The organism is Achromobacter sp. JUb104 (genome assembly GCF_024806975.1).
Taxonomy (GTDB): Bacteria; Pseudomonadota; Gammaproteobacteria; order Burkholderiales; family Burkholderiaceae_B; genus Achromobacter; species Achromobacter spanius.
On record NZ_JANUEY010000001.1, the window covers coordinates 1,930,358 to 2,043,681 of the forward strand.

Sequence of the window (113,324 nt, forward strand, 5' to 3'; positions counted from 1 at the left end):
AAGGCGATCTCGACAAGTTCATGTGGTTGTCATACATGAGTTTTTTGCCTATCTGACGTCAATTTCGCGCAACACCCAACACCCGAAAAATATTTTCATGACTAGCAGGGAGAAATCCCGAGTTGACCCTAGGGGGATTCCTGTGTGGAATTGCGCCCACGAAGCCGCGACCAAGCCCGTACCCGAGGCAAAGCGCGCTTTACCGACGCCGGCCCAAGAAGCCGGTCGGCTCGGAACAACAATATGGAGAAGACTCTTGACCGTGCTGTCACATGCCAAGGCCATTCTGGCCGCCGCCATCGCAGGCGTCTGCTTTAGTTCCGCGGCCCAGGCCGCCGACCCCTACCCCAACAAACCCATCCGCCTGATTGTTCCGTTTGCCGCCGGCGGCACCACCGACATCGTTGCCCGCATCGTGTCCGAAGGGCTGGGCCGCGAGCTGGGCCAAGCCGTCGTGGTGGAAAACCGGGGCGGCGGCGGCGGGTCCATCGGCGCGGACGCCGTTGCGCGCGCCACCCCCGACGGTTACACGCTGGGCGTCGCCACCGTCAGCACCATGGCCACCAACCCGGCCACCAACCCCAAGAACCCTTACGACCCGCTCAAGGACTTCGTGCCCATCACCAACCTGGTGAACGTGCCGAACGTGCTGACCGTGAACCCGTCGGTGCCGGCCAAGAACCTGGCGGAATTCATCGCCTTGCTGAAGGCGAACCCGGGCAAGTACGCCTATGCCTCGTCCGGCGCGGGCGGCATCGGCCACCTGGACGGCGAACTCTTCAAGTCCCTGACCAAGACCGACATGGTGCACGTGCCCTATCGTGGCTCGGGCCCGGCGCTCAATGATGTGATCGCGGGCCAGGTCAACGCCCAGTTCGACAACCTGCCGTCGTCCATGCCGCACATTCAGGCCGGCAAGCTGCGCGCCCTGGCCGTGGCCGCCCCCAAGCGCCTGCCCACCCTGCCGGATGTGCCGACGTTCAAGGAAGCCGGCTTGCCGGAGATGGACAACATGGCCTGGTACGGGCTGGTGGCCCCGGCCGGCACGCCGAAAGCCGTGGTTGACCGCGTGTACGAGGCGGCCGTCAAGACGCTGAAGGACCCGAAGGTTGTCCAGCGTCTGGCCGACGGCGGCTCGCTGGTGGACGGCAACACGCCCGCCCAGTACGCCGAACAGATCAAGCGCGAACTGGAGCTGCGCCAACGCATCGCCAAGGAACGCAATATCGTGTCGACGAACTGATCACGTCGCCGCGCATGGCTGCCCCCGAAACGGGGACAGCTTGCCGACTTGACTAGTGATGCCCGGGTGTTAGCATCTGCCCCCGTGCGATCCCATTTTTCTCCCCTCCTCCCCGCTGCTTGCGTTCTCTGCGCCCTGCGCTCGACCTTGTTGAGCTCGCAGGAAGTCGCCGCGCGTTCCGCTTACGCGCGCTCCAAGCCCGGCTGATCGCCCGGCTTTCCCGCTTCCCCAATTTCTGATTCCGGCCTGCTGCCGGCGGCCTGAGCACATCCGTGCTTGTCCGCGGCGCCTGGCTGGCGAACGCCCTGCCGCGTGGCCGGGTACGTCCGTCGATCCCCCTTTGGAATCTACGCTGCTTGCCGGATGGCCGGCGGCTTGGCCACGCACTGATCTTCATTCCAGCGCCATGCAACTTACCAAGAAATTCGTCAAAGCCAAGAACCCCTGCGCGGGCGGCTACAAATGGTTCATCCGCGACCACAACGGCCAGGGGGATTACCAAGCCGTGCTTGACGCCCTGGTCGCCGACGGCCGCGTCGGCGACGCCAACTGGCTGCTGGATCAGTTTGGCCCGACCGACGCGGTGCTCAGGCTGGACTCGCTTGACGCCAATGCCATCGTCTTCGCGGGCACGCTGGAAATTCGCATGGGTATCAATGTGGACACGGTGGTGCGCGCCGGGCGCAGCATCATCACGGGCGGGGGCATCCGCGCCGGCGAAACCATCATGGCGGGCGAAAACATCACGGCCGCCGCCAACATCGCCAGCGGCGGCGAGATCCACGCGGGCGGCGACATCAGCGCGGACTGGGGCATCGAGTCGGCCTCGCGCCTGGAGTGCCGTGGCAACGTGCGCGCCAAATGGGACATCTGCGCGGGCCAGGACCTGGCCGTCACCGGCCACTTGCATGCAGGCCAGGACGTGCGGGCGCAAGGCGCCATCCAATGCGGCCAAGGCATCAAGGCGGGCGGCGATGTGCGCGCCGACAACGCCATCAGCGCCACCTCCGGCATTCAGGCCGGTGGCGCCATCCAATGCGGCGACCATCTGGCCTCGGGCTGGGGCATGATCGCCGGGGGAGACATCCGAGCAGACGGCTCCATCCGCGCCGGTGAAGGCGTGAAAGCGGACGGCGTGATCCAGGCCGGCGACGGCCACGGGGTCTACGCCGGACTGAGCGTCAGGTTGGACGCCTGGTCCGTTTGCGCCCGAGTCGTTGCGCGATCGCGGCCTGCCCAATTGGTCAGCGGGCACTGGGCTGGCCCCAGCACCGTGGCCGACGGCGACGTTGATGCTGACGGCGAGGTCGATGCTGACGGCAACGTAGACGCAGACAGCAGCGACATTGCAGGCAGCACTGCCAACGCGGGCAGCACCCGCCAGGCGAGGCCCCTGCCGGTCAGCCCCGCCTTGGCGTAACCGCAGGGGCTTGATGCCGCAACACCAGCATCAAGCCCAGCAGGATCGCGCCCATGCCGGCAAGGCTAAGCCCCGACAGGCGGTTGCCCAGCACCAGGTAATCCAGGGCTGCCGTGCCGGCCGGCACCAGATAGAACAGGCTGGTGACGTTGACCAAGTTGCCGGCCTGGATCATGCGGTAGAACAGCAGCGTGGCGCCGATAGAAATCACCAGCCCCATCCAGACCAAGGGCAAGATCAGGCCGATGCTCCATTGCGCTGCTATCGGCTGGAACGGCGCCAGCAACAGGCACAGCGCCAGGCTTACCGCGTACTGCAAGGGCATGACATCCAACGGCGCCTGTGTGACGCGCTTTTGCAGGATGGCCCCCGCCGTCATGCTGGCCAGGGCCGCAAACGCGAACGCCATGCCGGCTACTGAGAAGCGCGCCATGCCGATGCTTTGATACACCACCATGACCAGGCCCGCCAACGCCAGCAGCAGGCCGGCGATGCGCGCCGGTTCATAACGCCGTTCCATCAGCGCCAAGGTCAGGATGGGCTGCGCCCCCAGCAAGGTGGCCAGCACGCCCGGCGTAATGCCGTGGTCCAGAGCGAGCAAGTAGCAGATGGAATAGACGCCGATCAGCAACAGGCCGGTTGCCGCGACCATCGCGCGCGTGCCCGGCGCGGGCAACCAGCGCTTGCGGTGGATGCAAATCAGCAAGAGCACCGACAACGCCAGAAGGAAACGGAGCAGCAAGAAGCCAAAGGCCGACGCATGCGACAGCCCCCATTTGGCGAAGATTGCGCCGGCGCTCCACAGCAGCACGAACAAGGTTGTGGACCCGTAAGCGGCCCACGAGATGCGATTCGAAAACATGAGATTTCACCTGTCAGGGTATGCACAGGCTCCAGACCGATAGCCGATAGCCGACGGCCGACAAGCCCGCACGCGCATGGCGCACGTCTGTCGCACACGGAAGGACTATCTATGAACGGGAGCTGGAGCCGGGAATGGTGGGTCGGCGATCAGCCGATCACGACCACGGCGGGCGGGTTCGCGCCACGGACCCCGCCGACGGGCGGCGAGACGGGCGGCGACATCACCGCAGAGAAGACAGGAGAAACGACGGGAGAGTTGGCAGAACAAATGCCGCCAGCAGAAAGCGCAGGGGAAAAAACGCGGCCCGTCACTCGCGCCGAGCCTCGGCGCATGCCGTCGGCCGCTGCGGCTGCGGCGGCAAGGGCAAGGCTGGCGAGGGGCGTGAAATCGGGCATCCGCAAAGACTACCGACCGCCCCTTTTCCCGTCAAGAACCTTAAGCGCCGATGCGCCGCTGTTCCACGCCCATGTCGCGCCAGGCGTCGCCATGGCAGGTGAACATCAGGATCTGGTGGCGCGTTGCCGCGTCGAACAAGGCGCGCTTCATGAAGTCGCGCCGGGCGTCGTCGGTGTGCACCAGTGCGTCGTCCAGCAACAGCAAGGTGGGCCGTCCGGCCTCGCTCAGCAGATCCGCATACGCAAAACGGGCCAAGATGCCGAGTTGCTCGCGCGTGCCGAAACTAAGCGCATCCAGCAAGTCTTCGCCCTCGGCGCGGCGCAGCGCGGTGGGCAGCAAGGCCTCGTCCAGCCGCAGCGCGGCGTCGGGAAACAGCAATGCCAGGTAGTGGTTCAAGCGGCGAGCCAGTGGCGCCTGCAAGCGTTGCGTGGCGGCTGCGCGCTTGTCGGTCAGCAGCTTTTGCAGCAAGTCCAGCGCGGCCGCGCGGCGCGATAGCTCATCACGGCGACGCGCCAGCCGTTCGCATGCCGCGGTGGCTTCCGACAGGCGTTCGCCCAAGCCCTGCGCGCCGGCTTGATCCAGCTTGCCCTGCAATTGAAGGATGTCGCCATGCCGCTTGTGTTGCGCCTCGCGCTCAATGGCCGCTGACTTTTCATAGCGTTGGACATCTTGCTCGGCCAGTTCGGGCCGGTGTTCCGCCAGCGCGGCTTGCGCCTCGCGCACCCGACGGTCCAGGTCGTCGTGTGCGCTGCGCACTTCGGCCAGGCGGCCGGCGCGTGCCTGCCGCTGCGCGGCGCGTTCGGCGGATTGCATATCCGCCGCGCGTGCCGCCGCCTGCCCTTCCAGCAGTTGCGCTCGCGCCAAGTCCGCATCCAGCGCACGCTGAGTTGCCGCCAGCGATGCGTCGGCCTGCGCGGCCACCGCCGTGGCTTCGCGCAATGCCTGGGTGGCGGCAGACAGGTCGTCTTCACCCGCTAGCCCCGCAGCGGGCAGCTTGGCCAGCCGCTCTTGCAACGGCACGCGGCGGGCCAGGGCCTCGTCGCGCTGCCCGCGTAATACATCCAGCCCTTTGGGCGCATGGATGGCCAGCGTCTTGCGCATGCTATCAAGCTCGCGCTGCAACGCCGTATAGCGCGCATGGCGCTGCTCGGCATCGGCCAGCGTTGACACGCCCAGCCGTTCCAGCAAGGCTGCCCACGCCGCTTGCAGGCCGACTAGCTCGCGTTGCAGTGCGGGTAGATCCTGGCCGCCCGGCTCAATCCGGAACCGGCCCACGCCGGGCAGTTCAAGGTTGGCGGCGGACGTCAGCAACACCTGGTCGGCGCCGGTAAGCGCCCGGCCATCCAACGTTGCCTGGTGCCCTGGCTCAAGCTGGTACGACAAGCGTGTTGCGATGGCTTGCTGGCGCAGTTGCAGATTGGCCAGTTCACGTTCGGCCTTGCGCAGTGCGTCGATGTCGCCGTCGGCGATTTCAATGCGCAGCGCTTCGCTCTTCAGTGTTGAGCCCTGTTCGATCAGTACGGTGACGGCTTTGAGCGCATCGTCCAGCCGTTCGACTTCGGCGTTCAACTGGGCCAGTTGGTGCTCGAGGTCGCGGCGGTCGGTTACGGCCTGCACGGCGGCCACCCGCAAGCGGGCTGCGTCGACCGCGGCGGCATGCGCCTGCTGTTGTTGCTGCGCGCGAGCCAACGGTGCTTGCGCCGCGTCCACCCGAGCGCGCGCGCCCTGCGCTTCCTGCACCAGCGCCTGGTAATCGGCTTCGTCTTGTTGATCGCGACGCACCTGGTCTTGCAGCAAGGCCAGCGTTTGCGCGGCTTGCGCCTGTTCGCGGCGCAGACCGTCAAGTGCCTCGCGTTGTTTCGCCACCGCCGCCAGCCGCGCGCGTGCTTCAGCGGCCTTGGCCTCGAAGTCTTTCCAGGGTTCGTTGGCCTGGGCGCGTTCGTGCTCGCGGCGCAGTTCGGCCAGGCGGTCCACGTCGGCGTTCAACTGCGCCATGGCTTGCGCGCAATCGTCGCGTTCGGTGGTGGCGCGCGCCAGGGCGTCTTCGGCGTCTTTATAGATGCCCTTGGGGCGGCCGTTGCGCGCATCCAGCAAGGCGGCGCGTTCGGCTGACACGCGCTCAAACAGGCGGTCGCCATCGCTTGAGGCCAGCTCGCCGGACAACTGCGTCAGCGCATCGCGCAAATGCGTGCCGGCGTAAGACGCCGCCGCTTGCAGATTGTGGCCGTCACCTTGCTGAATCCACAACAAGCCGGGGATGCCGGCCAGGTCTGGCTTGCTTTGCCCACGGCCCGGCAGTTCAAAGCCCAACAAAGCGGCCAGCGCGTTTTCGGCTTCTTCGCCATCCAGGCGCTGCGCGCCGTCGTCGATCAGCAATTCACAACGGGCGCGCGACAGGAATTGCTTTTTCAAGACATAGGTATGGCCGGCATGCGCGAACGACAGCTCCACGCTGGGCCGCGCGCCAGACTCGCCATGCGGCGCCAAGTCCGCGACCTTGCTGGTGCTGTAGCGTTCAAGAAAGGCCGCGCGTATGGCGGCGGCAACGGTGCTTTTTCCGGCCTCGTTCGCGCCCACGAACAGGTTCAAGCCGTCTTGCAGGCCGTCCAGCACCAAGGGTTGGCGAAACTTGCGGAACTCTTCAAGCGCAATTTTTGACAGCTTCATTTGACGGCCCCCATGGCGCTTTCGCGCTGGAACCGCAATAACAAGCGCAAGGCCTCACCTGCCACCGCGGCCTGCTCGCCATCGCCTTGCATGCTTTGCAATTGCGCGGCCACGTCGCCCACGTAGCCGCTGGCGCCCAGTTCGGCCAGATCAGCCTGGTCAGGCTCCAGCCGCAAGCCGGACAGGTCGGGCAGCAAGGCACGCACCTGCGCGGCGGCCTGGTCCACGGCGCGTTGCAGCGCGTCCCAGGTTTCCATATTGACGTGGCCTTGCACGTCCAGCCGCAACACATCGTCAGCGCGCAAGGCCGCCAGGCGTTCGGCCAGCGCTTGGGCGTCAGTGGGCAGGCTGATGGTTTCTGCCCAGGCCGACCAGCGGTACTTGCCGATGGCGATACGTTCGACCACAGGCGTGGCCCCCGGCGCATCGATGTGCACGTCCAGCACGTAGCCCGGCTCGTTGCCGCGAAAGCGATCCTGCTCGGGCGTGCCGGCGTACCAAGTGTGTGCGTCGATGGACAGGCAGCCGTGCCAATCGCCCAGCGCCAGGTAGTCCAGGCGGGCACGGGCGGCGCGGTCGGGCGCGATGGGGTTGGTGGAGTCGATGGTGTCGGGCAAGCGGCCCGCCACGCTGCCGTGGGCCAGGCCCACTCGCACGCGGCCGGCTTCGGTGTCCAGCGTGTCGAAGGACTGTGTCACGTCGTCGTAGGTATGGCGTTGGGTCAGCGGCGCGGCCAGCACGGCCAGGTTGATGGCGGGCAAGTCCACCACGCCGATGCGCGTCGGCACGTGTACGTTGGCGGGAATGCAGTCCAACTGCGCGGCGCGGCTCCAGACGCTGTCGGCCAAGGCGGCGTCGTGGTTGCCGGCAATCATGACCCAAGGGCCGGCATAGGCAGCCATGGCGGCGAAGAGCCGGCGGATGCTGCGGTCGGACACGCCTTGCGTATCGAAGACGTCGCCCGCCACCAGCACGGCATCCACACGGCGTTCGGCGGCAAGCGCCGCGATACGCGCCACCACATCAAAGCGCGCCTCGGCCAGGATGGCGGCGTCGTCGGTTTCAAACTGGCCGTATTGACGGCCGATCTGCCAGTCGGCGGTATGCAGGAAATGAGTCATGCGCCGATTTTGGCATAAGCCGGCACCCGCCAAAGCGGCAGAGTGCCGAATCCGTCACGCCGACTCAGCGCCCGTTCAAGCGCCCTTGCCGTCCAACACCAAGGACGGGCTGGACGCCGCGCCGCGCTCGTAGCGCGAGATGCCCAGGCCGTCGGTGCGAATGGCGGGGCGCTGCCCCATCACCTGATCGGCCACCAGCTTGCCGGAGCCGCAAGCCATGGTCCAACCCAGCGTGCCGTGGCCGGTATTCAGGAACAGGTTGCCGTAACGGGTAGGCCCGACGATGGGCGTGCTGTCCGGCGTCATCGGGCGCAGGCCGGTCCAGAATTCAGCCTGGGCCACATGGCCGCTGTCGGGGAACAGGTCGTTGACGACCAGTTCCAGGGTCTTGCGGCGGGCGTCCTTCAAGCGCAGGTCGAAACCGGATAGTTCGGCCATGCCACCCACGCGGATGCGGTCGTCAAAGCGGGTGACGGCGATCTTGTAGGTTTCGTCCAGGATGGTGGAGACGGGCGCGGCGGCCTCGTCTTTCATGGGAATGGTCAGCGAATAGCCCTTGACCGGGTAAACCGGCAGATCCAGGCCTAGCGGTTCGAGCAGGCCGCGCGTGTAGCTGCCGAAGGCGGCCACGTAGCGGTCGGCCGTCAAGACTTCGTTGCCCACGCGCACGCCGGTGATCTGGCCGCCTGCCGTGTTCAAGCCGGAAACGGTCTGGTTGTAGCGGAAGTCCACGCCCAGCGCGGCGGCCATCTCGGCCAGCCGCGTGGTGAACAGGCGGCAGTCGCCGGTTTCGTCGTTGGGCAGGCGCAGGCCGCCGGCCAGCTTGTGGATCGAGCGCGCCAGGGCGGGCTCGGCCGTAACCAGGCGGTTGCGGTCCAGCAGTTCGTAGGGCACGCCCACTTCTTCCAGCACGGCGATGTCGCGGCGGGCGGCTTCCAACTGGGCGTCGGTGCGGAACAATTGCAAGGTGCCGCGCGTGCGCTCTTCATAATGAATGCCGGTGGACGCGCGCAGTTCGCGCAGGCAATCGCGGCTGTATTCGGCCAGGCGCAGCATGCGCTCTTTATTGACCGAATAGCGGTCGGCCGAGCAGTTGGCCAGCATGGCGGCCATCCACTTCAATTGGTACAGGCTGCCGTCCAGGCGTATCGCCAAGGGCGCGTGCTTCTTGAACAGCCACTTGATGGCTTTCAGCGGAATGCCGGGCGCGGCCCAGGGCGTGGAATAGCCCGGTGAGACCTGGCCGGCGTTGGCGTAGCTGGTTTCCTGGGCGGCGGCGGGCTGGCGGTCCAAGACCGTCACGCGGGCACCCTGACGGGCGAGATAATACGCGGTCGTGGTGCCGATAACGCCGCTGCCTAGGACGATTACATGCATGATTCTTTCCGTATTTGGATTTACTCAGTTATTTCGGTAGTCTATGACCCCAATCGCAGTGAAAAGCACTGATTATTTCCCTTTGGCAGCGCTTTTTCTGGGGCACCCCCTGTTTTCCGATCGGCAAAAGTGAAATGCGCGACCTAGACCGAATTGACCTGAAAATCCTGGAAATCCTGCAGCGCGAAGGCCGCATTTCCGTTACTGATCTGGCCGAGCGTGTCAGCTTGTCGGCCACCCCCTGTTCGGACCGGGTCAAACGGATGGAACGCGAAGGCGTCATCACGGGTTACCATGCGCGCGTCAATCCAGCAGCGTTGGGCAAAAACCTGCTGGTCTTTCTAGAGATCAAGCTATCGGCCAAATCCGGCGACGTGTTTGACAAGGTCAAGAAAGAGCTGCTGTACGTGCCCGAAGTGATGGAATGCCATCTGGTGTCTGGCGATTTCGATTACCTCGTCAAGGCCCGCCTGACGGAAATGAACGAATACCGCCGCCTGCTGGGCGAAATCCTGAAGCGCTTGCCCGCGTCGGCGGAGTCCCGCAGTTACATCGTCATGGAAGAAATCAAAGAAACCCTGTATCTGCCGGTGGATCGGTAGTTGGCACTTTGACCCTGGGCAAGTGCCCCATTGGATACGCGGTTTGTTACGGGCGCGCGCGCCCGCGGCTGCTATGCTGGCGGCCCTCTGACCCGTGCTGCCCAACCCTGGTCCGACCCCAATTCTTTAGTCCCTGCCTATGAATCGCCTCTATAAATATTTCTTCCGCGGCCTGATTACCGTGCTGCCGCTGGCCCTGACCCTCTACCTGCTTTACATCTTCCTGGCGTGGACGGAAGCCGTGGCGCTGACGTTCCTGCGCCCCTTCATCGGCGGCTTCTACGTGCCGGGCATGGGGCTGGCGCTGGGCATCCTGGGCATTCTGGCCATCGGCTATCTGGTGTCCAAGCAACGTGTGCAGAAATTCCTCACCGTGGTGGAAATGCCCTTCACCAACCTGCCGGTGGTCAAAAGCATTTATTCATCACTGAAGAGCTTTGCCGATTACTTTTCGCCCAGCTCCAAGAACACGGCGCAACAGGTCGTTATCCTGCGCGTGCCGGGCCAGCAGTTGGAACTGGTGGGCCTGGTGACCCGCCGCAGCATGGAAGGCTTGCCCGAGGGGTTTACGCAAGGCGACCGCGTGGCCGTCTACCTGCCCATGGGCTACATGATTGGCGGCTACACCGTATTTGTGCCGCAAGACTGGGTGCAGCCCATCCAGATGTCGGTCGAGGAAGCCATGCGTTCGTCGCTGATCGCCTGGATGGCGCGCGCCGAGAACAACAGCCGCCCCACGGCCCCGCCCGTGCCGGAGACGCCCGTGGCGCCCCCGCCGCCCCCGCCCGCCAACACGAATAGCGGCGACCCGGCCTGACCGGCTTTTCACCTATCCCTTTCCGCGCAACCCATGCCCATTATTGAATTCACGCTTGCCGAAGGCAGCCCCTATATTGAAATCAACCAGCTCTTGAAAGCCACCGGCGTCTGCGACAGCGGTGGCGCGGGCAAGATGATGGTGGCCGACGGCCAGGTCAGCGTGGGCGGCGTCATCGAAACCCGCAAGACCGCGAAGATCCGGGACGGCCAGATCGTCACTTGCGGCGACATCCGCATCGTTGTGCGAGCACCCCAATGAAACTCAAGATGGCCAAGAATTCCATCTTCGCGGTGCTGCTGCGCTCGCCGTGGTGGATGAGCGCGGGCGTGGCCGTGCTGCTTAGCGCCGGCGGTTTTGCCGCGCTGCCGCTGGAGTACGCGGCGATGGGCGTGTTCGCGGCGGTACCGTTCGCGGTCATCGCCATCATGGCGGCCTACAAGCAGTTGCGAGCACCGTCGGAAACGCGCGTGCAGGCCGTGGCCGAAGCCACCGCGGCCATGTCCTGGGCCGACTTCGCCAACACCGTTGAAGCCGGTTTCAAGCGCGATGGCTGCGAGGTCGAACGCCTGCAAACGCCCGGCGCCGACTTCGCCTTGAGCAAAGACGGCCACGTGGCGATCGTCAGCGCCAAGCGCTGGAAGGCCGCGCGCGTTGGCGTGGAGCCGCTGCGCGAACTGCAAGCCGTGCGTGAAAAGCGTGGCGCGCGCGAAGCCATCTACATCGCCCTGGGCGACGTGTCGGACAACGCCTGGAAATATGCCAAGGCACAAGGCGTGTCGCTGATGACGGCGCCGGAACTGGCCAAGCTGCTGCGCGACCTGAAGGTCTGAGCCGGCTTGCCCGTCGTGCCTTTGCGTTCCCTCCGGATATTCCAATGACTTACCGCATTCTTGCCGACCTGGTACTTGTCGTGCACGGGCTTTTTGTTGCCTTCGTGGTGTTCGGCGGGCTGCTGGCGCTGTGGCGACCGCGCATGGCCTACTGGCATCTGCCGGCGCTGGTGTGGGGCGCGGTCGTGGTCGGCATGGGCTGGATCTGCCCCCTGACCCCGCTGGAAGTGTCGCTGCGCCAACAGGCGGGGCAACAAGGCTACGCGGGCGGCTTCATCGAACATTATTTGCTGGGCATCATCTACCCCGATGGCATCACCCGGACCACGCAAATGGTGCTGGCCGCGCTGTTGATTGTCGGCAATATCGTGGTGTATGCCCTGTGGGCGCGCCGACGCCGGCGTGCGCGGCGCGAGGCGCCGCACCGCCGGTAGGCGTATGGGCAAGGTCTGAGACCCAAGCCTGGGGATGGGGTTTGCGAATCTGGGACTTGTGAATCCGGGGTTTGCAAGTCAGTGGCTTGCAAAGCTGGCGCTTAGAGAACCTTGGCTTGCAAATCCGCGGATTACGCGCGACGCGGATTACAAACCCCGCGCGATCACCAGCCGCTGGATGTCGCTGGTGCCTTCGTAGATCTGGCACACGCGCACGTCGCGGTAAATGCGTTCGACCGGGAAGTCTTTCAGATAGCCGTATCCGCCCAAGGTCTGGATGGCGGCCGAACACACTTTCTCGGCCATTTCGGATGCGAACAGCTTGGCCATGGACGCTTCCATCAGCGCCGGTTTGCCGGCTTCGCGCAGCGCCGCCGCATGCAGCACCATCTGGCGCGCGGCATGGATCTGCGTCGCCATGTCGGCCAGGCGGAACGCCACGGCCTGATGTTCCATGATGGGCTTGCCGAAGGCCTGGCGATCACGCGCGTAATCGCGCGCGCATTCAAAGGCGGCCCGCGCCATGCCCACCGATTGCGACGCGATACCGATGCGCCCGCCCTCCAGGTTGGCCAACGCAATCTTGTAGCCCTGCCCTTCCTCGCCCAGCCGGTAAGCGGCGGGAATGCGCATGTCTTCAAACGCGATCTGGCAGGTGTCCGACGCATGCTGGCCCAGCTTGTCCTCCACCCGCAGCACTTGGTAGCCCGGGGTGTCGGTCGGCACGATGAAGGCCGAGATGCCGCGCTTGCCGGCGTCGGGGTCGGTGACCGCGAAGACGATCACGGTCTGGCCGCTCTTGCCTGATGTGATGAATTGCTTTGCGCCGTTCAAGACGTAGTCGTCGCCGTCGCGGCGGGCGCGGGTGCGCAGGCTGCTGGCGTCCGAGCCCGCTTGTGGCTCGGTCAAGGCAAAGCCGCCGATGTGCTCGCCGCTTGCGAGCGGCCGCAGGAATTGCTCTTTCTGCGCGTCGTTGCCGAACTTCAGGATGGGCATGCAGGCGACCGAATTGTGCACGCTCATGATCGTGGAGCATGCGCCGCTGCCGGCCGCGATTTCCTCCAGCGCCACGGCGTACGACACGTAACCGCTGTCGTTGCCGTCCCATTCCTCGGGCACCAGCATGCCGAAGAAACCCAACTGCGCCATCTCTTGAATGGCGTCAGCGGGATAGTGGTGGTCACGGTCCCAGCGCTCGGCGTTTGGGGCCAGGCGTTCCATGGCGAAACGGCGCGCCATCTCTTGGATACTGAGTTGCTCTTCGGTCAACAGCATGTTTTGTCTCCTGGGGTTGCCGGGGCTGGCGCTGGATGGGCGCCGCCCGCCTTGTTCTGTCGTGTCGCGTCGGGGTGTGGTCGCGGCACGGAAGTCGAGAATACACCGTCGACTACGGGTGCGCGGCAAGGCTTTTCGCATCATGAACTTTTTGACGTTGCATGAAAATAGACAATCGAATTATCATGCAACTTATCAAGTATCTTGATGAACAATGGAAAGGAGTTTGCGGATGAATTACGACGTGATCATTGTGGGCGGCAGCTTTGCCGGCCTGTCGGCTGCCATGCAACTGGCTCGCGCCAGAAGGCGCATCGTGTTGATCGATGGCGGACAGCCCCGCAACCGCTACGCTGCCCACTCGCACGGCTTTCTGGGCCAGGACGGCAAGACGCCGCATGACATCGTGCAGCAGGCCCGCGAACAATTGGCCCACTATCCCACCGTGACATTCCTGGATGGCGATGCCGTGGCCGCCAGCGGTTCAATCGGCCGCTTTGTAGTCACGATGGCGGACGGGCAGCAGGTGCAAGGCAAGCGGCTGATTTTGGCCACCGGGCTGCGCGACGAACTCCCCGCCCTGCCCGGCTTGAACGAGCGATGGGGCAAGACGGTCTTGCACTGCCCTTACTGCCATGGCTATGAAGTGGCCGGCAGCCCGTTGGGCGTGATGGCGGCGCATCCACTGTCGGCGCACCAGGCCATGCTGCTGCCGGACTGGGGGCCCACCACGTACTTCACGCAGGGCGAATTTGAACCGGATGAGGAACAGGCCGCCTTGATGGCCAAGCGCGGCGTGCGTATCGAACGCAGCCCTATCGTTGAACTGATGGGCACGACGCCCGGGTTGGTTGCGGTCAAGCTGGCCGACGGGCGGCGCATGGCAGTCCACGCGCTGTTCGTGGCCAGCAAGACGCACATGGCCAGCCCGCTGGCCGCGCAATTGGGTTGCGCGTTCAACGACGGCCCCCTGGGTCCATTGATTCGCGTGGATGATCTGCGGCAGACAAGCATTGAAGGCGTTTTCGCCGCGGGCGACGCCGCCATTCCCATGAGCAACGCCACGCTAGCCAGCGCATCCGGGGTGATGGCGGGCGTGTGCGCGCATCGTTCGCTGGTGATGGAATGTTCGTAGGATGGGTGTAGCGCGCGATACGTGGCGCAAGAACCCGGCCGAGGATCGCGCGTAACCCATCGCGCGGACGTTGTTGATGGGTTACGCGCGGCAGGCGCCAGTTTTCGCGGGCAGGCGGTGCCGCGCTTCACCCATCCTACGCATCGTGAATAGCACGCCGATCCCCGCCCGTAGGATGGGTGAAGCGCGCGATACGCGTCACAAGAACCCAGTTGAGGATCGCGCGCAACCCATCGCGCAGACGTGGCTAATGGGTTACGCGCGACAGGCGCCAGTTTTCGCGGGCAGACGATGCCGCGCTTCACCATCCTACGCATCGTGAATAGCACGCCGATCTCCGCCCATAGGATGGGTGAAGCGCGCGATACGCGTCACAAGAACCTAGCCGAGGATCGCGCGTAACCCATCGCGCGGAGATGGCTGATGGGTTACGCGCGACAGGCGCCAGTTTTCGCGGGCAGACGATGCCGCGCTTCACCCATCCTACGCATCGTGAATAGCACGCCGATCTCCGCCCGTAGGATGGGTGAAGCGCGCGATACGCGTCACAAGAACCTAGCCGAGGATCGCGCGTAACCCATCGCGCGGACGTGGCTGATGGGTTGCGCGCGGCAGGCGCCGGTTTTCGCGCGCAAGCGGTGCCGCGCTTCACCCATCCTACGCATCATGGACAGGAGGCCGGGGCGGGTCACCGGTTGGCGGGCGTCGGTGTCGGCGGGATCACGGTATCGCTGATGTGCGCCTTGAAGAACGCCGCCATGCGGGCGTTCCAGGCTTGATGGAATTGGCGGCGGTCGAAGCCGGGCGCGTCCTGGCAGATGTCGGCTTGCGCCTGGTCGGGCGGGCAAGGTGCCAGGAACGCGAAGTGGCCAGCGCCTGCCACCACCTGATAATTCGGAGCGTGGCCCCGGCCCTGATCCTTATCCTGGCTTTGATCCTGGCTTTGATCCTGGCTTTGATCCTGGGTCTGATCCTGGGTCTGATCCTGGGTCTGATCCTGGCTTTGCTCCTTATCCCTATCCTGGCTTTGATCCTGGCCCCCGCCCTCAACCTGCCCCCGCCCCAGCCCCAGCCTCACCGCTTCCACACCGGCCAGGGTTACACCGTCTCCGCCCAGCTCTGACGCCCAAAGCTGCACGGGGATCTTCACCGCTTGCAACGCATTGCCCGGAAAAGCATTCAGCGGGTCTGCAATGACCACCGCCTTGATGCGCGCATCCTGCACATAGGGCTGCTGAGGAATTTTCCCGGATGCGATATCGCGGCACATGGGAAGCGTCGGCGCGTCCTGGCAAGCCGCCAGGCCTGCCTGAAAATCTGGCTTGGCGCCCGCCAACACCAAGACGGTATACGCGCCGCGAGAAAAACCGAAGGCGCCGATCTTAGCGGCGTCCACGCGCGCTTGTTGTGGCCAGGCGGTGGTCATGTAGTCGATTACGCGTCGTATCTCACGCGGGCGCGTCGAGAAGATCGACAGATACCCTTGCCGCGAACGGTCCTGCGCGTTGTCGCCCACGTGGTTGATGGCGGCCACCACGAAGCCCGCATCCGCCAGCGCCGCGGCGGTGTCGTGATGGCTCAAGAATGAACCGGCCGACCCATGCGACATCACGATCAAGGGATGCCGACCTTCGGGCACGGCGCAGTTCAGGACGCCAGGGATGGTGTTGCCGCCCAGCTTGATCTCAGTCGCGGGCGCGGCGCACGGCGTCCAGATGCCGCCCGTGAGCGCCGGGCCGTTCATGTCCATGGGTATTGTTAGGCGCTGGAAGCCGGCAGCCTGGGCGGCGCCCGGCGCCAACACGCTGGCAAGTAGAACGGCAAGCGCGGGAGCCGTGGCGCAAACCGCACGCCAAAACGAACGACTATCCGAATCGCGGCTCGAATGCTGACTCGAATCGCGGCTCGAATGGTGGCTTGAATGGCAATGCGAATGGCAATGGGAATGCAGAGTCATGGTCGAACAGAGCATGGAAAAAAGCGGGGTACCGACAATACCGGTATCCGGACTGGTCTTGTTGCAGCGGCGGCGCGGTAGAACAATGCCCGCACACCGTAAATAACAGGATGGCTTCGGATGCGTATTTCGTTCTTGCACACCATTGATAGCAATCAGGCCGTATTTGAGCATGCGGCGGCCGACGCTGGCTTGAGCGCCACGCAGTTGCGCCACGACGTGCGCCCGGATCTTCGGGAGGCGGCTAGCCAAGGCTTGGCAACGGACGGCGCGTTGCGTGATCAGGTCAGCGACGCGGTACGGAATCTAGCGACCGATGCGGATGCCGTCATCGTCACCTGCGCCACGCTGGGCCCCATGGTGGATAGCATCCAGGATTGGCCGGTGCCGGTCATCCGCGCTGACGTCGCCTTGGCGACAGCGGCTGTGACCGCAAGCGCGGGCAAACCCATCGTAGTGCTGTGCGCGGTGGCGTCCACCGTGGATGCCAACCGGGCGCTGTTCGGACGCCATGCCCTGGCCAGCGGGGCATCGGTGGCGGTGCGGCTGGTGCCGAACGCCTGGACTTTGTTCCAGGCGGGCGATACGTCCGCGTGCTTGAAGGCCTGCGCACACGCGGCGCAAGAGGCGTTTGCGCAAGGCGCTGAAGTGGTGGCTTTCGCGCATCCGTGGATGGCAGCCGCCGGGGCTTTGGTAGAGGGCCAACGCCGGCCCCTGGATCCGGCGCGCGCCGCGTTGCACGCCGGCTTGCAGGCGCGCTAGGGAACCCGGTTAGCGAACCGGCAAGCACACTCCCTCGCCCATTCGCCAACGCCCACGGATAACCGATGCGGCTATCCGTGGGCTGCGCCCTGCCTGTTCACCCACCCCCCTACCGAACCTTGCCCTCCTTCCAGGCTGCCAGCAGTTGCTCATAGGGAATGGTCTCGCCCTTGGGCTTCTCGTTGGCCAGCTTCTTCCACGGCGCGTGCTGGTCCGACAGCCACTTGCTGGGGTTGCTCTTCGGGTTCAGCTTGGGCGCGCATTGCGCCATGCCTGCGCGCTCCAGCCGCGCCATCACCTGGTCCATCTCATTGGCCAGGCTGTCCATGGCGGCCTGCGGGGTTTTCTCACCCGTGACTGCCGTGGCCACGTTCTTCCACCACAACTGCGCCAGCTTCGGGTAATCCGGCACGTTGTTGCCGGTGGGCGTCCATGCCACGCGCGCCGGGCTGCGGTAGAACTCGATCAGCCCCCCGTAGTTGGCGGCGTTCTTGGTGAAGAACTCGCTGTTGATGTCGCTGTCGCGGATGAAAGTCAGGCCGGTGATGGATTTTTTCAGCGATACCGACTTCGACGTGACGAACTGCGCATACAGCCAGGCCGCGGCCATCTTGTCGGGGTTGGTGGACTTGAAGAACGTCCATGAACCCACGTCCTGGTAGCCGTTCTGCATGCCGTCCTTCCAGTACGGGCCATAGGGCGACGGCGCCATGCGCCATTTCGGCGTGCCGTCGTCGTTCACGACCGGCAGGCCCTTCTTGGTCATGTCGGCGGTAAACGCCGTGTACCAGAAGATCTGCTGGGCGATCTGGCCTTGGGCGGGCACCGGGCCGGATTCCGAAAACGTCATGCCCATGGCCTGCTGCGGCGAGTACTTCTTCATCCAGTCGATGTACTTCGTCAGCGCATAGACGGCGGCTGGGCTGTTGGTGGCGCCGCCGCGCGACACCGACGCGCCCACCGGCGTGCACTTGTCATCCGCCACGCGAATGCCCCATTCATCCACCGGCATGCCGTTAGGCAAGCCCTTGTCGGCCGCGCCGGCCATGGACAGCCACGCATCGGTAAAGCGCCAGCCCAGCGACGGGTCTTTCTTGCCGTAGTCCATGTGGCCATAGACCTTCTTGCCGTCGATTTCCTTGACGTCGTTCGAGAAGAAGTCGGCAATGTCTTCATAGGCGGACCAATTGGTGGGCACGCCCAGGTCATAGCCGTACTTGGCCTTGAACTTGTCTTTCAAATCTTGCCGGGCGAACCAGTCGGCGCGGAACCAATACACGTTGGCAAACTGCTGGTCGGGCAACTGGTACAGCTTACCGTCGGGTGCGGTGGTGAACTTGGTGCCGATGAAGTCCTTGATGTCCAGGTTGGGGTTGGTCCATTCCTTGCCCGCGCCGGCCATGTAGTCCGACAGCGGCAAAATGGCGCCGTAGCGGTAGTGGGTGCCGATCAGGTCGGAGTCCGAGATCCAGCCGTCGTAGATCGATTTGCCCGACTGCATCGACGTTTGCAGTTTCTCGACCACGTCGCCTTCCTGGATCAGGTCGTGATTGACCTTGATGCCGGTGATTTCACTGAACGCCTTGGCCAGCGTCTTGGATTCGTACTCGTGCGTGGTGATGGTTTCCGACACGACGTTGATTTCATTGACGCCCTTGGCCTTCAGCTTGGCCGCGGCGTCCATGAACCACTTCATCTCGGCCATCTGCTGGTCCTTGGACAGCGTGGAAGGCTGGAACTCGGAATCCACCCACTTCTTCGCCTCCGGCTCGCCGGCCCAAGCCCCTGATGTGCCGATCAGGGCGATAGCGGCCGCCATGGCGTGCATGCGCAATTTCATGACCTGTCTCCTCGAATACCCTTCCCCTTCTGTTCTGCTGCGGACCTCTGGCCGGGGAAGATGCGGGCCGCAGTCCTTCAAAACCATCCATCCCAACCTGCCCGGGGTCGACGCGCCCCTTCAGCCTTTTCTTATGATGAAAGCCAGCAACAGCATGGACGCCACGAAGCTGATCCATACCGATGGCGGCTCATCCAGTGACAGCCACTCCATCACCTTTTCGCCAAACCCCAGAAACGCCAGGTTGAGCCAGGCCGCGGCCATCAATCCAATAAACAGCCTGTCACCGCGCGTGGTGCGCAGCGGCAGAAATCCCTTGCGCTCGACCGTGGGCGATTTCAGTTCCCACACGGTCATGCCGATCAGCATCAACACGATGCAAGTGAAAAACACGGCAACCGGCGTGGTCCATACCATCCAACTGAACATGTCGGCCCCCTTCTACACGCGGCCCATCGCGAAACCCTTCGCGATGTAGTGGCGCACGAACCAGATGACGATGCCGCCGGGCACGATGGTCAACACACCGGCCGCCGCCAGCACGCCCCAATCCATGCCGGACGCCGACACGGTTCGGGTCATGGTGGCCACGATGGGCTTGGCGTTAACCGACGTCAGCGTGCGCGCCAGCAGCAATTCCACCCAGCTGAACATGAAGCAGAAGAACGCCGCCACGCCCACGCCCGACTTGATCAGCGGCAGGAAGATCGTCAGGAAAAACCGGGGAAAGGAATAGCCGTCCACATAAGCGGTTTCGTCGATTTCGCGCGGCACGCCGGACATGAAGCCTTCCAGAATCCACACGGCCAGCGGCACGTTGAACACCAGATGCGCCAGCGCCACGGCCAGGTGCGTGTCCATCAGCCCGAACGAACTGTAGAGCTGGAAGAACGGCAGCAGGAACACGGCGGGCGGCGTCATGCGGTTGGTCAGCAGCCAGAAGAACACGTGCTTGTCGCCGATGAAGCGGTAGCGCGAAAACGCATAGGCGGCGGGCAGCGCCACCGCCAGCGAGATCACCGTATTGATGACGACGTAGATCAGGGAATTGATGTAGCCCGAATACCAGGCGGGGTCGGTAAAGATGGTGCGGTAATGCTCGAACGTGAAGTCGCGCGGCCACAGCGTCAGCGTGCTGACGATTTCGGTATTGGTCTTGAACGACATGTTCAACATCCAATACAGCGGCAGCATCGCGAACACCAGGTACAGGATCAGGAAGGCGGAACGCCACCAGGTGGATTGGTCACGCATGGGGATGCTCCTCGTCGACGCCGCCGGTCGTGCCCGCGCGCTGCATCCAGTTGTAGAGGATGAAGCACAGCAGCAGGATGATCAGGAAGTAAATGATGGAGAACGCCGCGGCGGGGCCCAGGTCGAACTGGCCCACGGCCTTTTGCGTCAGGTACTGCGAGAGGAACGTCGTGGCGTTACCCGGCCCGCCGCCCGTCAGCACGAAGGGCTCGGTGTAGATCATGAAGCTGTCCATGAAGCGCAGCAGCACGGCGATCATCAACACGCCGCGCATCTTGGGCAGTTGGATATAGCGGAACACCGCCAGCCGTGACGCGCCGTCGATACGCGCCGCCTGGTAGTAGGCGTCGGGAATGGCGCGCAGGCCCGCATAGCACAGCAGCGCGACCAGCGGCGTCCAGTGCCACACGTCCATGACCAGCACGGTCACCCAGGCGTCCACGTCGTTGCCGGTGTAGTTGTAGTCCACCCCCAGCCACGACAAGGTCGCGCCCAACAGCCCGATGTCGGTGCGGCCGAACACCTGCCAGATGGTGCCCACCACGTTCCACGGAATCAGCAAGGACAGCGCAATGATCACCAGCACGGCCGACGCGCGCCAACCGCTGGCGGGCATGGACAGGGCAAGCAAGATGCCCAGCGGAATCTCAATGGCCAGCACCGCCAGCGAAAAGCCGATCTGGCGGAACAAGGCGCCATGCAGCTCTTCGTCTTGCAGCACGGCCGCAAACCACTCGGTGCCCACGAAGACGCGGCGGTCGGGGGCAATGATGTCTTGCACGGAATAATTGACGATGGTCATCAGCGGCAAGATGGCCGAGAACGCCACGCACAACACCACGGGTAAAACCAGGAACCAGGCCCGGTGATCGATGGGTTTCATGGGATCAGCACCTCGTCGCGGTAAAAGCAGGTGTGCGGATTCAGCACCGACAACCAGACGGTGCCGCCCACAGCTGTGGGCACGATGTTGCTGCCCAGGCGGGCGCGCACCGGCGTGCCTTCGAAGTCGGCCACCAGCAAGGTGTAGGTGCCCACGTCCTGAATACGCTCCACGCGCATGGGCACGGCGCCCGCCGCGTTCGCGTCCGTCACCCGCAGGTATTCCGGGCGCACGCCTAGTTTGATGGGGCCTGCATTGGCCAGCTTTGCAGCCACATCGGATGTGGCGCCTTGCACGCGCGCCTGCCCCACCCACAGCGCATCGTCGCGCCATTCTGCCGGCAGGAAGTTCATGCCGGGCGACCCGATGAAGTGGCCCACGAAGGTGTGCGCCGGCCGTTCGAAGAGATCGTCCGCGCTGCCCACCTGCACGGCGCGACCGCGCGCCATCACCATGACCTGGTCGGCAAACGTCAGCGCTTCGGTCTGGTCATGCGTCACGTAGATCAGCGTCAGCTTGAATTCGTGATGGATTTCCTTGAGCTTGCGCCGCAGCTCCCACTTCAGTTGCGGGTCAATCACGGTCAAGGGTTCGTCGAACAGAATGGCCGACACGTCGCTGCGCACCAGCCCACGGCCCAGCGATATCTTCTGCTTGGCGTCTGCCGTAAGGCCGCTGGCACGGCGATCCAGCACATGCGACATCTCCAGCATTTCGGCAATGCGGCCCACCCGTTCGCGGATGCGCTCGGGCGGCACGCCCCGGTTGCGCAGCGGAAAGGCCAGGTTGTCGGCCACCGTCATCGTGTCGTAGACCACCGGAAACTGGAACACCTGCGCGATGTTGCGCGCTTGCGGGGATTTGCCAGTGACGTCCTGGCCGTCGAACAAAATGCGCCCGTGCGAGGGGCGCAACAAGCCGGACACGCAGTTGAGCAAGGTGGTCTTGCCGCAGCCCGACGGGCCCAGCAAGGCATAGGCGCCGCCGTCGCGAAAGGTGAATTGCAGCGGCAGCAGTGCGTAGTCGTCGTCGGTCTTGGGGTCGGCGACGTAGGAATGGGAGAGGTCCAGCTCAATCTGCGCCATCAGGCCACCTCCCCTGCGCCGGCGGGCTGGCGCGGCGCGGCCAACAGCGCGCCGCTGACGTCGAAGGCATATGTCTGGGCCGGGTCGAAATACAGTTGCACGCGCTCGTCCAAGGTGTAGCGGTGCACGCCGGGCAGTTGCGCTACCACGTCGCCCGCGGCGGTTTCCGCATGCACGAAGGTGTCGGAGCCTGAGATTTCAGCCAGCTTCACCACGCCGGCCAGGCCGATATGGCCCGGGCGCGGCTCCACGTCCAGCGCGCCCGCGCGCAGGCCCGCCGTGATGTCGGCGCCCGCCTGCGCAGGCAGGCTGCGGTCAACCGCCACCTGGCCTTGCAGGACAAAACCCGTGTCCGTGCGCCGGGCCGCGAACAGATTCATGGGCGGATCGCTGAACGCGCGCGCCACGCGGATGGAATTGGGGCGGTGAAAGACCTCGGCGGTGGGACCGTATTGCAGCAGTTCACCCGCGTCCAGCACGGCGGTGTGGCCGCCCAGCAACAGGGCTTCGCCGGGTTCGGTCGTGGCGTAGACCACGGTGGAACGCCCTTCGGCGAACAATTCCGAAAGCTCGTCGCGCAGTTCTTCGCGCAGCTTGTAATCCAGGTTGACCAGGGGCTCGTCCAGCAGGATCAAGGGCGCGTCCTTGACCAAGGCCCGGGCCAGCGCCACGCGCTGTTGTTGCCCGCCCGACAATTCAGACGGGTAGCGGGCCAGCAGGTGGTCGATGTGCAGCCGGACCGCCATGGCGCGGACTTTTTCGCGGATGTCCTTTTCGCCGCGCAGCTTCAGCGGCGACGCGATGTTGTCGTAGACCGACATGGACGGGTAATTGATGAACTGCTGGTAGACCATGGCGACGTTGCGCTGGCGCACGGGCACGCCCGTGACGTCCACGCCGTCAACCAGCACGCGGCCTTCGGTGGGTCGGTCCAGCCCGGCCATGATGCGCATCAACGAGGTTTTTCCCGCCAGGGTCACCCCCAGCAGCACCGTCATGGCTCCCGGCACGGGGGCCAGGCTCATGGGAGTCAGGTGCGTTTGCGAACCGGCTCGCAAACCTATCCTGTCCAAGGTCAGCTGCATCTAGTCTCCTCAACCTACTTATATGTCCCTGTTTTAAAAACGGACTTCGGTATTCGGTACAGCGCCCCAGCCGCTACGCGCAATGGCGTAACAGGATGAGCATACTCTTTCAGGTGGCTTTCGTTTTTTTTGCGTTTTACCCAAGAAGCGAACAAAAAACAATCTTGCAGTGCGGCATTATTTTTCGCTTTTGTTGTTTTATCATGCGAATATGACACTGAATCCACGACAGAGCGCGTTGGTCGAAATGGTGCGAGCCCAAGGCTCGGCCACGATCGAAGAGCTCGCCAAACGCTTTGACGTCACGCTGCAGACCGTGCGGCGCGACGTCAACATCCTTTCTGAAGCCGGCATGCTGTCGCGCTTTCATGGTGGCGTGCGCATCGAAGCGTCCACCATCGAGAACATCGCCTACCGCAAACGCCAGGGGTTGCATGCGGCGGGCAAGCAGCGCATTGCCGAAGCCGTGGCGCGCGCCGTGCCGGACGGCTGTTCGCTGATCTTGAACATCGGCACCACCACCGAAGCCATCGCGCGCGCCCTGCTGCGCCATCGTGGCCTGCGCGTCATTACGAACAATCTGCATGTGGCGGACATCCTGTCCGACAACCCGGACTGCGAAGTCATCGTGGCCGGCGGCGTGGTGCGTTCGCGCGACCGCGGCATCGTGGGCGAAGCCACGATGGATTTCATCCGCCAGTTCAAGGTGGATATCGGCCTGATCGGCATTTCGGGCATTGAAGCCGACGGCACGCTGCGCGACTACGACTTCCGCGAAGTGCGGGTGGCGCGAACCATCATCGAACAATCGCGCGAAGTCTGGCTGGCCGCCGACAGCAGCAAATTCAAACGCCAGGCCATGGTGGAACTGGCGCATATCTCGCAAATCGACCGATTCTTTACCGACGCGCACCCGCAGGAACCACTGGCGCAGGTGCTGCTGGATTCCGGCGTGCGCTGCGAAGTCGCGGCCGCGCCCAACGGGGCCGGCGTAGAGCTCCCCACGAATACCTCAGCATCCGACCTATGAACCAACCGCTAGCCAACGTCACCCCGCCCGATCGCAACCGCCTGCTGTCCACGCTGGACAACACGCCGTCCTGGGACGTCATCGTCATCGGTGGCGGCGCAACGGGCCTGGGCACCGCCGTGGACGCCGCCGCGCGCGGCTACCGCACCCTGCTGATCGAAGGCGCCGACTTCGCCAAGGGCACGTCCAGCAAGGCCACCAAGCTGGTACACGGCGGCGTGCGCTATCTGGCCCAAGGCAATGTCAGCCTGGTGCGCGAAGCGCTGCACGAGCGTGGCTTGCTGAATCGCAACGCGCCGCACCTGGTGTGGCCGCTGGGCTTTGTGGTGCCCGCCTACAACCTGTTCGACCAGCCCTTCTACGGCATCGGCCTGAAGATGTACGACATGCTGGCCGGCAAACTGAACCTGGCGCCCAGCCGCTGGTTGTCGCGCCGCGACACGCTGGCCAACGCGCCTACGCTGGCGGAAAACGTCAACGGACGCGGTTTGAAAGGCGGCGTGCTGTATTACGACGGCCAGTTCGATGACGCGCGCCTGGCGATGAGCCTGATGCGCACGCTGTTCGACCTGGGCGGCACGGCCGTGAACTATGTGCGCGCCACGGGGCTGAGCACCAGCAATGGCAAGGTTGACGGCGTGACCGCGCAAGATGTGATTGGCGGCACCAGCTTCTCGTTGCGCGCGCGTTGCGTGATCAACGCCACCGGTGTCTGGGTGGACGCCGTGCGCCGCATGGAAGACAAGAACGCGGCCACGATGGTGGCACCCAGCCAGGGCGTGCACCTGACCTTGCCGCAAGAGTTCCTGCCCGGCAAACGCGCCATCCTTATCCCGAAGACCGACGACGGCCGTGTGCTGTTCGTGGTGCCATGGAACGGCCACACCATCGTGGGCACCACCGACACGCCGCGCGGCGATCTGCCGCTGGACCCGGAAGCCGGCGCGCAGGATGTGGACTTCATCCTGAGCACCGCCGCGCGCTACCTCAGCCGCAAGCCGACCCGCGACGACGTCACCAGCGTCTGGTCGGGCCTGCGTCCGCTGGTCAAGGCCACGGGCGAGGCGTCGACCAAGCAGTTGTCGCGCGAGCACACGATTTTGGTGTCCAACGCGGGACTGGTGACGGTAACGGGCGGCAAGTGGACGACCTACCGCCGCATGGCGCAGGACGTGGTGGACACGGCGATTCAACATCAACTGTTGACGCAGGCAACGTGCCGGACCGAATCGCTGCCGCTGCACGGCGCGGCGGGCCTGGCGCCGTCCGAAGAGCATGCAGGAACGCCGGACAGCTACTACGGCAGCGATCTTGCGGTGCTGAAAGCGCTGCCGGGTGCTGATCGCATGCTGGTCAAGGCCAGCGGCTTGTCGGAAGCGCACGTACGCTTCGCGGCGCGCTATGAGTTGGCGCGCAGCGCCGAGGACGTGCTGGCCCGCCGCAACCGCGCGCTGTTTTTGGACGCGGAAGCCGCCATGCTGGCCGCCCCCGAGGTCGCGCGCATCCTTGCGGAAGAGCTGGGCCACGACGCAGCCTGGCAACAACGCACGCTGCAAGAGTTGGCCACGGTAGCAAAAACGTATCGACTGTAGGATGGGTGAAGCGCGGGAAAGCCTTTAAAAGAACCCTGACGCGAAACGCGCGTAACCCATCAGCAACCGCAAAGTTCTTGCCGAAGGTGGAATTCATCGACGGTTGCTTGATGGGTTACGCGCGGCATAGGCCGGCTTTCTTTGGGCTGATGTCTCGCGCTTCACCCATCCTACGTAAGACGCCCGCTGCCGTAGGATGGGTGAAGCGCGCGGAAGCCTTTTAAAAGCACCCTGACGCGAAACGCGCGTAACCCATCAGCAACCGCAAAGTTCTTGCCGAAGGTGGAATTCATCCACGGTTGCTTGATGGGTTACGCGCGGCACAGGCCAGCTTTCTTCGGGCTGATTTCTCGCGCTTCACCCATCCTACGAATGAAGCGCCTGCGCCCATACGCATGAAACGCCCGCTGCGGTTCACGGCACCCGCAGCCTGCTCGTTTCTATCATCGCTTCGAACACGCGCAACAGATCCGGGTCGCACTTGGCACCGGCTTCGCGGTGCAAGATCCGCATGATCTCGGTATGCCCACGCGCGGGGTGATACGGGCGTGCGTCGCCTAGCGCATCGTAAGAATCGGCCAGCGAAATAATGCGCGATAGCATCGGAATGTCGTGTCCGTGCAGGCCGGCCGGATAACCGGAGCCATCGAAATGCTCGTGATGGTGGCGTACCGCTTGCGCGATCAGGTCGCGTTGCGGCATCGCGCTGTGCAAGATGATGTCGGCGCCGACCGCCGCGTGGGACTTCATGATTTCCCAGTCTTCGCCTTCCAGGCGATTCGGAGAAAACAGCACGCGATCCGGCGTGCCGATCTTGCCCACATCATGCAACCGCGCGGCCACGGCGGCGGCCTGTTGTTCGTCTTCGGACAGGCCGCAGGCCTGCGCCAGCGCCACGCTTAGGGCGACCACACGGCCGCAATGTCGGCCGGTGGCCGGGTCGCGCGCCTGCATGGCGGCGAACAGCGCGGCCTCGCAGGAACCTGCTGGTGTTTCGGGTACGTCGGGGGGCATCAGGAAAGGTGCGCAGCGGCTCGGTTGAGCGGCGCACTTGTGTCGGAAAGTAGCGATTCTGACACAGTGCGCACCAATCCTGACGAAACAGAGCAGCGTTGGGAGAGCGGCGCAGATTCAATATCCGCGCGCCTCCGCGCCATGTGGCGTTGTGAAGAACTTCAGTGGTTCGGCGTTTCGGCGTTTCGGCGTTTCGGCGCTTCTTCGCTTCTGCACCTCTGCGCTTCTGCGCTTCAGTGCTTCAGTGCTTCAAACGCTCAAGCAGCGCTTCTGCCACGCCCACGGACGACGCCGGGTTCTGTCCCGTGACCAACAAGCCGTCGCACACCACATGCGGCTGCCAATCCGGACCACGGCTGTACAGCCCGCCCAAGTGCGTCAGTTCGTCTTCCACCAGGAACGGCACCACATCGGTCAACTGCACCGCTGCCTCTTCGCTGTTGGAAAAGCCCGTTATCTGCCGCCCTTGCACCAAGGGCTTGCCGTCCGCCGTCTTGGCGTGACGCAACACGCCGGGCGCATGGCACACGGCGGACACCGGCTTGCCCGCGGCCAGCATGGTTTCGATCAGTGCAACCGACTTGGCGTCTTCCGCCAGATCCCACAGCGGGCCATGGCCGCCGGGATAGAACACCGCGTCGAAGTCCGCCGCCTGCATGTCGGCCAGCCGCTGCGTGTTGGCCAGGACGCGCTGCGCGTCGGCGTCCTGGCGGAAACGGCGCGTGGCGTCCGTCTGCGCGTCGGGGTCGTCGCTCTTGGGGTCCAACGGCGGCTGGCCGCCCTTGGGCGACGCCAGCGTGACCGCCGCGCCCGCGTCAACGAACGCGTAATACGGCGCGGCAAACTCTTCCAGCCAGAAGCCCGTCTTGCGGCCGGTGTCGCCCAGCGTGTCGTGGGAAGTCAGCACGATCAGGATTTTCATGTTTCGCTCCGATTGCGTGTACGCGCTTATTCGTCCGGGCCGACGCGCACAATGCGCTTGCCGGCGTTTTCGCCCTTGAGCAGGCCGATCAGGCCGCGCGGCGCGTTCTCCAAGCCCTCGACCACGTCTTCGCGATACTTGATGCGGCCTTGTGCAATCAAGCCTTCCATGGCTTCGCGGAATTCGCCATAGCGGTGTGCGTATTCGTTGAAGATGATGAAGCCCTGCACCTTCAGCCGCTTGGTCAGAATGTTGCGCATCAACAGCGCCAGGCGGTCCGGGCCATCGGGCAGGCTGGTGGCGTTGTAGGCCGAGATCAAGCCGCAGACCGGCACGCGGGCGCGCGGGTTCAGCAGCGGCAGCACGGCATCAAACACCGCGCCGCCCACGTTTTCGAAGTACACGTCAATGCCCTGCGGCACGGCGCGCGCCAGACGGCCGGCCAGGTCAGGCGACTTGTGGTCCAGGCAGTCGTCAAAGCCCAGTTCGTCGACCACGTAGCGGCATTTGTCCGCGCCGCCCGCAATGCCAACGACCTTGCAGCCGTGGATTTTCGCGATCTGCCCCACCACCGCGCCCACCGCGCCGCTGGCCGCGGCCACCACCACGGTTTCGCCGGCCTTGGGCTGGCCGATGTCCAGCAGCCCCATGTAGCCCGTGAAACCGGGCATGCCCAGCACGCCCAGCGAATACGACGGATGTTGTGGCTTGGGGCCCAGGCGCAGCAGACCGGCGCCGTCGGACAAGGCGTAGTCCTGCCAGCCGGATTGGGCCAATACCCATTCACCGGGCTGGTAATCAGGGTGATTGGACGCCTGCACGCGGGTCACCGTGCCGCCCACCATGGGCTGGCCGACCTGCACGGGTTCGGCGTAGGAAGGCGCGTCGCTCATGCGGCCGCGCATGTAGGGGTCCAGAGACAGGTACACGGTGCGCAGCAGCACCTGACCGGGGCCGGGCTGCGGGACCTCGCCCGTTTCCAGGCGGAAATCGCTATCGGTGGGCTCGCCATGCGGGCGGGCAGCAAGCACGATGCGGCGGTTGATGGATGGGGATTGCGTCATGAAGTCCAGCCTCCTGGGAAGCTGCCCAGGCCTTGCAGGCAAGGCCCGGGCGGCAGATTGGGGAACCGAGCCATTACACCATCGTTGCCCACCGCCCTGCGTTTCAACATTTAATGCCGGCCCCTTTTAATTAATTAAATACTTAATTAAACTGCCCGCCATGTGCCCAACCCCTTCCGCCCCCACCCGCCGCCCCGGCCGCCCCGCACGTGCCGCCGGCCCCGACAACGCCGCCATGCGCGCCCAATTGCTGGACATCGCCACCGGCCTGTTCGCCGCGCAGGGCGTGGCGGCCACCACCATCGCGCAGATCGCCCAACGCGCCACCGTCACCCCGGCGATGCTGCACTACTACTTCAAAAGCCGCGACCAATTGATCGATGCCGTGGTGCTGGAACGGGTCGTGCCGGTGATTGGCTATGTCTGGGCGCCGGTGCGGCTGGCCTCGGAATCGGGTCCTGATGCCGACAGCAACCCCGACATCGACCTCGCCACGGCGGCGCGCGGCTACCTGACGGAAATCGTGAATCGCATCGTGCAAAGCGCGACGGAGCGACCGTGGTTGCCGGCGTTGTGGATGCATGAAGTGGTGAATGAAGGCGGGCAACTGCGTGAACGGGTGCTGCCTCACCTGCCCACCGACCGGCTGGCCGCCTTTGCCGGAATGATCGGCCAGGCCCAGCAGCAAGGCGCGATCACGCCCGGCGTTGAACCCCGGCTGGTGTTTCTTTCCATTCTTGGCCTGACCCTGTTGCCGCTGGCTACGTCCAACCTGTGGCGCCGCATCTGGCAAGGCGACGCCCAGGCGCAAGCCATCGATACCCAGGCGATCGCGGCGCACGCCATTGCCATGCTGACCGGCGGCCTGTTTTCGCCGCCTGCCCCGTCTTCCGATACCGCTCGCCCATGAGGATGCCCGCCATGAGGATTTCCACCATGAGGACGCCGACCCTGTGGTTGCCCACCCTGAAGATGCCGACCATGCTCGCCCGCCCTATCCTGCTTCGATTCCTGCCCGGCCTGCCGGTGTTGACCTTGCTGTTGGCCGGCTGCGGCCAGGACAGCACGCCGTTCTACCAGGGGTATGTGGAAGGCGACTACGTGTATGTGGCCTCGTCCGAAGCCGGCCGCCTGGATGCGCTGGACGTCAAGCGCGGGCAGCAGGTCAGCGCCGACGCGCCGCTGTTTGCGCTGGAAGCCACGCGCGAACGCGCCGCCCGTGATGAGGCCAGTGCGCAGTTGGCGGCCGCCACCGCGCAATTGGAAGACATCGCGACCGGCAAGCGGCCGGCGGAAATCGACGTCAGCCGCGCGCAACTGGCGCAAGCCGAGGCCGCCAGCCGCCGCTCGGCCGCGCAACTGCAACGCGATACGGCGCAGTACCGCATCGGCGGCATTGCGCGCGCGCAGTTGGACGACAGCCGTGAACAGGCGCAGTCGGACGCCGCCCGCGTGCGCGAACTGCGCGCCCAACTGGAAGTGGCCAACCTGCCCGGCCGCGACGACCAGCGCCGCGCGCAGGCCGCCCAAGTTGCGGCCGCACGCGCCGCGCTGGCGCAGGCGGAATGGACCTTGGCGCAAAAGCAGTTGGGCGCGCCGGCCGCGGGCCAAGTGTTCGACACCATGTACCGCGTGGGCGAATGGGTGCCCGCGGGCAGCCCCGTGGTCAGCCTGCTGCCGCCCGGCAATGTGAAGGTGCGCTTCTTCGTGCCCGAAACCGTGGTGGGCACACTGAAGACCGGCCAGACGGCCACGCTGCGCTGCGACGGCTGCGGCGACCCCATCCCCGTGCATATCGACTACGTGTCTGACCAGGCCGAATACACCCCGCCCGTCATCTACAGCCGCGAAAGCCGCAGCAAGCTGGTCTACATGGTTGAAGCGCGCCCCGCGCCGGACGCCGCCGCGCGGCTGCATCCTGGACAACCGGTCGAGGCGACGCTGCAATGAACACGTCCGCCTCAACCGCGACGCAAAACGGTGCGCCCGAACCCGGCAAGGCCGTGATTGACGTGCGCGGCCTGAACAAGCGCTTTGGCGACAAGCATGTGGTCAACGACGTATCGCTGCGTGTTCAAGAAGGCGAGATCTTCGGCTTTCTAGGCCCCAACGGCAGCGGCAAGACCACCTGCATCCGCTTGATGTGCGGGTTGCTGACGCCGGACTCCGGCAGCGGCACCTGCCTGGGCTACGACATTGTTCAAGACAGCGCCCAGATCAAGCGCCACGTGGGCTACATGACGCAGAAGTTTTCGTACTGGGATGACCTGACCATCCGCGAAAACCTGGACTTTGTGGCGCGCATGTACGGCATGCCGCAACGCAGGCAGACGGTGGACCGCGCCCTGGAAGACCTGGGCCTGCACACCCGCGCCAACCAGTTGACGGGGTCGCTGTCGGGCGGCTGGAAGCAGAGGATGGCGCTGGCCGCCTGCCTGCTGCACGAACCGCGCCTGCTGCTGCTGGACGAACCCACGGCGGGTGTGGACCCGACCGCGCGGCGCGACTTCTGGGAGCAACTGCATGAGCTGGCCGCGCGCGGCATCTCGGTGCTGGTCAGCACGCACTACATGGACGAAGCCGAACGCTGCCACAAGCTGGCCTATATCTCGTACGGCAAGCTGCTGACGCAAGGCACGGCCGAACAGGTAATTGCGGAACAGCGCCTGTCCACCTTTGCCATTCACGGCCACAACCTGGTGCCGCTGGGCCAGCGCCTGCGCAGCGCGCCGGGCGTGGACCAGACCGTGGCGTTTGGCTCGGCGTTGCATGTCAGCGGCCAGGACGCGGATCTGCTGGAACGCACGCTGCGCGAGGCCATCCGTGGCCAGGACCTGCGCCTGGAACGCATCGACACCAGCCTGGAAGACGTCTTCATCTACCTGATGAACCGGTCCACCGACAACTTCGCGAGCCCCCCATGATGCGCGCCATGCAAGGCTTTTCCTGGGCGCGCTGGTGGAGCATGGTGCTGAAGGAATTTCTGCAACTGCGCCGCGACCGCATCACCTTCGGCATGATCGTGGGCCTGCCGATCATGCAGTTGGCGCTGTTTGGCTACGCCATCAACACCGACCCCAAGCAGATGCCCACGGCCGTCATCACGGCCGACCACAGCCCCTTCACGCGCAGCTTCATCGCGGCGATGAAGTCGTCCGACTACTTCCACATCACCGAAGAACTGGACAACGAAGAAGCCGGCCGCGCCGCGCTGGCGCAAGGCCGCGTGCTGTTCGTGGTGACCATTCCGCCGGATTTTTCGCGGCGGCTGTTGCGCGGCGAACGCCCCGCCCTGTTGATCGAGGCCGATGCCACCGACCCCATGGCCACCGGCATGGCGATTGGCGCGGCCACGCAATTGACGCAAGCCGTGGCGCAGAAAGACCTGACCGGGCCGCTGGCCGGGCTGGCGGGCGGGCAGCCGCCTTTCGACGTGCGCGTGCACCAGCTCTACAACGAAGAGCAGATCTCGCAATACAACACGGTGCCCGGCCTGATGGGCGTGATATTGACGATGACCTTGGTGATGATGACGGGCCTGGCCATGACGCGCGAACGCGAGCGCGGCACGATGGAGAACCTGCTGTCGATGCCGGTGCGCCCGCTTGAAGTCATGACCGGCAAGATCGTGCCCTACATCGCCATCGGGCTGATCCAGGCCACCATCATCCTGCTGGCCGCGCACTTCGTTTTCCATGTGCCTATCCTGGGCAGCCTGCTGTCCGTGTACCTGGCGGCGCTGCTGTTCGTGGCGGCGAACCTGACGGTGGGCATCACGCTGTCGTCACTGGCGCAGAACCAGTTGCAGGCCATGCAGCTGACCATGTTTTATTTCCTGCCCAACATGCTGCTGTCCGGGTTCATGTTCCCGTTTCAGGGCATGCCGATGTGGGCGCAATACCTGGGCAACCTGCTGCCGCTGACGCACTTCAACCGGCTGATACGCGGCATCCTGCTCAAGGGCAACGGCTGGTGGGACCTGTGGCCCAGCATCTGGCCGCTGATGCTGTTCACCGCGGTCGTCATGACCGCCGCCGTGAAGTTCTATCGCCGAACCCTGGATTGACGCGCCATGCCACGCCTTGCCTTATCGCCTATCTACTCTTGCGCCGCCTTTGTCCGCCTGGCCTTTGTCCGCCTGGCCTTGGCCCGATCTGCCGCGCCGCGCCGCTGCGTCGGGCGCCGTTGCGTCGGGCGCCGTTGCGTCGGGCGCCGTTGCGTCGGGCACCGGGGCGTCGGGCGCCGCTGCGTCGCAATGCTGGTGGCGATCGGGCTGCCCGTCTTATTCTCGGGTTGCGCCGTCGGGCCAGACTTCAAGACACCCGCAGCGCCAGACGCCACGTCCTACACGGCGCACGACGATGCCGCCACGCCCCCAGGCGCGCAGCGCTTGCAAGCAGGCGTCGACATTCCCGCGCAATGGTGGCGGCTGTTCCAGTCCGACGCGCTGGACCAACTGGTGCGCCAGGCGCTTGAAGCCAGCCCCACGCTGGCCCAGGCGCGCGCCAAGCTGCGCCAGGCCAGTGCAGACCTGGACGCCGAAACCGGCGGCCGCCTGTTGCCGTCGGTGGACGCCGATCTGTCCGCCAAGCGGCAGAAGGTGGACCCTTCCGCCTACGGCGTGCCGGTGGCGGAATTGCCGCCGCCTTTCACGCTCTACAACGCCTCGATCAATGTGTCCTACACGCTGGACGTGTTCGGCGGCAACCGACGGGCGCTGGAAGGCATGGCGGCGCAGGTGGATTACCAGGCGCACGAATTGCAGGCCGCGCGCATGTCGCTGGCCGCCAATGTGGTGACGGCCGCCATCCGCCAGGCCGACCTGTCCGAGCGGTTGGCGGCCACCCGCGACCTGCTGGCCGCGCAAGTGCGCCAGCAAGACATCATGCGGCAGCGCGTGGCGGCGGGCGGCGTCGCAGAAGCCGACCTGAGCAACCAGGAACTGCTGGTGGCCCAAACCCGCGCCACGCTGCCGCCGCTGGAAAAGCAGTTATCGCAAACCACGCATCAGTTGGCGGTGTACCTGGGCTTGCCGCCCGCCGCGCTGCGCACGCCGCCCCTGCGCCTGGCCGACCTGAGCCTGCCCGCCGACATTCCCACCGGCGTGCCGTCCGCGCTGACACGCCAGCGCCCGGACATCCTGGCCGCCGAGGCGCTGTGGCATCAGGCGTCGGCCGACGTGGGCGTGGCCGCCGCCAACCAGTACCCGCAGTTCACGCTGACGGCCAGCTTTGGCTCGCAGCGCACGCGCGCGGGCGACTTGTCCGACGGCGTGAACGTCTGGAGCTTGGGGCTGGGGCTGGTGCAACCGCTGTTTCGCGGGGGTGAACTGCGAGCGCGCAAGCGTTCCGCCGAAGCGGCCTACGAAGCGGCCGCCGCCGCCTACCAGCAAACGGTGCTGGACGGGTTCCGCCAGGTTGCCGACGCCCTGCGCGCGGTGCAGACCGATGCCGACAGCTACGCCGCCTATGACGACGCCTGGCGCCGCGCGACGGACGCCGAGCGCATCGCGCAAGGCCGCTTCCAGGCAGGCGGCATCAGCCACCAAAGCCTGCTGGACAGCCAGCGCCAGTTACTGCAAACGCGGATCGCGCGCACCGAGGCGGATGCGGCCCGCTACGCCGACACCGCGGCACTGTTGCAAGCCTTGGGCGGCGGTTGGTGGAACGAGCCCGCCGCCACGCCGGCCACGGTCCCACCAACCGTGTCGGCACCCGTCGCGGCAAGGCGCTAGCCGACCCTGCGCGTTCAACCGCGTGTCAGGGTTGTGACGGCTTGCCTTGATTCAAACATTGTTCGATAACCCGCCCATGTTTCACGGTGATAGGCCGCCTGCGATCATGTCTGAGAATTCGGGTACGAAAGTGTCGTTGAGCGGGGTAAGGGAAGCCGCCGTTTCGTAGGATCATGCAAGGGCTCAAGCTGCACAGATCACTACGATTTCATGAATGACCTACTAGACCTGATCGTCTTCTCTCCCGATCCCGACCAACGCGTGCGCCGCAGCGACGCACTGGCCGAGATGGGATTCTCGCCACGCCGGTGCGAGGACTCCAATGGCCTGTTCCGCCTGTTCCAGGCGCGCCGCACGCCATTGCTAGTGATGGAGGCCGACCTTACCGATCTCTGCATGGCCGTCGCAGGTCTGCGCGCCATGGACACGACGGCGGGCATCATCGCCGTGTCCAACTTTGATTCGCCCGAAAACCGCATTCTTGGCCTGCATTGCGGCGCCGACGCCTGCTTTCAGCATGACGTGGCCACCGCGGAAATCGCCGCCGCATTGCAAGCGCTGGTGCGCCGCGTACCAGCAACGGGCCGCCGCCCCCCCGCGATGCCCGAGGCCGATTTGCGGGCCAGCGCCGTGCCGCTGGCAGCAGAAGCCGCGGGCAAATGGCAATTCCACGACGCCGCCTGGACGCTGGTCAGCCCGCAAGGCACCCGCGTGTCGCTCACCCTGGCGGAACGCGAATTCCTGCTGAAGCTGACCACGTCGACCGACAAGCGCCTGCCGCGCGGCGATGCCTCCGGCGCCGATGCGCAGGCCGGCCGTGAATCCGTCCGACGCACCGATGTCGTGGTCAGCCGCCTGCGGCGCAAGGCACAGGACCTGAACGTGGAACTGCCGATCCGCACCGTGTGGGGTTGGGGCTACGCCTTCACGGGCGAGATCTGACGGCGGCCGGCGGGCGTATCATGCGTAGCGGGGCCGACGTACGACATCCGATACGCCACGTCCGGCACCCGTTGTTCGCCTCCCCCTTCTTGGTTTCTACGCTGCCGCCACCGATATGGAAGTCTTCGAACGCCTGCAAGCGCTGCTTGCCCAGCACCACGCGCGTCACCGCCTGATCAACCACCCCGCCGCCGGCCGTTCGGTGGAAGTGGCTGCCATTCGGGGCACCGAAGTCAGCCAGGGCGCCAAGGCGCTGGTCTGCCGCGTGAAGATCTCATCGAACGTGCGCAAAAACGTGCTGGCCGTTTTCCCCGCTGACAAACAGGCCGACCTGGACGCCATTGCGCGCGCCGCGGGCGGCAAGAAGGCGTCGCTGGCCTCGCAGGAACTGGCGCGCGAACTCACCGGCTGCGAAATTGGCGCCATCCCGCCGTTTTCCTTCAACCCGGATCTGCATCTGCTGGTGGACCCCAGCCTGCGCACGCGCCACGATGAAATCGTGTTCAACGCCGGACGGCTGGACGCGTCCATCCTGCTGAACACGGAAGACTACTTCCGGCTGGCGGCGCCCGCAGAAGCGCCGCTGATCAAGGCCTGACCCCACCCGTCCGACGCGCCCAATCACCATGAAGCCCGCCGTGTTCCGCTCCAAGATTGCACGCGGCGCCAACATGCGCTGGCTGATGAACCTGGCGCACATGGAGCCGTCACCCGTCAGCCGTTGGGTGGCGCTGCGGGCGGCGCTGGCCATCGGCCTGCCGACGGCCGTGGGCCTGGCGCTTGAGCAAAGCGGGCCCGCCGCGCTGGTCGCCCTGGGCGCGCTGCCCGCCATCACCGGCGACAACGGCGGCCCTTACCGCAACCGGGCGCTGTCCATCGGCTGCACCGTGTTCGGCGGCGCGCTGGGCTATTTGCTGGGCAACCTGGTGGCCGGACACGGGCTGTGGACGGCGGCCGCGATGACGGTGCTGGTGCTCGTCGCCAGCCTGGTGGGCACCTTCAACAACATCGCGGCGGTCGCTACGTTGCAATTCGCGGTGTACGTCATCGTGGGCTCCAGCCTGACGTCCACCCTGCCGCCCTGGCTGCCATCGGTGCTGGTCGGCATGGGCGGGCTGTTCGGCCTGGCGCTGACCCTGGTGGGCTGGGTGGTCCACCCGATTGCCCCCGAACGCGCCGCCGTCGCGCTGGTCTACCGCAAGCTGGCCGCCCTGCTCGCCGCCATCGGCACCTCGCGCACCATGGTGGCCCGGCGCGACATGGAAGGGGCAATGACCACCGCCTACGACACGGTGTTGGCGGCCCGTGGCCGCGCGGCCGGGCCGTCGCCACGCCTGGCCCGCCTGGTGGCGCAACTCCAGGCCTGCACGCCGCTGGCCAATACCGCGCTGACGCTGGCCCGCGCCGGCCGTGTTCTGCCGCCGGCCTGCGCGCGCGTCATGAACCATCTGGCCGACCGTGTGGAACACGATCAAACCCCCGCCCCCGGCGACGACATCGCGGCCCTGCGCCAAGCCGGCATGCCGGAACTGGCGGATGCCCTGGCGCAAGCCGAACCCTTGCTGACGGGCGCCAAGACGCCCGACGCCGACCCCGCAGCCTTGCTTGCGCCGGTGCCTCCGCGCACGCCCTGGCGGGTGCTTGCACGCACCTACCGACCCGGTCCGACCACCGTGCGCTACCTGATTCGGCTGGGGCTATGCCTGGTCGCCGCCGAAGCCGTGGCGCTGGCCGCGTCACTGCCGCGTTCGTACTGGGTGCCCTTGATTGTGGTGGTGATCTTCAAGCCGAACTTCGGCTCGGTATTTGCGCGGGCGCTGCAAAGCTGCGGCGGCAGCGTGGTGGGTGTGGCCATCAGCGCCACCGTGCTGGCGGTGGACCAGAACGGCATTGCCAGCGTGTTGACGGTGGCGGCGCTGGCGGCCTTGCTGCCCTGGTCAATCCGACGCAACTACGGGCTGTTTTCCGCCATTCTGGTGCCTATCCTGATGCTGCTGATCGGGGCCTTGCAGCCCGGTACCTGGGCCATCGCGCTGGCGCGCCTGCTTGATGTGGGCGTGGCGGCCGGCATCGTGCTGCTGGTGGGTTATCTGCCGTGGATCCGTATAGAGCGCAACAACCTGGACCACGCCGTCGCCACCGCGATGGACACGCTGGCCGCTTACGTCAACACCGTGTTCCAGGCTGACCCCGCCAAGCGCCACGCCCTGCGCGCCCGCGCCTATGCGAGCCTGTCGGACTTGCGCATTGCGCTACAGCGCGGCCTGTCCGAGCCGCGTTTGGTCAGCCGCCGCGCGCTGGCCTGGTGGCCGGTGGAAGTGGCGCTGGAGCGTGTGGCCAACGCCGTGTCGGACACGGCCTGGTCGCTGCCTGCCGACCAGCCCACGCCCAGCGCCGCCGAGGTCGGGCAACTGGCGCATGCCTTGCACGCCTTGAGCGTCGCAGTGGCGGAAGGCGCGGCGCCGCCTGTCGCGGCCATCGCCGCCCCCTCCCCGGCGCTGGCCGACGTGGCCGCCGAAATCGAGAACTTGCGCGCTGTGCTGGCCGGTCCGGAATTTGCCGCCGCGCCCCTCGCCGCCTTGCCCAAGCGCCGCTCCACCCATCCCCTTACCCCTCCATCCAACCAGGTCTGAACCATGTGTCTTGCCGTATTGGCCCTGCACGCCTTGCCGGGCATTCCCGTCCTGATCGCCGCCAACCGCGACGAATTCCACGCGCGCCCCACGCTTCCGGCCGCGCAATGGGCCGATGCGCCCGGCCTGTACGCGGGGCGCGACGGGCTTGCCGGCGGCACCTGGATGGGTGTGACGGCGCAAGGACGCTTTGCGCTGGTCACCAACTTCCGCGAACCGGGCCGGTATCTGGCCCCCGCCCCGTCGCGCGGCGCGCTGGTTGAGGACTACCTGCGCGGCAACGACTCGCCGCAGGCGTACCTGGCCCGCACGCATGAATCGGATCAGGCGTACAACGGCTTCAACCTGATCGTGGGCGACACCCGCCAGGCCTGGTACCTGAGCAACCGCGACGGCCCGCCGCGCCCGCTTGCGCCCGGCATCTATGCCCTGTCGAACCATTTGCTGGACACGCCCTGGCCCAAGCTGGCCCGCACCAAGACGGCGTTCACCGAGGTGCTGGGCCGAACGCCGCAACCCGACCTGCCCGCCTTGTTCGAGGCGCTGGCGGACCGGCAGACCGCCACGGACGAGGACATGCCCGCCACCGGCCTGCCCCCCGACCGCGAAAGGCTGTTGAGCAGCCCGTTCATCGTCAGCCCCGACTACGGCACCCGCGCCTCCAGCGTGCTGGTGCTGCGCGAGGGTGGCGCGGGCCAATTGGACGAACGGCGCTTTGCACCCGACGGCACGGTCAGCGGTGAAAGCCGGCTGGCATTTTCCTGGCAAGCGTGAAAGCGCGGCGATATGCTGGGTGACGCGACGGGCAGAAAGGCAGCGGCAGAATCACGGCTACGGAAACAAACGGTTGAGCTCCGAGACGCACTGCCGCGAACTCCGTGCCGTCGCCCGGGTCGAAGCTCAATCATCCACGTCTGGAGAATCAGATGAACAAACGCATTGAACGCTGCACCCTGTCCGCCATGATGGCCTTGGGCAGCATGGCCATCGCCGGCGTGCTGTCCACCGCGCAAGCGGCGTTGCCGCCGGTCAAGCACCAGGGCTCGGTGCAATACGTCAGCGGCGGCATCGGCATCGATGAATCCGAAGCCATGAAAGCCGCCGCGAAAGACTATCCGCTGGCGCTGACTTTCGCGGCACAGCGCGACGGCAAGGCCGACTATGTGGCCAGCGTCGCCGTCACCATCCTCGACGCACAAGGCAAGGAGGTCTTGAAGGCGACCTCCGAAGGCCCTTACATGCTGGTCAAGCTGCCTGCGGGCAGCTACAAGATTTCAGCAACGTTTGAGGGCAAGACACAGGAACGCGCGATAACCGTGCAAGGCACGGGCACCGCGCGCGCCGTTTTTGAATGGAAGTGACGCTGGGGCTTGAGCTCCAGCGGTTGATATCCAGGGGCTTGATTCCAGGGGTTTGTTTCCCTTAGACCCCGGAAAACAGGATGGCGATCACGAAGCCCACGCTGATCGCCCAGACCAGCGATCGCAACGCGCCCCAGCCCGCCACGTACATGGCCAGATAGCCCAGCCGCACGCCTATCCAGCAGGCCATCAGCGTGGCCACATGGGCGGGCGGCGCCTGCGTGTACAGCGCAAACAGCACCGCCGCGAAGAAGAACGGCAGCGCTTCAAAGGCATTGATCTGCGCCGCGTTGGCGCGCGCGCGCCAGCCTTCCTGGCGGGCAAGCCATGCGCGAGGGTCGTTGTTGTCGAACTTGTTGCCCCCCGCCTTGGCGATGATTGTCGATACCAAGGGCAGCAACGCCGCTGCCAACATCAACCACGCGATCATTTTCATACTGGCTCCTGAAGCGCCGCCCAAAGCTGGGCCGGATAGGGTGACGGGCGTTTGGCCGCCGCTGCGGCATGGTCGCCTGAAAGCGTCGAAATGAAAAGCCTGGAACGTGGGTAGAGCGGGCATGCGCGCTTACACTTTGCGCTTTGCTTTCCGCCCGCCTGCTTCATGACCTTGCTAAGCCCCTGGCCCGCCCTGTTCCTTGCCGCCGCCCTGCTTTGGCCGCCCGCCACTCGGCGCTGGGCGCTGGCGCCGTTGGCGGTCGCATGGGGGTGGGCTTGGGCTGACGGCATCATTGATCCCGTGGCATTCGCCGCGCCGGCGCTGCTGGTCGTGGCGGCGACCTCGGTGCGGCCAGGATCGGGCGACGCGGCGCGCGTGGCCGGCCACGTCTTGTTCCTGCTGATGGCTGGCGCGCTCTTCCTGCATCTGGCGCCGGGCTTTCACAACCCGCTGGTGATTGCGCCCGCTGCGCTGACGGCGGACGCGGTGGCGTTTGGCATGTATCTGAACCTGGACAAGCCCTTGGTTGCCTTCTGGGTGGTCCTGGCCTTGGCGCCGCCCATGGCGGGCGCCGACCTGCGCCGCACCTTGTTGGCGGCCGTGCTGGCTTGTGGCGCGGCGGTGCTGGCCTGCCTGGGTATTGCGCTGGCGATGGGTGTGGTGGGCTGGGCGCCCAAGTGGCCGGACTCGGGCTGGATCTGGCTCATCAACAATGCGTTGCTGGTCACGCTGGCCGAGGAAGCGTTGTTTCGCGGCTATGTGCAGCAGCAGTTGGCCGCGCGCTGGCGGCATCATGCCTGGGGCGCGTGGGCCGCGCTGGGCGTGGCCGCCATCCTGTTCGGGCTGGCGCATTTCGCGGGCGGCTGGCAATGGATGCTGCTGGCCACCATCGCCGGCGCCGCCTATGGCGTGGCCTACCGCCATGGCGGACTGGCGGCGGCGGTGCTGGCGCATTTGGGACTGAACGCCGCGCACTTCGGTTTGTTCACCTACCCGATGCGCGCGGTGTTCTAGGGCTGTGTTCTAGTGCCCTGCCCCGGTGCCGTGCTCCCGCACGGCGGGCGGCTTACGCCAGCGCCGGATAATCCGTGTACCCGAGCGCGCCCTGCGCGTAGAACGTGGACGGCACCGGCGTGTTCAGCTCGGCGTTCAATTCAAACCGGCGTTCCAGGTCGGGGTTGGCAATGTATGGCACGCCAAACGCCACGGCGTCGGCGCGGCCGGCGTTGATAGCGGCTTCGGCGGATTCGCGCGTGTAGCCCTCGTTGGCGATGTAGACGCCGCCAAAGGCCGCCTTCAGGCGCGGGCCCAGGCTGTCTTCGGCTTCATGTTCGCGCACGCAAATAAACGCGATGCCGCGCTTGCCGAGTTCGCTGGCCACGTACAAGAAGGTGGTGGCCAGATCGGAATCGCCCATGGTGTGGATATCGCCGCGCGGCGACAGGTGCACGCCCACGCGGTCGGCGCCCCAGACGGCCACGCACGCATCCACCACTTCCAGCAGCAGGCGGGCGCGGTTTTCCAGCGATCCGCCGTATTGGTCGGTGCGCTGGTTGGTGCTGTCTTGCAGGAACTGGTCCAGCAGGTAGCCGTTGGCGGCGTGCACTTCAACGCCGTCGAAACCCGCTTCCATGGCCATTTGCGCGCCATGGCGGTAGGCCTCGACCACGCCGGGCAGCTCGGCCGTTTCCAGCGCGCGCGGGGTGACGTAGGCGCGCTTGGGGCGTACATGGCTGACATGGCCGCCGGCCGCGATGGCGCTGGGCGCAACGGGCAGTTCGCCGTTCAGGAAGATGGGGTCGGAAATGCGGCCCACGTGCCAAAGCTGGGCAGCGATCAAGCCGCCTTTTTCGTGCACGGCCGCCGTCACTTTGCGCCAGCCCTTCACTTGTTCGGTGGACCACAGCCCGGGGGTGTCGGCGTAGCCCACGCCTTGCGGGGTCACGGCGGTGGCTTCGGTCAAGATCAGACCCGCGCCGGCGCGCTGGGTGTAGTACTCGACCATCAAGTCGTTGGGCACGCGGCCTTCGCTGGCGCGCTGGCGCGTCAAGGGGGCCATGACGAGGCGGTTGCGCAGCGTCAGCGCGCCAACGCGCAGGGGTTCAAACAGGGTGCTCATGCAAAGTCCTTCCGCCCCGGGTCGATGGGGCGCGGTGCGCAGCGGCATACAGCGTGGCGTGGCTTGGCACACGCCTGCCGGCTGACTACATATCCTGGTTCAACTGCCGCAGGAACGCGGCAATCAAGGCTTCATTGCGACGAAAAAAGACCCACTGCCCCACCTTGGTCGACGTAATCAGGCCCGCGCGCTGCAAGACGGCCAGGTGCGAAGACACGGTCGACTGCGACAAGCCGCAGCGGTCATCGATGTGGCCCGCGCACACCCCATGTTCAAAGGAGTGGCCCGGGCGTTCCTCGAAATACGCATGCGGCGTCTTCAGCCACGCAAGGATGTCACGCCGCACCGGATTGGCCAGCGCCTTGATGATGGCGTCGGTATCAATTCCGGGTTCTGCGCCGGTCTGATCGGAGGACAAAGCGGAAGCGGAGCGAGTCATATTGGTATATCGCAATTTATCGAATCTTAAATCGAAAGTATTCGATATATGGTCATGCCCCTTTGGGCTACGGGGTTTTGCCTAGTCGCCTTGCACCCGGCCGCGCAGGCGCTTGACCTCGCCGTGCAGGACTTTGCGTTGCACGCGGCGGCGTTGGGAAGATCGTGTGGGCTTGGTGGCGCGGCGGGGTTTGTCGACCTGGATGGCGGCGCGCACCATCGCCACCAGCCGTTCAATGGCTTCGGCCCGGTTTTTTTCCTGGCTGCGAAACGACTGCGACTTGATGACGATAACGCCCTCTTTCGAGATGCGGTGATCGCTCAGCGCGCACACGGCGTCCTGCACTTCGGGCGGCAGGCGCGAGGCCCGCACGTCAAAGCGCAGATGGACGGCGCTGGACACCTTGTTGACGTTCTGGCCGCCCGCGCCCTGGGCGCGGATCATGCTGAACGTCAGGTCGCGTTCGTCGATATACAGGGAATCTTGGACATGAAACATAGGGCGGGAGTCTATACCAAGTAAAATAATCCGCTTTTGCCCGATTTTCGCGGCGCCTCCGGCCGCCAGCAACCTTATGACCTACTCCGCCAAAGAAATATTCAAGACCCTGCAAGGCGAAGGCGCCCACGCAGGCCGCGCGGCGGTATTTTGCCGGTTTGCGGGCTGTAACCTCTGGACCGGCCGCGAAAGCGACCGCGCCAGCGCCGCCTGCACGTTCTGCGACACCGACTTCATCGGCACCGATGGCGAAGGCGGCGGCAAGTTCGCCACGGCCGACCTCTTGGCCGACACCATCGCCACCACCTGGGGACCGGGCACGCAAGACCGCTATGTGGTCTTCACGGGCGGCGAACCCCTGCTGCAACTGGACGCGGCGCTGCTCACCGCCATCCATGCCCGCGGCTTCACCGTGGCCATCGAAACCAACGGCACCGTCAAGCCGCCCGCCGGCATCGACTGGATCTGCGTCAGCCCCAAGGGCACGGCGCCGCTGGTCATCGAACGCGGCGACGAGCTGAAGCTGGTCTACCCGCAGTTGAATGCGTTGCCCGAGACCTTCGCGCACCTGGATTTCGAGCACTTTTTCCTGCAACCCATGGACGGCCCCGCGCGCGTGGCCAATACCGAGCGTGCCGTTCAGTACTGTATGCAGCATCCGCAATGGCGGCTGAGTTTGCAGACCCACAAATACATAGGCATTCCATGATGACCCCCCACGCGCGGCGGACCGCGCGATGATTTCCGTTACCCGCAGGCTGGAATTCGACGCCGGCCACCGTATCCCCGATCACCGCAGCCAATGCCGCAACCTGCATGGCCACCGCTATGTGCTTGAAATCACCCTGACGGGTGACGTGGTGCAAGCCCCCGGCGAATCCGACAACGGCATGTTGATGGACTTTTCCGAGATCAAGCACATCGCCAAGACCCACATCGTGGACGTCTGGGACCATGCTTTCCTGGTGTACGAAGGCGACGCCGCCGTGCGCGGCTTTTTGGACACCCTGCCCGACCACAAGACCGTCGTGCTGGACCGCATTCCCACGGCGGAAAACCTGGCCAAGATCGTGTTCGACACGCTGGCCCCGCACTACCACGGCCACTACGGCGCCGACCTGCGCCTGTCCCGCGTGCGCCTGCATGAAACCCCGAATTGCTGGGCAGACTGCAACGGTTGAGGGTTGGCCGCGGGATGGGTCGCCGATAGATCGCCGATAGATCGCGGATGGATCGCCGGTGGATCGCCGGTGGATCGCCGACCATCGTAGGATGGGTGCAGCGCGCAAGAAAAGGCACAAGAACCCAATTGCCGTTCGCGCGAAACCCATCAATCAACGCCAAAACCCGAAACAATCCGGCCACATCCTGGCGGTGGTTCGATGGGTTACGCGCGCTCAACGGAGGGGTCCTTGCCACAGGTCTTGCGCGCTCCACCCATCCTACGAACGTTGCCGTTGACGGCAATATCACCGTCTTGGCATAGATGATTCCACCGTTCAATCACCGCCGTCCGATGGGTTCGCGCGATCGGTATTGGTGTTTTTTTCACCGGCCTGGCGCGCAGCACCCATCCTACCGATTAAAAATTCCTATCGTCCCATTCGACACATTCAATCATTAGTAAGCTAATAGATAGGATACAATCGATTTCATGCACACTCCTTCAGACTCCCAACTCATGGCAACCACCGCTCACCTGATGGTGCTGTCGCGCGCCTATCGCGGGGCGGCCGACAAGGCCTTGGCCGACTACGGTTTATCCCAAGCCACGGCCTGGCCGGTCATCTTGGCCGGACGCCTGGGCGACGGCGTGCGCCAAGGCGCGTTGGCCGAGGCGCTGGGCGTTGAAGGTCCGTCCCTGGTTCGCGTGCTGGACCAACTCGTCGCCGCCGGCCTGATGGAACGCCGCGAAGACGCGCATGATCGCCGCGCCAAAACACTGCACCTGACCGATGCCGGCCATGCGCTGCGCGCACAGGTTGAAGACGTGCTGGTGGAACTGCGCCGGCGCTTGTTCAGCGGCGTCAGCGAAACCGATCTGCAAGCCTGCCTGCGCGTGTTCGACGCCTTGAATGTGTCCTTGGGACGCGGCGCGGCCAGCGCGCAGCCACAGCAGCAACAGGACAACGCATCGTGAAATTGCCCAACGTCCGCGAAACCCTTTTTTCGCTCAAGAGCTACCTAAGCGCCATCATGGCGCTTTATCTGGCCTACAGCATGGGTTTGCCGCGTCCGTTCTGGGCGATGACCACCGCCTACGTCGTGGCGCAACCCTGGTCCGGCGCCGTGCGATCCAAAGCGCTGTACCGTCTGGTGGGCACCTTTGCCGGCTCGGCCGCCACCGTCTACCTGGTGCCGCGCCTGTCGAATTCGCCCGTCGTCATGACCGCCGCCATGGTGCTGTGGGTGGGCGCCTGCCTGTATATGTCGGTGCTGGACCGCACGCCGCGCTCCTACCTCTTCATGCTGGCGGGCTACACCGCCGCCATGATCGGCTTTCCCAGCGTGACCGACCCGTCGTTGGTCTTCGACACCGCGCTTGCCCGGGTTGAGGAAATCACCCTGGGCATCGTCTGCGCCACGCTGGTCCACAGCATTGTGCTGCCCCGGGGCCTGGCGCCCGCCTTGACGTTGCAACTGGATAAAGCCGTGCGCGACGCCCGCAACTGGATGCACGACACGCTTAGCGGCAAGACCGCCGAACAGCGCGACCGCGACCGCCGCGTGCTGGCCAACGACATCACCCAATTGCGGCTCTTGTCCACCCACGTGCCGTTCGACACCAGCAACCTGCGCTGGACGTCCGGCGCGGTGCGCGCCATGCAGGACCAGATTTCAGCATTGACGCCGGCGGTGTCGGCCGTGGAAGACCGCCTGCGGGCGCTTCAGGCCAATGACCAGCCGCTGCCCGAACCCGTGTCCGCGCTGCTGAACGATATTTCGGAATGGATCAATGCCGGCGCCCAGGCCTCGCACGACACCGCCGTGCAGCTACGCGCCGCCGTCTCGCGGCTGACCCCCGCCATCGACAGCCATTCCACCTGGCGCGACGCACTGTTGGCCAGCCTGATGACGCGGCTGCGCGAGCTGATCGACACGTATGACGAATGCCTGGCGCTGCGCCGCGAGATCCACGCCGGCCTGGCAGGCGCGCCACAACGGGCTTCGGCACACAAGGCCCACGCTGCCCGCGACCCCAACGCCGCGCTGCACCGCGACCATGGCATGGCGCTGCTGTCGGCGCTGGCCGCGGGCGTGGCCATTTCCGTGTGCTGCGCGTTCTGGATCGGCACGGCCTGGAGTAACGGCGCCACCGCCGCGTTGATGGCCGCCATCTTCAGTTGCTTCTTTGCGTCGCAAGACAATCCCGTGCCGGGCATCATGCAGTTCCTGACCTACACGGTGTATTCGATTCCGTTGTCGGCCCTGTATCTGCTGGGCATCATGCCGGCCATCCATTCCTTTGAAATGCTGGCCCTGGCGATGCTGCCCACCGCTTTCGTGCTGGGCATTTTCATTGCGCGGCCCGCCAGCACCGGCAAGGGCATGGCGATGCTGTTCGGCTTTCTGGGCACCATGGCGCTGCAAGACACCCACACCGCCGACGTCGTGTCCTTCATCGACACGCAGGTGGCCCAGTGCATGGGCGTGGCCACCGCCGCCATCATTGCCGCCGTGTTCCGCACCGTCAGCGCCGACTGGAGCGCCCGCCGCATCCAGGCCGCCAACTGGAAAGAACTGGCGACGCTGGCCGCCTCGTCGCGCGCCCCGTCGCGCCACACCTACACCGCCCGCATGCTGGACCGCATCGGCCTGTTGCAACCGCGCTTGGCGCTGGCCCAGCGACCCGACGACCTGGTGGCCGCCGACGCGCTGAAAGACCTGCGCGTGGGCCGCGACATTACCGAATTGCAGCGCGCCCGCCGTCATCTGCCGATGGCCGACGCCACGATCCAACCCGTGTTGAACAGCCTGGCGCAGTTCTTCCGCGCGCGCTCCGCGTGGCGCGTCGGAGAAAAAACGCCCGAGTTCCTGGCGCAGATCGACCGCGCGCTGTCCAGCGTGGCCGCCACGCCGCAAGGCCTGGCCGCCCGCGACCGCGCGGTGGTGGCGCTGGTGGGCATCCGCCGCGCTTTCTTTCCCGACGCCCCCGACTACCAACCCGCCCATCCCGCCATGGAGGGCCACGCATCATGATCGGTGAATTCAATCTGTACGGCATTTACTTCCCCTGGCTGCTGGTACTGGGCGTCGTGACGCTCGGCGTGGCCTGGGCATTGCGCCGCGTGCTGGCGCGCGTCGGCCTGTACCGCCTGGTGTGGCATCCCGCGCTGTTTGATCTGGCGCTGTTCGTGGTGCTGCTGTATGGCGTGTCCCTGATTTCCCCATATTTTTTACAGAGATAGGTATGAAACTCCCCAACGCCCTTCGCCCTGCTGCTATCGGCAAGTTCGCGGTGACGGCCATCGTCGTCGCCGCCGCCGCTTACGCCGGCTGGCAGCTTTGGGTGCACTACGAAGTTGAACCCTGGACGCGCGATGGCCGCGTCAAGGCCTATGTGGTGCAGGTGGCGCCCGACGTCTCCGGCCTGGTGACGAGCGTGCCCGTGCACGACAACCAGGACGTGAAGGCCGGCGACCTGCTGTTTGAAATTGACCGCGCCCGCTTCCAGTTGGCGTTCGACCAGGCCCAGGCCTCGGTGCGATCGCAGCAAGTGGCGCACGACCAGGCACTGCGTGACGCCAAGCGCAACCGCTCGCTGGGCCAACTGGTGGCCGCGGAAGCGGTCGAGCAAAGCCAGACCAAGGTGCAGCAGACCGAAGCCGCGCTGGCGCAGGCGCAAGTGCAACTGAACACCGCCCGCCTGAACCTGGAGCGCAGCCGCGTGGTGGCCGCCAGCGATGGCCGCGTCACCAACCTGGCCTTGCGCGCGGGTTCCTACGCTACCGCTGGGCGCGGCGTGATGGCCCTGGTGGACGCGGGCAGCTTCTATGTGGAAGGCTATTTTGAAGAAACCAAGCTGCCCGGCATCCACGAAGGCGCCCCCGTCACGGTGACGCTGATGGGCGATTCGCGCCACATTCGCGGCCATGTGGAAAGCATCGCCATGGGCATTGCCGACCGCGACCGCAGCACGGGCGCCAATCTGCTGCCCAACGTGAACCCCACCTTCAACTGGGTGCGCCTGGCCCAACGCATTCCGGTGCGCGTGAAGATCGACGCCGTGCCGGAGGGCGTGCGCCTGGTCGCCGGCCAGACGGCCACCGTGTCGGTAGACCCAGCATGAACGCCCGGCACCTTCTCCCCCCGCTCTTGGCCCTGGCGCTTGCGCTGGCCGGTTGCACCACCGTGGGCCCGGACTATCAAACGCCCGCCGGGTCCGCCGTGCAACGGCCCAGCGCGCAAGGCGCCTTCATCGAAGCGCAGCCCGGCGTGTATCAGCAAGAGCCGGTGGCCGGACACTGGTGGCGCCTGTATAACGACTCGGTGCTGGACGGCCTGATCGACAAGGCCCTGTCGGCCAACACCGACCTGCGCGTGGCCAGCGCCAACCTGGAACGCGCGCAGGCCGCCGTGCAGGAGTCCCAGGCGCAGCAGCAGCCCAGCATCGGCGTGAACGCATCGCCCACCTTCGGCCACGTGTCGGGCTTGCAGGAACTGCAACCGGGCGTCAACCCGCCTAGCCGCTGGTCGTATTCCACCGGTGCCAGCGTGTCGTACCAACTGGACCTGTTCGGGCAGATTCGCCGCGCCATCGAAGCCGCCAGCGGTGATGCCCAGGCCGCGCAAGCCGCCTACGACGCCACCCGCGTCACCGTCGCCGCCGAAACCGCGCGCGCCTACGCCAATATGTGCGCGGCGGGCATGCAGTTGGCCTCGGCCCAGCATTCGGTGCAGGTGCAAAAAGAATCGCTGGATGCCGTCAGCCGCTTGCAACGCGCCGGCCGTGGCACCACGCTGGACGTCACGCGCGCGCGCAGCCAGCTTGAACAGTTGCAGGCCAACCTGCCGCCGTTTCAGGCGCAGCAGCGCACGGCGCTGTACCGCCTGGCCGCGCTGACGGGGCAAACCCCCAACGACATTCCCGCGTCGCTGCTGCAATGCGCCACCGCGCCGCGCCTGACCAACACCATTCCCGTGGGTGACGGCGCCGCGCTGTTGCGCCGCCGCCCCGACATCCGCCAGGCCGAGCGCACGCTGGCCGCGTCCACCGCCCGCATCGGCGTGGCCACCGCCGACCTGTACCCCAAGGTCACGCTGGGCTTGTCCGCCGCGTCGGGCGGCCCCGCCGCCATGTTGGGCGACCGGGGCACCTTTAGTTGGAGCGTGGGTCCGTTGATCTCGTGGACGATCCCGAACACGGGCGCGGTGCAGGCCCGCATTGCCGAGGCCGAAGCCAACACCAAGGCCGCCGTGGCGCGCTTTGACGCCACCGTATTGAACGCGCTGCGTGAAACCGAAAGCGCGCTGGTGGTCTACGCGCGGCAACTGGATCGCGACGCCGCCTTGCGCGCCGCCCGCGACCAAAGCGCCGAAGCCGCCTCGCAAGCACGGCGGTTGTTCCAGTACGGCAAGACCGACTACCTGACCGTGCTGGACGCCGAGCGCACGCTGGCCAGCAATGAAAGCGCGCTGGCGGCCTCGCAGGCCGAACTCAGCAACGACCAGGTCGCCGTCTTTCTGGCGCTGGGCGGCGGCTGGGAAGACTAGCCAGCGGATGCCCCGCATCGGCGCCCCTACGTGGGGCGCTTTTTTTTGCCCGGCGTTTCAAGCTGGGGCTTCTTCTTGTTTTCTTGGCTAAATCCATTTCCACAATATGGATGGCGCATTGCCGCGTACGTTTTCCGGCCTTTAGAATAATTCCGAGACAAATCAGTTGAAATCGGTTGAGCGCAAATGCTCAACGGCGGCCACATATACGCACAGCCGTAAAACACAAAGAACAAAAATCCATAATATGGAATACACAAACAGCGTCGACGCCCGAGTGCTCGACAGCATTACCAAGCTTGGCGACGCGGATATCGGCCGGGTCGTGATCGCGGGATCCCATGGCGGCCGCTATGCGGCTTATTGCGCCGCCCGGGGCCGGGTTCACGCCGTGGTGCTCAACGATGCGGGCGTGGGCTGGCAAGAGGCCGGCATTGCGGGCCTGCACGACCTGCAACACTGGGGCGTGCCCGCCGCCACGGCGGATTACCGCAGTTGCCGCATCGGCGACGGCGCCGACATGCTGCGCCGTGGCGTCATCAGCCATGCCAACCCGCTGGCTCAAGCCTTGGGCTGCCGGCCCGGCATGCGCGTTGCCGAATGCGCCGCGGTTTTGGGTCAGTCTTTGGGTCGCTCTTTGCCCCACGCTTCACCGCATTCCCCTGCACGGCCCGCACCACCCGCCGAGCGCGAAGAATCCCGCATGGTGCTGCGCACCGGCGCCGACGGCACGCCCTGCGTCGTCGGCGTGGACTCGGTGTCGCTGCTGGACGAACGCGACAACGGCCTGATCGCCGTCACGGCATCGCATGGCGAGCGCCTGGCCGGGCTGCCGACCGACGGCGTCAAGGCCGCGCCCCGGCTGGTGACGTTCAACGACGCCGGCATGGGCCAGGACGGCGCGGGCGTCGGCCGCCTGCCGCTGCTGCAACAGCGCGGCATTGCGGCATTGGCGGTGTCGGCCCATAGCGCCTGCATCGGAGACGCCAGGTCCTGCTACGACGAGGGCGTGATTTCCTGCGCGAACGCGCGCGCCCGCGAACTGGGCTGCCGTGTCGGCACGCCCTTGAAAACGTTTATCGACGCTCTCTTGAACGGGCGCGTCAATCAATAGAAACGATCACTACAACAATCACTAAAACGAGGAGCACATCCGCATGTCGGAAAAACTGGAAATCACAGGCGGCGAGGCCATCGCCCGCATGTTCGCCGCGCATGACGTCGGCTTGATGTTTGGCATGGGCGGCTTTCAATTGCTGCCCTTCTACGACGCCGTGCGGCGCTTGAAGTTGAATCACAACCTGATCAACGACGAGCGCTGCGCCGTGTTCGCGGCAGACGCCTACACCAAGGTCAGCGGGCGGCCCGGCGTGTGCGACGCCACCTTGGGCCCGGGCGCCACCAACCTGGTCACCGGTCTGGCCGAAGCCTTCAACGCCGGCACGCCGCTGGTGGCGCTGGTGGGCGATTCGCACCGCCTGCATTCCTGGAAGAACATGACGCAGGAAGCGCGCCAGCTTGAAGTGCTGCGCCCTGTGGTCAAGGACGTGCTGCGCGTGGAGATGATCGAGCGCATTCCCGAGCTGGTGCGCCGCGCGTTCGCGGTGGCCACCAGCGGCCGCCCCGGCCCCGTGGTGCTGGACGTGCCCGAAGACATCGCGCACGCCATCCACGCTTTTGACGCCGACGAGTTCTATTCCAGCACCAACGCACGCCGCGCCCCCGCGTTGCGCTGCCGCCCCGCCGCCGATGACCTGGCCCAGGCGGCCAGCATGTTGGCCGGCGCCGCGCGCCCCCTGATGCTGTGCGGCGGCGGCGTGCACATCAGCGACGCCGCCTTGGCCGTTGAAGCCTTTGCGCGCCGCTTCAACATCCCCGTGGCGCACACCATGAGCGGCAAGGGCGCCATTGCTTGCAGCGACCCGCTGAACGCGGGCCTCTTCGGCCGTTACAGCCGCATCGCCAACGACCTGATCGCCAAGGCCGACTGCCTGTTCGTCGTCGGCTGCAAGCTGGGCGAAGTGGCCACCCGGCGCTATGACCTGTTGAGCGCGGGCGTGCCGGTCATTCATTTGGACATCGTGGCCGAAGAGTTCGACCGCACCACCACCCCTGCCCTGCGGCTATGGGGCGACGCGCGCGCCACACTTGAGGAATTGGGCGAACGCATGGCGGCGCAAGCGTCACAAGCCGATCGCCAGGCCTATGCGGATGAAGTCGGGCAAGCCATGCACGCCTGGCGCGAATCCGTGCAGGGCAAGCTGACGTCATCCGACAGCCCCATCGGCATGGCGCGCCTGATGCACGAGATCAACGCCACGCTGCCCGAAGACGGCATCCTGGTGGCCGACGGCGGCTTTGCCGCGCATTGGGGCGGCCTGCTGTTCGACACCAAGCGCGCGGGCCGGGGCTTCGTGCCCGACCGGGGCTTTGCCTCCATCGGCTACGGCATTCCGGGTGCGATCGGCGCCGCCGCCGCCGCGCCGGGGCGGCAGGTCGTCAGCCTGACCGGCGACGGCGGCTGCAATATGTCGCTGGGTGAATTGGAAACGGCGGTGCGCATGGGCCTGGCCTTCACGCTGGTGGTGGTGAACAACGCGGCGTCGGGCTATATCAAAGCGCTGCAACACCTGATGTACGGTGGTGGCAACTATCAATCGTCGGACCTGGTGGAAACCAACTACGCCAACGTGGCGCGCGCGCTGGGCTGCAACGGCATCCGCGTGGAAGACCCCGCCGACATCAAAGCGGCCTTGGCCAGCGCCTACGCCTGCAAGGACCGCCCCACCATCCTGGACGTCGTCGTCACGCGCGACCCGGCGCACATGTTGCCGGGCGTGGACAGCCGCGCCGCCAAGATCAAGCCGGGCGACCGCATCGCCTGATATCAGTCAGCAACGACAACGACAACGACAACGACAACAACAACGACAACACGCACAACAAACCAAAGCGAGGAGACAACACCATGAAGAGAAGAACCTGGATGAGCCTGGCGGCCGCAACGCTGGCCCTGTCGCTGACGGGCGCCGCCACGGCGCAAAGCAGCTACCCCGACCACCCTGTCCGCCTGATCGTGCCTTTTCCGCCGGGCGGCACGTCCGACGTGGTGGGCCGCATCTTTGCCGAGGCGCTGGGCAAGCAGTTGGGCCAGACGGTGGTGGTGGAAAACCGGGGCGGCGCGGGCGGCACGGTCGGCACGCGCGCGGTGGCGTCCGCCGCGCCCGACGGCTACACGCTGCTGCTGGGCACGTCCAGCACCAACGGCACCAATTCGGCGGTGTACAAGAACCTGTCGTATGACGCCGTGAAAGACTTCACCCCTGTCACGCAGATCATCCGCGTGCCGGGCGTGATTGTGGTCAACAAGAATTTCCCGGCCAAGGACTACGCGCAATTCTTCGCACTGATCAAAGGCGCGCCGGGCAAGTATTCGTATGCATCGTCGGGCAATGGCGGCGCCACGCACATGGCCATGGAGTACTACAAGTCGCTGTCGGGGCTGGACATGATGCATGTACCGTATCGCGGCACCGGCCCGGCGCTGAACGACGTCATCGCCGGCCAGGTGCCCATCTTGTGGGACACGGCGGCGTCGTCCATGGCGCACATCCAGTCAGGCAATTTGCGGGCGATCGTGGTGGCGGCCAAGACGCGCTTGCCGCAACTGCCTGATGTGCCGACCTTCGCGGAAATGGGCCTGCCTGACTACGACGCCGAAATGTGGAACGGCCTGCTTGCGCCGGCCGGTCTGCCCAAGGACGTGCTGGCCAAGCTGAGCGACGCGTCGCGCAAGGCCCTGGCTGACCCGGACGTGCAGGCCAAGTACGCGGGCGTGGGCGCCTATGTGGTGGCGGACAAGCCCGAGGAGTTTGGTGCGATGATCAACGCCGATGTGGCCAAGTGGAAGAAGGTGGCCGACTTCGCCCACATCTCGGTGCAATAGCATGAGCCAGCGCGTAAAAGACAAGGTCGCGCTGGTGTTCGGCGCGGGGTCGTCGGGGCCGGGATGGGGCAACGGCAAGGCGGCCGCCGCGCTGTATGCCTGCGAGGGCGCGCGGGTCTACGCCGTGGACGTGCGCGCGGAAGCGGCCGAGGAAACCCGGCGCGTCATCGAAGCCGAAGGCGGGCAATGCGCCGCGCTGGTGGCCGACGTGACACAGTCCGCGCAGATCCAGGCGGTGGTGGCGCGCGTGCTGGACGAAGCGGGTCGCATCGACATCCTGCACAACAATGTGGGTATCACGGAAATGGGCGGCCCCATCGAGGCCAGCGAGGAAAGCTGGCACCGCGTGCTGGACACCAACCTGACCGGCGTGTTCCTGACCTGCAAGCACGTGCTGCCCGCCATGCTGGCGCAAGGCGGCGGCAGCATCATCAATATCTCGTCGCTGGCATCCATCCAGGTCAACACCTACCCGTACACGTCCTATTACGCGGCCAAGGCGGGGCTGAATCATCTGACCCGGTCCCTGGCCGTGCGCTATGCGCCGGACAACATCCGGGTCAACGCGGTGCTGCCGGGCGTGATCGATACGCCCTTGATCTACCAGCAAATTGCCGGCCAGTTCCAGGACGTGGAAGCGATGCGCCAGCGTCGCAACGCCGCCAGCCCGATGGGCCGCATGGGCGATGCCTGGGACGTGGCGCACGCCGCGCTGTTCCTGGCCAGCGACGAAGCCAAGTACATCACCGGCGTGTGCCTGCCGGTGGATGGCGGCAAGGCCTGCGCGGGGCGCTAGCCCTTCGTGCCGCGGGGCCGGCTTTGGGGCCGGCTCCGCGGCACGTTCAGGGGCGCGCTCCGGCGCACATTCAGGGGCGTGCTCCGGCGCAAATTCAAGGACGCGGCAACAGGTCCGCCGACAGTTCGGCCGCGGCGCGTTGCAAGGCCGCCACCACGTCATGCAGGCGCGCGCCCGACAGGCGCGAGCGGATCGCCGCCACGCTCAAGGCGGCCACCACGTTCTGCTCGCGGTCCAACACTGGCACGCCCACGCCCAGCATGTCGGGAATGATGCGCCCCGGGTTCAGCGCATAGCCCTGCTTGCGGGCGGCGGCGATGTCGTCGCGCAGCATGTCGGTGGACGGCAGGTCGGGCGCGCTGGTGGCGTCGTATCGGGCCAGCACCCGCTCGATATCGTCGTTGGGCAGGAACGCCAGCAACGCCAGGCTGCCCGCCCCCACGCCCAAGGGCCGCCTGTGCCCCACTTCCAGGGTCAGGATCTTGATGGGAAAGTCGCCCGTCTTGCGGTCCACGCACACGGCTTCGTGGCCGGAACGCACCGACAGGAAACTGGTGTCGCCGGTGGATTGGGCCAGCCGCAGCACGGCGGATTCGGCGATGGCCTTGATGCCGTGGCGGCTTTCAGCGGCCAGGCCCAGGATGTAGGACTCGCGCCCCAGGCTGTACGTTTTCAGCTTGGCGTTCAGCGACAGAAAGCCTTCCTGCAACAAGGCCGCCAACATGCGATGCGCCGTGGGCGGGGTCAGGCCCAGGTCGCGCACGACGTCGCTCAAGCCCACGCCACGCGCGGGCGCGGCCCCCACGTATTTCAGCAGGCGCAGCACGCGGAAGATGCTTTGCGCGCCACCGACCGCATCGGCGGCGCGCGGCGAGGCCGGCACGGAAGAACGGGCGGTGCTCATTGGGTGCGGATCATCGGGGAGCAATTCATCAGACGGTGAGTGATGGAGATGTGAGTCATCGGGCTGTGTTCATCCCGCAATCAATGCACCGTGGTGCCATCAGGCGGCGTCTGGTTCAGCCCCAGGGCCGCTTCCCAGCTTCGCAGCGGCACGCAGGTCTGCAAGCGGACGATGGCGCGTTCGATCAGGGCGGGATGCAGTTCGTGGCCGACGTGGCTGGCGATGTCGATGGTGGAATCCCCGTGCAGCGTTTCCAGCCGGGCTTGCGCGGCCTGGATGTGGGACACGTTCATGACAGGGTCGTCGGCGCCGTGCAGCAGGTGCAGGGTGGTGAATTGCGGCGCGGCCTTCGGCAATTGCGCATAGCGGCCCGAAAACGCGATGACGCGTCCGGCCATGCCGTCGTGGGCCTGCACCAGTTCCAGCGCCATGATGGCGCCCTGCGAAAATCCCGCCACCGCGGTGTCCGACTGCAATAGATTGAAGCGCGCTTGCGCCTCGCGCACATAGGCCTCCAGGGGCGGCATGGCCGCCGCCACGCGCTCGGCGCGGTTGTCTTCGCTGATGCCGCGCACCGAAAACCACTGCCGTCCCGCGCCGCCGCCGTCAAAGGGCTCGAAGCCTTCGGGCGCCAGCACCGCCGCCATCGGGAAGGCCGCGCGCACGGCGTCGGCCAATGGCCGCAGGTTATCGGGTGACCCGCCCACACCGTGCAGCAGGATGAACAATTGGCGCACGTCGACGCCCGCCTCGGGAAGGAATTCAAGTGAACCGGTAGATGCCATGAAACTGCTCCGTGCTGGCTGGGGCCGCGGGACTGCGCCGCTGTCACAGCATTGTAAAATGCGCGGCGTTGGCGCTGGCGCCCCCCTTTGGTTCCCTGGGGATGCCCTTGCCCCTTGCTGGCAGTCCCTTGTCGCGGACCCTGCCTGAATGCCGCCGCGGCGGCCACTTTTCCCCGTTGCAATGCAAACACCGATTTCCGATTCTGGCGCCACGCCCGCCAGCCAGAATCAGCTGCACCGCGTGCTCAAGGCGCGCCACTTGACGATGATAGCGCTGGGCGGAGCCATCGGCACCGGCCTGTTCGTGGCCTCCGGCGCGGCCATTGCCGAAGCGGGCCCGGGCGGCGCCCTGCTCGTCTACCTGGTGATTGGCCTGATGGTCTACTTCATCATGACGAGCCTGGGCGAACTGGCCACCTTCATGCCGGTGTCGGGCTCGTTCTGCACCTATGCATCACGCTACGTGGACCCCGGCTTCGGCTTCGCGCTGGGGTGGAATTTCTGGGTCAGTTGGGCCACGGTCGTCGCCGTGGACGTGGTGGCCGCCCAACTGGTCATGGCCTACTGGCTGCCGGATACGCCGGGCTGGATCTGGAGCGTGGCGTTTTTAGCGCTCACCTTCGGGCTGAACGCCTTTTCGGCGCGCAGCTTCGGCGAAGCCGAATACTGGTTCGCCCTGATCAAAGTGGTGGCCGTGCTGTGCTTCATTGCCGTCGGCCTGGGCATGCTGGTGGGCATCATCCACGGCGGCGACCAGGTCGGGCTGGCGAACTGGACCATCGGCGACGCGCCCTTCGTGGGCAACGCGGCCACCTGGGTGGGCGTGGCGATGGTGGTGGCCTATTCCTTCCAGGGCACCGAACTGGTGGGCGTGGCAGCAGGCGAATCCGAAAACCCGCGCCGCAACGTGCCGCGCGCCATCAATAGCGTGTTCTGGCGCATCCTGCTGTTCTATGTGCTGGCCATTCTGATCATCGGCCTGCTGCTGCCCTATACCGACCCGCAATTGCTGCGCAACGACGTCGAAGACATCGCCGTCAGCCCCTTCACGCTGGTGTTCCAGCACGCGGGCCTGCTGTCGGCCGCCACCGTGATGAACGCGGTGATCCTGACGTCAGTGCTATCGGCCGGCAATTCGGGCATGTACGCCGCCACCCGCATGCTGTTCAACATGGCGGCCGAAGGCCAGGCCCCGGCGCTGTTCAAGCGGCTGACGTCCAAGGGCGTGCCGCTGTACGCGCTGCTGGCTACCACGGCGCTGGCCTGCCTCTGCCTGTTCAGCGTGGTGTACAGCCCGAAGGCGGTCTATATCTGGCTGCTGAATTTTGCGGGCATGACGGAATTCATCGTGTGGCTGAGCATCGCGATGAGCCATTACCGGTTTCGCCAGGGCTACGTCAGGCACGGCTACGACACGGCCGACCTGCCCTACAAGGCCGGCCTGTTTCCCTTTGGCCCGGTGCTGGCCTTTGTGCTGTGCCTGGTGGTGACGCTGGGGCAGAACTACCAGGCGTTCCTGCAAGATCGCATCGACTGGATCGGGGTGGTGTCCACGTATCTGGCCATTCCGCTGTTCCTGGCGCTGTGGATCGGGCACCGCGTGGTGAAGAAGTCGCGCTGGGTGCGCTACGGGGACATGCGCTTTTATGGGCTGGATCGGGACCACGGCTAGGCGCGGGTCCGCCGGATCAGGTCGCAAAACAGTGCACCAGGCGGCCCATGGTTGGCCCAGGGACGGGTCATAGTCGGGTCATAGCCGGCCCATAGCCGCTCAAAAGCCGCCCACAAAACGGGGCTACAATACTGTATATTCATACAGTAATGATGACCCCTGAACGCATCCATCCCGCGTTGTGGCGCGCCACCCAGTTGGCCAAAGGCGCCGCGCGCACCCTGCCCACCGGGCACGCTTCGCTTTCCGCCGAGCTGCCGGACGGCGGCTGGCCGCTGGGATCCCTGATCGAACTGCTGACCCCGCACCCCGGCGTGGGCGAAATCCGCCTGTTGCGCCCAGCGTTGGCCCAATTGGAAACGCGCCGCCCCATTGCGCTGGTGCAACCGCCGCACGTGCCCCACATCGCCAGTTGGATGAGCTGGCGGCTGGATCCCCGGCAATTGCTGTGGGTGGCCCCGCAAAAACCCGTCGATACCCTCTGGGCCACGGAACAAATCCTGAAAAACGGCAGTTGCGGCGCCCTGATCTGCTGGCTGCCGCATGTGCGCCCTGAATCCCTGCGCCGCCTGCATCTGGCGGCCCAGGCCAGCGACCTGCTCTTCATTGCCATCCGCCCGGCCAAGGCCGCGCAGAATGCCACCGCCGCCCCGTTGCGGCTGGCGCTTGCGCCGGCCCCGGGCGGCTTGTCCGTCCATATTCTGAAGCGCCGGGGGCCTGTCTGCGACACCCCGCTGTACGTGGGCCTGGAGCCCGGCGCGCTGACACCGTCTTCCCCCCACCATGCGCCTCTGGATCGCCGCCTTCCTGCGCTGCCTGCCGCTGGACGTACTACGCCCGCACTGGCCGCATGAGGAACACGCCTTCGCCGTCCTGGACCAGGAACGCGTTGCCGCCCTCACCCCCGCCGCCCGCCAGGCCGGCGTCAAGCCGGGCATGCGCCGCGCGGGCGCCGCGGCCATCGCCCCGCAGGTGGAACTCTTGCCGCGCCAGCCGCAGGCCGAAGCCGATACCCTGCACGGCGCGGCGCTGGCGCTGCTGCAATACACCCCCGAAATTGCCTTGGGCGATGCCGACACCGTGCTCTTGAACGTGGGCGCCAGCCTGATGTTCTTCGGCGGCCCGCGCGCGCTGGCCCGGCGCATACGCGCCACCTTGGACGCGCTGGATGTGCGGGTGTCCTTGGGCATGGCGCCCACCGCCCGGGGCGCCTGGCTGCTGGCGCACCGCCCGGGCCGGCGCGTGCCCCGGCGCACCCTCACCCTGCGCACGCTGACCCGCCGGCTGGACGCGCTGCCGCTGGCGCTGCTGCCCCAGACCCAGGCGCGGCTGGACTGGCTGGGCGACATCGGCTGCCACACCCTGGCCGACCTGCGCGCCCTGCCGCGCGCCGGCCTGCAACGGCGCAGCACGCCAGATCTGCTTCCCGCCCTGGACGCCGCCTACGGCCAGGCGCCGGAACTGTATCGCTGGATTGAACCGCCCAACCAGTTCTCCCGGCGCATCGAACTCATGGACTACGTCGAGCACACCGACGCCGTGCTGGCGGTGGCGCGCCGCCTGGCCGAACAACTTGGCGGGTGGCTCACCGCGCGGCAACTGGCGGTGCGGCGCGTAGTGCTCAGCATGGAACACGAACGCGGCCGCCATGCCCGCCCGCCCACCGAACTGGAACTGGCGCTGGCGCAACCGGTCTGGCAGGCGCCGCAAATCCTGCACCTGCTGCGCGAAAAGCTGAATCACGTCACGCTGGAAGCGCCCGTCATCGCCGTGTCTCTATTGGCGCCCGACACCGTTGAGCAACCCGCCGTCAGCACCACGCTGTTTCCCGAACCCGGCGGCACCGCGGCCGACCACGCCCGCCTGCTGGACCTGCTGGTGGCCCGGCTGGGCCGCGATCAGGTGCGCCACGCCCATCCCACGCCCGACCATCGCCCCGAAGCCGCGAATTCCTGGGGCGACGCGCTGGCCACCCCGCGCCCGCCCCAGCCCCTGCCCCCTTTGCTGGACCGCCCCTTCTGGCTGCTGGAAACGCCGCTGGCCCTGAAGCTGTCGGGCCATCGCCCCCAATACGGCGGCCAGCCGCTGCGGCTGGTACGGGGGCCCGAACGCATCGAAAGCGGCTGGTGGGACCCCGCCCTGACCGTGCGCGACTACTTCGTCGCCGAAGACGCGGCGGCGGCGCGCTACTGGATCTACCGCGAACGCGACGCGGAACACGCGCGCTGGTTCCTGCACGGGCTCTACGCCTGAGGCTTCGCGCATGCAAGACGACCCTTACGACGCCCCCTACGACGCCCCCGATCCGTCCGAACTTTTGGCAACGTTGCCCGGCTACGCCGAGCTGCAATGCCAGTCGAACTTTTCATTCCTGCAAGGCGCCTCGCACCCGGAAGAGCTGGTCGCGCGCGCCGCCGAACTGGGCTACGCCGCGCTGGCGCTGACCGACGAATGTTCGCTGGCCGGCGTGGTGCGCGCCCACATGGAAGCCAAGACCCAGAAGCTGCCGCTGATCATCGGCGCCACGTTCCAGTTGCGCGCCGCGCCCGACGCCGCCCCGCTGGGCCTGACCCTGTTGGCGCAAACCCGCGAAGGCTACGGCAACCTGTCCGAACTCATCACGCTGGCCCGCACCCGCGCCCCCAAGGGCGAATACCGCTTGGCCCCGGATGACCTGACCCATCCGCCCAAGGGCTCCGAGCACCTGCGCCAGGTACCGGAATGCCTGGCCATCCTGACCCCCGCCTACGGCATCGATGCCGACCGCCTGGCCGAGCAGGCGCGCTGGTTGGCGCGCGTGTTTCCCAACCGCGCCTGGGTCGGGCTGAACCTGCTGTACCGGTCACGCGACGACCAGCACCGCGCCGCCGTCGAACACGCCGCCCGCCAGGCCGATCTGCCCATCGTGGCCGTGGGCCAGGTGCAGATGCATGTGCGATCGCGCAAGCCCCTGCACGACACGCTGGCCGGCATCCGCACGCGCCAGCCCGTGGCCCAATGCGGCTACGAATTATCCGAAAACGCCGAACAACATCTGCGCACCCGCATGCGCCTGGCCAATCTGTATCCGCCCGATGCGCTGGCGCAAACGCTGGTGGTGGCGCGCCGCTGCGCGTTTTCGCTGGACGAACTGCGCTACGAATACCCCGACGAGGTCGTGCCGCCCGGCCACACGCCCGCCACCTATCTGCGCCAGGAAACCCTGGCCGGCGCCGCCCGCCGCTTTCCCGCCGGCGTCCCGGAAAACGTGGCCGGCCAGATCGAAAGAGAACTCGACCTGATCGGCGACCTGCGCTACGAAGCCTACTTCCTGACCGTCTACGACATCGTCCAGTACGCGCGCAGCCAGGGCATCCTGTGCCAGGGCCGGGGGTCGGCCGCCAACTCCGCCGTCTGTTATTGCCTGGGCATTACCGCGGTGGACCCGGTGCGCGGCAACAACTTGTTTGAACGTTTCATAAGTAAAGAGCGTAACGAACCACCTGACATAGACGTAGATTTCGAGCACCAGCGCCGCGAAGAAGTCATCCAGTACATCTATGACAAATACGGACGCGACCGCGCCGCCCTGACCGCCGTGGTCATTTCGTACCGGCCACGCAGCGTGCTGCGCGACACCGGCAGCGCGCTGGGCGTGGACCTGGGCGTGATTGACGCCGTGGCACGCGCGCACCAGTGGTGGGACGGTAAAAAGGAAATGCTGCGCACGCTGGGCGCCTGCGGGCTGGACCCGGAATCCCGCGTGGCGCGGCAATGGGCATCGCTGGCGCAAACCATGATGGGCTTTCCGCGCCACCTGTCGCAGCACCCGGGCGGCTTCGTGATTTCGCGCGGCAAGCTGTCGCGCCTGGTGCCCATTGAAAACGCCGCCATGCAAGACCGCAGCGTCGTGCAATGGGACAAGGACGACCTTGACGCGCTGAAACTGCTGAAAGTCGACGTGCTGGCGCTGGGCATGCTGTCGGCCTTGCGCCGCACCCTGGAGCTGGCCGGCCAGCGCCGGGGCCAGCCGCTGGCGCTGCAAGACATTCCCGAAGGCGACGTCCCCACCTACGACATGATCTGCGACGCCGACACAGTGGGCGTGTTCCAGATTGAATCGCGCGCGCAGATGACCATGCTGCCCCGCCTGCGGCCGCGCAAATACTACGACCTGGTCGTGCAGGTGGCCATCGTGCGCCCCGGCCCGATCCAGGGCGGCATGGTCCACCCCTACCTGCGCCGACGCCAGGGCAAGGAAGACGAAACCTATCCCAGCGAAAAAGTCCGTGGCGTGCTCAGCCGCACCATGGGCGTCCCCATCTTCCAGGAACAGGTGATGCAGATCGCGGTGGTGGCCGCGGGGTTCACGCCGGGCGAGGCCGACCAGTTGCGCCGGTCCATGGCCGCCTGGAAACGCAAGGGCGGCGTGGACAAATTCCGCGTCAAGCTGGTGGGCGGCCTGCTGGCGCACGGCTACACGCTGGAATTCGCCGAAGCCCTGTTCCGGCAGGTAGAGGGGTTTGGCGAATACGGCTTTCCGGAAAGCCATGCCGCCAGCTTCGCGTTGCTGGCGTACTTCAGTTCCTGGCTCAAGCGCCACGAACCCGAAGCCTTTCTGGCCGCCCTGCTCAATTCCCAGCCCATGGGTTTCTACGCGCCCGCGCAACTGGTGCAGGACGCCCGCCGCCACGGCGTCTGCGTGCTGCCCGCCGACGTTACCGTCAGCGGCTGGCATTCGGCGCTGGAAACCCTGCCCGACGGTCACCCCGGCGCCCAGCGACGCCCGCGCCCGCACTCCCCACCCGCCGAAGACACCCGCCCCGCTGTCCGGCTGGGCCTGAGCCTGATCCAGGGCATGCGGGAAGACGCCGCGCGCCGCATCGAAGAGGCTCGCGGGCAGGCGCCTTTTACCGACACCGGCGACCTGGCCCGCCGCGCCGGGCTGAACCGCCACGACCTGAACACCTTGGCCGCCGGCGACGCGCTGCGCACCCTGGCCGGCCACCGCCGCCAAGCCAGTTGGCAAGCCGCCGCCAGCGTCCAAAGCCGCGACCTGCTGCGTGACGCCGCCATTGTGGAAACCCAGGCCCCCCAGTTGTCGGCCCCTTCGGAAAACCAGACCGTGGCCGCCGACTACCGCAGCCTGGGGCTGACGCTGCACAGCCACCCGGTCGCCCTGTTGCGCGCGCAACTTGCCGCCCGCAATTTCCAGCCGGCCGAGGTCCTGAACAGCTACCCCGACAAGCGCGTGGCCCGCGCCTGCGGCATCGTCACCGTGCGCCAGCGGCCACAAACCTCCAAGGGCGTGATCTTCGTCACGCTGGAAGACGAAACCGGCCCCGTCAACGTGGTCGTGCGCCCGGAACTCATCGAACGCCAACGCCGCGAACTGCTGGGCGCCAAGCTGCTGGGCGTCTACGGCGCCTGGCAGAACGTGGACGGCGTACGCCACCTGATCGCGCAACGCCTGGTGGACCTGTCCGACCTGCTGGGCGGGCTGGCGGCCCATAGCCGGAATTTTCATTGAGGGGCCAACTGGCGAAAGCTAGTACTTTCCTCAGTAACCAAACCCCGCCATCGCAGCCCGCCTTGATCTCCTTTCAACGCGGGCTTTTCACTTTTTGGCGCGCCGCCGCAACGCCAGATTACAGCGCGCCTAGGCTGGTCTATCATGGCTTTTTTCGTAGTGGTGTTGTAAGGAGCTATACATGATCCGCAAGCTGATCCCTTTCATTCTGGTTGCCAGCCTGACCGCATGCGCCAACACTGGAACGTCGTCGTCCAGCGCACCGGCAGCCTCCAGCTCCTCCAGTTCATCGTCCTCGTCCGACAGCACGTCGGGCGGCGCTTCCTATGGTGGGTCGGGCTCGGCCATGCCGGGCTACGGCACCAAGACCTGCGACGCGGCCGCGCTGCAATCGCAAATTGGCCAAAAGGCCACCACGTCCTCGATGGAAGACCTGCGTACCCGCAGCGGCAGCAGCACGGCCCGCATCCTGCGCCCCGGCCAACTGGTCACCATGGAATACAACGCCACCCGTTTGAACCTGATCGTGGATGACAAAGACGTCATGACCGCCATTCGCTGCGGTTGATCTACCCCATCCCAAGCCGGCCGGCGCCTACCCTCGCCGGCCGTCTCAGCCTTCGCGCGGCAACGCCGCAGGCGGCACGTGGGGCAGGAAGGCCCCTGCCACTTCAAACGCGCATTCCTCGCGAGCGATCTCGATCACCCGCGACACGATCGGGTTGACGATGTTCTTCTTGTGTACCGCGTAGTAATTGATGGTGGGCAGATCCGGCTGTACGTCCAGCTGGCACAGCGCACCGCGTTCGACCAGCGGCGCGAAGTAGGCGCCAGGCAGATAGCTGATGCCCAGCCCCAGCATCGTCAGTTGTGCCATCATCCCCAGGCTGTTGCAGGTCAACACCCGTTTGACCGACAAGCCCTGTTCGGCGAACCAGGCGTCGTACAAATGAGACAGCGCGGAATTGGTCGGCTGCGAAATCACGGGATACGGCGCCAGGTCCTGCGGCGACAAACGCGCCTGCAAATCGATATCCAGCGCGGGGCTGGCCATCCAGACGTTGGTGACGGCGCCCAGATGGGTGCCATCGTATTGATAGCTCCAGAACGGGCCAGGCATGATGGCCAGGTCCAGTTGGTCCTGGTCCAGCCTTTCGTACAGCGTAATGCCGCCGTCGATCTCGGGCATCAGTTGTACGCGCGGATAACGCAGGCTGATCTGATTGATCAGCCGCGCCAGCCACGTCATGCCCACCAGCTCGGTCACCCCCAGCCGTATCACGCCTTCGAAACTGGCCGGGTCGGCCATGTTTTGCACGATGCGGCTATTCAGGTCCAGCATTTCACGCGCCAGCTCAAACAGCTTGCGCCCTTGCGGCGTCATGAACAGCTTTTTGGCCCGGCGCTCGAATAACGGCGACCCGGCGAAGGCTTCCAATTCCCCTACCCGCTTGGCCACCGCCGATTGCGTGGTGTGCAGTTTCCGGGAAGATGCGCTGAAGCTGCCTAGCTCGGCGCTCCAGTAAAACGCCTCTAACTGTTTAAGGGTGTACATCGCGGCGGTTGATGCGAAACGCATGGAAACCCTCACGTTACCATCGCCGCCACGACGCTAGCCGCGTGGGTGCAGGATGTCGGCCAGGAAGCGCTGAGCGCGCGGATGCGAGGGCGCGCTGAAAAAGCGCTCGGGCGTGTCCACCTCAAGAATCTCGCCACCGTCCATGAAGACGACCCGGTCGCAGACGTCGCGCGCAAAGCCCATTTCGTGAGTCACGCACACCATCGTCATGCCGTCCTTGGCCAGGCCCTTCATCACCTGCAGCACCTCGCCCACCATTTCCGGGTCCAGCGCGCTGGTCGGCTCGTCGAACAACATCACCGGCGGCTGCAATGCCAACGCGCGCGCAATCGCCACGCGCTGCTGCTGGCCGCCCGACAGCGCACCAGGGTAGGCGTCGATCTTGTTCAACAGCCCTACCCGCTCCAGCAATGCACGCGCCAATTCCACCGCCTGCTTGCGCGGCTGCTTGCGAATGTTCACCGGCGCGAAGATCACGTTTTCCAGCACGCTCATGTGCGGAAACAGGTTGAACTGCTGGAATACGAAGCCGATCTTCTGACGCAGCGCGTTCAGGTTCGCGCCCTTCTGGTAGATGTCGGCTCCGTCGATCAGGATGCGACCTTTCTCAATAGGCTCCAGCCGATTCACCGTGCGGATCATGGTCGACTTGCCCGAGCCCGACGGCCCGCACACCACCAGCACTTCGCCACGCGCCACGGACAGGTCCACGTCTTTCAGCACGTGATGGTCGCCATACCACTTGTTCACTTTTTCAAGCTTGATCATGATTCTTTCCGTTAAGCCATGGCGCGCGAGCGGCGGATACGCAGGTCCAGCCAGCTCAAGCCGCGGCTCAGGCTGAAGCACACCAGGAAATAGATAATGGCCAGGATGCCGAACACCTGCAGCGGCTGGGTCAGCACCAGGTTGTTGACCTGATTGGCCGCGAAGGTCAGCTCGTTGACGCTGATGACGTAGCCCAAGGACGTTTCCTTGATCGTGGAGACGAACTGGCTTGTCATGCTGGGCAGCACGTTGAACAGCGCCTGGGGCAGCACCACCTTGCGCATCGTCGTCCAGTAGCCCACGCCCAGCGAACGCGACGCTTCAATCTGGCCGCGCGGCACCGCCTCGATGCCCGACCGAATCACCTCGGACAAGTAGGCGCTTTCATAGACCACCAGCGCGAAGATCAGCGTCCAGAAGCCGCTGACCACCTGCCCCGTCAGCTTGGGCACCACGAAGTACGCCCAGAAGATCAGCATCAGCAGCGGCATGCCGCGCACGACGTTGACCAGCCCCTTGCTGGCGACCCGCAGCGCGCCGAACGGGCTGACGCGGGCCAGCGCGATCAACAGTGCCAGCGGCAGCGACATCAACAAGCCCAGCGCCGCCAGGATCAGCGTCAGCGCCAGTCCGCCCAAAGGCCCGTTGGGGTATTGGCCGACCAGCAGCGTCGGCCAGTATTGCATCAGCAGGTCAAGCACCGTGGCCTCCGCGATTCAAGCGATAACGGGCGTAGACGCGCGACCCCACCGCCATGATCAGGAACGATCCCAGCAGGTACATGATCGTGGCCGCGCCGAAGGTGGCGAAGGTGCGATACGTTTCGTTTTCAATTTCGCGCGCCTGATAGGTCAGCTCCATCACGCCGATCGCCATCGCCACGCTGGTGTTCTTGAACAGCAGCAACGCGCGGCCGACCAGCGGCGGAATGGAAATGCGCAACGCCTGCGGCACGATCACGTAACGCATGCATTGCAGGTAGCTTGCGCCCAGCGCGCGCGCCGCCTCGAACTGCGTCCAGGGAATGGCGCGCAGGCCGCTGCGGATGTCCTCGGCGATGTACGCGGCCGACCCCAACGCCAGCGCAATCGCCGCCAGCGACATTTCCGCGTTGTGATCGTAGAGCCACAACCTCAGCCCTTCGGGCAGCAGCTCCGGCATGCCGAAATACCAGAACAACACCTGCACCAACAGCGGCACGTTGCGGTGGTATTCCACATAGGCGTCCACCACCCAGCGGCATGGCGCCAGGTTGGTGGCCCGCACCACGACCAGCGTCACCGCGATGGCGAAGGCCATGACCCACGCCACCAGGAACAGTTGCACGGTAACCACCATGCCGCTGAGCAGCAGCTGGTATTGGGATGCATCTAGCAAGCTCATAAAGCGTCGGCCCTTGGCAATTGCGCGGCCATCAGCCGGCGATGGGGCCGATCTTGAACCCGCGCTCCAGCTTGTAGGGCGTGGTGGGGCCGAACCACTTGTCGAACAGCTTGGCCGCCACGCCCGAGCTCTCGGCTTCGTCCAGCGCCTGGTTCACGGTTTGCAGCATGCGCGTCTCGGACTTGCGCACGCCCAGGCCCCAGGGTTCGTCAAACACCGACTTGCCGATCACGCTGACGGGCGCCGTGGGCGGGCTTTGCAGCACCAGGCGCACCAGCACCAGTTCCGACGCAAACTGCGCATCCACCTTCTTTTGCTGCAAGGCCAGGTAGGTGGCCGAACTGTCGCCATAACCAATCACCTTGGACTTGTCCAGGATGCGCTTGATCTCGCGCTCCGAGCTGGAGCCCTTGGTGGCGCCAATGCGGTGACCGTTCAGCGCTTCGATGCTGTCCAGGCCCGAGTCCTTGCGCACCAACAGCTTTTGCGGGCTGACGTAGTAAGCGTGGCTGAACGCGATTTGTTCGGCGCGATCCGGCGAATAACCCAGGTTGGCGGCCAGGATGTCCACGCGCCCTTCGTTCAATTCCGGCACGCGCGCCGCCACCGACAGCAGCTTGTAGCTGATCTTCACGCCCAGCTTGTCGGCAACCAGCTTGCACACGTCCACGTCATAGCCCACCAACTGGCGGGTGGCGCCGTCCTGGAAGCTGAACGGTTGCGACGTGCCCAGCGTGCCGCAGACGAGTTCGCCGCGCGCCTTGATGTCGTCGACTTGATCCGCTTGCGCGGCGGCGCCCAGCGCCAGCGTGGCCAGGCCCAGGCAGGCCGCGAAGAAAGTGTGGCGTTTCATGGTTGATTCCCCTTGTGTGTTGTGTGGTGGTCAAACGGTCTAGCGTAGCAAGGCGCCGTGTTCAGGCCAGCTTGGCGCAGGCCTCGCGGATGGCGCAACAGCCTTGCTTGATATCCTCCAGCGACGCGGCAAACGACAGCCGGAACGTGCCCGGCGCGCCATAGGCGTTGCCATCGATCACGGCCACGCCCGCCTCGCGCAGCAAGTAATGCGTCAGGTCGGTGTCGGTGGCGATCACGTCGCCGGCGGGCGTCTTCTTGCCCAGCAGGCCCGAGCAGTCCGGAAACACGTAGAACGCGCCTTGCGGCACGACGATGCTCAGGCCCGGCGTACCGGACAGCTCGGCAACCGCCAGGTCGCGGCGCTTTTTGAAAACCTTGGCGAATTCGGTCACGCAGTCCTGTGGGCCGGACAAGGCCTCCAACGCCGCCGCCTGGCTGACCGACGACGCGCCCGACGTGCTTTGTGATTGCAGAATCGCCATCGCCTTGATCAATTCGTCGGGCCCCGCGCCATAGCCGATGCGCCAGCCCGTCATGGCGTAGGCCTTGGACACGCCGTTGACCACCAGCGTGCGGTCGGCCAGTGCGGGCGCCACCTGCAGCGGGTGCACCGTCGGCTCGTCCGTGAAATTGAGCCGGGCGTAGATGTCGTCCGTCATCAGCCAGACGTGCGGATGGCGCTTGAGCACGTCGGTCAGCCCGCGCAATTCGTCGGCGGTATAGACCGAGCCGGTAGGGTTGCTGGGCGCGTTCATCATCAACCACTTGGTGCGCGGCGTGATGGCTTGTTCCAGCGCCTGGGGCGTGAGCTTGTAGTCCGTTGCCGGCAAGGTCTGCACCACGACCGGCACACCGCCGTTGACCAGCACCATGTCGGGGTACGACACCCAGAACGGCGCGGGAATCAGCACCTCGTCACCGTCATTCAGCGTGGCGGCCAGGCCGTTGAAAATCACCTGTTTGGCGCCGGTGCTCACGATGATCCGCGCCACGGGATAGTCCACGCCCGTGGCGGCTTGCACATGGCCGCGCGCGGCCCGGCGCAACGCCGCCGTGCCCTGGGCAGGCGGGTATTTGGTTTCACCGCGATTCATCGCGGCAGTGGCGGCCTGGCGAATATGTTCCGGCGTTGAAAAATCGGGTTCGCCAATCGTCAGGTCGATGATGCGGCGGCCTTGTTCGCGCAGTTCGGCGATGATGGCGCGCGCAGCGACGCTGGGCGACAGCTTGATGCGCTTGATGCGGTCGGCAATGATGCTCATTTGGCGCCGCCCGTCTTTTCGGCAATGGTCTTTGCCAACCACGGCTTGGTGTAGGTGCCGGCGCGCAGCTTTTCCTTGGCCACGGCTTCGTCGGCTTCCTTCTTTTGCGCCAGGGCCAGTACGGCGGCCGCGTGTTCGGCGGGAATCACCACCACGCCGTCGGCATCGCCCACGACCACATCGCCCGGGTTGACCACCTGCCCGCCCACGGACACCGGCACGTTGATTTCGCCCGGGCCGTCCTTATACGGACCCTTGTGCGACACGGCACGCGCGAAGCAGCCGAATTCGCCTTGGCCGAAGACGTCCACGTCGCGCACCGCGCCGTCGATGACAAAGCCCGCGATGCCACGCGACTGCGCGTCCATCATCATCAGTTCGCCAACCAGCGCGTTACTGGCGTCGCCCGCGCCATCGACAACGATGACGTCGCCCGCGGCGCCCATCGAAATTGCCTGATGAATCAACAGGTTGTCACCGGGACGGGTCTTGACGGTCAGCGCCAGGCCAACCATGCGGCGCGTGCCGCCGTGCATCGGGCGCAGGCCCGACACGCCGTACAGGCGATTCATGCAGTCGCTGATCTGGGCGGAGCCGATATCGGCAAAGCTGGCCAGCACGTCGGCGGCCACGGCCGGCGCCGACCGAGAAAGAATGCGAAATCCGATGGGAGTCATAAGAAAGTCGAGGGGGTGAATGCGTCAAGCGGTTAAGCGAATACGCATTACAAAGCCCCGCGCACCTTTCCTCAAAACGATATAAATTCCCAGCGAACCAGGAATTTTTTTCGTGCATACGTCTGTTAAGGGTTATCCCTTATTCGTAATCACGAGCGCTTAATCGTCCCCGCCGCCGTTGGCGGCCCGCGCTTCCGACAGTGCGATCGTCAGGTTGACGACCTTCTTCTTCAACTGGTCGCGCTCTTCCGTAACGCGCGCCAGCACCCCTCGCAAGCGCGCCACTTCCGCCGGCAGGTCGGCGATGTGTTCGATGGGCACTTCGGGCGGGGCTTCGCGGGGCGGCGGCGCCTTGGCCAGGCGCACTTCGCGCGCAGCTTGTTGCAGTTCTTTCTTGCCGCCCGCCACGGCCGCCGCCTGGCGCTCGGGCGGCAATGACGCCACCGCTGCTGCCGCATTGATGGAAATGGCGCCCTCTTTCACAGCGCGCACCAGTTCCGGCGCGGCGGCTTTCTGAATCTTTTCGATCTGCCCCAGGGTGTTGCTGCTGATGCGCGCGGCGCGCGCCAGTGCCTGGCGGCTGGGCACGGGCGGCGTCCATGACATGTTGGGCGGCAGGCGCGGGGCGCCATCGGCGGGCGCGCCGTCGTCCTCATCCCAAGGCGGTGATCCATCCGCCTGCTGCGCGTCGGGCGCGGCCTCGGGTGCCTCGGGCGGTGTGCGCGCCAGCAAAATTTCCTTCTTGCGCAACGCCAGCACGCCGCGCTGGAAGTCCGACACGCTGCGGCGTCCCAGATGGTTTTCGATCATCCACAGATGCACGTCTTCCATCGACTTGAACGTGGTGTTCTGGCGCGTCTGGAATTCAATGCCGTGCTTCTTGCATAAGGCGTAGCGGTTGTGCCCGTCCACCAGCAGGTCGCCCCACAGCACCAACGCATCGCGGCAGCCTTCGGCCAGCAGGCTGCGTTCCAGCGCCTCGTGCTCGTCTTCGGTCAAGGGGTCTATGTAGGCGCGCAGGCCGTCGTCTATCCTGATTTCCATGGTGTCCAATTCGTTGATCTTGTCGGGCTGACGCTACGTCAGCCCCTGGCCGCGCAGAAAATCCTGAACCGCCGCCAGCCTTGCCACCGGGTCCGTCAGGCCCAGCAGACGGGTCTTGTCGTCAGGCGGCAGCGGCAGCAGTTCGCACCAGCGGTCCGCCACCCAGCCGCTGTCGTCCAGCCGGAACGGCGGTGCAATCGGCATCTTGTCGGCAGGCACGCCCTCTTGCTGCCATTGCGCCACCAGGCGCCCCAACGCATCGGCGCTGGGCTGCATGGAGGCTGGCACGGGCGTGGGCGGATCGTCGGCAATGGGCTCGGCCTGACCCATCCAAAGGCCGTATTTTGCCACTTCGCTGGAAAGCAGCCGAAACCGACTGCCGCCAATACAGCGCACTTGCAGCAAGGCGGGCATGGGCGCGTCCCACGAGGCGATGCGCGCCATGGTGCCCAGCGGCGCCAGCGTCTCGACGCCCTCGGGCGAACGGACTTCGTTGCCCGCCAGCAAGCCCACCACGCCGAACTCGCTGCCATCCGCGATGCAGCGACGGATCATATCCAGATAGCGCACCTCGAAAATGCGCAGATGCAGCACACCAGCGGGAAATAGCGCGTTGGATAAGGGAAACAGCGGAATCAGCGCCATGGCCGGCTCCTTATTTGAGGGGGGAAGCGGTAGGGTCAAACCCGGTGTTGTCGACCCCGTTGGTGTTGAATCCGCCAACGTCGAACGCGGCATCCACCGGCACCTGCATGGCCGTCACCATGGCGTTGGTCTGCGCCGCCATGCCGATCACCGACAGCAGCTCGGCATGCTGGCCATCGGTCATGCCCCGGGCCTTGGCCGCCGCCGTGTGCGAATGCACGCAGTACGAGCAACCATTAGCGGTGGACACGGCGATATAGATCATCTCGCGCACCAGCGGCGACAGTTCGCCGTCGGCCATCATGACTTGCTTCAACTGCGCCCACACACGCTGCAACTGCGGGGGATCGTTCGCCAGCGCGCGCCAGAAATTATTCACAAAATCAGACTTGCGCGTCGCCCGGATGTCTTCGAATACCGCCCAGGCCTGGGGGCTGTTGCGGACCTCGTCATCCGATAGCAGTTTGACCGTGCTCATGCCATTTTTTCCTTTGCGAAGACCTCTGTCAGGCGAAATTTACCGTCAAGCGGCTACAGTGCGTACTTTGCCGGCTCCTTCGGGTACCGTGGGCCGGGTTTTCCATCATAGTGCGGCAGCGCAGCGCGCACCCGCCCCCCAAAAAAAGGAAACATCATGCCCCAGCTATCCGCCTATCTCAGTTTTGACGGCAACTGCGCGGACGCCATGCGCTTCTATGAGCGCGTGCTGGGCGGCCGCCTTGAAACCCTGATCCGCTACGCCGATGCGCCTTCAGATGCGGCAATGCCCGCCCTGTCACCCGAGGACGCCGAGCGCGTCATGGTGGCCCGCCTGGTGCTGGACGAGCAGACGCTGCTGGGCAGCGACGCCACCAGCGGCCATCCCTATCCCGGCAAGCAGGGCATTGCCCTGGCCCTGGTCTACCCCACGGTGTCCGACGCCCAGCGCGTCTTCGACCAATTGGCCGACGGTGGCAACGTGACGATGCCATTGCAGAAAACATTCTGGGCAGACGCGTATGGCGCGTTGCTGGACCGATTTGGAACGCGCTGGATGGTCAGCGGCGGCAAGATCACGCATTAAGGCGTGTGTGGCATGGCACGGGGTCGCCCGCCGCGGGATTGCCCGCCACGGGATCGCCCGCCGCGCCTTCAGTGTCTCAAGCCCCCGGCCGATGCAACGCCAGCACATCGTGCAGCGATTGCGCCGCGCGTTGCAGCACAGGCACGGCGCGCAGCAGGTCGTCCAGCATGACGCGGGCCGTGGGCGCGTGGCACGCCACCGCCGCCACCACCCGGTCCTCGGCATCCTTCACCGGCACCGCCACCGCGCTCATGCCGCGCACGAATTCTTCGTTGTCGATACCGATGCCGCGCGCGGCCAGGCGTTCCAGTTCTTCTTCCAATTGCGCGGGGTCGGTCAAGGTGCGCGGCGTGTTGCGCGTCAGCGGTAGCCGGGCCAGCACGCGGCCCCGTTCCAGCCGGTTCATCGACGCCAGGAACAGCTTGCCGCTGGCCGTGCAATGCATGGGCACATGGCTGCCCACCGCGAAGAACAGCCGCAAGGGCTCCGACGTTTCCACGCGTTCCATATAGACCACGCGGTCGCCGTCGGGTGCGGTCAGGTTGCAGGTTTCGCCCAGGGTGCCCACCAGTTGCGCCAGCACCGCGCGGCAGGCCCGCGTAAACGCCGATGCGTGCAAGGTGGCCAGCGCCAGCGACGTGGCTTGTGGCCCCGGCACAAAGCCATGTTCGGTAGGCGTGGACGCCACGAAACCCGCGCGCTGCATCGCGGCCAGCAGCCGCATCAGCGTGGTCTTGGGCATGTTCAAGCGCTGCGCAAGCTGCGCCAAGGTGGGGGGATGCTGGGCGCGCGCCAGGTGTTCCAGCACCACCAGGGCGCGCAGTGAACGTGCGGCCTCTTGTTGCTGCTCGGGCGTGTCGCCTTCCCCACTCGACTTCACCCCCGCCTCCGGCTTGGCCGCCGATGCTGCACTGCGATTTTGAAACCGAAGTTGCATGTTCCGTTCCATTTGTCCGCCCCCACGCGCGTTGTGCTTTGTTCTACGCGCCTGCTTTCTAGAATCGCCACAGATGTCCAGCCGGTTCCCGCCTCAACACCGGATGGGATCGAGCCAGTATATAAGTGCGCCCCGCCGCAACAAGCAGGGAAAACGCGCCGTCATGGCGCGGTGCGGGTTGCTTCGGCACAGGCGGCACAACAACAGGGAGACAAGGCGATATGTCCGATACCGTGGATGTCATCGTGGTGGGCGCCGGCTCGGCCGGATGCGTGATGGCCAATCGGCTTAGCGCCGACGGCGCGCACGCCGTCTGCCTGCTGGAAGCCGGCCCCAGGGACACTTACCCCTGGATCCACATTCCCATCGGCTACGGCAAGACCATGTTCCACAAGGTGGTGAACTGGGGCTACTACACCGACCCCGATCCCAACATGCTGGGCCGCCGCATCTACTGGCCGCGCGGGCGCACCTTGGGCGGCTCCAGCGCCATCAACGGCCTGATCTACATCCGCGGCCAGCGCGCCGACTACGACGCCTGGGCGCGCGCGGGCAACCCCGGCTGGGGCTGGGACGACTGCCTGCCCTACTTTCGCAAACTGGAAAACAACGACCTGGGCGCAGGCCCCACCCGGGGCGTGGACGGCCCCTTGAACGCTACGTCCATCAAGACGCCGCATCCGCTGGTGGAAGCGATGATCGCCGCCGCCGGAACGCTGGGCGTGCCCGCTGTGCGGGACTTCAACACGGGCGACCAGGAAGGCGTGGGCTACTACCAACTGACCACTCGCAACGGCCGCCGCTGCTCCACCGCCGTGGCCTACTTGCGGCCCGCCGAAGACCGCCCCAACCTGCGCGTGGAAACCGATGCCCACGCCATGGCGATTCTGTTTGAAGGCGGACGCGCCTGCGGCGTGCGCTACCGGCAAGGCGGCCAGGTGCGAACGCTACGCGCGCGGCGCGAGGTAGTGCTATGCGCGGGCGCGCTGCAATCGCCGCAGTTGCTGCAACTATCGGGCGTGGGGCCGGCCGCGCTGCTGCGCCAGTTTGGTATCCGCGTGGTGCGCGACCTGCCCGGCGTCGGTGAAAACCTGCAAGACCACTTGCAGATCCGGCTGATCTACGAAACCACGCAGCCCATCACCACCAACGACCAGTTGCGCAGCCTGCATGGGCGCGTGCGCATGGGCTTGCAATGGCTGCTGTTCCGGGGCGGCCCGCTGGCGGTCGGCATCAACCAGGGCGGCCTGTTCTGCCGGGTGGACCCGGCCAGCCAAACGCCCGACACCCAGTACCACTTCGCCACGCTGTCGGCCGACATGGCCGGCGGCAAGGTGCATCCGTTTTCAGGATGCACGTATTCCGTCTGCCAGTTGCGCCCGACGTCACGCGGCCAGGTGCGGCTGCGCAGCGCGGACCCGTTCGAAGCGCCGTCCATGCAGGCCAACTACCTGTCCACGGAACTGGACCGCGGCATGACCGTGGCGGCCGTCAAGCATGCGCGGCGACTGGCCGCGACCGAGCCGCTGGCCGGGCTGATGAAACGCGAGTTCCGGCCCGGGCCCGACGTGCGCACGGATGACGACATCCTGCTTTTCTGCCGCGAACATGGGGCCACCATCTTCCACCCCTCGGGCACGGCCAAGATGGGGCCGCGCAGCGATCCGATGGCGGTGGTGGACGAACGCCTGCGGGTACATGGGGTGGCCGGACTGCGGGTGGTGGACTGCTCCATCATGCCCACGCTGGTCTCGGGCAACACCAATGCGCCCGTGGTGATGCTGGCCGAGCGCGCGGCCGATTTCATGCTGGAAGATTTCAAGCTGTCCCGGCGCCGGGCGGATCTTGTCACCGCCTGATCTCCCCCCATCGACAAGGAAGTCCCCCAACGAAGCTCAAGCCAGACCCGCGCACGGCGCCGCAGAGCGCCCCGCCCCATCAAAGGAGACTGCAATGCCCAAGCAAAACGAAGCCGCGGTACGCAAGGTCGTCACCGCATCACTGATCGGCGCCACCATCGAGTGGTACGACTTTTTTCTATACGGTGTGGTGGCCGGCATCGTATTCAACAAGCTGTACTTTCCCACCGGCGACCCGCTGGTCTCCACCATGCTGGCCTACACCACCTTCGCGGTCGGCTTCATCACCCGGCCGCTGGGCGGGCTGATCTTCGGCCACTTCGGCGACCGCATCGGCCGCAAGAGCATGCTGGTGATGACGCTGATGATCATGGGCGTGTCCACCTTCCTGATCGGCCTGGTGCCCACCTACGACAGCATCGGCGTGTGGGCGCCCATCCTGTTGCTGCTGCTGCGCATCTTCCAGGGCATCGGCCTGGGCGGTGAATGGGGCGGCGCGGTGTTGATGGCCTACGAATACGCGCCGTCGGGCAAGAAAGGCTTTTATGCGTCGCTGCCGCAGATCGGGCTGGCGATCGGGCTGTGCCTGGCGTCCGGCACGGTGGCGCTGCTGTCCACCTTGCTGACCGACGAACAGTTCATGGCCTGGGGCTGGCGCATCGCCTTCCTGGCGTCCGCCGCCATGGTGCTGGTGGGCATGTACATCCGGCTGAACATCAAGGAAACGCCGGAGTTCACGGCCGTTAAGGCCAACAATGCCGAAAGCCGCATTCCGTTCTTCGACATGCTCAAGCGCTACCCCGGCAACGTGTTCAAGGGCATGGGCGCGCGCTACATCGACGGCGTGTTCTTCAACGTGTTCGGCGTGTTTTCCATTTCGTACCTGACGCAGACCGTGCAGATCACCCGCACCGAGGCGCTGATCGGCGTCATGGCCGCCGCGCTGGTGATGTGCTTTTTCATCCCCTTCTTCGGCCGCTTGTCCGACCGCATCGGCCGAACGCGCGTCTACTTCTGGGGCTCGTTGATCACGGCGCTGGCGTCGTTTCCCGGCTTCTGGCTGATGCTGAACAGCCAGGGCAACGTGATGCTGATCTGGCTTGCCATCATCATCCCGTTCGGCATCTTCTACGCCGCCGTGTACGGACCCGAAGCCGCGCTGTTCTGCGAGCTCTTCGACGCCAAGGTGCGCTACACGGGGATTTCGTTCGTGTACCAGTTCTCGGGCATCTTCGCCTCGGGCATCACGCCCATCATCGCCACCGCGCTACTGAAGACGGGCGGTGGGCAGCCATGGCTGATCTGCCTGTACGTGCTGTTCGCCGGCGCGGTATCGGCGTGGTGCGCGTGGCTGATCGGGCGTGGCAAGCCCGCCGAAGACCCGGTCGCGCAGTCTTCGGCACCCCTGCCTCGCGCGGGCTTGCGCAAGGCCTGAGCGTGGCCGTTCAGTTGGCTTGCGCCACGGGCGGCTGGACGCCGGTCCAGCCGCCACCCAGCGCCTTGAACAAGGTCGCCAGCGCAATCTGGCGCTGCGTGCTGACCTCGATATAGGTCAACTGATCCGTGAACGCACTGCGCTGCGCGTCCAGATAGCGCAGATGGCTGTCCACGCCACCGCGATAGCGCGCTTCCGACAGCCGCATCGCTTCCTGGCTGGACTCGGCCAAGGCCCGCCGCGAGGCCTCTTCGCGCCGCAAGGTATCCGTGGCGGCCAGCGCGTCGGATACCTCTTTGAACGCGGTCTGGATCGCCAACTCGTACTGCGCCACGGCGATGTCCTTGCGCACCGTTGCCAGGTCCAGGTTGGCCACATTGCGACCGCCCGAGAAAATGGGCAGCGTGATCTGCGGCGTGAACGACCAAGCCCGCTGACCACCGCCGAACAGGTCGGACAGGTCCGCGCTGGACGAACCGAACAGGCCCGTCAGCGTAATGCTGGGAAAGAACGCCGCCCGCGCCGCGCCGATGCTGGCGTTGCGCGCTTGCAGTTCATGTTCGGCGGCCAGGATGTCGGGCCGGCGCTCCAGCAGTTCCGACGGCGCACCCGCCGCAATCTCCTGCACCAGCACGGGCGACGTGGGCAGTTGCTGGGGCAGGTAGGGACGCAGATCGTTCACGCCCACCAACAGGGCCAGCGCGTTGCCGGCTTGACGGACTTCGCGGTCGATGCGCTCGCGCTCGGCGCGTGCCTGTTCGGTCAGGCCCAAGGCCTCTTGGTAGTCCAGCGCCGTGGCCGCGCCGGCCTGGCGCCGCTGGGCGGTCAGGTGCAGCGACGCCTCGCGGCTGGCCAGCGTCTGCTCGGTGACTTGCAGGCGGCGCATCGCGCTGTCGCGCGTGAGATACGCCTGTATCACTTCAGCCACCAAGCTGATGCGGGTGCTGTGCGCGGTTTCCTCGGTGGCCAGATAGCTTTGCAGCGCGGCGTCCGACAGGCTGCGCACGCGGCCAAACAGGTCGATCTCGAACGAGGTCAGCCCAATACCGGCCTGGTAGCTGCTTTGCACGGCCGAACTGCCCGTGCTGTTCAGGTCACCCGGCACCCGCTGCCGCGTGCCCGTGCCTTGCGCGTTGATGCCCGGCAGGCGGTCGGCGCGTTCAATGCGGTACTGCGCGCGAGCCGCCTCGATATTCAGCACGGCCTGGCGCAGGTCGCGGTTATTGTCCAGCGCCAGCGCCACCAGTTGGCGCAAGCGTTCGTCGGTAACGAAGGCCTGCCAGTCCAGCGTGCCGGCCGCCGACGGCGCCGAGGCCTCCGGTTGGCCGAACTGCGTGGGGATGGGGGCATCAGGCCGTTGATAGACGGGCGCCATCGAGCAGCCGGCCAGCGCCGCCGTCACCATCAGGGCGCCCAGGGTGCGCGAAAAAGAAGTTTGCATCATGACTGTCATTCCTCGGCCGTGCGCGTGGCAGGCAAGGCATCGGGGGCCGGCTTGCTGCGATTCTTCGGCAGCAGCGACAGCACCCAGACAAAGAAGATGGGCACGAAAATCACGCCCAACAAGGTGGCGGTCAGCATGCCGCCGATCACGCCCACGCCCAAGGCACGCTGGCTGGCCGCGCCCGCGCCGCTGGCCAGCGCCAGGGGCACCACGCCCAGAATGAACGCCAGCGACGTCATCACGATGGGGCGAAAGCGCAGCTTGGCGGCCTGGATGGCGGCGTCCGCCAACGAATGGCCCTGTTCGCGCAGGCTCTTGGCGAACTCCACGATCAGGATGGCGTTCTTGGCCGCCAAGCCGATGATGGTGATCAGGCCCACCTTGAAATACACATCGTTGGACATGCCCAGCACGGTTACGGCCAACACCGAACCCAGCGCGCCGATCGGCACGATCAGCATCACCGACGCCGGAATGGCCCAGCTTTCATACAGCGCGACCATCAGCAGGAACACCACCAGGAACGCCAGCGCGAACAGCATGGGCGCCTGCGCCCCAGCGAATTTCTCTTGGTACGACAGGCCGGTCCATTCGTAGCCAATGCCGTTGGGCAGTTCGGACACGATCTTTTCAATCACGGCCATGGCCTCGCCCGTGCTGTGCCCCGGCATCGCGTCGCCCGCGATCTTGAACGCGGGGTAGCCGTTGTAGCGCGAGATCTGCACGGGGCCATTTTCCCAATCGGTCTTGACGAAGGCCGACAGCGGCACCATGCCTCCCGACTTGTTCGGCACGTTCAGCATCAGGATGCTTTCGGGCGTCATCCGGTCACGCACGTCGGCCTGCACCACCACGCGCTGCAAGCGCCCGGCGTTGGCAAAGTCGTTGACGGTGGCCGAGCCATAGGCCGACGAGATCGCCGTGCTGATCGTGTCAAAGCCCACGCCCAGCGCTTCGGCCTTCTGGCGGTCGATGTCCAGGCGCAACTGCGGCGCGTCGGCCAGGCCTTCCATCATGGCGTAGGCGATGACGGGCGAGCTATTGGCCTTGGCCAGCAATTGGTTGCGTGCATCGGTCAGCGCCTGGCGGCCCAAGCCGCCTCGGTCTTGCAGGCGCAGCGCAAACCCGCCTGAGTTGCCCAAGCCGTCGATGGGCGGCGGGTTCACGGCCATGATGGAACCGTCCGGGATCACCGCGAAGCGTTCGTTCACGCCCGCCGCGACGTCAGAGGCGGCTTGACCCTTGCCGCGTTCAGACCAGTCTTTCAGCGTGGGAAACGCAATGCCCGCGTTCTGGCCGGTGCCCGAAAAGCTGAAGCCCATCACGGTAAAGGCGTCGCCCATCGCGTCCAGCGACATCAGGTGTTCCTCGACATCCGCCACGACCTTGTCGGTGCGGTTGTAGGTGGCGCCCGGCGGCAACTGCACGTCCACGATGACGTAGCCCTGGTCTTCGGCCGGCACGAAGGATTCCGGCACGCGCACGTACAACACGCCCAGCACCGCCACGATGGCCACATAGATCACCATGTAGCGGCCGGTGCGCTTGACCAGCCGCGAGTTCAGCGCTTCGAAGCGCCCGGTCAGGCGGTTGAACATGCGGTTGAAGCCGCCGAAGAAGCCCTTCTTTTCGTCGTGATGTCCCTTCGGGATGGGCTTGAGAAAGGTGGCGCACAACGCCGGCGTGAAGGTCAGCGCCAAGAAGCCCGAGAACAGAATCGACACCGCCAGCGACAGCGAGAACTGCTGGTAAATCACGCCCACCGAGCCGCTCATGAAGGCCAGCGGCAGGAACACGGCGGACAGCACCAGCGTGATGCCGATGATGGCGCCCGATACCTGCTCCATGGCTTTGATCGTGGCCTCGCGCGGGGGCAGGCCCTCTTCGGCCATGATGCGTTCCACGTTTTCGACCACCACGATGGCGTCGTCCACCAGGATGCCGATGGCCAGCACCATGCCGAACATCGTCATCATGTTGACCGAGAAGCCCAGCACCGACATCACCCCGAACGTGCCCAACAAGCAGACCGGCACGACGATGGTTGGGATAAGCGTGTAGCGGAAATTCTGCAGGAACAGGAACATCACCAGGAAGACCAACACCATGGCTTCCAGCAGCGTATGCACGACCTTGGTGATGGCCACGCTGACAAAGCGCGAGGTATCAAAAGGCACCGAGAATTCCACGTCCTCGGGGAACGAGGCCGACAATTCCTGCAAGCGCGCCTTCACGGCCTTGACCGTGTCGATGGCGTTGGCGCCGGGCGCCAACTGCACGGCCGCGCCCACCGACTTCTTGCCGTTCAAGCGCGTTTCAAAGTCGTAGCTCTGACGCCCGACTTCCAGGCGCGCCACGTCCGACAGATGCACGACCGAGCCATCCGCGTTCGCGCGCAGCACGATGTTGCCGAATTCCTCCGGCGAATCCAGCATGCCCTTGACGGCCAGCGTAGCCGTCAGCTCTTGCTCGGGCGAACCGGGGCGGCTGCCGAAACTGCCGGCCGGCACCTGCACGTTCTGGGCCGCGATGGCCGCGTTGACGTCCGCCACCGACAGGCCCAGGCCCAGCAGTTTCTGCGGGTCGATCCACACGCGCATGGCCGCTTCGGCGCCAAAGAACTGCACCTTGCCCACGCCTTTGACGCGGCGGATTTCGTTGTTGATGTGACGCGCGGCATAGTCCGACAAGCCCACCACGTCCTTGTGCGCGTCTTCGCCCTTGTAGGTCAGCGCGTAGATCATCAGGAAGTTCGAGCTGGCCTGCTCCACCTGCAAGCCCTGCTGCGTAACCGCCTGCGGCAAGCGTGCTTCCGCCTTCTTGATGCGGTTCTGCACGTCCACCTGCGCCAGGTCCGGGTCCATGCCCGGTTCGAACGTGACGGTGATTTCAGCGCTGCCGCTAGAACTGCTGGACGACTCGTAATACAGCATGTTCTTGGCGCCGTTCAGCTCTTCTTCGATGACGCTCGTCACCGAATCCACCAGCACCGAGGCCGACGCGCCGGGATAGGTGGCGGCAATGGTCACCTGGGGCGGCGCCACTACCGGAAATTGCGACACCGGCAGCGACGGAATCGCCAGCAAGCCCGCCAGCGAAATGAAGATGGCCACCACCCACGCAAAATTGGGGCGGCCAATAAAAAACTTGGACATGATCTACCTTTGGGAATGCACGCAGTGCGTGGGCGGCTGCTTAGTTCGCGGCATGGGCGGGAGCCTCGGCGGCCGCCGCGTTGCTTGCCGCGTTGTTCACCGCAACGCGTGCTTGTTCAGCGGGCGGCGCCACGCTGACTTTCTGGCCGGGCACGGCGGCCGACACCCCGCCGACGATCACGCGGTCGCCCACCGCCAGGCCGTCGACGATGTGCCAGTCCGAGCCGCGCATCGTGCCGGTTTGCACGGCGCGTGATTCCACCACGTCGTCCTTGCCCACCAGCATCACCTGCGGTTTGCCATCGGTGCTGCGCGTGACCGCGCGCTGCGGAACCAGGATGGCGTTCGGGTCCACGCCCTGCTTTGTTTCCACGCGCACGTACATGCCGGGCAACAGCAACACATCGGGGTTGGCGAATTCGCCGCGCACCGACACCTGGCCCGTTGTCCGGTCTACCGCGATGTCCGAGAACAGCAGCTTGCCGCTACGGCGTTCGTCCGTGCCGTCGATCGTGATCGAGATGCTGGCGCCCTCGCCCTGCCCCAGGCTGCCGTTCTGCAACGCCGCGCGCATGCGCAGCATGTCGGCCACGGGCTGGTTGAAGTCGACGTAGATGGGGTCCAGTTGCTGGATCGTTGCCATGGCGGTGGCTTCGTTCTGGCCAACCAGCGCGCCTTCGGTCACCTGCGCACGGCCGATGCGGCCAGAGATCGGCGCCTTGACGGTGGCGTAGTCCAGGTTCAGTTGCGCGGTCTCGACGTCGGCCTGGGCCGACCGGCGCGCGGCCTGGGCGCTTTTCAGCGTGGTGGTGGCGGTGTCGAAATCCTGCTGGCTGACGGCTTCGATCTTCACCAAGGGGGTGTAGCGCTTCAAGATGGCCTGCGCGTCGGCCACGGCGGCGTCCGCCTTGGCCAGCTCGCCCTGGGCGCGCGACAGCGCGGCCTTGAACGGCGCGGGGTCGATGCGGAACAGCACATCGCCCGCCTTCACATCGGCGCCTTCCTCAAAGTTGCGGGTCAACACGATGCCCGCCACGCGGGCACGCACTTCGGCCACCCGAACCGGTTCGACGCGCCCGGGCAAGGTGCTGGACAGCGCGTAGCGCTGCGCTTGCACCTCAACCACCTGCACCGGACGTGGCGTGTCGGCCTGCGCCTGGTTGGAGCTTTCGCCGCCGCAGCCGGCCAGAACCAAAGTCAAGCCCAGGGCCGCCACCAATGCCGTTGCAGGCAAGCGCCGCTTCATCTGAATCTTCATTTTTTTACCTTGCGCCCCGCGGCACTGTTTTTTCACCAAGTGGCGGATGCTACTGGAAAGATTGATTTGAATCAATAACGACTCATTTGATTATCAAAAGTTCATCAAAGAAGTTTCAAAAGCTTTTGCTTGTCAAAAACGCAAAAGTTTGCACAAGATGAATCTCGCGTGCTCCAATACCCCGCAAATGGGGATCTCACACACATAACAGAGGGAAGGCGATGTCTGACGACGCAGGGCACGAACGGTATTTGGTCGCGTTGGCGTTGGCGATGGTGGACCAGCCGCGCGCCACCTTGCAGGAACTGGCCAAGGCCGTGGGCGTCAGCAAGGCGACGCTATACCGCTTCTGTCAGACGCGGGACCAACTGGTCCTGCGGCTTACGACGCATTGCGCGCACATCATGAAGAAGGCGATGGCGGATTCGCATCTGGATACCGCGCCGCCGCGCGAGGCGCTACGCAACCTGATTCAGCAGAACATGGCGCACAAGGAATTGACGGCGTTCCTGATGTACCACTGGAAGCCCGACAACGAGCAGCAGCCCGACATCATGAGCAGTTGGTCGGGCTATCAGGAGTCGTTGGATGCGTTCTTTCTGCGCGGCCAGCGCGAAGGCGCCTTCCGCGTGGACATTCCGGCGGCGGCGCTGACGGAAATGTTCTTTGGCGTGCTGACCAGCATGGTGGACGCCGAACGACGCGGGCGCGTCGCACGGCTGGGCATTGCGTCCGTGGTCGAGCAGATGATGCTGCACGGCATAGCCAGCGAGCCGGTGCGCGCCCCGGCCCAGGGCGCACCGGCCTGATCAGGCGCTGGCGACGGGGCGACCGAAGAACGGGTAGTTCGGGTCGTTATAGCCGTGGCTGGACGCATGGCCCGGGACGACCCAACCGTCCACGATGGCTTCGTCTTCGGGCGTGATGGTGACGTCCAGCGCCGCGTAGTAGTCGTCCATTTGCGCCAGCGTGCGCGGGCCGGCGATCACGCCGGTGATGATCGGGTTGGCCAAGACCCAGGCGGTCGCGAAATGGCCCGGCAGCACACCACGCGCGGCGCTGTGCTGCACCAGTTGCTGGGCAATCTGTAGCGACTCTTCGCGGAATTCCGTGGCCAGCATGCGGCGGTCGCCGCGCCCGGCACGGGTATCGGCGGCGGGCGCCTGGCCCGGCAGATACTTGCCCGTGAGCACCCCGCGCGCGATGGGGCTGTAGGGCACCACGCCCAGGCCGTAGTGCTTGCACGCCGGCAGGATTTCCACTTCAGGGCCACGGTTCAGCATGTTGTAGTAGGGCTGGCACACCACCGGCTGCGGCACGCCCATTTTTTCGCAAAGACGCATCACTTCGGCAATGCGCCATCCCCGGAAGTTCGACAAACCGAAGCTGCGCAGCTTGCCCGCGCGGATCAGGTCGCCCAGCGCCCACAGCGCCTCTTCCAGATTTTCTTCGTGAAAGTCGCGGTGCAGGTACAGGATGTCCATGAAGTCCGTACCCATGCGCGCCAGGCTTTGCTCCACGCCGCGCATCAGCCACTGGCGCGAGTAATGCGACTGGTTCGGCCCCTTGCCGACCGGGTTGCCGATCTTGCTGGCCAACACCCAGTCATGGCGCTGCCCTTGCAGAAGCTTGCCCACCACTTCTTCCGAGCGGCCTTCGTTGTAGACATCGGCCGTATCGATGAAGTTGACGCCATGGTCGCGCGCCGACGCAACGATGCGGGCGGCCTCGTCATCCGGCGTCTGCTCGCCAAACATCATGGTGCCCAGGCACAAGGGCGAAACGCGAAGATTGCTGGTTCCCAGTCGACGGTATTTCATGGGACATTTCCCTTTCAAATGTAGGATGGGTGAAGCGCGAATATGCACGCCAAAAGAAAATTAAGGCGGAACGCGCGCAACCCATCGGGCGGCCCAGGCCTCGCGACGATTGTTCCTATATAGAGGCCATCACAAGAAAACCGGATAGGAATCGTCGCAAGAAAACCGTTGCGCTGCTTGATGGGTTGCGCGCGTTCGACGCCTGCTTGCTATGTTGCGGTTTCGCGCGCTTCACCCATCCTACACCTCGTCGCCCGCATCCCCACGTAGGATGGGTGAAGCGCGAAGACACACGTAGGATGGGTGAAGCGCGAAGACACACGTCAGAAGAAAAATAAAGCGGAACGCGCGTAACCCATCAAGCAGCGTCGCCCTGGTCGCAATATCAAGCTGCCTAGCCCGCATCCACCGCCGCCAAAATTTTTCCAAACAGCGCATCAGCGTGCGCCGAATTCAGCCAGCGCACGATAACCACCATCTTCCGCTCCGGCTCCACCCACGTGAACGAGCTGCCCGCGCCCACGCCGAAGAAGCTGGAAGCCGGCACGCTGGGAAACACGCGGCCTTCGTGGTTCAGCCAGATCAGATAGCCGTAATACGGCGCAATCTCGCAGGGCGTGCGCATCGCCTGAATCCATTCACGCGACAAAATCCGTTCACCATTGGCGGCCTGGCCGTCATTCAACAGCATCTGACCGATCAAGGCCTGGTCGCGCGCGCTGATTGACATGCCGCCGCCCCAATGCGAACCGCCCGGCACCGACGGCATGCGTTGGCCGTCGATCTCGACCCAGGCGGTGTCGTAGCCCACCCATTGCCAATCTTCGCTGGCGCCGATGGGGCGCGTGACGGCTTCGCGGAAGACGTCCGGCAAAGGCTTACGGAACAGGTGCAACAGCGCATACGACAACTGGTTGATTCGGACGTCGTTGTATTCCCAATACGTGCCCGGGCGCTGCAACGGCCGCGCGTCGCCCTTCTTGCCGTCGGGTGGCACGCCGAAGGTCACGGCGCGATAGCGGTCTGCCTGGTCCGACACGCCAAAGCGTTCGCCTTCCCATTCGCTCGTCTGCTGCAAAAGATGGCGCCAGGTGATGTCGGCGTTCTGCCCTTCATCAAAACCAATGCCCGGCACGCGCTTGCCCACGGGCTCGTCCACGTCGGGCAACAGGCCACGGTCATGGGCCACGCCGGCCAGAATGGCCAGGTACAGCTTGGCCACGCTGAACGTCAGGTCGGCGCGCTCGGGCTCGCCCCAGGACGCCACCGTCTTGCCGTCTACCACCACCACGCCCGACACCGGACCACGATCGTGGATGGGGCCCAGCAGGCGGTTCCAGGGCGGCGGATCGTTCAGGTGCACGCCAAAGTTGCCCTTGACGCTGCGGTCCCAGGTGGATTCGTGTTCATTGGCGAATTCAATCGCCTGCTGCATAAGCGTGTTCATGATTTCCCTTCGTGTTGTCTTTGTCTTGCTTGATCTTCAAGCCGCCGCCGCGCCCTCGGACGTGCGCGCCAGAAATTCCATCGCGGCCTGCACGCCGCCGGAACGATGCGGCACGCCTGCGGCAGCCAGTCCCATTTCGACGCCGGCCAACGTGCCGCACAGCGTCAAGTCGTTGAAGTGGCCCAGGTGGCCGATGCGGAAAATGCGGTCGGACAATTTCCCCAGACCCTGCCCCAGCGACATATCGAAGCGCTCCAGAATTACCTTGCGCAGCGCGTCGGCGCTATGGCCCTCGGGCATCATCACCGCGGTCAGCGCGGGGCTGTGGGCGGCCGGGTCCAGGCTTAGCAGTTCCAGCCCCCAACCCGCCACGGCCAGCCGCGTGGCGCGCGCGTGGCGTTCGTGGCGCGCAAACACGCGCGGCAGGCCTTCGGCTTGCAGCATAGCCAGCGCTTCATGCAGGCCGTAAAGCAGATTGGTGGACGGCGTATACGGAAAATAGCCCTTGGCATTGGCCGTCAGCATTTCGCCCCAGTCCCAATACGAACGCGGCAGGCGCGCGGTGTCGGCGGCGGCCAGCGCACGCGCGCTGACGGCGTTGAACGCCAGGCCCGGCGGCAGCATCAAGCCCTTTTGCGAGCCGGCCACGGTCACGTCCACGCCCCATTCGTCGTGGCGGTAATCAATGGAGCCCAAGGAAGAAATCGTGTCCACCATCAGCAGCGCGGGGTGCGCGGCGCGGTCGATCGCGGCGCGCACGGCGGCGATGTTGCTGGTGACGCCGGTGGACGTTTCGTTATGCACGACACACACCGCCTTGATCCGGTGCTGCGTGTCTTCGGCCAGGCGCGCACCGATCACGGCGGCGTCAACGGGATGGCGCCAGTCGCCTTCCACGTAATCCACCTCCAGCCCCAAGCGCCCTGCCAGCTTCTTCCACAGGCTGGCGAAGTGGCCGGTTTCCACCATCAGCACGCGGTCGCCTGGCGACAGCGTATTGACCAACGCCGCTTCCCACGCGCCCGTGCCCGACGACGGAAAAATCACCACGGGCGATTGCGTCTGGAAGACGTGCTTTGCGCCTTCCAGCACGGCCCGCCCCAGCGCGCCGAATTCGGGTCCGCGATGGTCGATGGTGGGTTGATCGATGGCGCGCAAGACGCGGTCGGGCACATTCGTGGGCCCCGGAATCTGCAAGAAGTGCCGGCCGGACAGATGGGAATTCAGGGAAAGCATGCGTCGCCCCAGAGTGGAATTTTTTGTATACCAACGAAAGCTGCGCGGCGGTTCAAACGGCTTTTTAAACGGCATGGACCGGGCAGGCGGACTTGCGGCATGCGCCACTCTATCCCATTGTTTTTGCATCGATAACCTAGGGTATACACCCATCATGGAAGTCGCGGCGACAGGTTTATAGTGCAAAAAAACACGGGGAAATGTTGGTATACCAATGAGCAGCAATCCTAGCCTGATGCCGGATTTGGCCAGGTCGGCACGCGCCGATTCCGCCACGCCCGACACGTTGCCAGACGCCGCGGCGCCTGCCGCGCCACGCGCCGCCGGCAACGGCCGCACGCTGCCCGGCGCGGTTGCCGGCGCGCTGCGCGAACGCATCATCCAAGGTGAATTCCCCCCCGGTTCACGATTGAACGAACGCGCCCTGTGCGATCTCTTGGGCGTATCGCGCACTCCGATGCGCGAAGCCTTCCGCGTATTGGCGGCCGAAGGCCTGGTGCAGATCGAACCCAACCGCGGCGCGCAAGTCGTGGCGCTGTCGGAAGCCAACATCCGCGAGGCCTTTGAAGTCATCGGCGGCCTGGAAGCCATGTCGTGCCGGCTGGCGTGCGAACGCGCCACCGACCTTGAAATTGCCGAGATCCGCGCGCTGACCTACGAAATGATGGCCAGCCACGCGCGCCACGACCTGCCCACTTACTTCCACACCAACCGCGAGATCCACGAACGCATCAGCCTGGCTTCGCACAACAGCCTGCTCAAGCAGTTGTACGACGCGCAAAACGCGCGCATCCAGAACCTGCGCTTTGTGTCGAACGAGAACCGGCAGAAGTGGGACCTGGCCATGCGGGAACACATCGAGATGGCCGAGGCCCTGGACGCGCGCGACGCGGACCGGCTGGCGGGCATCATGCGGCAGCACTTGCAGCGCAAATGCGAGGCCGCGCTGAAAAGCCTGAACCCCGATGCGGCGCCCCCGCCCGCGCAATCGTCCGACTCTGGTTGAGCTTGCCCTCCCAGCGCTAGGACGATAACGATAAAAACGGGTGGCGCGGCCCGGAGCGAGACGTTGGATACGCAGTACTTGTAGTGCCTTCCACAGGAGCCTTCACCATGGCTGATAGTCGCTTCACACCGCAGCACCGTATCTCTGCCCCCGCCTTGCGCGCCCGCCGCATCACCCCCATGCGCGCCGTTGCCGCCGCCCTTTTTGCTTGCGCCACGCTGGCCGCCCAGCCCGTGCTGGCCGGCAAGAAGGACGACACCTTGCGCATGGCGTATGACCAGGCGCCGGAAAGCGTGGACCCGTACTTCAACAACGTGCGGATCGGCGTGATCATTGCCGCCAACGTCTGGGACACGTTGCTCTATCACGACCCCGTGTCCAACGAGTACCGCGGGCAACTGGCCAAGAGCTGGAAGCAGGTCGATGACAAGACGATGGAATTCGAACTGCGCCAGGGCGTGAAATTCCACAACGGCGAAGAGTTCGACGCGGACTCGGTCGTGTACACGCTGAACTACGTGGCCGACCCGAAGAACAAGGCCGTCACGCAGCAGAACGTGTCGTGGATCGACAAGGTCGAGAAAATCGACAAGTACAAGGTGCGCCTGACCACCAAGGAGCCCTTCCCCGCCGCCAAGGAATACCTGTCCACCACCGTGGCCATCCACCCGGCCAAGTACTACCAGGAAGTCGGCCCCAAGGGCATGAACGCCAAGCCGGTGGGCTCGGGCCCGTACAAGGTGGTGGACTACCAGCCGGGCAAGTCCATCACGCTGGAACGCAACACCGACTACTTCAAGGATTCGCCCAAGGCGCAGCCGAAGATCGGCAAGGTCGTCATCCGCTTCATTCCTGACCGCCAGACCCAGATGGCTGAAGTCATCTCGGGTGGTGAAGACCTGATCATGAGCGTGCCCAAGGACCAGGCTGAACAGCTGGGCCAGATGCCGAACCTGCAGATGGTCACCGGCAACACCATGCGCATCGTGTTCATGCAGATGAACATCCAGGAAGGCACGCCCGCGCCGCAACTGAAAGACGAGCGCGTGCGCAAGGCCATCATCCACGCGATCGACCGCGAATCCATGCTGAAGAACATCGTGGGCGAAGGCGGCGGGCTCATCAACACCATCTGCACGCCCTCGCAAGTGGGTTGCACACAAGATGGCGCGCCCACCTACAAGTACGACCCGGCGCTGTCCAAGAAGCTGCTGGCCGAAGCGGGCTACCCCGACGGTTTCGACATCGACATCGTGGCCTACCGCGAGCGCAACCAGACCGAAGCCATCATCAACTACCTGCGCGCCGTGGGCATCCGCGCCAAGCTGAACTTCTTGCAGTACGCCGCCATGCGCGACATGATCCGCGCCAACAAGGCGTCGCTGACGCACCAGACCTGGGGTTCCAACCTGGTGAACGATGTGTCGGCGTCCACGCCCGTGTACTTCGCCTTCGGCAACGACGACGTCACCCGCGACCCCAAGGTGCGCGAACTGCTCAACAAGGGTGACCACACCATCGAAGCCAAGCCACGCAAAGCCGCCTACAAGGAAGCGCTGGATCTGATTGCAGAGAAGGCCTATGCGGTGCCGCTGTGGACGCTGCCCGCCTACTACGTTGCCACCAAGGACGTGAACTTCAAGCCCTACTCGGACGAACTCGTCCGCTTCTGGGACATGAGCTGGAAGTAAGGCGCAGGCTTGGCGCCGGGCGTGCGGCAAGCGCGCCCGGCGTGCTGAAACGTTAGAGGAAGTCCTATGCTGTATTTCACGATCAGGCGTCTGGGCCTGGCAGCGCTGGTGGCGCTGACCGTATCGGTCCTGGCGTTCCTGCTGCTGCACCTGTCGGGCGACCCCGCCCTGGCCCTGGCGGGCGAAGGCGCGCGCCAGGCCGACATCGACATGATCCGCAAAACCTACGGGCTGGACCGGCCGCTGGTGGTGCAGTACGCCGACTGGCTCTGGCATATTGCGCAAGGCGATTTCGGCACCTCGGTGTACTTCAAGACCGACGCCGGCCCGCTGATCCTGTCCAAGCTCAAGACCACCTTGATGCTGGGCATGGGCGCGCTGGGCTTCGCACTGCTGATTTCGATTCCGCTGGGCGTGCTGGCCGCCATCTACAAAGGCAGCGTGATCGACCGCGCCTGTCTGGCCATCGCCGTGCTGGGCCAGGCGCTGCCGAATTTCTTTTTCGCGCTGATCCTGATCATGCTGTTCTCGATCTCGCTGCGCATCCTGCCGGTATCGGGCAGCGGCACCTGGCAGCACTTCGTGATGCCCGCCATTGCCCTGGGCTACTACGTGGCGCCCGCCTTCATGCGGCTGATACGCGCCGGCATGATCGAAGTGCTGGGCGCCGACTACATCCGCACCGCGCGCGCCAAGGGCCTGCCGGCCCGCAAGATCATCTTCAAGCACGCCCTGCGCAACGCCATCGTGCCCGTGGTGGCGCTTGCCGCCGTGCAGCTGGGCTATCTGCTGGGTGGCTCGGTCGTCATTGAAACCATTTTCGCGCTGGACGGGCTGGGCTACCTGGCCTACCAAAGCATTACGTACAAGGACTTTCCGGTGATGCAGTTGATCGTGCTGCTGCTGTCCGTGCTGTATGTGCTGCTGACGCTTGCCGCCGATATCGCCAACGCGTGGCTTGATCCGCGCATCCGGGTGTCCTGACATGACTACACCTATCCTCACCCCTTCCGTTCCCGGCGCGCCCGCCCCCGCCGCGATGGAGCTGTCCGCGTCCACCTTGCGCTGGCGCCGGCTGCGCCGCAACAAGGCCTTGCTGGCGGGCGGCGGCATCCTGCTGATCATTGTGCTGATTGCGCTGCTGGCGCCGTGGATCTCGCCGCACGATCCCTACTTCCAGGACCTGGCCTACCGCACCGCGCCGCCCGTCTGGTACGAAAAAGGCACCTGGCTGCATCCGCTGGGCACCGACCAGTTGGGCCGCGACTATATGTCGCGCCTGTTCTACGGCGCCCGCATCTCGCTGTTGATCGGCATCAGCGTGGCGCTGATTTCGGGAACCATCGGCACCGCCATGGGCATGGCCGCCGGGTACTTCGGCGGCAAGGTCGACATGGCCGTGTCGTTCCTGATCACGACACGCTTGTCGATGCCTGTGATTTTGGTGGCGCTGGCCACCGTGGCCATCGTGGGCGGCTCGCTGTGGGTCGTCATCCTGGTGCTGGGACTGTTGAAGTGGGACCGCTACGCCGTCGTCATGCGCAGCGCCACGCAGCAGGTGCGGTCATTGGAATACGTGGCGGCGGCGCAGGCCGCGGGCGCGTCCACCTGGCGCATCGTGTGGGGCGAAGTGCTGCCCAACGTGGTGCCGCAGTTGATCGTGATTGCCACGCTGGAAGCCGCCAGCGCCATTCTGCTGGAGGCCTCGCTGTCGTTCCTGGGCCTGGGCGTGCAGCCCCCGCTGCCGTCCTGGGGGCTGATGATTTCGGAAGCCAAGGCCTATATGTTCTTCTCGTTCTGGCTGATCGCCATTCCGGGGTCGGCGTTGGCGCTGCTGATCTTTGCGATCAATCTGGCCGGCGACGGGCTGCATCAACTGCTGACGCCTGAAGAGAGGGCCTGACCATGAACGAAAAAGAAATTGTTCTGGACGTACAAGGGCTGACGGTGGACATCGCCACGCCACGCGGGCCGCTGCATGCGGTGCGCGACGTGTCGTTCCAGGTCAGGCGCGGCGAAACGCTGTGCCTGGTGGGTGAGTCGGGCTGCGGCAAGTCGATGACCTCGCTGGCCATCATGGGCTTGCTGCCCAAGGCCGCCAAGCGCACGACGCGCCGCCTGGCGGTGCTGGGCGAAGACCTGTCCGCCGCGCGCGGCCGCCGCATCAACGCACTGCGCGGCAGCAAGATGGCGATGATCTTCCAGGAACCAATGACGGCGCTGAACCCGGCGTACGCCATCGGCGAACAACTGACCGAGCACTACATCCATCACCGTCATGCCAGCCAGCAGCAGGCGCGCGACCGCGCCGTGGAACTGCTGGAGAAAGTGGGCATTGCCTCGGCCGGACAGCGCCTGACGCAGTATCCGCATCAGTTGTCGGGCGGCCTGCGCCAGCGCGTGATGATCGCGATGGCGCTGATGTGCGGCCCGGAATTGCTGATTGCCGACGAGCCCAGCACCGCGCTGGACGTCACCATCCAGGCGCAGATCCTGCGCTTGCTGGCCGACCTGCAAGCCGAGCTGGGCATCGCGATGGTGCTGATCACTCACGACCTGGGCGTGGTGGCGCGCATTGCGCAGCAGGTTGCGGTGATGTATGCCGGGCAGATCGTCGAGGAAGGCCCGGTTGAAGACATCTTCGCCACGCCGCGTCATCCGTATACGCAGGGGCTGCTGGGCTGTATTCCCGTGCCCGGCCGCACCCCGCCCGGCGAATCGCTGGGCACCATACCCGGCGTGGTGCCGTCGCTGGTGGGCGACCTGCGCGGCTGCGCCTTCGCCGACCGCTGCCAGTATGTGCAGCCGCAATGCCGCGACACGGTTCCTGTGTACGGCCATCCGCCGCACCAGCAATGGCGCTGCATCCGCCAAGAAGAAGGAGTTCCGGCATGAGCGTGCTCTTGCAAGCTGAAGCCGTCAGCCGGCAGTTTTCCATCCGCTCGGGCATGTTCCGCCCGCGCAGCACCTTGCACGCGGTCAATGGCGTGGACCTGGCGGTGGAACGCGGCGCGGTGCTGGGCATCGTGGGCGAATCGGGCTGCGGAAAATCCACGCTGGCGCGCATGCTGCTGGGGCTGACGCCTCCCAGCGCGGGCGTGATCAAGCTGGAAGGGCAAGACATCCGTCAGATGGACCGGCGCGCGCTGGCCCGCCGCGTGCAGCCGATTTTTCAGGATCCGTATTCGTCCTTGAACCCGCGCCGTTCCATTGCGTCCATCGTGTCGCTGCCGCTGGAGGTGCACGGCATCCCCAACCCCAAGCTGCACAAGGCCATTGAAATGCTGGAGCGCGTGGGCCTGCCGCCGCGCCTGGCGCACAACACGCCCGGGCAGTTGTCGGGCGGGCAACGGCAACGCGTGGCGATTGCGCGGGCGCTGGTCATGAACCCCGAGATCGTGATTTGCGACGAGCCGACGTCCGCGCTGGATGTGTCGGTGCAGGCGCAGATCATGAACCTGCTGATGGACCTGCGCCGCGAATTCAACCTGACCTATGTCTTCATCAGCCATAACCTGGCGGTGGTGGAGCACATTGCCACGCACGTGGCCGTGATGTATCTGGGCCGCGTGGTGGAATCCGCCGACACAGCCAAACTGTTCCACGACCCTCGCCACCCGTACACGCAGGCTTTGCTGGCTTCGGTGCTGACGCCCGAACCCGGGCTGGGCATACCCGACATGGGCCTGGGGCTGTCGTTTCCCGACCCGCTGAACCCGCCGCCGGGCTGCCCCTTTCACCCGCGTTGCCAGTACGCCATGGCGCAATGCAAGACGGAACGGCCCGCGCTGACCTTGCGTGATGAGTCCGTGGTGGCCTGCCATCTATACCCCGCCGTGTCTTCCCCCGTTTCCCCTACCCTGACCGGAGTCCAACCATCATGAGCCGCGAGCAAGCCATCGCCCAGGCGGAACACTGTTTTGATTCTGGCGCCTTCCGCGCGCTGCTGGCGCGCCGGCTGGCGCTGCCGACGGAAAGCCAGAACCCCGAACGCGCCGCCGTGCTGGCGGACTACCTGGAATCGGAAATCCGCCCCGCGTTCGAGGCGCTGGGTTTCACCTGCCAAACCTTGACGCATCCGAAGGCACTGGCGCCCTTCCTGTATGCCGAACGGATTGAAGACCCGGCGTTACCGACCGTGTTGGGCTATGGGCATGGTGACGTCATCCGGGGCTTGGAAAAGGAATGGAAGGAAGGTTTGTCGCCCTGGGCGCTAACCGAGGCCGAAGGCCGCTGGTACGGCCGCGGCATCGCCGACAACAAGGGGCAGCACACCATCAATATGGAAGCGCTGCGGCTGGTGCTGGAAGCGCGCGGCAAGCTGGGCTTCAACGCCAAGTATTTGATAGAGATGGGCGAAGAGACCGGGTCGATGGGCTTGCGGGAATTGTGCGCCGAGCATCGCGACATGCTGTCCGCCGACCTGCTGATCGCATCCGACGGCCCGCGCCTGGCGCCCCAACGGCCCACCATCTTCCTGGGCGCGCGCGGTAGTTTGAACTTTGATCTGACGATCGAGGCGCGTGCCGGCGGGCATCATTCCGGCAACTGGGGCGGGCTGATTTCCAACCCCGGCATTCAGTTGGCCCACGCCATTTCCACGATTGTGTCCCCCACCGGCCAGATCCGCATCAAGGAATGGGTGCCCGCCGAACTGCCCGACGCCGTGCGCCGCGCGCTGGCCGACTGCCAGGTGGATGGCGGCACGGACGGCCCCGAGATTGAACCGGAATGGGGCGAACCCGGCCTGTCGCCGGCGGAGCGGGTCTTTGGTTGGTGCTCGTTTGAAGTGTTGGCGTATAAGACCGGCAACCCGGAAACGCCCGTCAACGCGATTCCGCCACGCGCCTGGGCGCGTTGCCAACTGCGCTTCGTGGTGGGCGTGGACCCGGACGACCTGATCCCAGCGCTACGCCGCCATCTGGACCGCGAGGGCTTCCCGATGGTGAAGATTGCGCTGACGCGCGAGTCCATGTTCCGCGCCACACGCATTGATCCTGACGACGCCTGGGTGCGCTGGGCGGTCGATTCGCTGGAACGTACGTCGGGGCAGAAGACGGCGTTGCTGCCGAATTTGGGTGGATCATTGCCGAATGACATCTTCACGGACGTGCTGGGCCTGCGCACGATCTGGGTCCCGCATTCGTATCCTGGATGTTCGCAGCACGCGCCGAATGAGCATCTGCCGCCGGAGCTGCTGCGGCAAGCGCTGGGGTTGATGACGGGCTTGTATTGGGATTTGGGCGCGGGCAATACGCCGGCGGTGTCGCGGGGGTGAGTGTTGAATGATCGTTTGGGGATGTGAGGTTGCTTGATGGGTTACGCGCGTTGTGCGGCTATTCTTTTTCTGACGGACCTGCCGCGCTACACCCATCCTACGATTACGCACCGCGATTCGTAGGATGGGTGAAGTGCGGCACCCTCGACCCACGCAAACAGGTGCCGAACGCACGTAACCCATCAGCAGCATCCCCCCGACCGGCCACAGATCGCCCTTCGTAGGATGGGTGAAGTGCGGCAACGTCGGCCCGCGAAAACAGGTGCCGGCCGCACGTAACCCATCAGCAGCATCCCCCCGCCGGGCCACAGATCGCCCTTCGTAGGATGGGTGAAGTGCGGCAATGTCGACCCGCGCAAACAAGTGCCGAACGCACGCAACCCATCAGCAGCATCCACCCGACCGGCCACAGACCGCCTTCGTAGGATGGGTGAAGTGCGGCACCGTCGACCCGCGCAAACAGATGCCCGCCGCACGTAACCCATCAACCGCCCCCCCAACGAACCACAGATCGCCCCTCGTAAGACAGGCAAAGTGCGACACCCTCGACCCGCTGATCAAGTACGCTGTCGAGAACCGTGGCGTGTAAGTCGCGGCTAGCCAATGATGGCAATCCCGCCCTGCGGTAGACTTGCCTGCAATTCCGCGTCGCCGACGCGGCACGACACGACGCCACGACGAACGCGTTGCCCCAGGAGTCCCCCCATGTCATTGGAAAAGCATTACACCGCCATTCTCGAAGCGCTAGGGGAAGACCCGTCCCGCGAAGGCTTGGCCGATACGCCCGCCCGCGCGGCCAAGGCCATGCGCCATCTGTGCCGTGGCTACACGCAGAACCTGGACGAAATCGTCAACGGCGCGCTGTTCACGTCCGACACGCGCGAAATTGTCCTGGTGAAGAACATCGAACTGTATTCGCTGTGCGAACACCACATGCTGCCCTTCATCGGCAAGGCACACGTGGCCTACCTGCCGGCCGGCAAGGTGCTGGGCCTGTCCAAGGTGGCACGCATTGTGGAAATGTATGCGCGCCGCCTGCAAATCCAGGAAAACCTCAGCCGCCAGGTGGCCGAAGCCGTGCAAAGCGTGACCGGCGCGGCCGGCGTGGCCGTGGTGATCGAAGCCCAGCACATGTGCATGATGATGCGCGGCGTGGAAAAGCAGAATTCGTCCATGGTGACCTCGGTCATGCTGGGCGAGTTTCACGACAACCCATCCACGCGGGCCGAATTCCTCAGCCTGATCCGCTGATACTCCTTCAATCCCCGTAACGGGCGGTGCGGCCAGGCAGGCTGCACCGCCCGTTTCACTTGGCATTGAATCGGCAGAGATAGCCCCCGCCACGGCGCTTGCTCGGTCAATTGCCTGCAAGCCTTTCGCGCCCACGGACCGGATTCGCGCGCCTTGTGCGCCCCGCGCTGAATATCAGACCAAATCCGTATTCTGACGAGCCGTATCAAGGCCAATTGAAACGGCTCAAATCCCCGTTGCAAGCGGCTGTTTTCATGCGAACGGCCGACGCCAGCGCGCTCTACATTGAAGTCATTCGCAGCCCCCTCACAATCATTACGCTGCGAACCGCGGCCAAGCGATCGGAGCCGCCACAGCCTCCGAAAGCAAACGTCGTGAGATGTCTAGTTGTTGTTTGAAGTTGCAGTCGTCGCAGCAAAAACGGTGTTGCCGCCTTCCCCCCCCCGATCTGGCGCACCGTTCGCAGCAACTTTACCCCGGCCGGCCTGCCGGCCGGGGCACTTTTAAGACTCTTCCAATTCACAAGAGCGTTATTAGCCGTCAGCATGACGGGTCGCCTGGCGTGCACGCCTTACCGCTGCATTCGTTGCGCCAGTCCGTGTGAGGAATGCCGTCAGCTTTGCAAATCGCGCCTTGGCGCGGCCCGCAAGCCAACGGTATCCATTCGATGCAGTAACCCATGAAAGTCCTCGTAATCGACAATGACAAGATCTCGGCCGAAGCACTGAGCCACACGCTTGCCGAGCAAGGCCAAATCGTCCACATTGCCACCGATGGCGTAAGCGGCCTTCGCATCGCAAAAACGTTTCCCTATGACCTCATCCTGCTGGATGTGCAGCTACCGGTCATGGACGGTTTCACCGTGCTGCGGGAACTGCGCAAGGAAAGCAATGTGCCCGTGCTGATCGTCTCGGCCCGCGACGAGCTGCAAGCCCGCGTGCAAGGCTTGAGCGAAGGCGCGGACGACTACCTGGCCAAACCCTACGCCACGTGCGAGCTCGTTGCGCGGATGAAGGCCATCAGCCGACGGTCTTCGCCCACCGACGACGCCGGCGCGCAGCATGTCCTGCGCGTGGGCGATCTTGAACTTCAATTGCTAAGCCGCAAGGCCTTGCGCGAAGGTCAGCGCATCCGGCTCACGGCGATTGAATTCGCGCTGCTTGAACGGTTGATGCGCAAGCACGGCGAAGTGCAATCCCGCATGAACTTGGCCGCGCATGTCTGGGGCATCAATTTCGACCGCGGCACCAATGCCATCGACGTTGCCGTGCGCAGGCTGCGCATGAAGATGGACGACCCCTTCAGCACGCGCCTGCTGCATACCGTGTGGGGTCTGGGTTACGTCATGGAACAGCGGGACCCGCCGAACTGACGCGCCTGGCGCGTCAGTTCAGCATCGGCTAGCCATCAACGCGCCATCACATCATCATGGCGCCGTGGTCTTCACGGGCCACGGCGCGGGGCCGAAGGTAGCGGCCCGTGCCCGGCTCGCCCTGCACGCGGCTGCCGTCATACACCAGTTCCCCGCGCCGCCACGTTCCAAACACATGCACGGTATAGGGCCGGCCAAACGTCTCGGTCTGCTGGGAGGCCGAACGGCCCGGCGCCAGCACGACGAAGTCCGCGTCCTTGCCGATATCGAACGACCCCTTGCGATCATCCAGCAAGAAATGTTCGGCGGGCTTTTGCGACAACAGGCGCACCACCAGCGACGGCGACAGGCCGCGCGCTTCGCAACCCGACCACAGCGCGGGCAGAAGCAGGTCGGGCCCGTAGTCGACCGTGGGCGCCGGCCCGTCGCCGCCATCGTCGCTGCGGGCCTGATAGCCCGACGACACGAACGTGCACATGTCAGTCGCCAAGCGCCGCCACAGCGCATCCACTTCCACGCGCGGACGCAGCAGCGGGTAGTCGTCCGCCGTGCCGCCAAACTGCTGCAACGCGTCTTCGGTGCTCATCATCAGGCTGCGCAGGCTGGTTTCAATGGTGACCCAGTGCCCGGCCTGGCGGTAACTGGCGCACAAGGCATAGCCCTGTTCGGACCACACGTCGGCGGCCTGCATGCGCACGCCGGCCGCCGCGCCCACGCGGCACAGCAATCGCGTCGTCAAGCCTTCGATCAGCGGCAGGTTGGCGCGGGCCAGCACTTCCCTGCCCGGCCTGCCGGCTTCCAGAAGCCGCCGCGCATTGCGGCTGGCGGTCAGACGCGCATGGTTGTGCATGCTGCACGCCAGCCCAAAGCGCGCAATGCCCTGAAAAGCCTGAAGCAAATCACTTTCGTGATGCGCGAAGCGCTGCCGTTCGGCCTCGAACGTGGGGATGGAGAACGCGCAAACGCCGCCCCGCGCCAAGGCGTCCGCCGCATCCAGGCCATGTTCGGTGTTGACGGTGCCGGCCACTGCCACATCCACATGCGCATCACGGCCGATGCGCGACACCATTGCGTCCAACTGCGCGCGGCTGGCTATCACTTCGGCATGTTCGTAGGGCATGTCCACCAGCGTCGTCACCCCGCCCGCCGCCGCCGCTCGGGACGCGCGGCCGATGCCGCAACCGTCTGCCCAGCCCCCTATATAAGTACGGCTATCAACGGCGCCCGGCAGCACCCACAGCCCGCGCGCATCCACCTGATCGCGCGCGGCGGGCGGGCTGTGGCTGCCCATTGCCGCAATCTTGCCGTCCACGATACCTAACCAACCGTCTTCCAGAATGTTATCGGCGCTGACCAGCGAACCGCGTATCACCATGTCGAAATCGCTCATTGTTTTCTTCTTGTCGTGAGAGCACACGCTGGCCCCGATCCCCGGGGACGCACGCATGCGTAGCGTTGATCGAACGCTGGCCTGCTCCCCGCGGAAGTGGGCCACCGGATACTACCGGGCAGGCGCCAGATCCTCCTTCCGGCGCCGCTTCGTCAGAACACTTGCCAATCGTCTTGAAGGTCGGCGCCGGCACCGGCCGCCTTGGGTCGTTGCAAGGCCACGCGGTGGCGCGGCGCGGGGGCCATGGCCATCGCTTGGGCCTGGACCGGGGCCATGGCCTGAACCGATTCGCGCGTGGCGGGCATGTCGATCACCACGCGCGGCGACACGGTGAAGATGGCGACGGTTTGCGCCAGGCCTTCGGCCTGATCGCGCAAGGCCCGCGCGGATGCCGCGGCCTGCTCGACCAGCAAGGCATTCTGCTGCGTGGCCTCGTCCATGCTGGAGACCGCCAGGTTGACCTGGTCGATGCCTTGCGCCTGCTCGCTGGACGCGGCGGCGATTTCACCCATGATGTCGGTCACGCGGTGCACGGCGTTCTCGATTTCTCGCATGGTGGCCCCCGCAAGCTCCACCTGTTGCGCGCCCGCCTGAACCCGGCCGGCGGAATCGGCGATCAACTGCTTGATTTCACGGGCCGCCAACGCACTGCGTTGCGCCAGCGCGCGCACTTCGCCGGCCACCACCGCAAAACCCTTGCCCTGGTCGCCGGCGCGAGCCGCCTCAACGGCGGCGTTTAGCGCCAGGATGTTGGTCTGGAAGGCAATGCCATCGATGACCGACACGATGTGCGTGATCTTGGCCGAACTGGCGCTGATGTCCTGCATGGTGCCGACCACGTCCGCCACCACGGCGGCGCCGCGCCCGGCCACTTGCGACGCGCCTTCGGCAAGCTGGTTGGCGCGCAGCGCGTTGTCGGCGTTTTCCTTGACGGTTACCGCCAACCGACCCATCGATAAGGCCGTTTCTTCCAAAGTGGCGGCCTGCTGCTCGGTACGCGACGACAGCAACACATTGCCGTCCGCAATGTCGTGCGTACCCCGGCTGATCTGCTGCACGCCTTGGCGGACGGCGGCCACCGTCTTGGCCAGGCTGGCCTGCATGCGTTGCAGGCCAAGAAAAAGCTGACCGATTTCATTGTGGGATTTGATCTCGATAGGGTTGGTCAAATTGCCGTCGGCAATGCTCTGGAAGTGGGCCCCGGCACGCAGCAAGGGACGCAGCACCGACCGGCTGACAAACAGCGCGGCGCCAATGCTCTGCAACACGGCGGCGGCCAAGAGGGCCGCGATCAGGGTGTTGGCACGCAGATGCTGGCTGGCCGCGGCAGCCACAAAGCCATTGGTTTGCGCATCCACATAGGCCAGGTAGTCGGCCACCTCGTGGTCAAAGGCCAGGTGGGCGCCCTGCACTGCATCCATTTGCAAGGCGAAGGCGCGGGCGTCCTGGTTGCGCATGGATTCAAACTGTTCAGAGGCCAGCGCGTCATAGTGTTTGAACGCGGCCGCCACGGGCGCGGCTTTCTCTTGCAGCGCGTGCGCGCGGACTTCATTGGAGAAGGCCTCGAAGCGCGCGCGCGAACGGCGCCACAGATCTTCGGCGCGGGCGGCGTCGGCATCGCTTTGCTGCGTGCGGCCGACCTGCCGGTTGATCATGGCGGCGTCCATCGCCAGCCGCGCGCGCAGCATCAGGGTGTAGGCCTCGTAGGCGGGCACGACACGCATTGAATAGGCTTCGTTGACCTGGCTCAGCTTGGCGTTGCTGGACCGCGTGTCCAGCCAGGCCGCGCCATTGGCGACCAACATGCCGATAAAGAACAGCGCGAGCAAAATGCCCAGGCAGCTGCGGATTTTCAGATTGGTGAACATACGACCTCGACGGAATTCATGGCCCCCGGGGCTGCGGCCAAGCGCCAGCGGTAAACCGACGCGCTTGGCCGTCCATCGCACCCGCCTGGCCGGACGAAACGACTTTATCCCAGCACTCTGGACAAATCGTTAACAAATGAATGACATTTCCGTCACTGCTAAATCGAGGTCTGCGTGGTAATTCGCGCCCCTTGGTTAGCCCCTTGGTTAGCCTCTTGCCCGCCTGTTCGCCCGCCTTGCTCCCGCCCGTTCGCCCGTCCGTCAGCCCGCGTCCCGTATCAAGGCATCGGGCATTTGGCCGATACCCGATGCCCCAGCCCCGGCACACCCTGGGACCTGCCCGCCGTAACGCGGTTTGGCTCCTACTGAACCCCGCATCTGGACCTAGCGTTCTGGCCCTATCCGGGCAAACTGGCACCAGGCCGCACCGGCACAAAGCCGGTCGCGTCGGGGCGCGGCCCACTCTCTCTCGGAGATCACCATGAACGCGATTTACCGCCTCATCCGCCGCTGCACCCTGGCCGGCCTTGCCGCCGCGCTACTGGCGGCGCCTGCCTACGCGCAGACCAAGCTGGTCGTCGGCTACCAGCTCATCGTCGGGCCCTTTCTGTCAGCCATCGCCGACGGCAGTTTCGACAAAGCCTTGAAAGACGCCGGCTACCAGGTCGACTGGCGCCAGTTCACCTCGGGCGGCGACATTTCCACGGCGCTGGCCTCGGGCAATGTACCGGTGGGCGTGCTGGGTTCAACGGGCATCACCTCGGCCGCCACGCGCGGCGTGGACCTGCAACTGTTCTGGATCCTGGACAACATCGGCAAATCCGAGGCGCTGGTGGCGCGCAACGGCTCGGGCATCAACAGCACCGCCGACCTCAAGGGCAAGCGCGTGGCCACGCCGTTCGTATCGACGTCGCACTTCCACCTGCTGGTGGGCATGGACCAGGTCTGGAAGATCAACCCGCGTGACGTGCGCATCCTGAACATGCAGCCGCCGCAGATCGTGGCCGCCTGGCAGCGCGGCGACATCGACGCCGCCTACGTGTGGCCGCCCGCGCTGACTGAAATCGAAAAGACCGGCAAGGTCATCGCCGACTCCGAAGCCATCGGCCGCGCCAGCGTTCCCACGTTTGACGGCATCGTCGTGGACCGCGCCTGGGCCGCCAAGAACCCGAAGTTCATGGCCGCCTTCACCAGCGTGCTGGCCAAGTCCTACGCCGACTATCACGCCAACGGCGCCAAATGGACGCCCGAGTCGCCCGAGGTCAAGGGCATCGTGCGGCTGATCGGCGGCAAGCCGGACGACATCGTCAGCGCGCTCAAGCTGCTGGTGTTCCCGACCGCCCAGGAACAGGCGTCGCCGACCTGGCTGGGCGGCGGCAAGGAATCGGGCGCGGTGCGGGCGCTGGACGCCAGCGCCAAGTTCCTGAAAGACCAGAAGCAGATCGACCGCGCGCTGACCGACTACAGCCCGCACGTTACGGACCAGTACGCGAAGGCCGCCGCCAAGTAGCCGCGCCGTCTTTGCCCAGCACGCCCGCCTTGCCGCGGGCGTGCCGTCATAAGGGGAATCCGCATGACCCAGCCATCCCACCCCGCCGCCCTGGCCTTGCGCGCGGACCACGTCGGCGTCACCTACCCCGGCATGCATGACAGCGGCCCGGTGGTGGCGCTGCACGACGTCAACCTGACCATCGAGCCCGGCGAATTCGTGGTGGCGCTGGGTGCCTCGGGCTGCGGCAAGACCACCTTGCTGAGCCTGCTTGCCGGCTTCCTGTCGCCGACCGAAGGCGAGATCACGCTGGGCGGGCGCCCCATCACGGGCCCCGGCGCCGAGCGCGGCGTGGTGTTCCAGAAGCACGCGCTGCTGCCTTGGCTGAACGTGCTGGAGAACACCGAGTTCGGCCTGAAACTGCAAGGCGTGGATAAAGCCACCCGGCGCGCCCGCGCCCGCCGCAACCTGGAGCTGGTGGGCCTGCAAGACTTTCACCGCCACATGATCTACCAGTTGTCGGGCGGCATGCAGCAGCGCGTGGGCATTGCCCGTGCCCTGACCTGCGACCCCGCCATGCTGCTGATGGACGAACCGATGGCGGCGCTGGACGCGCTGACGCGCGAAACCATCCAGGAGCTGCTGCTGGACATTTGGCGCCAGACCAACAAGATGTTTTTCTTCATTACCCATAGCGTGGAAGAGGCGCTGTTCCTGGGGTCGCGGCTGATCGTCATGTCGCCGCGCCCGGGCCGCATCACACACACCTTCACGCCGGACTTCAACCGGCGCTACCTGGAGACCCGCGATGGCCGCCGCATCAAATCCAGCCCCGACTTCATCGCCATGCGCGAGCAAGTCCTTGGCATCATCTACGGCGACGAGCTTGCCGCCCACGAGCCCGCTCATGCGTAAGGCGCGCGGCGGCCACAAGCCCGCCGCGCCCGGCAAGGTCTATGGCGCGCCGGGCGCGGGCTACAGCAGCCACATCAGCCTGATCACCACCATCGCGCTGATCGCACTGTGGTTCCTGGCCACCAGCACGGGGTGGGTCAAGCCGCTGTTCCTGCCATCGCCCTTTGCCGTCTACGACAAGTTCATCTCGGCCATGACCGACGGCGTGGCCAATTCCACGCTGGCCGAACACGCCATGGCCAGCCTGACACGGGTGTTCTCGGCGTTCTTCCTGGCCTGCGTGACCGCCGTGCCCATCGGCATATTGATGGGCGTGAACCGCTACGCGCGCGGCATCTTCGACCCGCCCATCGAGTTCTACCGCCCGCTGCCGCCGCTGGCCTACCTGCCGCTCATCATCATCTGGTTCGGCATCGGCGAATTTCCGAAGATCCTGCTGATCTACCTGGCCATCTTCGCGCCGATGGCGATCGCGGCGCGCGCCGGGGTGCGGTCGGTATCCATCGAACAGATCCATGCGGCCTACGCCATGGGCGGCACGCGGATGCAGATCGTCTGGCACGTGATCCTGAAAGCGGCCATGCCCGAGATCTTCACGGGGCTGCGCATCGGGATCGGCGTGGGCTGGACCACGCTGGTGGCGGCGGAAATGGTGGCTGCCGACCGCGGCCTGGGCTTCATGGTGCTGAACGCCGCGCAGTTCCTGGCCAGCGACATCGTCATCATGGGCATCATCGTGATCGGCGTGTTCGCCTTCGCGTTCGATCTGCTGGTGCGCTACGTGGAAAAATTCGCCATTCCGTGGAAGGGGCGCGTCTAGACTGCCGGCAGGGCAATCCCCCATTCCGTCCCATTTTGGCGTCCTCTATTCTGGGGAGCGGATTGCGCGGCCCCCGTCTTGGGGGCCCGCGCCGCCTACACAAGGAGCCGTCATGTCCAGCCAGGCCGCGATGCAAAAGCCTGTGTTGTGGGACCGCTTGTTCGAACGCGAAAGCGCGCCCAACCTCAGCCTGCAAGGCCGGGTGCGGCAGATGCTGGTGTCGGCCATTCTCAGTGGCCACCTGCCGCCCGGCATGCCCGTGCCCTCCAGCCGCCAGTTGGCCGACCAACTGCGCATTGCGCGCAACACCGTCGTCTTCGCCTACCAGCAGTTGGTCAGCGAGGGGTATCTGGTGTCACGCGAACGCAGCGGCCATTTCGTCTGCGATTCCGTCATGCAAGGGCATTCGGGGTCGGCCGGCGAAGCGGCGGCGGGCGTATCCCCTGCTGACCACCCGCAACAGATCCGCTGGGATGAACGGCTGCGCTTTCGCCCGTCGCGCCAGCGCAATATCAGCAAGCCGCAAGACTGGCAGAAGCAGCCCTACCCCTTTGTCTACGGGCAGTTCGACCCCGACCTGTTTCCCACGGCGGAATGGCGCGAGTGCTGCATCAAGGCACTGTCGGTGCTGGACATCCGCAGTTGGGCGCCAGACCTGATCACCCACGACGACCCCGCGCTGATCGAACAGATCCGCACGCAAGTGCTGCCGCGCCGGGGGGTGTGGGCCGACGCCGAGGAAATCGTCATCACCGTGGGCGCGCAGCATGCGCTGTATTTGCTGGCCGACCTGCTGGTCAACGAAGACACGGTGGTGGGCATGGAAGACCCCGGGTATCCAGACGCCCGCAACATCTTCGCCAGCCACACGCGCCACCTGCTGCCCATGCCCGTGGACGAAGGCGGCTTGTGCACGGGCACGCACCTGCTGGGCTGCGACTATGTCTTCGTGACGCCGGGCCATCAATGCCCCACTACCGTCACGCTGTCGATGGAACGCCGCGAAACCCTGCTGGCCCTGGCGCGCCAAGCCGACAGCATGATCATTGAAGACGATTTTGAAAGCGAAAGCCGCTGGGGCGAAGGCGCCATCCCGGCCTTGAAAAGCCTGGACCGCGATGGCCGCGTCATCTACGTGGGCAGCCTGGCGAAGTCGTTCGCGCCCGGCTTGCGCATCGGCTATATCGTCGCGCCGCGCGAGCTGACGCGCGAACTGCGCGCGCTGCGCCGGCTGATGCTGCGCCATCCTTCAGCCTACATCCAGCGTGCGTTTTCGCTGTTTATTTCCCTGGGCCACCACCATTCGCTGCTGCGCAAGCAATCGCAGGCCTACCAGAAGCGCGGCGCCGAACTGACCCAGGCGCTGGCCCGCCACCTGCCCGACTTCACCCCCACCCCCATCACCGGCTCGTCGTCCTGCTGGCTGCAAGGCCCCCCGTGGCTGAACGCCGCCGAATTATCAGAAGCCGCGCTGGCCGAAGGCGTGGTGGTGGAACCCGGCGACGTCTTCTTCATGAACGGCGCCAACGCCCCCGGCAATGTCTTGCGCGTGGGCTTCACATCGATCCGCCCGGAACTGATCGAACCGGGCATAGCGAAACTGGCGCAAGTGGTGCGCCGATTTCGGTTGCGGGCGGCGGCTTAGGGGGCAAAGACAGGCCCTACAAATGCTCATCCCGCAGGTGATACCAGCGGTACAGCAAGCCCTGCCCCAGCCGTCTGAACGGGGCGAACAGATGGCCGGGTAGCGGGGAGTCGTAGATGGGCAGGTTCCACGGGGCGCCGTCCTTGCCCATCATCCGCTGGGCCAGTCGCTTGCCGGCCTGCGCGGAGAACGCCACGCCGTTGCCGCCGTAGCCGAAGGCGTAATACACCGGTTGGGCGGGGTCGGGTTGGGTGACGCGCGGCATCATGTCGTGGCTGACGTCTACCCAGCCCCACCACGAATACGCCACTTCGACGTCACGTAGCGACGGGAATTTCCGGGCCAGGCCTTCGCGCAGCAGCGCCAGATGGCGCGGGTGTTGCGCGTCGGCGCCGTGCAGGGCGCTGCGGCTGCCGATCTGCATGCGGCCGTCGGGCAGCAGGCGGTAGTAGAAGCGCAGTGTGCGAGTGTCGGTGATGAAGACCGTGCTTTTCAGGCCGGCGGCGGCGCGTTCGGCGTCCGTCAGCACGCGCGTGACCATGGAGTTGGACAGCACCGGCATGATGCGGTTGTCCAGCAGCGGGTTCACGCCCTGCGCGGTGTAGCCACCCGTGGCGAAGGCCACGCGGCGGGCGCGCACCACGCCGGCCGGGGTGCGCAGCAGGATGGCGCCCTTGTCCCTGCGCCAGCCCAGGACAGGGCTGGACGGATGCACCCGCACGCCCAAGGCACGTGCCTGACGCAAATAGCCGTACGCCAGTTTCAAGGGATGCACGCCCACGCCGTCGGGCTCGTGCATGGCGCCGACCGCCTCGTGGTCGTGGACGTAGCGCTCGCGCAGCTCGGCCTGGGTAAGCATCTTGGCGTCGTAGCCGAACACCTCGCGCATCACCCGCGCTTCGTTGGCCAGGAACGCCATTTTCTTCTGGCGATGGGCCGTGTACAGGTGCCCGCCCGGCTGCGCGTCGCAGTCCACCTGCGCGACCAGGCTTTTCCAATACTCGAAGCCTTCGCGGATTTCGGCGTCCAGGCGCTTGGCGGTATCTAGCCCCCAACGGCTGATCCATTGCGACCGGTACAAGCGTCCTGACGCATTTTGCCCTTGGCCGCCGTTGCGGCTGGTGCAGCCCCACACGGCGCGGTTGGCTTCCAGCACCAGCGCGCGCACGCCGAAGTCACGCGCCAGGGTCAGCGCCGCCGACAGACCGGTAAAGCCCGAGCCCACGATCACCACATCGGCATCGACGTCGCCCTGAATGGGGCCATCGTCTTCGGGCGGCGCGCCTGCCGTGGCGACCCAGTAGGTGGGCGCGTAGTCCTGCCCCTGCCCGGGTGGCGACACCAGCGGGTCGTAGGTGGGGTTGTAGGTGGCGTGGTGACCCGCGTCATGGGCGCCGTCCGGGACAGCGGCGCGCGCGGCGGCTTCCGGCGTCGGGCGTGAAGGTTCGAAGGGCATTTGGGTATCCATGCGCGTCTCACGCGCGCGCGGGCAAGGCCGGGCGCTGCTTGCGGAACGCATTCTTCACGCGGATCTTGCCGTCCTGGAACGTGAAGATGTCGACCATGTCCGCCTCTACCCGCGAGCCGTCGGCGGCGGTGCCGGTGAACGTGCATTCCGACACGCCGCGATCGCCTGCGACCCAATGCCGGCCATTGTTCCATTGCGCGTCCGGGAAGTTCTTCCAGGCCGCCGCGAAAGCCGCGCGCACCGCGTCGGCGCCCGTGTGCCGGCTGCCGCAGGCGTCGGGGCCGCCCACGGTTTCGAACACGCAGTCGTCGCTCATGAAGCCCATCAAGGCATCGATATCGTGGCGGTTCCAGGCGGCCGCGAATTCGGCCAGCATGTCGGCGGTGACGGTGTTTTGCATTGCCTACCCCTCTACTTGAAAGGCCGGCGCGAAGCGCGCGCGGGCGTCTGGACTCAAGGTACGTGGCGGGGGTGGCAGGGTCTAGAACCAGACGCGGGGAATCGGTTGCACCAGAACCGCGCGCGCGGCAAGGCGGCGGTGGCTGGTGGCTTGAAAAGGCGAAGTTGCTGAAGTTGCTGAAGTTGCTGAAGTTGCTGAGGATGCTGAAGTTGCTGAAGATGCTGAAGATGCCGAGCCTGCATCAAGCAGCGCGTGCCGCCAGCATCGCGCGCGCATGCAGCACGGCAATGGCGCAACTGTTGACGCGCGCCTGCACGGAATCCGAGCGGCTGGTCAGCAGCACCGGCACGCGCGTGCCCAGCACCAGGCCGGCGGTGCCCGCGCCCGCCAGCCAGGTAAGTTCCTTGTAGAGCATGTTGCCCGCCTCGATATCCGGCGCCAGCAGAATGTCGGCGTCGCCCGCCACCCGCGACTCAATGCCCTTTTCCCGCGCCGCATCGCGCGAGATGGCGTTGTCGAACGCCAGCGGGCCGTCGATATCGCCGCCCCGGATCTGCTGGCGGTCGGCCATCTTGGACAAGGCCGCCGCGTCCAGCGTGGCCGGCATGGCCGGGTTGACCGATTCGGTGGCGCACAGCACCGCCACCTTGGGCCGCCCGATGCCCAGCGACTGCGCCAGGTCGATGGCGTTCTGTGCAATGTCGGCCTTTTCCATGAGCGTGGGCGCGATATTGACCGCCGCGTCCGTCAGGATGAAGAGCTTGGCGTAGGCCTCCACGGCCATCACGAAGGCGTGGCTGATGCGCCGATTCGTGCGCAGGCCAGATTCACGCGACACCACGGCCGCCATGAAATTATCGCTATGCAGGCTGCCCTTCATCAGCATCTGCACCGCGCCGTCGCGCGCCAGCCCGGCCGCCGTCTGCGCGGCCAGCCGTTCATCGTCGGGCGTATCGACGATGTCAAAATCCCCCGGCCGCAAGCCTGCTTGCGCCAAGCGCTCCAGCAGCTTGCGCGCCGGCCCCACCAGCACCGGCTCGATGTGGCCGGCCCGTTGCGCCTGGACCGCGGCCTCAAGGCTGGATGGGGACAAGGGATACGCCACCGCCGTGCGCAGGCGCCCCGCAGACAGCGCGGCATCGCGCAGCGGCGCGAACAATCGATCGCTAGCCATATACACCGTGCTCCCAGAGCCAGGAAACGAACGCCCGGCGCGAAGGCGCCGGGCGCGGACACCGCCTGCGGTCAGCGCCGTGCGGGATCAATCGGCAAGGGCACCTCGCCCGCCTGGAACGGCTGGTTCACGTAAGGCTTGTACTTGTCCAGGAAGCGCACCGGCTGCTTCAGGGCGTCGCGCCGGAAGGGATCGCCCAGTTCCTGGCTGACCATCATTTCCAGCACGGTGGTCTTGCCTTCGGATTGCGCCTGGCACGCGGCCTGCAACGCTGCGCCCACCTGGTCCGCGTGCTCGACCCGGATGCCCTCGGCCCCCATGGCGCGCGCCAGTTCAGAGAAGTTCGGGTTCAGCAGGTTGCTGCCCACGAAGCGGCGGCCGTAGAAGTCCACCTGGTTTTTCTTTTCAGCGCCCCATTGGCCGTTGTGAAAGACGACGGCGGTGACGGGAATTTTCTCGCGCACGCAGGTCAGCAGTTCCTGGAAGCTCATGCACCAGGCGCCGTCGCCCACATAGGCCACGGCCGGCCGGTCGGGTCGGCCCAGCTTGGCGCCGATCAACGCCGGCAGCGCGTAGCCGCAATTGCCAAAGCTCATGGCGGCCAGCATGGAGTTCGGTTCGTCAAAGCGCAGGTAGCTGTTGGACACCGAGCAGATGTTGCCGATGTCGGTGGACACCATCACATGCTTGGGCATGGCGCGTTCAAGCTCGCGCAGCATGCGCCGGGGGTGCATGCGGCCGCCGCCTTGCTCGATGATGTCCAGGCTCCAGTCGTCGCGTTCGTGCGACCAGCCGTCAAGCTCTGCTTCCCAGGCCGCCTTTTGGGACGCAATGTCGTCGCCGCGCGCGGCCTTGGTGCGCACGCACGCGACCTCGCGCGATTGGAGCTTGGCGGTCAGGGCGGCGGCGGCCGGCTTGGCGTCGCCGCAGATGCCCACCGACACCGGGCGCACCAGCCCCAGCATGCGGTGGTCGGCATCCACCTGGATGATGCGCGCGCCTTGGGGCCAGTAGTCCAGCCCATGCTGGGGCAAGGTGCCGAAGGGCCCCAGGCGCGTGCCCAAGGCCAGCACCACGTCGGCCTGCGACAGCAGTTTCATGCCGGCCTTGGCGCCCTGGTAGCCCAACGGCCCGCACCACAGCGGATGGCTGGCGGGAAAGGCGTCGTTGTGCAGATAGCTGGTGACGACCGGCGCGCCCAACAATTCGGCCAGCGCCACGCATTCGGCCTGGCCCTCCGAGAACAACACGCCGCCACCGGCCACGATGACCGGGAACTTGGCCTCGGCCAACAGGCGCGCGGCCGCTTCCAGGTCTTCTTCCGAACCCGGCCCGCGCCGGATGCGGCGCGGCTCGGGGATGGCCACGTCGATTTCGCCGTAGAAATAATCGCGCGGAATGTTCAGTTGCGTCGGGCCGCGTTCGGCCAGCGCGTTGTCAAAGGCCTTGGCTGTGAATTCCGCCATGCGGTCCGGGCGGTTCACGTGCGCCTGGTACTTGGTGATGCGCGAAAAAATGGGCAGTTGCTCGGTTTCCTGAAAGCCGCCCAGGCCCATGCCGGCCGTGCCGGTTTCGGGCGTGATCGCCACGACGGGGCTGTGCGCCCAGTAGGCGGCGGCCACCCCGGTCACGAAATTGGTGATGCCCGGTCCGTTCTGCGCAATGCAGACGCCGTGGCGGCCGGTCACCCGCGAATAGCCGTCGGCCATGTGGGCGGCGCCTTGTTCGTGCACGGTGGGCACAAAGCGGATGCCCGCGGCGGGGAACAAGTCCAGCGCGTCCATGAAGGCTGAACCGACAATGCCGAATACGTCTTTGACGCCCTGCGCGACCAGCGTCTCAACGAACGCTTCACTGGGGGTCATGTGTTGCTTGCTGCTCATGGTCTCTCTCCTGGCAGGCCGGCGCCGTGGGACGTTTGCGGAAAGCTTGCGTGAGGCTCGCTTCGTGCTTGCATCGTGGCCGGGGTGATTCGATACTGCCGGAGAAATCCCGCGTTTCCCATACCGCCGCGTTCCATTTTCTGCAAAATCCGTGCAACGCTGCCCCCACCGCCGCCGAATCTTCAAATATTGAAAGATGAAAGACGAATCCTCCGCCGCCTTGCGCGCGCTGACCCTGCTGGAACAGGTGGCCCAATCGGACACGCCGGTATCGCTGGCGGCGCTGACCGAGGCCACGGGCCTGCCCAAACCGTCGGTGCTGCGCATCCTCACGCGCCTGGTCGACGCCGGCATGCTGCTGCGCGAGCCCGCCGGCAAAAGCTATGTCAGCGGCCCACGCCTAAGCGCCCTGGCGCGCAACACCTTGCTGAATTCCCCGTTGCGCGGCGAACGCCATCGCATCCTGGACAGCCTGGTGGACGAGATCGGTGAAACCTGTAACTGCACCATGGTCGACGGGGACGAAGTCATCTACCTGGACCGCGTTGAAACCGCCTGGCCGCTGCGCGTGAACCTGCAAACGGGGTCGCGCGTGCCCCTGCACTGTTCGGCCAGCGGCAAGCTGTTTCTGGCCCACATGCGGCGCGAAGCGCGCGCGCGGCTGCTGGCCGCAGCCCCCCTGCCGCGCTATACGCCCAACACGCTGTGCGACGTGGACGCGCTGGAACAAGAGCTGCGCGCCATCCGCAAGGAAGGCGCCAGCTTCGACCGCGAAGAATTTTTGCTGGGCATAGTCTGCATGGCGGTGCCCATTTTGCGGGGGTCGCGCGTGATTGCCGCCGTGGCGCTGCACGCCCCGGTGGCGCGGCTGTCGATCGACGGCGCGCGCGCCTGGCTGCCGCGCATGCAAGCGGCCGCCCAGGCGCTTGCCGGCACCTACGAATCAGAAGGCTAGGGCCTGGCCATGGCAGGCTTTACACTGTCGGTCGACTTTGTTTTTTAGCGGATTTTGCAATCCGCCATATTGTGACCAACACGCCCTTTTCCACCCTGCCCCTCTTGCCCACCCTGCTCGACAACCTGCAAAGCCTGGGGTTCGAGCAAATGACGCCCATCCAGGCGCAAAGCCTGCCGCTGATCCTGGAAGGCCGCGACATCATCGCGCAAGCCAAGACCGGCAGCGGCAAGACCGCGGCGTTCGGCCTGGGCGTGCTGCAAAAGCTGGACACCACCACGCTGACGCCGCAAGCCCTGCTGGTTTGCCCCACGCGCGAACTGGCTGACCAGGTCGCGCAGGAATTGCGCCGCCTGGCGCGCCTGATTCCCAACGTCAAGATCCTGACCCTGTGCGGCGGCGCGCCCGCCCGCCCCCAAGCCGAATCGCTGGCGCGCGGCGCGCACCTTGTCGTGGGTACGCCCGGCCGCATTCAAGACCACCTGGAACGCGGCAGCCTGGACCTGACCGGCCTGACCACGCTGGTGCTGGACGAGGCCGACCGCATGGTCGACATGGGCTTCTACGACGACATCGTCGCCATTGCCTCGCATTGCCCCACCAAGCGCCAGACGCTGCTGTTTTCGGCCACCTACCCGGACAACATCCGCAAGCTCAGCGCGCGCTTCCTGCGCAACCCGGCCGAGGTCAAGGTGGAAGCGCAGCACGATTCCAGCCGCATCGAGCAGATCTTCTACGAGATCGACGGCAAAGACCGCCTGGACGCCGTGGCCCGCCTGCTGGCGCATTTCCGCCCGGTATCCACACTGGCCTTCTGCAACACCAAGGTCCGCAGCCACGACCTGGTTGAACGCCTGCAGGCCGACGGCATCAGCGCGCAAGCCCTGAACGGCGACCTGGAACAACGCGAACGCGATGAAATCCTGATCCAGTTCGCCAACCAGAGCTGCGCCGTGCTGGTGGCCACCGACGTGGCCGCCCGTGGCCTGGACATCCAGAACCTGGGCGCCGTGATCAATGTGGACGTCACGAAAGACACCGAAGTGCACGTGCACCGCATCGGCCGCAGCGGCCGGGGCGACCAGAAGGGCCTGGCGCTAAGCCTGTGCTCGCCCGACGAGATGCGCTGGGCAAACCTGGTTGAGCAATACCAGGGTTCGCCGTTGAAGTGGGGCGACATCAAATCGCTCAAGCCCAAGGCCGACCGCCCCTTGCGCGCCCCCATGGTGACGCTGTGCATCCAGGGCGGCAAGAAAGACAAGCTGCGCCCGGGCGACCTGCTGGGCGCCCTGACCGGCGACGGCGGGCTGACGTTTGAACAGGTGGGCAAGATCAACATCACGGAATTCAACGCCTACGTGGCGCTGGACCGCCAGATTGCCAAGCAGGCGTTTTCGCGGGTGTCCAACAGCAACATCAAGGGCCGGCGCTTCCGCATGCGCTTTCTTGAGGAATTCTGATCCTGGGCTTGACCGGATACGTTTGGGCAGACGTCGCGCGCCGCATCGCGATGTCAGCGTGACGAAAACTTGATGATTTCGCTGGGCATTTGCAATAATGGCGCCGCTTGACGCAGCCGCCACGCTTGGCGCGAGACGGTGTGGACTTGGAACCAATGGTTCGCGGTGGGTTCCAACGAAGCCTTGTCCCTTATTAACCATCACAAGAGAAACTCACCATGATCAAGTCCG

At 65.6% G+C, this 113,324-nt stretch carries 102 protein-coding genes (1 of these 102 cut by a window edge); 58 read left to right on the forward strand and 44 right to left on the reverse strand.

Translation table 11 applies throughout. The features are described from left to right. Positions 1-256 precede the first annotated feature (256 nt). Positions 257-1,243, forward strand: a complete 987-nt coding sequence (locus M2361_RS08675) for a tripartite tricarboxylate transporter substrate binding protein (RefSeq protein ID WP_259248013.1) — start codon at positions 257-259, stop codon at positions 1,241-1,243. A gap of 406 nt (positions 1,244-1,649) precedes the next feature. Next, positions 1,650-2,663 (forward strand): FapA family protein, encoded by a 1,014-nt coding sequence (locus M2361_RS08680; protein ID WP_259248014.1) that lies wholly within the window; start codon positions 1,650-1,652, stop codon positions 2,661-2,663. On the opposite strand, the gene M2361_RS08685 is transcribed toward M2361_RS08680, so the two are convergent. The 4 genes from M2361_RS08685 to M2361_RS08700 form a co-directional block, all read right to left on the reverse strand. Beyond that, entirely contained in the window at positions 2,644-3,525 is an 882-nt protein-coding gene (locus tag M2361_RS08685) for a DMT family transporter (RefSeq protein ID WP_259248016.1), read from the reverse strand. The two genes, M2361_RS08680 and M2361_RS08685, sit on opposite strands and share 20 nt — an antisense overlap. Before the next feature lie 438 nt (positions 3,526-3,963). Further along, positions 3,964-6,591 (reverse strand): AAA family ATPase, encoded by a 2,628-nt coding sequence (locus M2361_RS08690; protein WP_259248018.1) that lies wholly within the window; start codon positions 6,589-6,591, stop codon positions 3,964-3,966. Then, the gene (locus M2361_RS08695) at positions 6,588-7,712 is read right to left on the reverse strand and encodes a DNA repair exonuclease (protein ID WP_259248019.1); all 1,125 of its coding nucleotides are present in this window, start codon (positions 7,710-7,712) and stop codon (positions 6,588-6,590) included. Before M2361_RS08695 ends, M2361_RS08690 begins: the two co-directional genes overlap by 4 nt. A gap of 75 nt (positions 7,713-7,787) precedes the next feature. Continuing rightward, the gene (locus M2361_RS08700) at positions 7,788-9,089 is read right to left on the reverse strand and encodes a D-amino acid dehydrogenase (RefSeq protein ID WP_259248020.1); all 1,302 of its coding nucleotides are present in this window, start codon (positions 9,087-9,089) and stop codon (positions 7,788-7,790) included. A gap of 134 nt (positions 9,090-9,223) precedes the next feature. Here M2361_RS08700 and M2361_RS08705 point away from each other — a divergent pair, with 134 nt between their 5' ends. The 5 genes from M2361_RS08705 to M2361_RS08725 all read left to right on the forward strand — a co-directional run bounded on the left by M2361_RS08705 (position 9,224) and on the right by M2361_RS08725 (position 11,775). Further along, the gene (locus M2361_RS08705) at positions 9,224-9,691 is read left to right on the forward strand and encodes a winged helix-turn-helix transcriptional regulator (protein ID WP_050446963.1); all 468 of its coding nucleotides are present in this window, start codon (positions 9,224-9,226) and stop codon (positions 9,689-9,691) included. Positions 9,692-9,830: 139 nt separating this feature from the next. Continuing rightward, positions 9,831-10,508, forward strand: a complete 678-nt coding sequence (locus M2361_RS08710) for a DUF502 domain-containing protein (protein WP_259248022.1) — start codon at positions 9,831-9,833, stop codon at positions 10,506-10,508. Positions 10,509-10,541: 33 nt separating this feature from the next. Next, a complete protein-coding gene (locus M2361_RS08715; protein WP_100855956.1) occupies positions 10,542-10,769 on the forward strand; it encodes an RNA-binding S4 domain-containing protein in 228 nt (75 codons plus the stop codon). Then, positions 10,766-11,341 (forward strand): restriction endonuclease, encoded by a 576-nt coding sequence (locus M2361_RS08720; protein WP_100855957.1) that lies wholly within the window; start codon positions 10,766-10,768, stop codon positions 11,339-11,341. Before M2361_RS08715 ends, M2361_RS08720 begins: the two co-directional genes overlap by 4 nt. A 44-nt stretch (positions 11,342-11,385) precedes the next feature. Next, positions 11,386-11,775, forward strand: a complete 390-nt coding sequence (locus tag M2361_RS08725; RefSeq protein ID WP_259248025.1) for a DUF2784 domain-containing protein — start codon at positions 11,386-11,388, stop codon at positions 11,773-11,775. A gap of 147 nt (positions 11,776-11,922) precedes the next feature. Here M2361_RS08725 and M2361_RS08730 read toward each other — a convergent pair whose 3' ends face one another. Further along, positions 11,923-13,050 carry an acyl-CoA dehydrogenase family protein gene (locus M2361_RS08730; protein WP_259248032.1) on the reverse strand — a complete coding sequence of 376 codons (1,128 nt, stop codon included), beginning with the start codon at positions 13,048-13,050 and terminating at the stop codon, positions 11,923-11,925. Positions 13,051-13,282: 232 nt separating this feature from the next. On the opposite strand from M2361_RS08730, the gene M2361_RS08735 reads away from it, so the two are divergent. Then, positions 13,283-14,185: an NAD(P)/FAD-dependent oxidoreductase gene (locus tag M2361_RS08735; protein WP_259248034.1), complete on the forward strand. Its 903-nt coding sequence runs from the start codon at positions 13,283-13,285 to the stop codon at positions 14,183-14,185. Between the two features lie 688 nt (positions 14,186-14,873). Here M2361_RS08735 and M2361_RS08740 read toward each other — a convergent pair. After that, complete coding sequence (locus M2361_RS08740) at positions 14,874-16,358, reverse strand: serine aminopeptidase domain-containing protein (RefSeq protein ID WP_259248036.1); 1,485 nt, start codon at positions 16,356-16,358, stop codon at positions 14,874-14,876. Between M2361_RS08740 and M2361_RS08745 the strand changes: the two genes are divergently transcribed. Next, a complete protein-coding gene (locus tag M2361_RS08745) occupies positions 16,335-16,904 on the forward strand; it encodes an arylsulfatase (protein ID WP_259248038.1) in 570 nt (189 codons plus the stop codon). The genes M2361_RS08740 and M2361_RS08745 overlap by 24 nt on opposite strands. 109 nt (positions 16,905-17,013) lie before the next feature. On the opposite strand, the gene M2361_RS08750 is transcribed toward M2361_RS08745, so the two are convergent. The 6 genes from M2361_RS08750 to M2361_RS08775 form a co-directional block, all read right to left on the reverse strand. Next, entirely contained in the window at positions 17,014-18,744 is a 1,731-nt protein-coding gene (locus M2361_RS08750; protein ID WP_100855961.1) for an ABC transporter substrate-binding protein, read from the reverse strand. Between the two features lie 120 nt (positions 18,745-18,864). Further along, the gene (locus M2361_RS08755) at positions 18,865-19,173 is read right to left on the reverse strand and encodes a DUF2160 domain-containing protein (protein WP_100855962.1); all 309 of its coding nucleotides are present in this window, start codon (positions 19,171-19,173) and stop codon (positions 18,865-18,867) included. A 12-nt stretch (positions 19,174-19,185) separates the two neighbouring features. Then, positions 19,186-19,998, reverse strand: a complete 813-nt coding sequence (locus tag M2361_RS08760) for a carbohydrate ABC transporter permease (protein WP_100855963.1) — start codon at positions 19,996-19,998, stop codon at positions 19,186-19,188. Next, the gene (locus M2361_RS08765; RefSeq protein WP_050446975.1) at positions 19,991-20,881 is read right to left on the reverse strand and encodes a carbohydrate ABC transporter permease; all 891 of its coding nucleotides are present in this window, start codon (positions 20,879-20,881) and stop codon (positions 19,991-19,993) included. Before M2361_RS08765 ends, M2361_RS08760 begins: the two co-directional genes overlap by 8 nt. Then, on the reverse strand, positions 20,878-21,966 hold the full coding sequence (locus M2361_RS08770; RefSeq protein ID WP_259248042.1) for an ABC transporter ATP-binding protein: 1,089 nt from the start codon (positions 21,964-21,966) through the stop codon (positions 20,878-20,880). Before M2361_RS08770 ends, M2361_RS08765 begins: the two co-directional genes overlap by 4 nt. Continuing rightward, positions 21,966-23,051 (reverse strand): ABC transporter ATP-binding protein, encoded by a 1,086-nt coding sequence (locus M2361_RS08775; protein WP_259248044.1) that lies wholly within the window; start codon positions 23,049-23,051, stop codon positions 21,966-21,968. The genes M2361_RS08770 and M2361_RS08775 overlap by 1 nt, the downstream gene beginning before the upstream one ends. A 211-nt stretch (positions 23,052-23,262) precedes the next feature. On the opposite strand from M2361_RS08775, the gene M2361_RS08780 reads away from it, so the two are divergent. Together M2361_RS08780 and M2361_RS08785 are read left to right on the forward strand one after the other, a co-directional pair. Next, entirely contained in the window at positions 23,263-24,081 is an 819-nt protein-coding gene (locus M2361_RS08780) for a DeoR/GlpR family DNA-binding transcription regulator (RefSeq protein WP_259248046.1), read from the forward strand. Next, on the forward strand, positions 24,078-25,673 hold the full coding sequence (locus tag M2361_RS08785) for a glycerol-3-phosphate dehydrogenase/oxidase (protein ID WP_259248054.1): 1,596 nt from the start codon (positions 24,078-24,080) through the stop codon (positions 25,671-25,673). The genes M2361_RS08780 and M2361_RS08785 overlap by 4 nt, the downstream gene beginning before the upstream one ends. Before the next feature lie 414 nt (positions 25,674-26,087). Here the strand turns inward: M2361_RS08785 and M2361_RS08790 are convergent, their stop codons facing one another. From M2361_RS08790 to M2361_RS08800, 3 genes are all read right to left on the reverse strand, one after another. Continuing rightward, a complete protein-coding gene (locus M2361_RS08790; protein WP_259248055.1) occupies positions 26,088-26,687 on the reverse strand; it encodes an HD-GYP domain-containing protein in 600 nt (199 codons plus the stop codon). A gap of 241 nt (positions 26,688-26,928) precedes the next feature. Continuing rightward, positions 26,929-27,609, reverse strand: a complete 681-nt coding sequence (locus M2361_RS08795) for a type 1 glutamine amidotransferase domain-containing protein (RefSeq protein WP_259248056.1) — start codon at positions 27,607-27,609, stop codon at positions 26,929-26,931. A 26-nt stretch (positions 27,610-27,635) separates the two neighbouring features. Beyond that, positions 27,636-28,673, reverse strand: a complete 1,038-nt coding sequence (locus M2361_RS08800; protein ID WP_259248058.1) for an NADP-dependent oxidoreductase — start codon at positions 28,671-28,673, stop codon at positions 27,636-27,638. A 160-nt stretch (positions 28,674-28,833) separates the two neighbouring features. Here M2361_RS08800 and M2361_RS08805 point away from each other — a divergent pair, with 160 nt between their 5' ends. The 10 genes from M2361_RS08805 to M2361_RS08850 all read left to right on the forward strand — a co-directional run bounded on the left by M2361_RS08805 (position 28,834) and on the right by M2361_RS08850 (position 39,343). Further along, positions 28,834-29,583: a TetR/AcrR family transcriptional regulator gene (locus M2361_RS08805; RefSeq protein ID WP_259248060.1), complete on the forward strand. Its 750-nt coding sequence runs from the start codon at positions 28,834-28,836 to the stop codon at positions 29,581-29,583. A gap of 71 nt (positions 29,584-29,654) precedes the next feature. After that, entirely contained in the window at positions 29,655-30,623 is a 969-nt protein-coding gene (locus tag M2361_RS08810; protein ID WP_259249265.1) for an HlyD family secretion protein, read from the forward strand. Then, positions 30,620-31,597, forward strand: a complete 978-nt coding sequence (locus M2361_RS08815; protein ID WP_259248061.1) for an ABC transporter ATP-binding protein — start codon at positions 30,620-30,622, stop codon at positions 31,595-31,597. The genes M2361_RS08810 and M2361_RS08815 overlap by 4 nt, the downstream gene beginning before the upstream one ends. Then, positions 31,594-32,739, forward strand: coding sequence for an ABC transporter permease (locus tag M2361_RS08820; protein WP_100855973.1), 1,146 nt, complete (start codon positions 31,594-31,596; stop codon positions 32,737-32,739). The genes M2361_RS08815 and M2361_RS08820 overlap by 4 nt, the downstream gene beginning before the upstream one ends. A gap of 189 nt (positions 32,740-32,928) precedes the next feature. Continuing rightward, a complete protein-coding gene (locus M2361_RS08825; protein WP_259248069.1) occupies positions 32,929-34,407 on the forward strand; it encodes an efflux transporter outer membrane subunit in 1,479 nt (492 codons plus the stop codon). Positions 34,408-34,617: 210 nt separating this feature from the next. After that, entirely contained in the window at positions 34,618-35,349 is a 732-nt protein-coding gene (locus M2361_RS08830; RefSeq protein ID WP_259248071.1) for a DNA-binding response regulator, read from the forward strand. 115 nt (positions 35,350-35,464) lie between these two features. Beyond that, entirely contained in the window at positions 35,465-35,947 is a 483-nt protein-coding gene (locus M2361_RS08835) for a YbaK/prolyl-tRNA synthetase associated domain-containing protein (RefSeq protein ID WP_259248072.1), read from the forward strand. A 28-nt stretch (positions 35,948-35,975) separates the two neighbouring features. After that, positions 35,976-37,982: an FUSC family protein gene (locus M2361_RS08840; protein WP_259248074.1), complete on the forward strand. Its 2,007-nt coding sequence runs from the start codon at positions 35,976-35,978 to the stop codon at positions 37,980-37,982. A gap of 3 nt (positions 37,983-37,985) precedes the next feature. Beyond that, positions 37,986-38,756, forward strand: a complete 771-nt coding sequence (locus M2361_RS08845) for an NRDE family protein (protein ID WP_259248076.1) — start codon at positions 37,986-37,988, stop codon at positions 38,754-38,756. Between the two features lie 152 nt (positions 38,757-38,908). Continuing rightward, positions 38,909-39,343: a carboxypeptidase-like regulatory domain-containing protein gene (locus M2361_RS08850; RefSeq protein ID WP_259248079.1), complete on the forward strand. Its 435-nt coding sequence runs from the start codon at positions 38,909-38,911 to the stop codon at positions 39,341-39,343. A gap of 61 nt (positions 39,344-39,404) precedes the next feature. Here M2361_RS08850 and M2361_RS08855 read toward each other — a convergent pair whose 3' ends face one another. Next, positions 39,405-39,779, reverse strand: a complete 375-nt coding sequence (locus tag M2361_RS08855; protein WP_100855978.1) for an MAPEG family protein — start codon at positions 39,777-39,779, stop codon at positions 39,405-39,407. A 165-nt stretch (positions 39,780-39,944) separates the two neighbouring features. On the opposite strand from M2361_RS08855, the gene M2361_RS08860 reads away from it, so the two are divergent. Beyond that, on the forward strand, positions 39,945-40,793 hold the full coding sequence (locus tag M2361_RS08860; RefSeq protein ID WP_259248088.1) for a CPBP family intramembrane glutamic endopeptidase: 849 nt from the start codon (positions 39,945-39,947) through the stop codon (positions 40,791-40,793). A gap of 52 nt (positions 40,794-40,845) precedes the next feature. Here the strand turns inward: M2361_RS08860 and M2361_RS08865 are convergent, their stop codons facing one another. The 3 genes from M2361_RS08865 to arfB all read right to left on the reverse strand — a co-directional run bounded on the left by M2361_RS08865 (position 40,846) and on the right by arfB (position 42,835). Continuing rightward, positions 40,846-41,898 (reverse strand): alkene reductase, encoded by a 1,053-nt coding sequence (locus M2361_RS08865; protein ID WP_259248089.1) that lies wholly within the window; start codon positions 41,896-41,898, stop codon positions 40,846-40,848. Between the two features lie 85 nt (positions 41,899-41,983). After that, positions 41,984-42,337 (reverse strand): helix-turn-helix transcriptional regulator, encoded by a 354-nt coding sequence (locus tag M2361_RS08870; RefSeq protein ID WP_259248091.1) that lies wholly within the window; start codon positions 42,335-42,337, stop codon positions 41,984-41,986. 81 nt (positions 42,338-42,418) lie between these two features. Then, positions 42,419-42,835, reverse strand: a complete 417-nt coding sequence (gene arfB / locus M2361_RS08875) for an alternative ribosome rescue aminoacyl-tRNA hydrolase ArfB (RefSeq protein WP_100855982.1) — start codon at positions 42,833-42,835, stop codon at positions 42,419-42,421. 76 nt (positions 42,836-42,911) lie between these two features. Between arfB and queE the strand changes: the two genes are divergently transcribed. From queE to M2361_RS08930, 11 genes are all read left to right on the forward strand, one after another. Then, positions 42,912-43,544 (forward strand): 7-carboxy-7-deazaguanine synthase, encoded by a 633-nt coding sequence (gene queE, locus M2361_RS08880; protein WP_050446994.1) that lies wholly within the window; start codon positions 42,912-42,914, stop codon positions 43,542-43,544. Between the two features lie 28 nt (positions 43,545-43,572). Continuing rightward, the gene (gene queD, locus M2361_RS08885) at positions 43,573-44,016 is read left to right on the forward strand and encodes a 6-carboxytetrahydropterin synthase QueD (protein WP_259248095.1); all 444 of its coding nucleotides are present in this window, start codon (positions 43,573-43,575) and stop codon (positions 44,014-44,016) included. 473 nt (positions 44,017-44,489) lie between these two features. Further along, positions 44,490-44,975 carry a MarR family winged helix-turn-helix transcriptional regulator gene (locus M2361_RS08890; protein ID WP_259248099.1) on the forward strand — a complete coding sequence of 162 codons (486 nt, stop codon included), beginning with the start codon at positions 44,490-44,492 and terminating at the stop codon, positions 44,973-44,975. After that, complete coding sequence (locus tag M2361_RS08895) at positions 44,972-47,035, forward strand: FUSC family protein (protein WP_259248100.1); 2,064 nt, start codon at positions 44,972-44,974, stop codon at positions 47,033-47,035. Before M2361_RS08890 ends, M2361_RS08895 begins: the two co-directional genes overlap by 4 nt. Next, positions 47,032-47,244 carry a DUF1656 domain-containing protein gene (locus M2361_RS08900; RefSeq protein WP_006219803.1) on the forward strand — a complete coding sequence of 71 codons (213 nt, stop codon included), beginning with the start codon at positions 47,032-47,034 and terminating at the stop codon, positions 47,242-47,244. Before M2361_RS08895 ends, M2361_RS08900 begins: the two co-directional genes overlap by 4 nt. A gap of 2 nt (positions 47,245-47,246) precedes the next feature. Further along, on the forward strand, positions 47,247-48,125 hold the full coding sequence (locus M2361_RS08905) for an efflux RND transporter periplasmic adaptor subunit (RefSeq protein WP_259248102.1): 879 nt from the start codon (positions 47,247-47,249) through the stop codon (positions 48,123-48,125). After that, positions 48,122-49,549, forward strand: coding sequence for an efflux transporter outer membrane subunit (locus M2361_RS08910; protein ID WP_259248104.1), 1,428 nt, complete (start codon positions 48,122-48,124; stop codon positions 49,547-49,549). The genes M2361_RS08905 and M2361_RS08910 overlap by 4 nt, the downstream gene beginning before the upstream one ends. 247 nt (positions 49,550-49,796) lie before the next feature. Further along, positions 49,797-50,663 carry a hypothetical protein gene (locus tag M2361_RS08915; RefSeq protein ID WP_259248105.1) on the forward strand — a complete coding sequence of 289 codons (867 nt, stop codon included), beginning with the start codon at positions 49,797-49,799 and terminating at the stop codon, positions 50,661-50,663. A gap of 43 nt (positions 50,664-50,706) precedes the next feature. Beyond that, positions 50,707-52,434 (forward strand): thiamine pyrophosphate-binding protein, encoded by a 1,728-nt coding sequence (locus M2361_RS08920; protein WP_259248107.1) that lies wholly within the window; start codon positions 50,707-50,709, stop codon positions 52,432-52,434. Positions 52,435-52,517: 83 nt separating this feature from the next. Then, complete coding sequence (locus M2361_RS08925) at positions 52,518-53,495, forward strand: tripartite tricarboxylate transporter substrate binding protein (protein ID WP_259248109.1); 978 nt, start codon at positions 52,518-52,520, stop codon at positions 53,493-53,495. 1 nt (position 53,496) lies between these two features. After that, positions 53,497-54,291 (forward strand): SDR family NAD(P)-dependent oxidoreductase, encoded by a 795-nt coding sequence (locus M2361_RS08930; protein ID WP_259248110.1) that lies wholly within the window; start codon positions 53,497-53,499, stop codon positions 54,289-54,291. Between the two features lie 94 nt (positions 54,292-54,385). Here the strand turns inward: M2361_RS08930 and M2361_RS08935 are convergent, their stop codons facing one another. Together M2361_RS08935 and ypfH are read right to left on the reverse strand one after the other, a co-directional pair. Further along, entirely contained in the window at positions 54,386-55,195 is an 810-nt protein-coding gene (locus M2361_RS08935; protein WP_259248113.1) for an IclR family transcriptional regulator, read from the reverse strand. Positions 55,196-55,275: 80 nt separating this feature from the next. After that, on the reverse strand, positions 55,276-55,980 hold the full coding sequence (gene ypfH / locus M2361_RS08940; protein WP_259248114.1) for an esterase: 705 nt from the start codon (positions 55,978-55,980) through the stop codon (positions 55,276-55,278). 181 nt (positions 55,981-56,161) lie between these two features. Between ypfH and M2361_RS08945 the strand changes: the two genes are divergently transcribed. The 5 genes from M2361_RS08945 to M2361_RS08965 all read left to right on the forward strand — a co-directional run bounded on the left by M2361_RS08945 (position 56,162) and on the right by M2361_RS08965 (position 63,729). Further along, entirely contained in the window at positions 56,162-57,652 is a 1,491-nt protein-coding gene (locus M2361_RS08945) for an amino acid permease (protein WP_259248116.1), read from the forward strand. Positions 57,653-57,801: 149 nt separating this feature from the next. Further along, the gene (imuA, locus tag M2361_RS08950; protein ID WP_259248121.1) at positions 57,802-58,506 is read left to right on the forward strand and encodes a translesion DNA synthesis-associated protein ImuA; all 705 of its coding nucleotides are present in this window, start codon (positions 57,802-57,804) and stop codon (positions 58,504-58,506) included. Continuing rightward, the gene (locus tag M2361_RS08955) at positions 58,436-59,905 is read left to right on the forward strand and encodes a DNA polymerase Y family protein (protein ID WP_259248123.1); all 1,470 of its coding nucleotides are present in this window, start codon (positions 58,436-58,438) and stop codon (positions 59,903-59,905) included. Before imuA ends, M2361_RS08955 begins: the two co-directional genes overlap by 71 nt. A gap of 10 nt (positions 59,906-59,915) precedes the next feature. Then, entirely contained in the window at positions 59,916-63,161 is a 3,246-nt protein-coding gene (locus M2361_RS08960; RefSeq protein ID WP_259248124.1) for an error-prone DNA polymerase, read from the forward strand. A 181-nt stretch (positions 63,162-63,342) separates the two neighbouring features. Then, positions 63,343-63,729 (forward strand): I78 family peptidase inhibitor, encoded by a 387-nt coding sequence (locus M2361_RS08965; protein ID WP_259248130.1) that lies wholly within the window; start codon positions 63,343-63,345, stop codon positions 63,727-63,729. A 45-nt stretch (positions 63,730-63,774) separates the two neighbouring features. Here the strand turns inward: M2361_RS08965 and M2361_RS08970 are convergent, their stop codons facing one another. From M2361_RS08970 to M2361_RS09015, 10 genes are all read right to left on the reverse strand, one after another. Continuing rightward, positions 63,775-64,740: a LysR family transcriptional regulator gene (locus M2361_RS08970; RefSeq protein ID WP_259248131.1), complete on the reverse strand. Its 966-nt coding sequence runs from the start codon at positions 64,738-64,740 to the stop codon at positions 63,775-63,777. A gap of 33 nt (positions 64,741-64,773) precedes the next feature. Then, the gene (locus M2361_RS08975) at positions 64,774-65,508 is read right to left on the reverse strand and encodes an amino acid ABC transporter ATP-binding protein (protein ID WP_100855998.1); all 735 of its coding nucleotides are present in this window, start codon (positions 65,506-65,508) and stop codon (positions 64,774-64,776) included. An 11-nt stretch (positions 65,509-65,519) separates the two neighbouring features. Next, positions 65,520-66,209 (reverse strand): amino acid ABC transporter permease, encoded by a 690-nt coding sequence (locus M2361_RS08980; protein ID WP_259248135.1) that lies wholly within the window; start codon positions 66,207-66,209, stop codon positions 65,520-65,522. Beyond that, positions 66,202-66,891 (reverse strand): amino acid ABC transporter permease, encoded by a 690-nt coding sequence (locus M2361_RS08985; RefSeq protein ID WP_259248137.1) that lies wholly within the window; start codon positions 66,889-66,891, stop codon positions 66,202-66,204. Before M2361_RS08985 ends, M2361_RS08980 begins: the two co-directional genes overlap by 8 nt. 31 nt (positions 66,892-66,922) lie before the next feature. Then, the gene (locus M2361_RS08990; protein ID WP_259248138.1) at positions 66,923-67,744 is read right to left on the reverse strand and encodes an ABC transporter substrate-binding protein; all 822 of its coding nucleotides are present in this window, start codon (positions 67,742-67,744) and stop codon (positions 66,923-66,925) included. 61 nt (positions 67,745-67,805) lie between these two features. Then, the gene (locus M2361_RS08995) at positions 67,806-69,008 is read right to left on the reverse strand and encodes an aminotransferase class I/II-fold pyridoxal phosphate-dependent enzyme (RefSeq protein ID WP_259248145.1); all 1,203 of its coding nucleotides are present in this window, start codon (positions 69,006-69,008) and stop codon (positions 67,806-67,808) included. Then, positions 69,005-69,685, reverse strand: a complete 681-nt coding sequence (locus M2361_RS09000) for an RraA family protein (RefSeq protein WP_100856002.1) — start codon at positions 69,683-69,685, stop codon at positions 69,005-69,007. The genes M2361_RS08995 and M2361_RS09000 overlap by 4 nt, the downstream gene beginning before the upstream one ends. Positions 69,686-69,844: 159 nt before the next feature. After that, complete coding sequence (locus tag M2361_RS09005; protein ID WP_259248147.1) at positions 69,845-70,729, reverse strand: hypothetical protein; 885 nt, start codon at positions 70,727-70,729, stop codon at positions 69,845-69,847. Between the two features lie 33 nt (positions 70,730-70,762). Further along, positions 70,763-71,374: an LON peptidase substrate-binding domain-containing protein gene (locus M2361_RS09010; RefSeq protein WP_259248154.1), complete on the reverse strand. Its 612-nt coding sequence runs from the start codon at positions 71,372-71,374 to the stop codon at positions 70,763-70,765. Positions 71,375-71,384: 10 nt separating this feature from the next. After that, positions 71,385-71,852: a carboxymuconolactone decarboxylase family protein gene (locus tag M2361_RS09015; RefSeq protein WP_259248155.1), complete on the reverse strand. Its 468-nt coding sequence runs from the start codon at positions 71,850-71,852 to the stop codon at positions 71,385-71,387. A gap of 156 nt (positions 71,853-72,008) precedes the next feature. Here M2361_RS09015 and M2361_RS09020 point away from each other — a divergent pair, with 156 nt between their 5' ends. Further along, positions 72,009-72,437 carry a VOC family protein gene (locus M2361_RS09020; RefSeq protein WP_050446599.1) on the forward strand — a complete coding sequence of 143 codons (429 nt, stop codon included), beginning with the start codon at positions 72,009-72,011 and terminating at the stop codon, positions 72,435-72,437. Positions 72,438-72,513: 76 nt separating this feature from the next. Here M2361_RS09020 and M2361_RS09025 read toward each other — a convergent pair whose 3' ends face one another. Continuing rightward, positions 72,514-73,386: an IclR family transcriptional regulator gene (locus M2361_RS09025; protein ID WP_259248157.1), complete on the reverse strand. Its 873-nt coding sequence runs from the start codon at positions 73,384-73,386 to the stop codon at positions 72,514-72,516. A 209-nt stretch (positions 73,387-73,595) separates the two neighbouring features. On the opposite strand from M2361_RS09025, the gene M2361_RS09030 reads away from it, so the two are divergent. Together M2361_RS09030 and M2361_RS09035 are read left to right on the forward strand one after the other, a co-directional pair. Beyond that, entirely contained in the window at positions 73,596-75,233 is a 1,638-nt protein-coding gene (locus tag M2361_RS09030; RefSeq protein ID WP_259248158.1) for a GMC family oxidoreductase, read from the forward strand. 94 nt (positions 75,234-75,327) lie between these two features. Further along, positions 75,328-76,668 (forward strand): MFS transporter, encoded by a 1,341-nt coding sequence (locus M2361_RS09035; RefSeq protein WP_259248160.1) that lies wholly within the window; start codon positions 75,328-75,330, stop codon positions 76,666-76,668. A 10-nt stretch (positions 76,669-76,678) separates the two neighbouring features. Here the strand turns inward: M2361_RS09035 and M2361_RS09040 are convergent, their stop codons facing one another. Genes M2361_RS09040 through M2361_RS09050 form a run of 3 tightly spaced genes read right to left on the reverse strand, consistent with a single transcriptional unit; the run spans position 76,679 to position 82,525 of the window. Then, positions 76,679-78,112 carry an efflux transporter outer membrane subunit gene (locus tag M2361_RS09040; RefSeq protein ID WP_259248161.1) on the reverse strand — a complete coding sequence of 478 codons (1,434 nt, stop codon included), beginning with the start codon at positions 78,110-78,112 and terminating at the stop codon, positions 76,679-76,681. Between the two features lie 5 nt (positions 78,113-78,117). Then, on the reverse strand, positions 78,118-81,267 hold the full coding sequence (locus M2361_RS09045; protein WP_259248163.1) for an efflux RND transporter permease subunit: 3,150 nt from the start codon (positions 81,265-81,267) through the stop codon (positions 78,118-78,120). 40 nt (positions 81,268-81,307) lie between these two features. Continuing rightward, entirely contained in the window at positions 81,308-82,525 is a 1,218-nt protein-coding gene (locus M2361_RS09050; protein ID WP_259248164.1) for an efflux RND transporter periplasmic adaptor subunit, read from the reverse strand. A gap of 221 nt (positions 82,526-82,746) precedes the next feature. Here M2361_RS09050 and M2361_RS09055 point away from each other — a divergent pair, with 221 nt between their 5' ends. Beyond that, complete coding sequence (locus M2361_RS09055; RefSeq protein WP_259248165.1) at positions 82,747-83,334, forward strand: TetR/AcrR family transcriptional regulator; 588 nt, start codon at positions 82,747-82,749, stop codon at positions 83,332-83,334. Here M2361_RS09055 and M2361_RS09060 read toward each other — a convergent pair whose 3' ends face one another. From M2361_RS09060 to M2361_RS09070, 3 genes are all read right to left on the reverse strand, one after another. Beyond that, positions 83,335-84,345 (reverse strand): aldo/keto reductase, encoded by a 1,011-nt coding sequence (locus tag M2361_RS09060; RefSeq protein ID WP_259248166.1) that lies wholly within the window; start codon positions 84,343-84,345, stop codon positions 83,335-83,337. A 394-nt stretch (positions 84,346-84,739) separates the two neighbouring features. After that, positions 84,740-85,792 carry a serine hydrolase gene (locus tag M2361_RS09065; protein WP_259248167.1) on the reverse strand — a complete coding sequence of 351 codons (1,053 nt, stop codon included), beginning with the start codon at positions 85,790-85,792 and terminating at the stop codon, positions 84,740-84,742. A 36-nt stretch (positions 85,793-85,828) separates the two neighbouring features. Beyond that, positions 85,829-87,028: an alanine--glyoxylate aminotransferase family protein gene (locus M2361_RS09070; protein ID WP_259248168.1), complete on the reverse strand. Its 1,200-nt coding sequence runs from the start codon at positions 87,026-87,028 to the stop codon at positions 85,829-85,831. Between the two features lie 214 nt (positions 87,029-87,242). On the opposite strand from M2361_RS09070, the gene M2361_RS09075 reads away from it, so the two are divergent. The 9 genes from M2361_RS09075 (at position 87,243) to M2361_RS09115 (ending at position 97,626) form a co-directional block, all read left to right on the forward strand. Continuing rightward, positions 87,243-88,034, forward strand: coding sequence for a GntR family transcriptional regulator (locus tag M2361_RS09075; RefSeq protein WP_404976300.1), 792 nt, complete (start codon positions 87,243-87,245; stop codon positions 88,032-88,034). A gap of 107 nt (positions 88,035-88,141) precedes the next feature. Continuing rightward, positions 88,142-89,725, forward strand: coding sequence for an ABC transporter substrate-binding protein (locus tag M2361_RS09080; protein WP_259248170.1), 1,584 nt, complete (start codon positions 88,142-88,144; stop codon positions 89,723-89,725). A gap of 66 nt (positions 89,726-89,791) precedes the next feature. Beyond that, on the forward strand, positions 89,792-90,709 hold the full coding sequence (locus M2361_RS09085; protein WP_259248172.1) for an ABC transporter permease: 918 nt from the start codon (positions 89,792-89,794) through the stop codon (positions 90,707-90,709). Position 90,710: 1 nt separating this feature from the next. Continuing rightward, positions 90,711-91,628 carry an ABC transporter permease gene (locus M2361_RS09090; RefSeq protein WP_259248174.1) on the forward strand — a complete coding sequence of 306 codons (918 nt, stop codon included), beginning with the start codon at positions 90,711-90,713 and terminating at the stop codon, positions 91,626-91,628. 2 nt (positions 91,629-91,630) lie between these two features. Next, positions 91,631-92,620, forward strand: coding sequence for an ABC transporter ATP-binding protein (locus tag M2361_RS09095; protein WP_259248176.1), 990 nt, complete (start codon positions 91,631-91,633; stop codon positions 92,618-92,620). Beyond that, positions 92,617-93,609, forward strand: coding sequence for an ABC transporter ATP-binding protein (locus M2361_RS09100; protein ID WP_259248184.1), 993 nt, complete (start codon positions 92,617-92,619; stop codon positions 93,607-93,609). Before M2361_RS09095 ends, M2361_RS09100 begins: the two co-directional genes overlap by 4 nt. Continuing rightward, positions 93,606-95,003 carry a M20 family metallopeptidase gene (locus M2361_RS09105; protein WP_259248186.1) on the forward strand — a complete coding sequence of 466 codons (1,398 nt, stop codon included), beginning with the start codon at positions 93,606-93,608 and terminating at the stop codon, positions 95,001-95,003. The genes M2361_RS09100 and M2361_RS09105 overlap by 4 nt, the downstream gene beginning before the upstream one ends. 705 nt (positions 95,004-95,708) lie before the next feature. Further along, complete coding sequence (gene folE / locus M2361_RS09110; protein ID WP_259248189.1) at positions 95,709-96,254, forward strand: GTP cyclohydrolase I FolE; 546 nt, start codon at positions 95,709-95,711, stop codon at positions 96,252-96,254. A gap of 679 nt (positions 96,255-96,933) precedes the next feature. Next, entirely contained in the window at positions 96,934-97,626 is a 693-nt protein-coding gene (locus tag M2361_RS09115; RefSeq protein ID WP_259248191.1) for a response regulator transcription factor, read from the forward strand. Between the two features lie 46 nt (positions 97,627-97,672). On the opposite strand, the gene M2361_RS09120 is transcribed toward M2361_RS09115, so the two are convergent. Further along, positions 97,673-99,016 carry an amidohydrolase family protein gene (locus tag M2361_RS09120; protein ID WP_259248204.1) on the reverse strand — a complete coding sequence of 448 codons (1,344 nt, stop codon included), beginning with the start codon at positions 99,014-99,016 and terminating at the stop codon, positions 97,673-97,675. A gap of 152 nt (positions 99,017-99,168) precedes the next feature. Next, positions 99,169-100,884: a methyl-accepting chemotaxis protein gene (locus tag M2361_RS29000; protein ID WP_310508897.1), complete on the reverse strand. Its 1,716-nt coding sequence runs from the start codon at positions 100,882-100,884 to the stop codon at positions 99,169-99,171. A gap of 481 nt (positions 100,885-101,365) precedes the next feature. On the opposite strand from M2361_RS29000, the gene tauA reads away from it, so the two are divergent. The 4 genes from tauA to M2361_RS09150 all read left to right on the forward strand — a co-directional run bounded on the left by tauA (position 101,366) and on the right by M2361_RS09150 (position 105,753). Continuing rightward, positions 101,366-102,394 (forward strand): taurine ABC transporter substrate-binding protein, encoded by a 1,029-nt coding sequence (gene tauA / locus M2361_RS09135; protein WP_259248211.1) that lies wholly within the window; start codon positions 101,366-101,368, stop codon positions 102,392-102,394. Between the two features lie 63 nt (positions 102,395-102,457). After that, the gene (locus M2361_RS09140) at positions 102,458-103,288 is read left to right on the forward strand and encodes a taurine ABC transporter ATP-binding protein (protein ID WP_050446495.1); all 831 of its coding nucleotides are present in this window, start codon (positions 102,458-102,460) and stop codon (positions 103,286-103,288) included. Then, on the forward strand, positions 103,281-104,108 hold the full coding sequence (locus tag M2361_RS09145) for an ABC transporter permease subunit (RefSeq protein WP_259248214.1): 828 nt from the start codon (positions 103,281-103,283) through the stop codon (positions 104,106-104,108). The genes M2361_RS09140 and M2361_RS09145 overlap by 8 nt, the downstream gene beginning before the upstream one ends. 112 nt (positions 104,109-104,220) lie before the next feature. Further along, positions 104,221-105,753 carry a PLP-dependent aminotransferase family protein gene (locus tag M2361_RS09150; RefSeq protein WP_259248215.1) on the forward strand — a complete coding sequence of 511 codons (1,533 nt, stop codon included), beginning with the start codon at positions 104,221-104,223 and terminating at the stop codon, positions 105,751-105,753. 16 nt (positions 105,754-105,769) lie between these two features. Here the strand turns inward: M2361_RS09150 and M2361_RS09155 are convergent, their stop codons facing one another. The 4 genes from M2361_RS09155 to xsc all read right to left on the reverse strand — a co-directional run bounded on the left by M2361_RS09155 (position 105,770) and on the right by xsc (position 110,678). Further along, positions 105,770-107,221 (reverse strand): FAD-binding oxidoreductase, encoded by a 1,452-nt coding sequence (locus M2361_RS09155; RefSeq protein WP_259248216.1) that lies wholly within the window; start codon positions 107,219-107,221, stop codon positions 105,770-105,772. A gap of 7 nt (positions 107,222-107,228) precedes the next feature. Then, positions 107,229-107,621 (reverse strand): nuclear transport factor 2 family protein, encoded by a 393-nt coding sequence (locus M2361_RS09160; protein WP_259248218.1) that lies wholly within the window; start codon positions 107,619-107,621, stop codon positions 107,229-107,231. A gap of 241 nt (positions 107,622-107,862) precedes the next feature. Continuing rightward, entirely contained in the window at positions 107,863-108,795 is a 933-nt protein-coding gene (locus M2361_RS09165) for a bifunctional enoyl-CoA hydratase/phosphate acetyltransferase (RefSeq protein ID WP_259248219.1), read from the reverse strand. A 71-nt stretch (positions 108,796-108,866) separates the two neighbouring features. Then, positions 108,867-110,678 carry a sulfoacetaldehyde acetyltransferase gene (xsc, locus tag M2361_RS09170; RefSeq protein ID WP_259248220.1) on the reverse strand — a complete coding sequence of 604 codons (1,812 nt, stop codon included), beginning with the start codon at positions 110,676-110,678 and terminating at the stop codon, positions 108,867-108,869. 196 nt (positions 110,679-110,874) lie between these two features. On the opposite strand from xsc, the gene M2361_RS09175 reads away from it, so the two are divergent. The 3 genes from M2361_RS09175 to M2361_RS09185 form a co-directional block, all read left to right on the forward strand. Further along, positions 110,875-111,633 (forward strand): IclR family transcriptional regulator, encoded by a 759-nt coding sequence (locus M2361_RS09175; protein ID WP_259248222.1) that lies wholly within the window; start codon positions 110,875-110,877, stop codon positions 111,631-111,633. Positions 111,634-111,704: 71 nt separating this feature from the next. After that, positions 111,705-113,093: an ATP-dependent RNA helicase DbpA gene (gene dbpA, locus M2361_RS09180; RefSeq protein ID WP_259248224.1), complete on the forward strand. Its 1,389-nt coding sequence runs from the start codon at positions 111,705-111,707 to the stop codon at positions 113,091-113,093. Between the two features lie 218 nt (positions 113,094-113,311). Continuing rightward, positions 113,312-113,324: the start of a DoxX family protein gene (locus M2361_RS09185; RefSeq protein ID WP_259248226.1), read on the forward strand. Its footprint extends 395 nt past the window's final position; only the first 13 of its 408 coding nucleotides appear in the window; its start codon is at positions 113,312-113,314; the stop codon falls past the right edge of the window.

What these genes read in the sequence shown, in the direction of transcription:
- M2361_RS09055 (WP_259248165.1), top strand. Translation starts at nt 82,747, where the DNA reads ATGTCTGACGACGCAGGGCACGAACGGTATTTGGTCGCGTTGGCGTTG.
- M2361_RS08905 (WP_259248102.1), top strand. Translation starts at nt 47,247, where the DNA reads ATGAAACTCCCCAACGCCCTTCGCCCTGCTGCTATCGGCAAGTTCGCG.
- M2361_RS09105 (WP_259248186.1), top strand. Translation starts at nt 93,606, where the DNA reads ATGAGCCGCGAGCAAGCCATCGCCCAGGCGGAACACTGTTTTGATTCT.
- M2361_RS08760 (WP_100855963.1), bottom strand. Translation starts at nt 19,998, where the DNA reads ATGCGTGACCAATCCACCTGGTGGCGTTCCGCCTTCCTGATCCTGTAC.
- M2361_RS09035 (WP_259248160.1), top strand. Translation starts at nt 75,328, where the DNA reads ATGCCCAAGCAAAACGAAGCCGCGGTACGCAAGGTCGTCACCGCATCA.
- xsc (WP_259248220.1), bottom strand. Translation starts at nt 110,678, where the DNA reads ATGAGCAGCAAGCAACACATGACCCCCAGTGAAGCGTTCGTTGAGACG.
- M2361_RS08800 (WP_259248058.1), bottom strand. Translation starts at nt 28,673, where the DNA reads ATGACGCAATCCCCATCCATCAACCGCCGCATCGTGCTTGCTGCCCGC.
- queD (WP_259248095.1), top strand. Translation starts at nt 43,573, where the DNA reads ATGATTTCCGTTACCCGCAGGCTGGAATTCGACGCCGGCCACCGTATC.
- M2361_RS09080 (WP_259248170.1), top strand. Translation starts at nt 88,142, where the DNA reads ATGGCTGATAGTCGCTTCACACCGCAGCACCGTATCTCTGCCCCCGCC.
- M2361_RS09005 (WP_259248147.1), bottom strand. Translation starts at nt 70,729, where the DNA reads ATGGAAATCAGGATAGACGACGGCCTGCGCGCCTACATAGACCCCTTG.
- M2361_RS08925 (WP_259248109.1), top strand. Translation starts at nt 52,518, where the DNA reads ATGAAGAGAAGAACCTGGATGAGCCTGGCGGCCGCAACGCTGGCCCTG.
- M2361_RS08695 (WP_259248019.1), bottom strand. Translation starts at nt 7,712, where the DNA reads ATGACTCATTTCCTGCATACCGCCGACTGGCAGATCGGCCGTCAATAC.
- M2361_RS09025 (WP_259248157.1), bottom strand. Translation starts at nt 73,386, where the DNA reads ATGGAACGGAACATGCAACTTCGGTTTCAAAATCGCAGTGCAGCATCG.
- M2361_RS09120 (WP_259248204.1), bottom strand. Translation starts at nt 99,016, where the DNA reads ATGAGCGATTTCGACATGGTGATACGCGGTTCGCTGGTCAGCGCCGAT.
- arfB (WP_100855982.1), bottom strand. Translation starts at nt 42,835, where the DNA reads ATGTTTCATGTCCAAGATTCCCTGTATATCGACGAACGCGACCTGACG.
- M2361_RS09160 (WP_259248218.1), bottom strand. Translation starts at nt 107,621, where the DNA reads ATGCAAAACACCGTCACCGCCGACATGCTGGCCGAATTCGCGGCCGCC.
- M2361_RS08890 (WP_259248099.1), top strand. Translation starts at nt 44,490, where the DNA reads ATGCACACTCCTTCAGACTCCCAACTCATGGCAACCACCGCTCACCTG.
- M2361_RS08710 (WP_259248022.1), top strand. Translation starts at nt 9,831, where the DNA reads ATGAATCGCCTCTATAAATATTTCTTCCGCGGCCTGATTACCGTGCTG.
- M2361_RS08780 (WP_259248046.1), top strand. Translation starts at nt 23,263, where the DNA reads ATGACACTGAATCCACGACAGAGCGCGTTGGTCGAAATGGTGCGAGCC.
- M2361_RS09065 (WP_259248167.1), bottom strand. Translation starts at nt 85,792, where the DNA reads ATGAACACGCTTATGCAGCAGGCGATTGAATTCGCCAATGAACACGAA.
- M2361_RS08915 (WP_259248105.1), top strand. Translation starts at nt 49,797, where the DNA reads ATGGAATACACAAACAGCGTCGACGCCCGAGTGCTCGACAGCATTACC.
- M2361_RS08790 (WP_259248055.1), bottom strand. Translation starts at nt 26,687, where the DNA reads ATGCCCCCCGACGTACCCGAAACACCAGCAGGTTCCTGCGAGGCCGCG.
- M2361_RS08810 (WP_259249265.1), top strand. Translation starts at nt 29,655, where the DNA reads ATGCTCGCCCGCCCTATCCTGCTTCGATTCCTGCCCGGCCTGCCGGTG.
- M2361_RS08985 (WP_259248137.1), bottom strand. Translation starts at nt 66,891, where the DNA reads ATGAGCTTGCTAGATGCATCCCAATACCAGCTGCTGCTCAGCGGCATG.
- M2361_RS29000 (WP_310508897.1), bottom strand. Translation starts at nt 100,884, where the DNA reads ATGTTCACCAATCTGAAAATCCGCAGCTGCCTGGGCATTTTGCTCGCG.
- M2361_RS08830 (WP_259248071.1), top strand. Translation starts at nt 34,618, where the DNA reads ATGAATGACCTACTAGACCTGATCGTCTTCTCTCCCGATCCCGACCAA.
- M2361_RS09140 (WP_050446495.1), top strand. Translation starts at nt 102,458, where the DNA reads ATGACCCAGCCATCCCACCCCGCCGCCCTGGCCTTGCGCGCGGACCAC.
- M2361_RS08840 (WP_259248074.1), top strand. Translation starts at nt 35,976, where the DNA reads ATGAAGCCCGCCGTGTTCCGCTCCAAGATTGCACGCGGCGCCAACATG.
- M2361_RS08795 (WP_259248056.1), bottom strand. Translation starts at nt 27,609, where the DNA reads ATGAAAATCCTGATCGTGCTGACTTCCCACGACACGCTGGGCGACACC.
- M2361_RS08815 (WP_259248061.1), top strand. Translation starts at nt 30,620, where the DNA reads ATGAACACGTCCGCCTCAACCGCGACGCAAAACGGTGCGCCCGAACCC.
- M2361_RS08860 (WP_259248088.1), top strand. Translation starts at nt 39,945, where the DNA reads ATGACCTTGCTAAGCCCCTGGCCCGCCCTGTTCCTTGCCGCCGCCCTG.
- M2361_RS08765 (WP_050446975.1), bottom strand. Translation starts at nt 20,881, where the DNA reads ATGAAACCCATCGATCACCGGGCCTGGTTCCTGGTTTTACCCGTGGTG.
- M2361_RS09155 (WP_259248216.1), bottom strand. Translation starts at nt 107,221, where the DNA reads ATGGATACCCAAATGCCCTTCGAACCTTCACGCCCGACGCCGGAAGCC.
- M2361_RS09000 (WP_100856002.1), bottom strand. Translation starts at nt 69,685, where the DNA reads ATGACTCCCATCGGATTTCGCATTCTTTCTCGGTCGGCGCCGGCCGTG.
- queE (WP_050446994.1), top strand. Translation starts at nt 42,912, where the DNA reads ATGACCTACTCCGCCAAAGAAATATTCAAGACCCTGCAAGGCGAAGGC.
- M2361_RS08755 (WP_100855962.1), bottom strand. Translation starts at nt 19,173, where the DNA reads ATGTTCAGTTGGATGGTATGGACCACGCCGGTTGCCGTGTTTTTCACT.
- M2361_RS08820 (WP_100855973.1), top strand. Translation starts at nt 31,594, where the DNA reads ATGATGCGCGCCATGCAAGGCTTTTCCTGGGCGCGCTGGTGGAGCATG.
- M2361_RS09150 (WP_259248215.1), top strand. Translation starts at nt 104,221, where the DNA reads ATGTCCAGCCAGGCCGCGATGCAAAAGCCTGTGTTGTGGGACCGCTTG.
- M2361_RS09095 (WP_259248176.1), top strand. Translation starts at nt 91,631, where the DNA reads ATGAACGAAAAAGAAATTGTTCTGGACGTACAAGGGCTGACGGTGGAC.
- M2361_RS08690 (WP_259248018.1), bottom strand. Translation starts at nt 6,591, where the DNA reads ATGAAGCTGTCAAAAATTGCGCTTGAAGAGTTCCGCAAGTTTCGCCAA.
- M2361_RS09070 (WP_259248168.1), bottom strand. Translation starts at nt 87,028, where the DNA reads ATGCTTTCCCTGAATTCCCATCTGTCCGGCCGGCACTTCTTGCAGATT.
- M2361_RS08785 (WP_259248054.1), top strand. Translation starts at nt 24,078, where the DNA reads ATGAACCAACCGCTAGCCAACGTCACCCCGCCCGATCGCAACCGCCTG.
- M2361_RS08855 (WP_100855978.1), bottom strand. Translation starts at nt 39,779, where the DNA reads ATGAAAATGATCGCGTGGTTGATGTTGGCAGCGGCGTTGCTGCCCTTG.
- folE (WP_259248189.1), top strand. Translation starts at nt 95,709, where the DNA reads ATGTCATTGGAAAAGCATTACACCGCCATTCTCGAAGCGCTAGGGGAA.
- M2361_RS08720 (WP_100855957.1), top strand. Translation starts at nt 10,766, where the DNA reads ATGAAACTCAAGATGGCCAAGAATTCCATCTTCGCGGTGCTGCTGCGC.
- M2361_RS08850 (WP_259248079.1), top strand. Translation starts at nt 38,909, where the DNA reads ATGAACAAACGCATTGAACGCTGCACCCTGTCCGCCATGATGGCCTTG.
- M2361_RS08945 (WP_259248116.1), top strand. Translation starts at nt 56,162, where the DNA reads ATGCAAACACCGATTTCCGATTCTGGCGCCACGCCCGCCAGCCAGAAT.
- M2361_RS08870 (WP_259248091.1), bottom strand. Translation starts at nt 42,337, where the DNA reads ATGACTCGCTCCGCTTCCGCTTTGTCCTCCGATCAGACCGGCGCAGAA.
- imuA (WP_259248121.1), top strand. Translation starts at nt 57,802, where the DNA reads ATGATGACCCCTGAACGCATCCATCCCGCGTTGTGGCGCGCCACCCAG.
- M2361_RS08835 (WP_259248072.1), top strand. Translation starts at nt 35,465, where the DNA reads ATGGAAGTCTTCGAACGCCTGCAAGCGCTGCTTGCCCAGCACCACGCG.
- M2361_RS09165 (WP_259248219.1), bottom strand. Translation starts at nt 108,795, where the DNA reads ATGGCTAGCGATCGATTGTTCGCGCCGCTGCGCGATGCCGCGCTGTCT.
- M2361_RS09115 (WP_259248191.1), top strand. Translation starts at nt 96,934, where the DNA reads ATGAAAGTCCTCGTAATCGACAATGACAAGATCTCGGCCGAAGCACTG.
- M2361_RS09015 (WP_259248155.1), bottom strand. Translation starts at nt 71,852, where the DNA reads ATGAGCACGGTCAAACTGCTATCGGATGACGAGGTCCGCAACAGCCCC.
- M2361_RS08990 (WP_259248138.1), bottom strand. Translation starts at nt 67,744, where the DNA reads ATGAAACGCCACACTTTCTTCGCGGCCTGCCTGGGCCTGGCCACGCTG.
- M2361_RS09045 (WP_259248163.1), bottom strand. Translation starts at nt 81,267, where the DNA reads ATGTCCAAGTTTTTTATTGGCCGCCCCAATTTTGCGTGGGTGGTGGCC.
- M2361_RS09030 (WP_259248158.1), top strand. Translation starts at nt 73,596, where the DNA reads ATGTCCGATACCGTGGATGTCATCGTGGTGGGCGCCGGCTCGGCCGGA.
- M2361_RS09040 (WP_259248161.1), bottom strand. Translation starts at nt 78,112, where the DNA reads ATGATGCAAACTTCTTTTTCGCGCACCCTGGGCGCCCTGATGGTGACG.
- M2361_RS08725 (WP_259248025.1), top strand. Translation starts at nt 11,386, where the DNA reads ATGACTTACCGCATTCTTGCCGACCTGGTACTTGTCGTGCACGGGCTT.
- M2361_RS09020 (WP_050446599.1), top strand. Translation starts at nt 72,009, where the DNA reads ATGCCCCAGCTATCCGCCTATCTCAGTTTTGACGGCAACTGCGCGGAC.
- M2361_RS08975 (WP_100855998.1), bottom strand. Translation starts at nt 65,508, where the DNA reads ATGATCAAGCTTGAAAAAGTGAACAAGTGGTATGGCGACCATCACGTG.
- M2361_RS09145 (WP_259248214.1), top strand. Translation starts at nt 103,281, where the DNA reads ATGCGTAAGGCGCGCGGCGGCCACAAGCCCGCCGCGCCCGGCAAGGTC.
- tauA (WP_259248211.1), top strand. Translation starts at nt 101,366, where the DNA reads ATGAACGCGATTTACCGCCTCATCCGCCGCTGCACCCTGGCCGGCCTT.
- M2361_RS09175 (WP_259248222.1), top strand. Translation starts at nt 110,875, where the DNA reads ATGAAAGACGAATCCTCCGCCGCCTTGCGCGCGCTGACCCTGCTGGAA.
- M2361_RS08900 (WP_006219803.1), top strand. Translation starts at nt 47,032, where the DNA reads ATGATCGGTGAATTCAATCTGTACGGCATTTACTTCCCCTGGCTGCTG.
- M2361_RS09075 (WP_404976300.1), top strand. Translation starts at nt 87,243, where the DNA reads ATGAGCAGCAATCCTAGCCTGATGCCGGATTTGGCCAGGTCGGCACGC.
- M2361_RS08805 (WP_259248060.1), top strand. Translation starts at nt 28,834, where the DNA reads ATGTGCCCAACCCCTTCCGCCCCCACCCGCCGCCCCGGCCGCCCCGCA.
- M2361_RS08865 (WP_259248089.1), bottom strand. Translation starts at nt 41,898, where the DNA reads ATGAGCACCCTGTTTGAACCCCTGCGCGTTGGCGCGCTGACGCTGCGC.
- M2361_RS08685 (WP_259248016.1), bottom strand. Translation starts at nt 3,525, where the DNA reads ATGTTTTCGAATCGCATCTCGTGGGCCGCTTACGGGTCCACAACCTTG.
- M2361_RS08960 (WP_259248124.1), top strand. Translation starts at nt 59,916, where the DNA reads ATGCAAGACGACCCTTACGACGCCCCCTACGACGCCCCCGATCCGTCC.
- M2361_RS08845 (WP_259248076.1), top strand. Translation starts at nt 37,986, where the DNA reads ATGTGTCTTGCCGTATTGGCCCTGCACGCCTTGCCGGGCATTCCCGTC.
- M2361_RS08775 (WP_259248044.1), bottom strand. Translation starts at nt 23,051, where the DNA reads ATGCAGCTGACCTTGGACAGGATAGGTTTGCGAGCCGGTTCGCAAACG.
- M2361_RS08770 (WP_259248042.1), bottom strand. Translation starts at nt 21,966, where the DNA reads ATGGCGCAGATTGAGCTGGACCTCTCCCATTCCTACGTCGCCGACCCC.
- M2361_RS09085 (WP_259248172.1), top strand. Translation starts at nt 89,792, where the DNA reads ATGCTGTATTTCACGATCAGGCGTCTGGGCCTGGCAGCGCTGGTGGCG.
- M2361_RS08750 (WP_100855961.1), bottom strand. Translation starts at nt 18,744, where the DNA reads ATGAAATTGCGCATGCACGCCATGGCGGCCGCTATCGCCCTGATCGGC.
- M2361_RS08995 (WP_259248145.1), bottom strand. Translation starts at nt 69,008, where the DNA reads ATGAGCATCATTGCCGACCGCATCAAGCGCATCAAGCTGTCGCCCAGC.
- M2361_RS09060 (WP_259248166.1), bottom strand. Translation starts at nt 84,345, where the DNA reads ATGAAATACCGTCGACTGGGAACCAGCAATCTTCGCGTTTCGCCCTTG.
- M2361_RS08700 (WP_259248020.1), bottom strand. Translation starts at nt 9,089, where the DNA reads ATGCATGTAATCGTCCTAGGCAGCGGCGTTATCGGCACCACGACCGCG.
- M2361_RS09100 (WP_259248184.1), top strand. Translation starts at nt 92,617, where the DNA reads ATGAGCGTGCTCTTGCAAGCTGAAGCCGTCAGCCGGCAGTTTTCCATC.
- M2361_RS08955 (WP_259248123.1), top strand. Translation starts at nt 58,436, where the DNA reads ATGCGCCTCTGGATCGCCGCCTTCCTGCGCTGCCTGCCGCTGGACGTA.
- M2361_RS08705 (WP_050446963.1), top strand. Translation starts at nt 9,224, where the DNA reads ATGCGCGACCTAGACCGAATTGACCTGAAAATCCTGGAAATCCTGCAG.
- M2361_RS08935 (WP_259248113.1), bottom strand. Translation starts at nt 55,195, where the DNA reads ATGAGCACCGCCCGTTCTTCCGTGCCGGCCTCGCCGCGCGCCGCCGAT.
- M2361_RS08715 (WP_100855956.1), top strand. Translation starts at nt 10,542, where the DNA reads ATGCCCATTATTGAATTCACGCTTGCCGAAGGCAGCCCCTATATTGAA.
- M2361_RS08735 (WP_259248034.1), top strand. Translation starts at nt 13,283, where the DNA reads ATGAATTACGACGTGATCATTGTGGGCGGCAGCTTTGCCGGCCTGTCG.
- M2361_RS09090 (WP_259248174.1), top strand. Translation starts at nt 90,711, where the DNA reads ATGACTACACCTATCCTCACCCCTTCCGTTCCCGGCGCGCCCGCCCCC.
- M2361_RS08730 (WP_259248032.1), bottom strand. Translation starts at nt 13,050, where the DNA reads ATGCTGTTGACCGAAGAGCAACTCAGTATCCAAGAGATGGCGCGCCGT.
- M2361_RS08930 (WP_259248110.1), top strand. Translation starts at nt 53,497, where the DNA reads ATGAGCCAGCGCGTAAAAGACAAGGTCGCGCTGGTGTTCGGCGCGGGG.
- M2361_RS09050 (WP_259248164.1), bottom strand. Translation starts at nt 82,525, where the DNA reads ATGAAGATTCAGATGAAGCGGCGCTTGCCTGCAACGGCATTGGTGGCG.
- M2361_RS08920 (WP_259248107.1), top strand. Translation starts at nt 50,707, where the DNA reads ATGTCGGAAAAACTGGAAATCACAGGCGGCGAGGCCATCGCCCGCATG.
- ypfH (WP_259248114.1), bottom strand. Translation starts at nt 55,980, where the DNA reads ATGGCATCTACCGGTTCACTTGAATTCCTTCCCGAGGCGGGCGTCGAC.
- M2361_RS08910 (WP_259248104.1), top strand. Translation starts at nt 48,122, where the DNA reads ATGAACGCCCGGCACCTTCTCCCCCCGCTCTTGGCCCTGGCGCTTGCG.
- M2361_RS08680 (WP_259248014.1), top strand. Translation starts at nt 1,650, where the DNA reads ATGCAACTTACCAAGAAATTCGTCAAAGCCAAGAACCCCTGCGCGGGC.
- M2361_RS09010 (WP_259248154.1), bottom strand. Translation starts at nt 71,374, where the DNA reads ATGGCGCTGATTCCGCTGTTTCCCTTATCCAACGCGCTATTTCCCGCT.
- M2361_RS08965 (WP_259248130.1), top strand. Translation starts at nt 63,343, where the DNA reads ATGATCCGCAAGCTGATCCCTTTCATTCTGGTTGCCAGCCTGACCGCA.
- M2361_RS08970 (WP_259248131.1), bottom strand. Translation starts at nt 64,740, where the DNA reads ATGCGTTTCGCATCAACCGCCGCGATGTACACCCTTAAACAGTTAGAG.
- M2361_RS08825 (WP_259248069.1), top strand. Translation starts at nt 32,929, where the DNA reads ATGCTGGTGGCGATCGGGCTGCCCGTCTTATTCTCGGGTTGCGCCGTC.